Origin of the sequence: Sorangium sp. So ce1153 (genome assembly GCF_051521595.1) — a bacterium.
Classification (GTDB): domain Bacteria; phylum Myxococcota_A; class Polyangia; order Polyangiales; family Polyangiaceae; genus Sorangium.
Genome location: NZ_CP150361.1, coordinates 10009230 through 10124572, shown reverse-complemented (window position 1 = coordinate 10124572; position 115343 = coordinate 10009230). Strand labels below are relative to the sequence as shown.

General features: G+C 72.7%; 93 protein-coding genes and 1 pseudogene (2 of these 94 cut by a window edge). 53 read left to right on the top strand and 41 right to left on the bottom strand.

The genetic code is table 11. The features are described from left to right. Nucleotides 1–320: the 3' portion of a hypothetical protein gene (locus tag WME85_RS36540; RefSeq protein ID WP_437827704.1), read on the top strand. It extends 670 nt beyond the left edge of the window; the window shows 320 of its 990 coding nt (coding positions 671–990); its start codon lies off the left edge, out of view; its stop codon occupies nucleotides 318–320. After that, nucleotides 317–1063: a metallophosphoesterase family protein gene (locus WME85_RS36535; RefSeq protein WP_437827703.1), complete on the top strand. Its 747-nt coding sequence runs from the start codon at nucleotides 317–319 to the stop codon at nucleotides 1061–1063. Before WME85_RS36540 ends, WME85_RS36535 begins: the two co-directional genes overlap by 4 nt. Before the next feature lie 182 nt (nucleotides 1064–1245). On the opposite strand, the gene WME85_RS36530 is transcribed toward WME85_RS36535, so the two are convergent. From WME85_RS36530 to WME85_RS36505, 6 genes are all read right to left on the bottom strand, one after another. Next, complete coding sequence (locus WME85_RS36530) at nucleotides 1246–2067, bottom strand: alpha/beta hydrolase (RefSeq protein ID WP_437827702.1); 822 nt, start codon at nucleotides 2065–2067, stop codon at nucleotides 1246–1248. Between the two features lie 182 nt (nucleotides 2068–2249). Then, nucleotides 2250–2909, bottom strand: coding sequence for a glutathione S-transferase family protein (locus WME85_RS36525; protein ID WP_437827701.1), 660 nt, complete (start codon nucleotides 2907–2909; stop codon nucleotides 2250–2252). 121 nt (nucleotides 2910–3030) lie between these two features. Then, nucleotides 3031–3624: a hypothetical protein gene (locus WME85_RS36520; protein ID WP_437827700.1), complete on the bottom strand. Its 594-nt coding sequence runs from the start codon at nucleotides 3622–3624 to the stop codon at nucleotides 3031–3033. A 73-nt stretch (nucleotides 3625–3697) separates the two neighbouring features. Then, nucleotides 3698–4165 (bottom strand): peroxiredoxin, encoded by a 468-nt coding sequence (locus WME85_RS36515; protein ID WP_437827699.1) that lies wholly within the window; start codon nucleotides 4163–4165, stop codon nucleotides 3698–3700. A 121-nt stretch (nucleotides 4166–4286) separates the two neighbouring features. After that, nucleotides 4287–5492, bottom strand: a complete 1206-nt coding sequence (locus WME85_RS36510) for a serine/threonine protein kinase (RefSeq protein ID WP_437827698.1) — start codon at nucleotides 5490–5492, stop codon at nucleotides 4287–4289. 105 nt (nucleotides 5493–5597) lie between these two features. After that, a complete protein-coding gene (locus WME85_RS36505) occupies nucleotides 5598–7043 on the bottom strand; it encodes a hypothetical protein (protein ID WP_437827697.1) in 1446 nt (481 codons plus the stop codon). A gap of 171 nt (nucleotides 7044–7214) precedes the next feature. Here WME85_RS36505 and WME85_RS36500 point away from each other — a divergent pair, with 171 nt between their 5' ends. Beyond that, complete coding sequence (locus WME85_RS36500) at nucleotides 7215–7949, top strand: hypothetical protein (RefSeq protein ID WP_437827696.1); 735 nt, start codon at nucleotides 7215–7217, stop codon at nucleotides 7947–7949. Between the two features lie 61 nt (nucleotides 7950–8010). Here the strand turns inward: WME85_RS36500 and WME85_RS36495 are convergent, their stop codons facing one another. The 4 genes from WME85_RS36495 to recA form a co-directional block, all read right to left on the bottom strand. Next, nucleotides 8011–8982: an HDIG domain-containing metalloprotein gene (locus WME85_RS36495; protein ID WP_437827695.1), complete on the bottom strand. Its 972-nt coding sequence runs from the start codon at nucleotides 8980–8982 to the stop codon at nucleotides 8011–8013. Between the two features lie 220 nt (nucleotides 8983–9202). Continuing rightward, complete coding sequence (locus WME85_RS36490; RefSeq protein WP_437827694.1) at nucleotides 9203–10063, bottom strand: hypothetical protein; 861 nt, start codon at nucleotides 10061–10063, stop codon at nucleotides 9203–9205. 295 nt (nucleotides 10064–10358) lie between these two features. After that, nucleotides 10359–10862: a SixA phosphatase family protein gene (locus WME85_RS36485; RefSeq protein ID WP_437827693.1), complete on the bottom strand. Its 504-nt coding sequence runs from the start codon at nucleotides 10860–10862 to the stop codon at nucleotides 10359–10361. Nucleotides 10863–10881: 19 nt separating this feature from the next. Further along, nucleotides 10882–12063, bottom strand: coding sequence for a recombinase RecA (gene recA, locus WME85_RS36480; protein WP_437827692.1), 1182 nt, complete (start codon nucleotides 12061–12063; stop codon nucleotides 10882–10884). 345 nt (nucleotides 12064–12408) lie between these two features. Here recA and WME85_RS36475 point away from each other — a divergent pair, with 345 nt between their 5' ends. Continuing rightward, complete coding sequence (locus WME85_RS36475) at nucleotides 12409–13776, top strand: serine/threonine-protein kinase (protein ID WP_437827691.1); 1368 nt, start codon at nucleotides 12409–12411, stop codon at nucleotides 13774–13776. On the opposite strand, the pseudogene WME85_RS36470 reads toward WME85_RS36475, so the two are convergent. From WME85_RS36470 to WME85_RS36460, 3 genes and pseudogenes are all read right to left on the bottom strand, one after another. Beyond that, a pseudogene (locus WME85_RS36470) lies at nucleotides 13724–14194 on the bottom strand (ATP-binding domain-containing protein); the annotation flags it as partial. The gene WME85_RS36475 and the pseudogene WME85_RS36470 sit on opposite strands and share 53 nt — an antisense overlap. A gap of 215 nt (nucleotides 14195–14409) precedes the next feature. Beyond that, nucleotides 14410–15033, bottom strand: a complete 624-nt coding sequence (locus WME85_RS36465; RefSeq protein ID WP_437827690.1) for a TetR/AcrR family transcriptional regulator — start codon at nucleotides 15031–15033, stop codon at nucleotides 14410–14412. 88 nt (nucleotides 15034–15121) lie between these two features. After that, a complete protein-coding gene (locus WME85_RS36460) occupies nucleotides 15122–15847 on the bottom strand; it encodes a tyrosine-protein phosphatase (protein WP_437827689.1) in 726 nt (241 codons plus the stop codon). A gap of 70 nt (nucleotides 15848–15917) precedes the next feature. Between WME85_RS36460 and WME85_RS36455 the strand changes: the two genes are divergently transcribed. Beyond that, a complete protein-coding gene (locus WME85_RS36455; protein WP_437827688.1) occupies nucleotides 15918–16463 on the top strand; it encodes a hypothetical protein in 546 nt (181 codons plus the stop codon). 125 nt (nucleotides 16464–16588) lie between these two features. Further along, nucleotides 16589–17815, top strand: a complete 1227-nt coding sequence (locus tag WME85_RS36450) for an ArsA family ATPase (protein ID WP_437827687.1) — start codon at nucleotides 16589–16591, stop codon at nucleotides 17813–17815. A gap of 120 nt (nucleotides 17816–17935) precedes the next feature. Here the strand turns inward: WME85_RS36450 and der are convergent, their stop codons facing one another. Beyond that, a complete protein-coding gene (der, locus tag WME85_RS36445; protein ID WP_437827686.1) occupies nucleotides 17936–19774 on the bottom strand; it encodes a ribosome biogenesis GTPase Der in 1839 nt (612 codons plus the stop codon). After that, a complete protein-coding gene (gene era / locus WME85_RS36440; protein ID WP_437827685.1) occupies nucleotides 19771–20724 on the bottom strand; it encodes a GTPase Era in 954 nt (317 codons plus the stop codon). The genes der and era overlap by 4 nt, the downstream gene beginning before the upstream one ends. Before the next feature lie 717 nt (nucleotides 20725–21441). Between era and WME85_RS36435 the strand changes: the two genes are divergently transcribed. Beyond that, on the top strand, nucleotides 21442–24123 hold the full coding sequence (locus tag WME85_RS36435; protein ID WP_437827684.1) for a glycosyltransferase family 39 protein: 2682 nt from the start codon (nucleotides 21442–21444) through the stop codon (nucleotides 24121–24123). Nucleotides 24124–24336: 213 nt separating this feature from the next. Continuing rightward, nucleotides 24337–24753 carry a TIGR02266 family protein gene (locus WME85_RS36430; protein ID WP_437827683.1) on the top strand — a complete coding sequence of 139 codons (417 nt, stop codon included), beginning with the start codon at nucleotides 24337–24339 and terminating at the stop codon, nucleotides 24751–24753. Nucleotides 24754–24903: 150 nt separating this feature from the next. Here the strand turns inward: WME85_RS36430 and WME85_RS36425 are convergent, their stop codons facing one another. Further along, the gene (locus WME85_RS36425; protein ID WP_437827682.1) at nucleotides 24904–25881 is read right to left on the bottom strand and encodes a zf-HC2 domain-containing protein; all 978 of its coding nucleotides are present in this window, start codon (nucleotides 25879–25881) and stop codon (nucleotides 24904–24906) included. A 19-nt stretch (nucleotides 25882–25900) separates the two neighbouring features. Continuing rightward, nucleotides 25901–26521, bottom strand: a complete 621-nt coding sequence (locus WME85_RS36420) for an RNA polymerase sigma factor (RefSeq protein WP_437303655.1) — start codon at nucleotides 26519–26521, stop codon at nucleotides 25901–25903. 496 nt (nucleotides 26522–27017) lie between these two features. Between WME85_RS36420 and WME85_RS36415 the strand changes: the two genes are divergently transcribed. The 10 genes from WME85_RS36415 (at nucleotide 27018) to WME85_RS36370 (ending at nucleotide 41530) form a co-directional block, all read left to right on the top strand. After that, the gene (locus WME85_RS36415; protein ID WP_437827681.1) at nucleotides 27018–27992 is read left to right on the top strand and encodes a hypothetical protein; all 975 of its coding nucleotides are present in this window, start codon (nucleotides 27018–27020) and stop codon (nucleotides 27990–27992) included. Nucleotides 27993–28017: 25 nt separating this feature from the next. After that, nucleotides 28018–30426, top strand: coding sequence for a tetratricopeptide repeat protein (locus WME85_RS36410; protein ID WP_437827680.1), 2409 nt, complete (start codon nucleotides 28018–28020; stop codon nucleotides 30424–30426). Next, a complete protein-coding gene (locus WME85_RS36405; RefSeq protein WP_437827679.1) occupies nucleotides 30423–34841 on the top strand; it encodes a tetratricopeptide repeat protein in 4419 nt (1472 codons plus the stop codon). The genes WME85_RS36410 and WME85_RS36405 overlap by 4 nt, the downstream gene beginning before the upstream one ends. Then, nucleotides 34838–36199: a tetratricopeptide repeat protein gene (locus tag WME85_RS36400; RefSeq protein ID WP_437827678.1), complete on the top strand. Its 1362-nt coding sequence runs from the start codon at nucleotides 34838–34840 to the stop codon at nucleotides 36197–36199. Before WME85_RS36405 ends, WME85_RS36400 begins: the two co-directional genes overlap by 4 nt. 14 nt (nucleotides 36200–36213) lie before the next feature. Further along, nucleotides 36214–36462 carry a hypothetical protein gene (locus WME85_RS36395; RefSeq protein WP_437303650.1) on the top strand — a complete coding sequence of 83 codons (249 nt, stop codon included), beginning with the start codon at nucleotides 36214–36216 and terminating at the stop codon, nucleotides 36460–36462. A 22-nt stretch (nucleotides 36463–36484) separates the two neighbouring features. Further along, entirely contained in the window at nucleotides 36485–37066 is a 582-nt protein-coding gene (locus tag WME85_RS36390) for a hypothetical protein (RefSeq protein WP_437827677.1), read from the top strand. Nucleotides 37067–37325: 259 nt separating this feature from the next. Beyond that, nucleotides 37326–38705 (top strand): AgmX/PglI C-terminal domain-containing protein, encoded by a 1380-nt coding sequence (locus WME85_RS36385; protein WP_437827676.1) that lies wholly within the window; start codon nucleotides 37326–37328, stop codon nucleotides 38703–38705. Between the two features lie 229 nt (nucleotides 38706–38934). Continuing rightward, nucleotides 38935–39510, top strand: coding sequence for a hypothetical protein (locus WME85_RS36380; protein WP_437827675.1), 576 nt, complete (start codon nucleotides 38935–38937; stop codon nucleotides 39508–39510). A 38-nt stretch (nucleotides 39511–39548) separates the two neighbouring features. Continuing rightward, nucleotides 39549–40937: a hypothetical protein gene (locus WME85_RS36375; protein ID WP_437827674.1), complete on the top strand. Its 1389-nt coding sequence runs from the start codon at nucleotides 39549–39551 to the stop codon at nucleotides 40935–40937. A 77-nt stretch (nucleotides 40938–41014) separates the two neighbouring features. Beyond that, the gene (locus WME85_RS36370; RefSeq protein ID WP_437752909.1) at nucleotides 41015–41530 is read left to right on the top strand and encodes a polysaccharide biosynthesis/export family protein; all 516 of its coding nucleotides are present in this window, start codon (nucleotides 41015–41017) and stop codon (nucleotides 41528–41530) included. Nucleotides 41531–41580: 50 nt separating this feature from the next. On the opposite strand, the gene WME85_RS36365 is transcribed toward WME85_RS36370, so the two are convergent. Both WME85_RS36365 and WME85_RS36360 read right to left on the bottom strand, forming a co-directional pair. Then, nucleotides 41581–42453, bottom strand: a complete 873-nt coding sequence (locus tag WME85_RS36365) for a PPC domain-containing DNA-binding protein (RefSeq protein ID WP_437827673.1) — start codon at nucleotides 42451–42453, stop codon at nucleotides 41581–41583. Then, nucleotides 42450–44474, bottom strand: coding sequence for an OmpA family protein (locus WME85_RS36360; protein ID WP_437827672.1), 2025 nt, complete (start codon nucleotides 44472–44474; stop codon nucleotides 42450–42452). The genes WME85_RS36365 and WME85_RS36360 overlap by 4 nt, the downstream gene beginning before the upstream one ends. Nucleotides 44475–44641: 167 nt before the next feature. Here WME85_RS36360 and WME85_RS36355 point away from each other — a divergent pair, with 167 nt between their 5' ends. From WME85_RS36355 to WME85_RS36345, 3 genes are all read left to right on the top strand, one after another. Further along, nucleotides 44642–45301 carry a Maf family protein gene (locus tag WME85_RS36355; RefSeq protein WP_437842431.1) on the top strand — a complete coding sequence of 220 codons (660 nt, stop codon included), beginning with the start codon at nucleotides 44642–44644 and terminating at the stop codon, nucleotides 45299–45301. Continuing rightward, nucleotides 45298–46824 (top strand): hypothetical protein, encoded by a 1527-nt coding sequence (locus WME85_RS36350; RefSeq protein WP_437827671.1) that lies wholly within the window; start codon nucleotides 45298–45300, stop codon nucleotides 46822–46824. Before WME85_RS36355 ends, WME85_RS36350 begins: the two co-directional genes overlap by 4 nt. Nucleotides 46825–46911: 87 nt before the next feature. Beyond that, nucleotides 46912–47175 (top strand): hypothetical protein, encoded by a 264-nt coding sequence (locus tag WME85_RS36345; protein ID WP_012238561.1) that lies wholly within the window; start codon nucleotides 46912–46914, stop codon nucleotides 47173–47175. Here WME85_RS36345 and WME85_RS36340 read toward each other — a convergent pair. Next, nucleotides 47156–48178, bottom strand: coding sequence for an RluA family pseudouridine synthase (locus tag WME85_RS36340; RefSeq protein ID WP_437827670.1), 1023 nt, complete (start codon nucleotides 48176–48178; stop codon nucleotides 47156–47158). The genes WME85_RS36345 and WME85_RS36340 overlap by 20 nt on opposite strands. Nucleotides 48179–48242: 64 nt before the next feature. After that, nucleotides 48243–48803, bottom strand: a complete 561-nt coding sequence (locus WME85_RS36335) for an SMI1/KNR4 family protein (RefSeq protein ID WP_437827669.1) — start codon at nucleotides 48801–48803, stop codon at nucleotides 48243–48245. A gap of 788 nt (nucleotides 48804–49591) precedes the next feature. On the opposite strand from WME85_RS36335, the gene WME85_RS36330 reads away from it, so the two are divergent. Together WME85_RS36330 and sixA are read left to right on the top strand one after the other, a co-directional pair. Further along, nucleotides 49592–51502 carry a MopE-related protein gene (locus WME85_RS36330; protein WP_437827668.1) on the top strand — a complete coding sequence of 637 codons (1911 nt, stop codon included), beginning with the start codon at nucleotides 49592–49594 and terminating at the stop codon, nucleotides 51500–51502. A gap of 81 nt (nucleotides 51503–51583) precedes the next feature. Next, on the top strand, nucleotides 51584–52105 hold the full coding sequence (gene sixA, locus WME85_RS36325; RefSeq protein ID WP_437303638.1) for a phosphohistidine phosphatase SixA: 522 nt from the start codon (nucleotides 51584–51586) through the stop codon (nucleotides 52103–52105). Between the two features lie 24 nt (nucleotides 52106–52129). Here sixA and WME85_RS36320 read toward each other — a convergent pair whose 3' ends face one another. Then, nucleotides 52130–53164: an AAA family ATPase gene (locus WME85_RS36320; protein WP_436621886.1), complete on the bottom strand. Its 1035-nt coding sequence runs from the start codon at nucleotides 53162–53164 to the stop codon at nucleotides 52130–52132. A 130-nt stretch (nucleotides 53165–53294) separates the two neighbouring features. Here WME85_RS36320 and WME85_RS36315 point away from each other — a divergent pair, with 130 nt between their 5' ends. Then, nucleotides 53295–54815 carry a flavohemoglobin expression-modulating QEGLA motif protein gene (locus WME85_RS36315; protein ID WP_437827667.1) on the top strand — a complete coding sequence of 507 codons (1521 nt, stop codon included), beginning with the start codon at nucleotides 53295–53297 and terminating at the stop codon, nucleotides 54813–54815. Nucleotides 54816–54895: 80 nt separating this feature from the next. Here WME85_RS36315 and WME85_RS36310 read toward each other — a convergent pair whose 3' ends face one another. Further along, nucleotides 54896–55747 carry an RNA polymerase sigma factor gene (locus WME85_RS36310; RefSeq protein ID WP_437827666.1) on the bottom strand — a complete coding sequence of 284 codons (852 nt, stop codon included), beginning with the start codon at nucleotides 55745–55747 and terminating at the stop codon, nucleotides 54896–54898. A gap of 128 nt (nucleotides 55748–55875) precedes the next feature. Continuing rightward, nucleotides 55876–56667: an enoyl-CoA hydratase/isomerase family protein gene (locus WME85_RS36305; protein ID WP_437827665.1), complete on the bottom strand. Its 792-nt coding sequence runs from the start codon at nucleotides 56665–56667 to the stop codon at nucleotides 55876–55878. A gap of 84 nt (nucleotides 56668–56751) precedes the next feature. Here WME85_RS36305 and WME85_RS36300 point away from each other — a divergent pair, with 84 nt between their 5' ends. The 5 genes from WME85_RS36300 to WME85_RS36280 all read left to right on the top strand — a co-directional run bounded on the left by WME85_RS36300 (nucleotide 56752) and on the right by WME85_RS36280 (nucleotide 62781). Then, the gene (locus WME85_RS36300; protein ID WP_044989135.1) at nucleotides 56752–57018 is read left to right on the top strand and encodes a phosphopantetheine-binding protein; all 267 of its coding nucleotides are present in this window, start codon (nucleotides 56752–56754) and stop codon (nucleotides 57016–57018) included. Between the two features lie 25 nt (nucleotides 57019–57043). After that, nucleotides 57044–59359: a beta-ketoacyl synthase N-terminal-like domain-containing protein gene (locus tag WME85_RS36295; protein ID WP_437827664.1), complete on the top strand. Its 2316-nt coding sequence runs from the start codon at nucleotides 57044–57046 to the stop codon at nucleotides 59357–59359. After that, nucleotides 59356–60276, top strand: a complete 921-nt coding sequence (locus WME85_RS36290; protein ID WP_437827663.1) for a hypothetical protein — start codon at nucleotides 59356–59358, stop codon at nucleotides 60274–60276. Before WME85_RS36295 ends, WME85_RS36290 begins: the two co-directional genes overlap by 4 nt. Next, complete coding sequence (locus WME85_RS36285; RefSeq protein ID WP_437827662.1) at nucleotides 60273–62180, top strand: beta-ketoacyl synthase N-terminal-like domain-containing protein; 1908 nt, start codon at nucleotides 60273–60275, stop codon at nucleotides 62178–62180. The genes WME85_RS36290 and WME85_RS36285 overlap by 4 nt, the downstream gene beginning before the upstream one ends. A gap of 115 nt (nucleotides 62181–62295) precedes the next feature. Beyond that, on the top strand, nucleotides 62296–62781 hold the full coding sequence (locus WME85_RS36280; protein ID WP_437827661.1) for a hypothetical protein: 486 nt from the start codon (nucleotides 62296–62298) through the stop codon (nucleotides 62779–62781). A gap of 285 nt (nucleotides 62782–63066) precedes the next feature. On the opposite strand, the gene WME85_RS36275 is transcribed toward WME85_RS36280, so the two are convergent. The 4 genes from WME85_RS36275 to asnS all read right to left on the bottom strand — a co-directional run bounded on the left by WME85_RS36275 (nucleotide 63067) and on the right by asnS (nucleotide 67353). Continuing rightward, complete coding sequence (locus WME85_RS36275) at nucleotides 63067–63981, bottom strand: patatin-like phospholipase family protein (protein ID WP_437303629.1); 915 nt, start codon at nucleotides 63979–63981, stop codon at nucleotides 63067–63069. A gap of 41 nt (nucleotides 63982–64022) precedes the next feature. Then, nucleotides 64023–64778 carry a hypothetical protein gene (locus WME85_RS36270; protein WP_437827660.1) on the bottom strand — a complete coding sequence of 252 codons (756 nt, stop codon included), beginning with the start codon at nucleotides 64776–64778 and terminating at the stop codon, nucleotides 64023–64025. After that, on the bottom strand, nucleotides 64753–65490 hold the full coding sequence (locus WME85_RS36265; RefSeq protein WP_437827659.1) for a class II glutamine amidotransferase: 738 nt from the start codon (nucleotides 65488–65490) through the stop codon (nucleotides 64753–64755). Before WME85_RS36265 ends, WME85_RS36270 begins: the two co-directional genes overlap by 26 nt. Nucleotides 65491–66012: 522 nt before the next feature. Continuing rightward, entirely contained in the window at nucleotides 66013–67353 is a 1341-nt protein-coding gene (gene asnS / locus WME85_RS36260; RefSeq protein WP_437827658.1) for an asparagine--tRNA ligase, read from the bottom strand. Between the two features lie 76 nt (nucleotides 67354–67429). Here asnS and WME85_RS36255 point away from each other — a divergent pair, with 76 nt between their 5' ends. Together WME85_RS36255 and WME85_RS36250 are read left to right on the top strand one after the other, a co-directional pair. Next, complete coding sequence (locus tag WME85_RS36255) at nucleotides 67430–68254, top strand: PDZ domain-containing protein (protein ID WP_437827657.1); 825 nt, start codon at nucleotides 67430–67432, stop codon at nucleotides 68252–68254. Nucleotides 68255–68270: 16 nt separating this feature from the next. Further along, complete coding sequence (locus tag WME85_RS36250) at nucleotides 68271–68798, top strand: TrmH family RNA methyltransferase (protein WP_437827656.1); 528 nt, start codon at nucleotides 68271–68273, stop codon at nucleotides 68796–68798. A 37-nt stretch (nucleotides 68799–68835) separates the two neighbouring features. Here WME85_RS36250 and WME85_RS36245 read toward each other — a convergent pair whose 3' ends face one another. The 3 genes from WME85_RS36245 to groES form a co-directional block, all read right to left on the bottom strand. Beyond that, nucleotides 68836–69369, bottom strand: coding sequence for a GNAT family N-acetyltransferase (locus WME85_RS36245; protein ID WP_437303623.1), 534 nt, complete (start codon nucleotides 69367–69369; stop codon nucleotides 68836–68838). A gap of 135 nt (nucleotides 69370–69504) precedes the next feature. Next, complete coding sequence (gene groL / locus WME85_RS36240) at nucleotides 69505–71133, bottom strand: chaperonin GroEL (protein WP_437303622.1); 1629 nt, start codon at nucleotides 71131–71133, stop codon at nucleotides 69505–69507. A 33-nt stretch (nucleotides 71134–71166) separates the two neighbouring features. Next, on the bottom strand, nucleotides 71167–71457 hold the full coding sequence (gene groES, locus WME85_RS36235; RefSeq protein ID WP_020738934.1) for a co-chaperone GroES: 291 nt from the start codon (nucleotides 71455–71457) through the stop codon (nucleotides 71167–71169). A 452-nt stretch (nucleotides 71458–71909) separates the two neighbouring features. Between groES and WME85_RS36230 the strand changes: the two genes are divergently transcribed. The 11 genes from WME85_RS36230 (at nucleotide 71910) to WME85_RS36180 (ending at nucleotide 87548) form a co-directional block, all read left to right on the top strand. Next, a complete protein-coding gene (locus tag WME85_RS36230; protein ID WP_437752890.1) occupies nucleotides 71910–72515 on the top strand; it encodes a hypothetical protein in 606 nt (201 codons plus the stop codon). Next, nucleotides 72515–73180, top strand: coding sequence for a hypothetical protein (locus WME85_RS36225; RefSeq protein WP_437827655.1), 666 nt, complete (start codon nucleotides 72515–72517; stop codon nucleotides 73178–73180). Before WME85_RS36230 ends, WME85_RS36225 begins: the two co-directional genes overlap by 1 nt. Nucleotides 73181–73345: 165 nt before the next feature. After that, entirely contained in the window at nucleotides 73346–74521 is a 1176-nt protein-coding gene (locus WME85_RS36220; protein WP_437827654.1) for a response regulator transcription factor, read from the top strand. A 335-nt stretch (nucleotides 74522–74856) separates the two neighbouring features. Further along, entirely contained in the window at nucleotides 74857–76815 is a 1959-nt protein-coding gene (locus WME85_RS36215) for a hypothetical protein (protein WP_437827653.1), read from the top strand. 72 nt (nucleotides 76816–76887) lie between these two features. Further along, nucleotides 76888–77892, top strand: a complete 1005-nt coding sequence (locus WME85_RS36210) for an AAA family ATPase (RefSeq protein ID WP_437827652.1) — start codon at nucleotides 76888–76890, stop codon at nucleotides 77890–77892. Nucleotides 77893–77910: 18 nt separating this feature from the next. Beyond that, on the top strand, nucleotides 77911–78873 hold the full coding sequence (locus WME85_RS36205) for a DUF58 domain-containing protein (protein WP_437827651.1): 963 nt from the start codon (nucleotides 77911–77913) through the stop codon (nucleotides 78871–78873). 2 nt (nucleotides 78874–78875) lie between these two features. Then, on the top strand, nucleotides 78876–80783 hold the full coding sequence (locus WME85_RS36200; protein WP_437827650.1) for a vWA domain-containing protein: 1908 nt from the start codon (nucleotides 78876–78878) through the stop codon (nucleotides 80781–80783). Then, entirely contained in the window at nucleotides 80780–83602 is a 2823-nt protein-coding gene (locus WME85_RS36195) for a VWA domain-containing protein (protein WP_437827649.1), read from the top strand. Before WME85_RS36200 ends, WME85_RS36195 begins: the two co-directional genes overlap by 4 nt. 226 nt (nucleotides 83603–83828) lie before the next feature. Continuing rightward, a complete protein-coding gene (locus tag WME85_RS36190) occupies nucleotides 83829–84767 on the top strand; it encodes a homocysteine S-methyltransferase family protein (protein ID WP_437827648.1) in 939 nt (312 codons plus the stop codon). Between the two features lie 72 nt (nucleotides 84768–84839). After that, nucleotides 84840–86171, top strand: a complete 1332-nt coding sequence (locus WME85_RS36185; RefSeq protein ID WP_437827647.1) for a glutamate--cysteine ligase — start codon at nucleotides 84840–84842, stop codon at nucleotides 86169–86171. Between the two features lie 63 nt (nucleotides 86172–86234). Further along, nucleotides 86235–87548 carry a hemolysin family protein gene (locus WME85_RS36180; RefSeq protein ID WP_437827646.1) on the top strand — a complete coding sequence of 438 codons (1314 nt, stop codon included), beginning with the start codon at nucleotides 86235–86237 and terminating at the stop codon, nucleotides 87546–87548. Nucleotides 87549–89329: 1781 nt separating this feature from the next. Here WME85_RS36180 and WME85_RS36175 read toward each other — a convergent pair. Beyond that, entirely contained in the window at nucleotides 89330–91258 is a 1929-nt protein-coding gene (locus WME85_RS36175) for a HEAT repeat domain-containing protein (RefSeq protein ID WP_437827645.1), read from the bottom strand. Nucleotides 91259–91444: 186 nt separating this feature from the next. On the opposite strand from WME85_RS36175, the gene WME85_RS36170 reads away from it, so the two are divergent. The 5 genes from WME85_RS36170 to WME85_RS36150 all read left to right on the top strand — a co-directional run bounded on the left by WME85_RS36170 (nucleotide 91445) and on the right by WME85_RS36150 (nucleotide 96883). Then, a complete protein-coding gene (locus WME85_RS36170; protein ID WP_437827644.1) occupies nucleotides 91445–92413 on the top strand; it encodes an XdhC family protein in 969 nt (322 codons plus the stop codon). After that, nucleotides 92410–93045, top strand: coding sequence for a nucleotidyltransferase family protein (locus WME85_RS36165; RefSeq protein WP_437827643.1), 636 nt, complete (start codon nucleotides 92410–92412; stop codon nucleotides 93043–93045). The genes WME85_RS36170 and WME85_RS36165 overlap by 4 nt, the downstream gene beginning before the upstream one ends. 111 nt (nucleotides 93046–93156) lie before the next feature. Then, nucleotides 93157–95496 carry a xanthine dehydrogenase family protein molybdopterin-binding subunit gene (locus WME85_RS36160; RefSeq protein WP_437827642.1) on the top strand — a complete coding sequence of 780 codons (2340 nt, stop codon included), beginning with the start codon at nucleotides 93157–93159 and terminating at the stop codon, nucleotides 95494–95496. Beyond that, nucleotides 95493–95975: a (2Fe-2S)-binding protein gene (locus tag WME85_RS36155; RefSeq protein WP_437827641.1), complete on the top strand. Its 483-nt coding sequence runs from the start codon at nucleotides 95493–95495 to the stop codon at nucleotides 95973–95975. The genes WME85_RS36160 and WME85_RS36155 overlap by 4 nt, the downstream gene beginning before the upstream one ends. Beyond that, entirely contained in the window at nucleotides 95972–96883 is a 912-nt protein-coding gene (locus WME85_RS36150) for an FAD binding domain-containing protein (protein ID WP_437827640.1), read from the top strand. Before WME85_RS36155 ends, WME85_RS36150 begins: the two co-directional genes overlap by 4 nt. On the opposite strand, the gene WME85_RS36145 is transcribed toward WME85_RS36150, so the two are convergent. The 4 genes from WME85_RS36145 to hisF all read right to left on the bottom strand — a co-directional run bounded on the left by WME85_RS36145 (nucleotide 96884) and on the right by hisF (nucleotide 101230). Continuing rightward, on the bottom strand, nucleotides 96884–97081 hold the full coding sequence (locus tag WME85_RS36145) for a hypothetical protein (protein WP_437303604.1): 198 nt from the start codon (nucleotides 97079–97081) through the stop codon (nucleotides 96884–96886). A 280-nt stretch (nucleotides 97082–97361) separates the two neighbouring features. Then, a complete protein-coding gene (locus WME85_RS36140) occupies nucleotides 97362–97745 on the bottom strand; it encodes a DUF533 domain-containing protein (RefSeq protein ID WP_437827639.1) in 384 nt (127 codons plus the stop codon). A 33-nt stretch (nucleotides 97746–97778) separates the two neighbouring features. Then, nucleotides 97779–100421, bottom strand: coding sequence for a hypothetical protein (locus WME85_RS36135; RefSeq protein WP_437827638.1), 2643 nt, complete (start codon nucleotides 100419–100421; stop codon nucleotides 97779–97781). After that, complete coding sequence (hisF, locus tag WME85_RS36130) at nucleotides 100418–101230, bottom strand: imidazole glycerol phosphate synthase subunit HisF (RefSeq protein WP_437827637.1); 813 nt, start codon at nucleotides 101228–101230, stop codon at nucleotides 100418–100420. The genes WME85_RS36135 and hisF overlap by 4 nt, the downstream gene beginning before the upstream one ends. Before the next feature lie 184 nt (nucleotides 101231–101414). Here hisF and WME85_RS36125 point away from each other — a divergent pair, with 184 nt between their 5' ends. Next, the gene (locus tag WME85_RS36125; protein WP_437827636.1) at nucleotides 101415–103436 is read left to right on the top strand and encodes a zinc-ribbon domain-containing protein; all 2022 of its coding nucleotides are present in this window, start codon (nucleotides 101415–101417) and stop codon (nucleotides 103434–103436) included. Then, nucleotides 103433–104689, top strand: coding sequence for a hypothetical protein (locus WME85_RS36120; protein WP_437827635.1), 1257 nt, complete (start codon nucleotides 103433–103435; stop codon nucleotides 104687–104689). The genes WME85_RS36125 and WME85_RS36120 overlap by 4 nt, the downstream gene beginning before the upstream one ends. Before the next feature lie 63 nt (nucleotides 104690–104752). On the opposite strand, the gene WME85_RS36115 is transcribed toward WME85_RS36120, so the two are convergent. Continuing rightward, nucleotides 104753–107011 carry an alkaline phosphatase D family protein gene (locus WME85_RS36115; protein ID WP_437827634.1) on the bottom strand — a complete coding sequence of 753 codons (2259 nt, stop codon included), beginning with the start codon at nucleotides 107009–107011 and terminating at the stop codon, nucleotides 104753–104755. Nucleotides 107012–107213: 202 nt separating this feature from the next. Here WME85_RS36115 and WME85_RS36110 point away from each other — a divergent pair, with 202 nt between their 5' ends. The 3 genes from WME85_RS36110 to WME85_RS36100 all read left to right on the top strand — a co-directional run bounded on the left by WME85_RS36110 (nucleotide 107214) and on the right by WME85_RS36100 (nucleotide 110488). After that, on the top strand, nucleotides 107214–108668 hold the full coding sequence (locus WME85_RS36110; RefSeq protein ID WP_437827633.1) for a DUF6986 family protein: 1455 nt from the start codon (nucleotides 107214–107216) through the stop codon (nucleotides 108666–108668). A gap of 57 nt (nucleotides 108669–108725) precedes the next feature. Next, entirely contained in the window at nucleotides 108726–109067 is a 342-nt protein-coding gene (uraH, locus tag WME85_RS36105; protein ID WP_437827632.1) for a hydroxyisourate hydrolase, read from the top strand. Between the two features lie 278 nt (nucleotides 109068–109345). Next, nucleotides 109346–110488 (top strand): formylglycine-generating enzyme family protein, encoded by a 1143-nt coding sequence (locus tag WME85_RS36100; RefSeq protein ID WP_437827631.1) that lies wholly within the window; start codon nucleotides 109346–109348, stop codon nucleotides 110486–110488. 258 nt (nucleotides 110489–110746) lie between these two features. Here WME85_RS36100 and WME85_RS36095 read toward each other — a convergent pair whose 3' ends face one another. After that, nucleotides 110747–111445 (bottom strand): TetR/AcrR family transcriptional regulator, encoded by a 699-nt coding sequence (locus tag WME85_RS36095; protein WP_437827630.1) that lies wholly within the window; start codon nucleotides 111443–111445, stop codon nucleotides 110747–110749. Nucleotides 111446–111725: 280 nt separating this feature from the next. Here WME85_RS36095 and WME85_RS36090 point away from each other — a divergent pair, with 280 nt between their 5' ends. After that, nucleotides 111726–112163 carry a CHRD domain-containing protein gene (locus tag WME85_RS36090; protein ID WP_437827629.1) on the top strand — a complete coding sequence of 146 codons (438 nt, stop codon included), beginning with the start codon at nucleotides 111726–111728 and terminating at the stop codon, nucleotides 112161–112163. A 176-nt stretch (nucleotides 112164–112339) separates the two neighbouring features. On the opposite strand, the gene WME85_RS36085 is transcribed toward WME85_RS36090, so the two are convergent. The 3 genes from WME85_RS36085 to WME85_RS36075 form a co-directional block, all read right to left on the bottom strand. Next, nucleotides 112340–113884: an allantoicase gene (locus WME85_RS36085; protein ID WP_437827628.1), complete on the bottom strand. Its 1545-nt coding sequence runs from the start codon at nucleotides 113882–113884 to the stop codon at nucleotides 112340–112342. Then, nucleotides 113863–115218, bottom strand: coding sequence for an allantoinase AllB (gene allB / locus WME85_RS36080; RefSeq protein WP_437827627.1), 1356 nt, complete (start codon nucleotides 115216–115218; stop codon nucleotides 113863–113865). Before allB ends, WME85_RS36085 begins: the two co-directional genes overlap by 22 nt. Nucleotides 115219–115286: 68 nt before the next feature. Further along, a protein-coding gene (locus WME85_RS36075) for an MBL fold metallo-hydrolase (RefSeq protein ID WP_437827626.1) crosses the window boundary here: on the bottom strand, nucleotides 115287–115343 show its 3' portion. Its footprint extends 822 nt past the window's final position; the window shows 57 of its 879 coding nt (coding positions 823–879); its start codon lies off the right edge, out of view; the stop codon is at nucleotides 115287–115289.

Below are 115343 nucleotides of genomic sequence, written 5' to 3'. Positions count from 1 at the left end.
CGCGGAGCCGGGTGCCGGCGTGGCTCGTCGAGGAGCTCTGCCGTCGCACGCTGGAGCAGTCGCGGGCCGGCGACGCGCCGCTCCGGGTCTGCCGGGGGAACCTGATCAGCCGGCGGCAGTACACGCACGATTACGAGAAGCTCGGGCTCGTGGCGTCGCCCGCCGCGCCCGCGCCCGAGCCCGAGGCGGCGCGGGGGTCGCTGTGCCGGAAGCGCCGGCGGATGGCGGGGCGGCGGCGCCCCGGCGGGGTGGAGCCGGGCGGCGCGGAGCGTCCGGGGGCGGGGATCGAGGCGGCGCGGCTCCGCAAGGCGGGGTCATGAGCGCCGGCGCCGCGGGGGGCGGCGATCACGGCAAGCGCCGCGTCGCGGCGGCGTCGGACCTGCACTGCCGTCCGGAGCACGGCGGCAGGATGCGCGAGTTCGTGCGGGCGGTGAACGCGGAGGCCGAGGTGCTCGTGCTGTGCGGCGATCTCACCGATCGCGGCCACCCCGACGAGGCGAAGGTGCTGGCGGACGCGCTCTCCGGGCTGTCGGTGCCGTGCGCGGCCGTGCTCGGCAACCACGACCTCGATCGCGGCGCGGGCGCGGAGATCTCGAGGCTCCTGGGCGACGCGGGCGTCGAGGTGCTCGACGGCGATCACCTGGTCCTGCGCGACGACATCGGGGTCGCCGGCGTGAAGGGCTTCATGGGCGGGTTCGGGAGCGCGACGCTGCAGGCGTTCGGCGAGGGGCCGCTCAAGGCCTTTGTCCAGGAGGCGGTGACCGAGGCGCTGAAGCTCGAGGCGGCGCTGTCCCAGCTCGACAGCGACAAGCGGATCGTGATCATGCACTACACGCCGGTGCTCGACACGACGGTGGGCGAGAACGTGGAGATAAGGCCTTTCCTTGGGACGAGCCGGCTGGCCGCGCCGATCGACCTGTACGGCGCGGACGTCGTCTTTCACGGCCACGCGCACCACGGTGCGCTCGAGGGGCGGACGCCGAAGGGGACTCCGGTCTACAACGTGGCGATGCCGCTGCTCAGGAAGCTCACCGGGAGGTCGTTCCTCCTGGTCGAGGTGTGATGCGGAGCTCGCCCGCTTCGGATACGGGCCCATCTCGGCGTTTTCGGTGCTCAGCGCACTGGAGTGCGCCTCCGCGCCGAAAACGTCGATCTGGGCCCGTCTCCTGTGCGGGCGAGCTCCGCATCTGTACTGTTGCGAAAAGGTCGATCTGGACCCGTTTCCTGTGCGGGGCGAGCTCCGCATCAGTACTTCTGGAGGAAATCGCGTATCGCGCCAAAGTAAGCTGGCGCGAACAGGAGGATATCGTTGTGGCCGGCGCCTTCGATCACGCGCAGCTCCTTGTCCTCGTGCGGGACGGCCGCGTGGTTCTCGCGGGCCTGAGCCGGCGGGAGCAGCCTGTCGTTCGCGCCGTGCAAGGAGAGGACCGGAATCTCGACGTGCTTCAGGAGCTCGGTGTTCGAGAAGTGGCGGTGCGCCTCGTCGCGCAGGTCGCCGAGATCGACCTGGAAGAGGGCGAGTACATACCGCACGTCGCTGAACCCGCTCTCGAGGATCAGCGCGCGGTACGCGCCGCCGCGCTCCCTGGCGATGCGCGACGCGGGCGAGCTGCCGAGCGAGCGGCCGAAGAGCAGCGGCTTCGGCGGCCGGTCGAGGCCCACCTCGCGGCTCTTCTCGGCGAGCGCCCGCTCGAAGTAGGCGGCTACCTGCGCGGGGTCCTCGTGGAGCGAGCGCAGCGTCGGCTTCCCGCCGCTCCAGCCGTAGCCGCGGTAATCGACGATGAAGAGGTTGAGCCCGAGCCCGAGCCACCCTTCGGCGATGTCGTCGTAATCGGGGACGGTCTCGCCATTGCCGTGGAAGGCGAGCACGGTCGGATTCCGCGGATCGGACAGGTGCCAGCGCGCCCCGAGCGTCACCCCGGGGGCGACGGGAATATCATGATCCGTCGCGCCGGCGGGCGGGGTCGTCTTCACCTGCCTGGGATAGAAGACGCCGGCGGAGCGAGGGCTCGCGTCGAGCGCGCGAAAGAGCTCATCGAGGGAGCTACTGGTCTCGTGGGTCGGCATGGCGTGATGGCGCTCCGTGGTGCGGCAGGTGAGCGGAGGACAGCGGATGTAGCGGATGCAGAGGATAACGGCGCGGACCCCGGCCGTCGACGGCCGGGCCCGCGCGACGGCGGCCAGGCGCCGCGGCGAGATCTGCCCGGATCGGATGACCGCCGCGCTCGCTCCCGGCGCAGAGCGTCACCTCACCCGTTGTTCGCCGCGACCTGCCCTGCCTTCCACCGGGTCAAGAAGGCGCGGTAGGCCTCATCCATCTCGCCCCAGATCGTGCGGGTCAGCTCCTGACCTCCGATGAACTCCACGTAGCGCGCGAGCTTGGGCCGGCGGGTCAGCGCGTCGTCGCCCTGCTTTGTCAGCATCGTGGCGTAGAACAGCCAGGGAACCAGCGTACAGTCGGCCAGCGAGAGCGCCTTCGAGGCGGCGAATCCGTCCCCGGCCAGGAAGACCTCGAGCGCGTCGAGGCCCTTGTCGAAGCCGGCGCGCTCCGCTGCCGCGTCGATCTTGAAGCCCGGGTCGGAGGCCGCCCGCAGCAGCGACATGACGCCGCCGCAGTAGAGGTCCACGGTGCGGACGACGAGGCGCACCCGGGCGCGGGCCTCCGGCGTGTCGCCGAGCAGCGACGGCGTGGGGAAGGCGTCCTCGAGGTACTCGCAGATGACGAGGCTCTCCGGCAGGACGAATCCGTCGTGCTCCAGCACGGGGATCTTTCCGAGCGGGTTCATCTGCTGGAACTCGGGAGTGCGCTGCGCCGTGCGGCGGACCTCGATCTCCAGCCCTTTGGCATAGGCCTGCATGCGGACGCGCGAGAAGAACGGAGAGCCGGCGGAGCCGTGAAGGATGATCATGGTGGTTCGCTTTCGTCTTGTGGTGAGGAGTCGCCATATCACCGCCGGACAGCGCGCACCAGGCCAGGGCGGCGGCCCGCCAGCCTCGCCCCTCTCGAGCGCTCGCGTGGTCCCCGGCTGCCTATTCCTCGACCCCGCCGTCGGTCGCCGCCACCAGCGCTATGTCGACCTTCTGAGGGAGGAAGTCCTCGCACTCCTCGCTCATGACCGGCGTGAGCGTCTGCTCGAAGTCCTCGTAGCCTGTCCCCGAGATCTCGACCCGCGTCACGCCCACGGTCCACAGCTCGCAGACGAGCGCCTCCAGCGCGTCGGGAGGAGGCTTTGCGCGATCGACGGCGCACACCAGGTTGGCCTCGTCGAGCGTCTTCCAGGTGGACGGGTCGTCGAGGACGAAGGTCGGCTCTTCCGCCGCGCTCCACGCCACGTGAACGGTGGTGTCCCGCGGGACGGGGCCGCCCGGCGCGCGCACGGTGATGGTGAACATCGCCTCTCGCGGCCCCATCGGGCAGCCGCCGGCGCCACCCGTGCCCGAGCCGCCGGCCCCGCCGCCCCCCGAGCCCTCGCAGGCGCCCATGGCGGCGGCGGTCGCGAGCGCTGTCAGGGCGAGCGCCGCGAACGCCGTGAGCGGTACGGCTCGACCCGGCGCGAAGGGAGGGCGTGCAACCACAAAGTCGACAGGATAGGGGGGGAACTCCAGCAAATCCAGCGGGAGCACGCTTTGTACAGGGTAGCGGTCCCCCTGGCTTCCCCCCTGGCTATCCAGTCATTCTCGCCTGGCGGTCGTCAGCTCAGGCCTGGCCCTTGAGCTCGGCGATGTCCTGGAGGAGCGCCTGCTCGTGCCCGTCGGGCTTCACCTTCTGGTAGGTCTTCCGCAGCACGCCCGACGGATCGACGACGAACGTCGTCCGGTCCCAGTACAGGGTGCCTTTCCACTCGCTCTGCCCGACGCCAGCGGCCTTGAGCAGCTCGTGCTTCGTGTCGGCGAGCAGATCGATGGTGAACGAGAACTTGTCGCAGAAGCTCTTGTGCGACGCGACGTCGTCCTCGCTGACGCCGACGACAGCGATGTTGGCCTTGTCGAAGTCCTCCTTGGAGGCCGTGAACGACTTGCCCTGGATGGTGCAACCCGGCGTGTCGTCCTTCGGATAGAAGTAGACGACGAGCCATTTGCCCGCGAAGTCCTCGAGCTTCACGGTCTTGCCGTCCTGGTTCGGCAGGGCGAAGCGCGGGAACGGCTTTCCAATCTCGATGCTCATCTTCTCTGTCCCTCGTCTGTGGTCCGGAGGAGGGCTCCTCCTGGCCGGTCACCGGTTACCACCGGTTACCCGTCACCGCACGGTACCGCAGCGCGTCCGTCTCGTCGCTGCCCGCGCGGGCTCAGCGCGGGATGAGCCCCCGAAACCAGGCCGCGACCGACGAGGACGACTCGTCCTGGTGCATCGACTCCGGCCCTTCCAGCTCGTCGGCGAGCCCGCCGAGCGGCCCGTCGCTCCGCGGGGGGGCGCCCCCCTCGTCCGGCTCGTGCGTCATGCTCTCGGCCCCGTCGAGGCTGGGCAGCAGGCTGAGCCCGCTGCCGCCCGCTGTCGGCTCCTTGGTGAGCGACTTGAACTCGAGGAGCATCATGTCGATGAGCTCGGCGATCTTCTGCGTCCCGTCGACCGCCCGCGCCGGCCCGCCCTTGGCGCGCTCCACGAGCGCGGCGACGTCGTCCTCGCTCACCGGGCGGCCGTACCGGTAGAGGAAGCGGGTGAGGTCGCGCCCGAGGTCGCGCGCGTTGCGGTAGCGGGCCCCCGGGTCGCGGGCGAGCGCGCGGCGGATGATCTGCTCCAGCTCGCGCGGCACCTCGCTGTTGAGCTGCTGGAGCGACGGGATCACCGCGTCGCGCACGAGCCGCACCGTGATGTAGTCCGAGTCGCCGAGGAAGAGCCGGCGCCCGGCGAGCATCTCCCAGAGGATGATCCCGAGCGCGAAGATGTCGACGCGCTGGTCGACGCCCTGCTCGAGCACCGTCTCCGGCGCCAGGTAGCCGAACTTCCCCTTGATGATGCCCGCGTCGCTCTCGGCGAGCTGGCTCGACGCCTTCGCGAGCCCGAAGTCCACGATCTTCACCTCGCCGTAGCGGGTGATGAGCACGTTCGCCGGGGTGATGTCGCGGTGCACGATCTGGAGCGGCTTGCCGTCCGCGGTCGCGAGGTCGTGCGCGTAGGCGAGGCCCTGGCACATCTTCGCGGCCATGAAGGCGGCGACCTCGACGCTCATCGGGCGGCCGACCTTCTTCTGGTGCTCGAGGAGGGCTCGGAGGTCGGCGCCGTCCACGTACTCCATGACGATGAAGTAGGTGCCGTCGCCGACGCCGATGTCGAACACCGACACGACGTTCGAGTGCGAGAGGTGCGCCGAGAGGCGCGCCTCGTCGAGGAACATCGCGATGAACTGCTCCTTCTTGCTGAGCTGCGGCAAGACGCGCTTGATCGCGACCTGCTTCTTGAACCCCTCGATCCCCGCGCTCTCGGCGACGAAGACCTCCGCCATGCCTCCGGAGGCGAGGCGCTTGATGACCCGGTACCGCTGCTGCTCGGACATGCCCTGCTCGTCGTCTCCCGCCCCATCCCGTGATGGTCTGCCCAGTCTAGCGGCTCGAGGCGCGCCGCGGATGAAATCCATCCAGCGCCGCTCGTGCGCCCCGCGTCATCGGAATGTCGCGAGCGCCGCGACCGCCGCGAACGACAGCCCGACGAGCGCCGCCAGCGCCAGCACCGACAGCAGCGGCTCCGCCCGCGCCGCGGCGAGCAGCCGGCCGCGATCCTCCCTGGACAGCGGCGCCCCGGCGGTTCCGTCCTCGTCCGTGGAGGCGGCGGCGAGGTGCGCCTCCAGGCGACGCCGCGCGGCCCGGGACCGCAGCGCGAGCAGCACCATCTGCGCGACGGCTGTCGCGCCGAGCACCGCGAGCCCCGCGCGCCGCGCCGCCCAGGCGCGGGCCTGCTCGCGCGCCTCGGCCGCCGGCAATCCGTCCGCGAGCAGCGCCACGCGCCGCGGCGGGGCCGGTCCGGCTGCCGGCGAGAGCGGCCAGGCCACGGTGCCCGCGCCCTGCTCGTAGGGGTCGCTCGCGACCACCGCCCATTCCACCGAGCCCGCGCCGAGCGCCGGTCCGTCCGGGAGCGCCAGCGCCCCCGCGAAGAAGCCCGCCCCGTCGGGCGCGAGCGGCACGACCGCCCCCAGGAGGCGGCCGCGCTCGCCGCCGATCGAGACGTACGCCCGCGGCTTCGGCGCCGGGGAGACCAGCCGGAGCGCCGGCCGCTCGCCCGCGAGCCCGCCCGGGTCGAGCCAGATCGCGCCCGGGATCACCGGCATCCTCCCCTCCCAGGTGCCCTCGCCCGGCGACCCGCGCATCCCTGGCGGCGCGCTGCCCGGCCGGGTCGCGCGCAGCGACAGCTCGACGGCGTGCGCCAGCGGCTTGAGCGTGAGCTCCGCGGCGCCGCGCGCGTCGGCCGCGACCTCGACCGGGCCGCCGCCCTGCCCCTCGAGGTCCGCGCCGACGGCGCTCGCCTCGACGCGCGCCCCCGCGGCGGGCGCCCCATCCTCGGTCTCGACCGCGACGCGCACCCGCTCGGGGAACGGCGCGGCCATCGCGCCTCGCGCGGCCGTGACCCGGAGGCGGAGCTCCCCGTGCGCCGCGCCCGGCAGCGCGCTCCTCTGCGCCGCGCCCGGCAGCGCGCTCGTCTCCGTCGCGGGGAGCGGCGGCGCGAGCGGCACCCGCTGCTCCTCGAGGAGCGGCAGCGCGCCCCCGCCCCGCGCGATCCGCACCACCACCGGCTCCCGCAGCCCCCCCGGCGCGCGCAGCAGCGCCTCGGCGATCCCGTCCTCGCCGGTCGAGCCTGTCCATCGCTCGAGCGGCGCCCCCGCCGACGCCGCGCTCACCTCGAGGTCCTGGAGCGCCGCCGGATCCTCGGCCCCGTGGAGCCGGCGCACCCCTTCGATGCGGAGCGCCAGCGCCTCGCTGCCGGCGACGGGCGCTCCCCACACCCGCACGCCGGTGGCCAGGCGCTGGGCGCCCGGCCCCAGGAGCACGAGGGCTGCGAGCCCGATGCCGACTGCGGGCAGGACGCGGGTCGCCGCGCTGACCATCGAGACCATCGCTTCCAGCATACCGCTCCGTCCCTGCGGCGCGGGCCACCCGGGGTCCAGGCTGGCTGCTTGCGCGGAGCGCTGCCGGTCGGTGCCGAGCCCAGGCTGCTGGCGTCGGGCGCCGGCTGTTTGCGCCGACCCCCTTTGCGTCCTGGCGTCTCCTCCGATAGGAAGCCGCCGATGGCAGCCGACAGAGCGGTGAAGCGCAAGCGCAAGGGCTCGGGGTCCACGGGGCAGGGCGGCGGCGAGGTCTTCCTGCGGCAGCGGACCGATCCGCGGAGTGAGCGACGCTTCGAGCCGAAGGCGTCGCTCGAGCTCGGCCTCACGATGCTGGGCATGTCCGTCGCGGCGCTCCTCGCCGGGGCGGGCGTTTACGGCATGTGGTTCCGCGGCGAGGAGGCGGGGTCGCACCCGTACGCGCCGTACCTCCTGGTCGCCGCGGTGCTCCTCGGCGCGGCGGCGGGCCTCTTCGGCCAGTGGTCGATGAAGCCGCTCCGTGTCGGCGACGCCGGTGTGGGCATCGAGAACGGGCCTGGCGAGATCGAGCGTATCGGCTGGCACGACGTCACGCGCCTGTTGCTCACGGAGGCGGCGCTGACGGTCCAGGGCAGCGGCACCGCGATCGCCATCCCGCTCCGGACGCACCTCCCGGCAGCGTCCCGTGTCCTGGCCGAGGCGAGGGCGCGGGTCCCCGCGCGCGCGGCTGACATCCAGGAGGGCGCGCTGCCTCTGCCTGACGACGCCGCCGGCGAGGTGCGCGCGCTCGAGCCGCCCCAGGTCGCCGGCCTTCGCTGCAAGGCGACCGACAAGCTGATCGCCTTCGAGGCCGACGCCCGTCTCTGCGGCCGTTGCGGCGAGATCTACCACAAGGACGGCGTCCCCTCGCGTTGCGCCACCTGCGCCGCCCCCCTCTGAGCGCCGCTCGGTGAGCTCGTTCCGCGCCGGGCGGTGACCGGCGCTTCGCGGGAGGCGGCTCTCAGAGCCCGAACCGACCCGCGTTCTCGCGCAGAAACGCGATGTAGACGTCCGACTCCTGGTGCGACGCCACCTCGCCGGACTCGACCGCCTGCTCCAGCGCGCGCTTGATCTCGCCGACCCGCCGCGACGGCGGCAGCCCGAACGCCTGCATGATGGCGTCCCCGATGCCGCTCGGCAGCGGCGGCACGACCGCGTCCTGGGCCTGTACCTCCAGCACCCGCTCGGCCAGGTCGCTGATCTGCTTGAGCCCCTTCCGCTTCTTCTCGGGCCGCTTCGTCGTGATGTCCGCCCGCGACAGGTCGAGCACGTCCTTCAGGCAGTCGCCCATCTCCTTGGCGAAGCGGCGCACCGCGCTGTCGGTCCACGACGCGTCGTACTGGCTCGCCCGGAGGTGGTGCAGGATCAGGAAGCGGATGCTGCCCTTCAGCGCCTCCTCCTTCGCGAACAGCGGCAGCCGCCGGTCGATCTTGTCGAACATGCGCGCGCCGACCTCGGCGTGCCCGAAGAAGTGGACCTCGCCCGTCGGCGAGATCGACCGCGTCCTGGTCTTGCCGATATCGTGCAGCAGCGCCGCCCAGCGGACCTCGAGCCTGGGAACCGCCTGACGCACCACCTGCTTCGTGTGCTTCCAGACGTCCTTGTGGCGCCACTCCCCGTCGCCGAACCCGACCATCGCCTCGACCTCGGGCAGCATCGCGGCGAGCGCGCCCGACTCGAGCAGCGCGTCGAGCCCCGCCTCGGCGTCGTGGCTCATCATGATCCGGTCGAGCAGCTTGCGGACATCCGGCAGGTAGATCGCCGCCGCGGCCTTGAAGTCGGCGGGGCGCCCGGAGATCACCCGGGGCGAGGGGCGCGGCTCGGCGGCCGCCTCGGGTTGCGCGGCGTCAGCCTTCTCTGCTCGCTGAGCGGCCCACTCGAGCGCCTCCATGGCCCGCTTCGGGCTCGCTTCCTGGGTGAGAATCTCCTGCACTCTGGCCTTCCACACTTTCGAGAGGTTACGGGGTGGGTCGCCCGCGTGGCGCCGGTTCACCCGGCCCCACGGGGGTCCGCCGGTTTAAAGCCAGCCGGTACTCAGCGCAATGGTTCGTCGCTCCGCGCCGCCGGATCGCGCGGGGCCGCCGGGGGCGGCGCGTCACGCGCGGAGGAGCCTGCTCACGTGGTCCTCGCGCGGGGCCGCCGGGGGCGGCGCGTCAGGTGCGGAGGAGCCTGCCCACGTGGTCCTTCTCCCAGGAGAGCGCGCGCTCGTAGTCGCGGAAGAGCCGCTCGCGGGCGAGGAACTGGGGCGGATGCAGCATCCGGCGCCCGTTGCCGTGGCTCGCGGGCATCACGTGGTGGAGCATCTCGTGGTAGATGACGTAGCAGATGAAGTAGCGGGGGACCCAGGGCCGGTCGAGCACCGGGTGGATGCGGATCAGCCGCTCGACCGCGGAGTAGCTCCCGAGCTTGATGGTGCGCCGCGGCTTCCGCGCCTTGGTCCGCTTGCCCCAGGTGATCAGCGCGTCGACCCCGCCGCCGAAGTACGCGAGGTTGAGCTTCTGGAACAGGCTCAGCAGATCGTGCGTCCGCCCCTGCGTGAGGAGCGGCGTGCTCACCGGCCTGCTCGCCCGGATGCGATGGCCGTTCTCGTCGATGTACTGGCCCACCAGGAGCGACGCGGCCCGGTCCTGGTTCACGACGTACCGGACGAGCGCATCCTGAACGACCGCCGGCGCATCCAGGAACATGTGGTGGACGCGCGCCTGCAGGATGCCCTCCCGCAGCGAGGAGGAGATCATCTGCCGGTAGTTGTCGGTGACCGAGAGGAGGACCGGCCGCTTGTGGGCCAGCGCCAGGCGCCGGATGAGCGCCTGGCGCGCCCCCTCGTGCACGTAGATCTGCGGCTGGCCCGAGGGCAGCTCGATGTCGATGGGGTGGTGCCGGGGATCGGGCACCCGGACGACGGCCCGGGAGATGCGCGGCCACAGGGAAGAGGGCGCCGCGCCCTTCCCACCGCTGCGCGACAGACGGCCTGGAGGGGGTTGAGCGAAGGGGAAGGCCATCTGTCCCGCCATCTCAATCCTCCTTATTTGGGCGTATTCTCGGGTGGGATCCTTGTCAAGCGAGCGGCCGAAGTGTTCGAAATCATTCGATTTTGTGATTACGTAAGCGGGGGAGCGGTCCCGCTGGAGGGGTACGGCGGACGTCTCGGCCGTCGCGCGCTGGCCATCCAAATTTCCGCCGTGAATTCATGAGCTTACCTGCTCCGTCGCGAGGCCACCCCGGCGGTCGCGCCGGTCGAGTCGCCTTCCGCCTCGGACGCGTGTCCTCTGCTGCTCCTGGTACGGCGCTGACGGCGCGCACGGCTCGCTAGCCGAGCGCGCGGGGATCGAGGATCTGCCGCACGCGCCACCGGCCTTGCGGGGGCGGAGCTGGCTCGGGCTCGAGGGCGACGATCAGGGCAGTGCTGAAGCTGGAGAGGACCAGGCCCGGCGCGCCTCGGCCGGGCGCGTCGACCAGCGTGCGGACGAGGTGCTCCACGTTCGGCTGGTGCCCGACCAGGAGCGCGTCGGCGCCGCCCCGGCCGAGCGCGGCGACGAGCGCGAGCGGCAGGCCGGAGTCCAGCGCGAGCTCGTCCCGGAGCTCGACCTCCGGCGCGCCGCAGATGGGCGCCGCGATCTCGGCGGTCTCGCGGGCGCGCGTGAGGGGGCTCGCGAGCACCCGCGCGAGCGGGGCGCCGCCCCGGACGCGGTGGAGCTCGTTCGAAATCCGCTGCACGCGCTCGCGGCCCTCGGGGGTGAGCCTGCGGTCGGCGTCCCGACCGCTCGATGCCCGGTCCTCCGCCGGGCCGTGCCGCATCACGTAGAGGTGCATGGCGGTGGGCGGGCCGGCGTCAGTTCGTCTTGCCCGGGGCGCGCCGGGCGTCCTGACCGGAGGGGGCCGCCTCGCCGCGCCCCTTCGCGTGCGCGGCGGGCTCGGCCGGGGCCGCGCCGCCGCCCTTCGGGCCGGCGTTCGCCGCGCCGTTCGCCGCGGCGCCGCCGCCGGCGCGGGAGACGCCGTGCTTCGCGAGGACCATCGACTCGATCTTCTCGAGCACCGCCGGGTGCTGCTCGAGGTAGGTGCGGGCGTTCTCGCGGCCCTGGCCGATGCGCTCGCCCTGGAACGAGAACCAGGAGCCGCTCTTCTCGATGATGCCCGCCTCGGTCGCCAGATCGATGACGTCGCCGCTGTGGCTGATGCCCTGGCCGTAGAGGATGTCGAACTCCACCTCGCGGAAGGGGGGAGCCATCTTGTTCTTCACGACCTTCACGCGGGTCCGGTTGCCCACGACCGCCGGCTCCTTCCCGCCGGCGGCGGCCTCCTTGATGGCGCCGATGCGGCGGATGTCGAGCCGGCAGGAGGCGTAGAACTTCAGGGCGTTGCCGCCGCTCGTCGTCTCGGGGCTGCCGAACATGACGCCGATCTTCATCCGGATCTGGTTGATGAACATCAGCAGGCACTGCGAGCGCGAGGTCGTCCCGGTCAGCTTGCGGAGCGCCTGGCTCATCAGCCGGGCCTGGAGGCCGACGTGGCTGTCGCCCATGTCGCCCTCGATCTCGGCCTTGGGGACGAGCGCGGCGACCGAGTCGACGACGATGATGTCGACGGCGTTCGAGCGGACCAGCATGTCGGCGATCTCGAGCGCCTGCTCGCCGTAGTCGGGCTGGGAGATGAGCAGCTCCTCGGTCTTCACGCCGAGCTTCTTCGCGTAGTTCACGTCGAGGGCGTGCTCGGCGTCGATGAACGCCGCCGTCCCGCCCGCCCGCTGGACGGCCGCGATGGCGTGGAGGGTGAGGGTCGTCTTGCCGCTCGACTCCGGCCCGTAGATCTCGACGATGCGGCCGCGCGGGTAGCCGCCGATGCCCAGGGCGATGTCGAGGCCGAGCGAGCCGGTCGGCACGGCCGCGACCTCGTCGTGCAGCGACTGCCCGTCCTTGAGGCGCATGATCGCCCCCTTGCCGTACTCCTTCTCGACGCTGGCGATCGCGAGCTCCAGGGCGGCAGACTTCTGCTTGGTGTTCTTCTCGTCACTCATGCGTACCTCGGGGAGGGGGGCCGAAGGGAGGGGAGGGCCGAAGGGGATCGCGGAGGTCGACCCCCGACGGGCGGGGCAACAGTTTCCGCCAGACCTTTACTGTCCGGTTGTTCAGGAAGCAAGACCCCCGCATCCCGGATAGGACCGACAAAGTCCGCGCAGGGGAGCCTCGCCCGGCCAGCTCGGGGGCGCTCGTCGAGCGTGCATTCTGGACCATGATGGCGGGCGCGCACAGGGCCGTCATGTCGCGGGCGGAGACGGAGTTTCCCGGCTGGGAGCGAGCCCCACAATCCGGGCAACAATCGCGATCATCCCGCAGCGGGAACACTGGCGAGCTCTTCACCTGTGGGCCAAACCTCCCATGTGGGGGGTGGGGGGCGCCTTTGCCCGGGGTTTTCCCTGGGTCGGTACGAGCTCGTCCTGCGGGTTTCCGCAGGCGACGTGGGTGAGGTCTGGGCGGCGCGGCTCAGGCGTGAGCATGGGTTTCAGAAGCTCTTTGCCATCAAGGTGCTTCGTCCCGAGCTCTCGCCCGATCCGGACGCCGTGCGGATGTTCCTGGATGAAGCCGCCCTGGCGGCGCGCATCAGGCACCCGAACGTGGTCCCTGTCGTCGATCTCGGCGAGGGGGACGGCACACTCTTTTATGTCATGGAGTGGGTGGGCGGCGAGCCCCTCTCGTCGGTGCTGCGCGCCGCGCGAGGGCGCCCGGCGCCGGTGCTCGCCGCGGCCAGGCTCGCCTACCAGATCTGCGCGGCGCTCGACGCCGCGCACGAGCTGCGGGACGAGCTCGGCAATCCGCGCGAGCTCCTCCACTACGATGTCTCGCCGGACAACGTCCTCATCACGTCCGAGGGGCTCGTCCGGCTGGTCGATTTCGGCATCGCCAGGTTCGAGGAAGAGCGGCTCTCGGAGCGCTGGCCCCGGACGCCGCGCGCCGACCTGACGCGCGCCGGCGCGGCGTCGACCCGCGGTGAGGGGGGCGCGCTCCTGTTCAGGAGCAGCGCGCCGTACATGGCGCCGGAGCACATCCGCGGGCAGCCGTGCGACCGCCGGGCCGATCTCTTCGGGGTGGGGGTGCTGCTCTACGAGCTCCTCTCGGGCGCTCACCCGTTCCAGGCCGACGACAGCGAGAGCACGATGACCCACATCGCGAGCGAGCGGCCCGCCGCGCCGCTGTCTTCACGTGCCGCCCCGTCCCGGCGCGGCTTCGCGGAGCGGCTGAGCTCGGCCCCTCCGCCCCAGCTGATCCCGCCCGCGCTCGATCGGCTCGTCTCGGAGGCGCTCGCCAAGTCGCCCACCGCGCGCACGGCCACGGCCGCGCAGCTCATGCGCGCCCTCGAGGAGGCGGTCCCGGGCGCCGCGCACCCGGGCAACGACGCGCTGGTCGCCAGCTGGATCGGGCAGATCCTCGGGGACGCGTCCCACCTGCGCACGCAGCAGCTGCGCGCGGCGCTCGAGTCGCTCGACCCCGGGGGCGAGTCGACCGCGGACGTGGAGCTCGCCCCGCCCCCGCGGCGCTGGGCGCAGGCGGTATGGGCGCTCGGGGCCGCCGTGCTCGGGTGCGCGCTCGCCGGGACCACGGCGGTGGGGGACAGCCCTCTCCCGCCGGCCGCGTCCACCGTCCTGGCCGCGCAGAAGGCGAAGAGCGGCGCGGCGAGCGTCAGCTCGCCCCGGCGTCCGCCAGGAGCGGAGACCACGCGGCGCCGGCGATGAGCCAGAGCTGGTGCGACGTCCGCGTCACCGCGACGTGGAGCCGCCGCCGGGCCTCGTCGGTCATCGGGTACGCCGCCGCCGTCGCGTCGGGCACGACGACGTCGTCGAACTCGAGCCCCTTCGCGCTGTCCACGTCGGTGACGTCGATGCCCGGCTCGAACGAGAACGCCCCGTCGAGCACGAGCCTCGCCTCCGGCAGGTCGGCGACCAGCCCGTGGAACTGCCGCGCCGCGTCCGGGTCCCGCGCGATGACGGCGACCGAGGCGCGCGGCTCCCGGTCGGCCAGGTCGCGGAGCGCGCCGGCGAGGAACAGGTGCGCCTGCGCCTCACTGGGAGAGCGGAAGAGCCCGATCGGCGCGCCGTCCCGCGCCGCGCGCGCGGGCGCTTCGGGCGCGAGCTTGCCGAGGAGGCGCCGCGCTCCCGCGCGCTGTCCAGCGCGGCGCGCACGCGCTCGAGGAGCGCCTCCTCTTCCTCGAGGACGGCGCGCGCTTCGACGGGCAGATCAAGCCTGCTTTCCAGCATGGTGGGCCTCGGTGCGCCCCGCGCCGCGGCGAGGGGCAGAGCTCGCGATGAATGAACAACGCGTTCACTTTTGGGACGAAGACGAGGAAGACGAGCAAGACCAAGAGAAGCTCACGCGAAGAAGCTCTTGAGTCCGGCGAGGTGGTACTTCGAGTAGCCGCCGGTCGCCTCGCGGATGGCGGCTTCGTCCTCAAAGCGCGCCAGGGTGCTGACCATGGTTCCGACGAGGCTCCGGTAGATCTGGTCGAGGTTGAACCGCGCCGTCTCGGTCACCTCCATCGCCTGAGGGCAGGGGCTCATGGCGCGGAAGTGCTCGATCGCCAGCTCGACGAGGCGCTGCACGGTCTCCTCGGCGAAGCGCTCGTACCTGGAGCCCCCGGCGCGTCCAAGGAGGATCACGACGCGGAGCCTGTTCTCGATGCAGAAGCGGAGCAGCTCCTCGGACGCGAGGTGGTAGGCGGCCGCCGGCGGGAGCGTCCGGATGTCGTCCACGCCGTCGAGCGCCTTCACCCGGCGGCGGAGCAGGAGCGTGAAGGCGCGGACGAAGCCGTCGTCCACGACCGTATAGAAGAGCGCGTCCTTGTTCGCGTAGTACCGGTAGATGTTGCCCGTGGAGACGCCGGCCGTCCGGGCGATCTCGGCCATCGTCGCGCTCTCGTACCCCTTCCGCGCGAAGACCGTCAGCGCGGCCGCGGCGATGCTCTCCTGCACTTCGTCTTTGAGGACCTGCGCCATGGCGACTCAATAATGAACGGTTCGTTCACTTATAGCCGCGCGCGTTCCCGTCAAGGGAGCGGCGCCCTCGCGGCCTCCCCTCGCTGCCTCAGGCGTCGACGCGGCCTTCGAGGATCGCGCGCGGGCCGTCGATCAGCATGAACGTCGCTTCCTCTTCGCCCACCCTGGCGAAGAGGGCCTCGATGCCGTCGCGCACGTCGGCGACGTCCCTGGCGGAGTGGGCGTCGCTGCACGCGGCGTAGTAGTACCCCTCCTCGAGCAGCTGCTCTGCGGCCCGGCGGGGGGTGCGCCCGTACTTGCCGGTGAGCGCCGCGACGTCGAGGAGGAGCACGGCGCCCGCGTCGAGGAGCGGATCCAGCGAGGAGCAGTCGTCGAAGACGGGCTCGTAGCGCTCCGGGTGGGCGATGACGGGGCGGAGCTTGCGGCGGCTGAGATCGAAGAGCCGGTCCGCGACGCGGACGGGGAAGCTCCGGGTCGGGAACTCGACGAGGACCGCGCGGCCGCCGGGGTAGGGGAGGGCGCTGCCGTCGAGGAGGCGCTGGAAGACGATGTCGTCGAAGAAATGCTCCGACGAGAGGTCGAGCGCGGGCAGGTCGCGCGCTCCGGCCAGCGCGGCGCGGGTGGCGTCGTAGGCGGCGCGGAGGCTCTGCCGGGTGTTGTCGAACATCCCGGGGCGCATGTGCGGCGTGGCCACGACGGTGTCGAACCCGGCGCCGCGGAGCGCGGTGAGCAGGGCGAAGCTCTCCTCGACGTTGCGCGCGCCGTCGTCGATGCCCGCGACCCAGTGGCAATGAAGATCGATGAAGCCGCGCATCGTCGACCGAACTTAGCAAAGTTGGCCGCCCCCGTGCGCTACGACCATGCTTCGCGTCGAGGAGGTGTTCGTGTCGTTGTCGTTATCGAACCAGCAACTCGTGCCTCAGCGCGGGTCGGATGACTGCGCGGGCGGCCAGCGCGGCGAAGGGCCGGGAGGCCGCCCGGGGCGCGCGATCGACGCAGGGGCGCGCTCGGCCGAGGGCGCGCCCGCAGCCACCATGGATGAGGGGGCCCCCGCCTCCGAGCGGCGGCGCCGCCGCAGCGACGATCCGATCACCGCGCTGCATTATCAGCTCTCGACGACCCGCACCGAGGCGAACCTCGACGTCGTGGTCCTCGTGGACGACAGCGGCTGCCTCGTCGCGGGGGCGGGCGCCTGGCCTGCGTGCGAGGAGCTCGCTGCCTACGCCCCGCTCCTCGCCAACCGGGACGCCGTCCAGAGCGCGGCCGTCGGCTCGCGCATCGCCGCGCTCACCGCGGAGGTCGAGGTCCAGAGCCTCTCCGTGGCGGGCGGGGAGGTGCTGCTCTGCGGCCGAGGCGGCACGGCGGAGCGCGGCGCCTCCATCGCCCGGGCCGCCGCCGGCTGCCTGCGCATCCTCCGCACCGCGGCCTGAGCGGCCGCCGCGCCTCGCGGCCTGAGCGGCTCGCCGCAGCCCGCCCGAGCGGCGGCTGCGCTGCAGCCCGGGCGCTCGCGTCCCCGGTTCGTGCTACAAGGGGCCGCGACCTCAGGTCGCGCGTCATGCCCGGCCCGCTCGTACCCCCTCGAAACACCTCCCCCGTCACCCCCGCGTCCCGCCGGACGGACGACGCCGGCCTGGCCCCGCTCCTCGCCTCCCGCAGGGTGATCCTCTGCGTCGGCTGCGGCGGCGTCGGCAAGACGACCACGACCGCGGCGCTCGGCCTGGCCGCGGCCCGCCGCGGCAAGCGCGTCCTCTGCCTGACGATCGACCCGGCGCGCCGCCTCTCCCAGAGCCTCGGGCTCGAGGAGATGAAGACGGAGGCCCAGACGATCGAGCCCGCCCGCTTCGCCAAGGCCGGGCTCGACGTGCCCGGCTCGATGACCGTCATGATGCTCGACACGAAGTCGACCTTCGACGGCCTCGTCTCCTCGCTCGCCCCGTCGCCCGAGCAGCGCGACCGGATCCTCGGCAACGTCCTCTACAAGTACATCTCCACGTCGCTCGCGGGCACGCAGGAGTACATGGCGATGGAGAAGCTCTACGCCGTGAGGGGCGACCCGAGCTACGACCTCGTCCTGCTCGACACGCCGCCCACGGCGAACGCGCTCGACTTCCTCGACGCGCCGGAGCGGCTCGTCGGCGCCATTGACAGCGCGGCGACGCGCTGGTTCGTGCAGGCCTTCCAGAGCTCCGGCAGGCTGTCGCTCAACCTGCTGGCGCGCTCGACCGCGGCGGTGCTGCGGGGCATCGGCAAGCTGACCGGCAGCGGCTTCCTCGAGCAGATCGCGGCGTTCATCAGCGAGATGAACGCCGTCTTCGGCGGCTGGAAGCAGCGGGCGGACGCGGTGGCCTCGGCGCTGCGCGGCCCCGACGTGGCGTACGTGCTCGTCACGACGCCCGATCCGCTCTGCGTGCGCGAGGTGCTGTACTTCGCCGATCGCCTGCGCGAGCAGGAGATGCGCCGCGACGCGTTCGTCGTGAACCGCGTCCACCCGGAGTACGGCGCGCTCCCCGGCGCCGCGGAGATCGCCGCGGCGCTCGACGGGAGCGGCCTCGCGCTCACCCCCGACGCCGCGCCGCGCCTGCTCCAGGCCGCCCAGGATGAGAGCCGCATGGGGAAGCTCGATCAGCTGAACCTGATCGCCCTCGAGGCGGCGCTGGAGGACGAGCAGAGCGGCGGCAGCGTCCGCGTGGACGTCCCGGCCTTCCCCTACGACATCTACGATGTGGCCGGCCTGGCGAGGATCGCCGACGTGCTGGCGCCGCTGCCCGGCGCAGCGGGCTGACGGCTGCACCAGCGCGTCCTGGCCGCGGTCCGCCGGGGCGTGGCGATGGCGCAGTAGCACCGCTCCGCGCGGCAGAGCGGTGCGGGACTGCCGTCCGGCCGCCCGGACGCGCGAGGCGGCCTACCCCCGCCGCCTCCGCTCCTTGTACTTCACCCGGACCGGCACGCCATCGAGGCCGAACGCCTGTCGGAGCTGGTTCGCGACGTAGCGCCGGTAGCTGAAGTGGAGCTTCTCGGGATCGCTCGCGACGACCACGAACAGGGGCGGCGACGTCTCGGCCTGCGTGATGAAGAACAGGCGGGGGGCGCGCCCGCCGTGCGTGGGCGGCGGGTGGGTGAGGAGGATCTGCTCGAAGAAGCGGTTGAGCTCTCCGGTGGGCACGCGCTTCCGGTAGGCGTCAGCCACCTGGCCCACCGTCTCGAGGAGCTTCGCCACGCCGCGCCCGCTGCGCGCGCTCACCTGCGCGATCGGCGCCCATGGCACGAAGGCGAGCTTGCCGCGGGCGTCCTCCTCCGCTTTCGCGAGCGTCTTCCGGTCGAGGAGATCGATCTTGTTGAGGCCGATCACGATGCCGCACCCTCGATCGACGGCCAGCCCGAGGATCTTCGCGTCTTGCTCGGCCACGCCCTCGGCCGCGTCGCAGAGCAGGAGCACGACCTCCGCCCGCTCCATGGCGCGGATCGCGTGCATCACGCTGACCGCCTCGACGGCGCTGTCCTCCTTCGTCACCTTCGACTTGCGCCGGATGCCGGCCGTGTCGATGAGCAAGAGCCGCTTGCCGTCGCGCTCGACCAGGGTGTCGATGGGGTCGCGCGTCGTGCCCGGCTGCGCGTCGACCAGCATGCGCTCCTCGCCCGAGATGCGGTTCACGAGCGACGACTTCCCGGCGTTCGGCCGCCCGACGATCGCGATGCGGAGCGCACCCTCGGCCGACTCCTCGGAGGCCGCGGGCTCCGTGGGCAGCGCGGCCTCGATGGCCATCTCCAGATCCGAGATGCCGCGACCGTGGAGGGCGCTGATCAGGATGAGCCGATCCATCCCGAGGCGGTACAGCTCCGCCGCCTCTGCCTCGGCGCGCGTCGAGTCCGCCTTGTTCGCGACGTAGATCACGGGCTTGCCGGCGCGGCGCAGGAGGCCGAGCTCGGCGTGCTCGGAGGGCGTGACCGGCGTCACGGCGTCGAGCACGCACACGATGACGTCGGCCTCGGCGATGGCGAGGTCGATCTGCCGCTTGATCCCCTGCCGCATGGGGTCGTCGCTCTCGGGGTCGAACCCGCCGGTGTCGACGAGCGTGAACCGCCGTCCTCGCGAGGTGACGTCGCCGTAGTGGCGATCGCGGGTCACCCCGGGCTCGTCGTGCACGATCGCGGCGCGCCTGCCGACCAGCCGGTTGAACAGCGTGCTCTTGCCGGTGTTGGGCCGCCCGACCAGCGCCACGATCCCGGCCGAGGGGATCGGCGGAGGCGCGTCCGCCGCGGCGTCCTCGACCGCGGCGCGCGCCTCCTCGTCGAGCTCCGCCGGAAGCTCGTCCCTGTCCTCTGCCTGGTCGACGAGGCGCTGCTCCGGAGCACCTCGCCTCTTGCGCAGGCCTGACTCGCTGCCCTCCTTCGAGCCGCCAGGTCCCTTGCTCGGCGCCACGGGGCCCTTGCCCGACGCAGCAGGACGACCCTTGGTCGCTGCGGCAGATCCCTTGCTGGCCGCTGCGGGTCGCTTGCCGGCTGCGGCAGGTCCCTTGCTGGCTGCGGCAGGTCCCTTGCCGGCCGCGGCAGGTCCCTTGCCGGCCGCGGCGGCGCTCTTCCGGGGGGCGACAGCGCCCTTGCTCGAGGCGACCGCGCCTTTTCTGGGGCCGCCTCCGCCCCTCTTCTCCGGGGCGTCGCCCTTCTTCGCTGCCCGGCCGCCTTCGGCGGCGCCCTGGCCGCGCCGGGTTGTTCTGGAACGAGCTGGTCTTGCCGCGCTCACGAGGTCTCTCCCTTGTTGTAACCGAGCTCTTCCAGCCGCTGGAGCGACTCGCGCCACTCCGGCGTCACCCGTACCCAGAGCTTGAGGTTCACCTGCCGTCCGACAAGCTCCTCGATCCGGAGCCGGGCCTCCGTGCCGATCCGCTTCAGCTGCTCCGCGCCGGCGCCGATCAGGATCTTCTTCTGCCCCGGCCGTTCCACATGGATGGTCGCGTCGATGTGCAGCGCGCCGTCGCCGGTCGGCTCGACGTAGCGCTCGATCTGCACGGCGCTCGCATGCGGCACCTCGGCCTTCGTGGCGCGGAGGATCTGCTCGCGGACGTACTCGGCGGCGAAGAAGCGCGTCGGCCTGTCGGTGAGCTCGTCGGGCGCGAAGCCCCAGTCCCTCTCGGGGCAGAGCTTCGCCACCTCGTCGAGCACGCGCTGGACGCCGTCCTCGCGCAGCGCCGAGATCGGCACGATCGCCGCGAACTCCCGGAGCTTGGCGAACGCGTCGAGGAGCGGCAAGAGCAGCGCCTTGTCCCGCATCCGGTCGACCTTGTTGAGCACGAACACCACCGGCGCCTCGCTCCCGAGGTCGGCGAGCAGCGTCAGGTCGCCCGGGTGCGGCGCGAGCGGCGGGCCTTCCTCGTCCTCCTTCACGCGCCGCGGGAGGCGCGCCGGGTCCGGCGCTTCGGCCACGAACACGATCACGTCGGCGCTCCGCGCGGCTTCGCGCGCCGCCTGGTTCATCACGCGCCCGAGCTCCGTGCGCGGCCGGTGCAGCCCCGGCGTGTCGAGCAGCGCGATCTCCGCCGGGCCGTGGTGCACGACCCCGAGGATCGCGTCGCGCGTCGTCTGCGGCATCGGCGAGACGATCGCGAGCGGATGGCCGAGCGCCGCGTTGAGCAGCGTCGATTTGCCCACGTTCGGCCGCCCCACCAGGGCCACGCGCCCGGAGCGCCTCGGCAAGGAGGCGTCGGTCTCCTCCGCCGTCGGCCTCGGGCCGTCTTTCTTCTTCCGCTGCTGCTGAACGCCGGCTCGCGCGCCCGCCGTTCGTTCCGGGAGCGATCGCCCCGTCGCGCCCCCGCCAGGGCGGGAGCCACGTCCGGCCTGGCTGCGGGCACCGCCGCGAGAGCGCGCCGAGGAGCTCCGCTTGGTGGCTGTCCGCTCCGCGTCGCCCCGCTCGGCGCCGCCGTGGCTGGCAGCGCGCCCGGCGCCACCTCGCTCGGCGCCGCCCCGCTCGGCGCCGCCTCGTTCCGCATCACCCCGCCCGGCAGCGCGCTCGGCGCTGCCTCGCTTGCTCGCGCGTCGCGACCCATCGCCGGCGTGCGCCTCGCTGTCGCGTCGGGGCGCGCGCGCCGGATGGATCGCCGCGTCGCCCGCCGGGGGCTCCTGGCCGGAGCGCGCGCCCCGGCGGCTGCCCTTCGCTGCAGGGCGGGCGCCAGCGGCGGCCGAGGAGGGCTTCGGCGCCTGCGGGCGCGCTCTCGCGCCCTGGGGCGCACTCTTGGGACGGCCTTTCACCACGCCGCGCGCGATAGCAGACGCCCAGGGGGGCCACAAACCATTCCCTGCGATCCGTGGTCAAGCGCGCGCGAAGGCGGTAAGGGGATGCCTCGCATGTCGAGCGCCCACCGAGGGGACCCACCCAGCGGAGCCCCGCCCGCCGTCCCCGAGCCGCACGAGAGCGTGTCCCCATCGCACGCCGAGGCGCCACCCCAGGACGAGCGCTCGGCCGAGGTTGGCGGTGAGCGCTCGGCTGCAGTCGGCGGCGCACCGGCCCCGGGCTCGGCCAGCGCGGTCACCGGCAGCCGGGGCGGCGGCCCGGCGCGGCTCGCCGCCCTTGCGCTGGCGGCCCTCGCGCTGCTGCCCCTCCTCGGCAAGAGCGGCATCTGGGACCCGTATGAGCTCGATAACGCCGACCTCGCCCGCCGCATCGCGATCCACGTCTTCGGCGCGCGCGGCCTGGATCTCCCCGACGCCGCCGGGCAGCTGCCGACCCTGACCGACCTCGGCATGGGCGAGCTCGGGTTCACCTCGATGGCGCTCGGCTTCCGCCTGTTCGGCCTGAATGACTGGGCCGGGCGGCTCCCCCTCGCGCTGTGGGGGCTCGCCGGCGCCCTCGTCCTCTACGAGCTCCTCGCCCGGCTCGTCGATCGCAAGGCCGGCCTGTACGGCGTCGCGGTGCTCGTGACGATGCCGCTCTACGTGATGCAGGCCCGCACCATGCTGGGCGACATCGTCACCATGGCCGCGCTCACGATGGCGTTCTGCGGGCTGACCGGCGCGCTGCTCGAGGGCGCCCGTGCCGTGGGGCGGGGCGCCCTGCTCGCGCCGGCCGCGTGGCTCGCGGTCGGGCTCGTCGGTCTCGCCGCGGGGTATCTCAGCCGCGGCCTGCTGATCGGGGTCGCCGTCCCGGCGCTCGGCGCCGGCCTTACCTGGCTCGTGCTCCGCACCTCCGGCGCGTGGCCCCAGCCGGAGGGCCCGCGGCCCACGCTGGGCGACCTCGTGGGCGGCGCTGCGCTCTTGCTCGGCGTCGCGGCGGCCGCGAAGGGCGTCCTCGTGCTCGCGAGCTCGAGCGCCGACGCGCCGCTCCCGCGCGCCCTCGGCGTCGCGCTCCTCAGCAAGCCGCCGGTCGAATCGACGTTCGATCTCACGCTGCGCCAGCTCGGGCACGCCCTCTTCCCGTGGAGCGCCTTCCTGCCGTTCGCCATCGGCCGCCTCTTCCGCGCGCCCGCCGCGCCGGCCGCGGATCGGGGAGCCGCGCCCGCCGCGCCCGGCCTCGACCCCGAGGCCGGCGTCCGGATCGCGCTCGTCGTCACGTCGGCGCTCGCCTACGGCGCCTTCGCGCTGCTCGCGCCGCACGCCGGGGCGCTCCCGTTCAGCGGCCCCGCGCTCCTCGCCGCCATCGCCGCGCTCGCCATCCGCGATCTCGAGCGCGGCGCTCCCTCTTCCCGCGCGCTCGCCGTCGGCTGCTCCGTGCTCGCCTTCGTCCTCTACCGGGACTTCGTCCTCTCCCCCGACAAGGCCCTCAGCGTCTTCTCGGTCGACAAGCCCGTCTTCCCGAAGAGCTTCGAGGACGAGGCGGCCTCGGCGATGCGCCTGGTCCTGCTCGCGTTCGCCGGCCTCGTGGCGCTCACCTGGTTCGAGGAGCAACCCCGCGCGCTCGACCGCAGCCTCGGGGCGTGGGCGCGGCGCCTCGCCGACGAGGTCCAGGCCGGCGCCGCGGAGCTCACCCGCATCTGGAACGGCAACCTGCTGTTCCTGATGATCGTCCTCGAGGCGGCGCTCGTCGGCGTCGGCGCGATGCTCTTCGTGGGCAAGCGCATCGGGTGGGGGACCGTCGCGAGGATGCCGAACAACCTCGCCGCGTACGGGATGAACGCCTGGTGGGCGCTGCCCCTGCTGCTCGCCGTCGGCCCCGTGCTGCTGGTCGCGGTGCGCGACGCGTTCCGCTTCGCCGTCGCGCGCACCGCCATCCCCCGCGCCCTCGGCACGCCGCTCGCCGGGCTCATCGCCGGCTTCCTGCTGAGCTTCTGGTACTACCCGGCGCTCGCGGCCCAGCTGTCGCCGAAGGAGGTCTTCGAGTCCTACGCGTCGCTGCACAGGCCCGGCGAGCCGCTCGCGACGCTCGGCGTCCGGAGCCGCGCCGCGGCCTATTACCAGGGTGGCGAGATCACCTCGTTCGACGATGTGCCGCAGGCGTTCGCCTGGCTCACCGCCGCCCCCACGGGGGGCTCCGCGGGCGGAGCTCCCGTCGCCGGCGCGCGCCGCTGGCTCGTCGTGAAGTCCGACGAGCTGCCCAGGCTAAACAGCCTCTTCCGCAAGCATCACCGGCGCAACCTGCCCGTGCTCGACGGCCGATCGAGCCAGATCCTCCTCGCGTCGAACGAGCTGGGCGGCAGGCCGAACGAGAGCTGGCTCAGCCGCGTGGTGCTCGACGAGCCCGCCGCGCCCGCCAACCCGCTCGAAGCGATGTTCGAGGATCAGCTGGAGGTGCTCGGCTGGGAGCTGACCGACGACGAGGGCCGGGCGGTCGCCAGCGTGGTCCCCCAGAAGAGCTACCGCCTGCGGACGTACTTCCGCGTCCACCGGCCCATCACCGGCAACTGGAAGATGTTCGTTCACATCGATGGGTTCCAGCGCCGCTACAACGGCGATCATCCCGTGCTCGAGGGGCGCTACCCGCTGAGCCTGTGGCAACCGGGCGACGTCATCGTGGACGACCACGAGCTCCAGCTCGAGCCCAACTTCACCCCGGGCGACTACGCGCTCTACTTCGGCTTCTTCGCCGGCGAGACGCGCTTCCATGTGACGCGCGGGCCTGAACACGAGGACCGCGTCCGCGCCGGCGTCATCCGCGTGCGGTGACCTGCCGCTGTGGGATTGCCGACGCCTGCCGCGTCGCGCGGCGCCCCCGCTGCGGTACGACCGTGCGAGCGCGATCCATCGCGTCGAGCGCCCTCGACGCGCGTGCGGAAAGCGGCTAGTCGCAGGAACATGACCGGGGGCCGTGGTGATTCGAACCATCCACCCTCCGCGCCTGGTGGTTCACCGGCCTCCTGCGCGCAGGCGAGCGCCTATGTGGATGCGAGCCACACCGGCGACGAGGTGGAGCGCGAGAGCCCCGCGCCGGACTCGCTCAACCGGCGCTCGTCCGAGCGCCTCGACGTGACGTGGCTCGTGGACTGCGAGACCGACGACACCTTTCTTTATGCGTCGATCACGAACATCTCCGAGATGGGCATCTTCGTCCGCACGACGCAGCCCCTCTCGATCGGCACGCGGCTGACGCTCCGTTTCGCGCCGCCGGGGGCCGACGGCTCGTACGTGCTCGAGGGGACGGTGCAGTGGATCAACGAGGTGCGCCCTCTCCACGACAACCCGAACCCGGGCATGGGGATCCGCTTCGTCGATCTCACGCCGGACGATCGCGAGCGCATCGTCGACACGATCCGGACGATCGCCTACATCCGCGACGCCCCGGTGAACTCGAATTAGCCGGGAGCCTCCCTGGCGCCGCGCGCCGCGGCGGCGGCATTCACCACGCCCCGGCGGCAGCGTTCGCCGCGACGCGGCGGCGCTGGCGGCGCCACGGCGCGGCGCCAGCGCCGGTTGCAGCGCGGCGCCGGTGCATGCCGGCCGCTCGACTCAGCGCGACATCGTGCGGGGAGGCGACGCCTCCACGGGCTTGCCGGCTTCGTACGCGTCGCTCGTGGCCGTCGGCGCGGCGGGCTTCGCCATCGGCGCGGCGCGCGCAGGCGCGGCCGCCGCCGGCCCCGCGTTCTGGGCTCGCGCGCGCGCGGCGGTCGCCTCGAGGCTCTCGAGCATGAGCTCGGCGCGCTCGCCGTGGCTCTTGGAGGAGCGGAGCGAGAGGAGCAGCTCGCGCGCCTTCTCGGTCTCCCCGGAGGCCTGGTAGCACCGGGCTGCCTCCCACATCGCGGCGTGCGCGGCCGGCGTGCCCGGGTACTGCGCGCCGACCTCGTCGAGCTTGCCGACGGCGGCCGCGCAGCCCGACTTGCGCTGCAGCGCCTGCGCCTCCCGGAGCGCGACGCTCGCGCCGTCCTCGGGCTCCGCGGCCCCGCGCGCGCCCTTCTCCTTCGCCGCATCCATCGCCGCCCTCGGCGGCTCGGCCGCCTTGGCTTCGGCCGAGCGCCGGCCGTCGACCTCGTCGGCGGCGACGGTCGCGGCGGCCGGCGCGGCGACGCTGGGCGGCTCGTGCTGATCCGACGCTGGCTGGCCCCACTCGGTGACGCGCACCGGCGCCACGCCCGTCTTCGGCCGCAACAGCAGCAGGCTCGATCCGATGACGAGCACGAAGAGCGCCGCCATCGCCAGCTGCGGCCGCATCGCGTGGCTGCCAGCCCAGGCCAGCGCGCGGAGCGCCTTGCGCCGGAACGGCGTCTTCTTCTGCGCGACCTCGACCGCCTCGAGGATCCGCGCCTCGAGCTCCTCGCTCGGCTCCTCGAGCGGCAAGCCGCCGACGTCGCGGGCCGCGCGCAGCCCCGCGAACGCCGAGGCGCACCGGGCGCAGCTGTCCATGTGCCGCTTCATGGCCGCGTACGTCAGCTCGTCGAGCTCGTCGTAGAGCGCGTCCATCACGTGCTGATCGAACTTCTCGCAGTCCATAGGCAGCTCTTCCGCAGCGCTAGCGCAGCGCCCTCGCGTAATCCTCGTACTCCGACAGGGCCTCCTGGAGCCGCTCGAGGGCGTAGCGCATGCGGCTCTTCACCGTGTTCTCGGGCACCCCGACGATCTGGGCGATGTCCTTGAAGGGCACGCGCCCGATCTCCCGGAGGAGGAAGACCTCCCGCTGCTCGTGCGGGAGACCCTCCACGGCCCGGACGATGAGCTGCCCCATCTCGGTCCCGATCGCGACCCGGTCCACCGCGGCCTGAGGCGCCGGATCCGCGGTGCGCTCGCCGAGCGTGGGCCCGTCGCCGCCGTCGCCCGAGCCCTGGTCGAGCGACGGGTGGCGCCGGAGCGACATCTTGCGCAGGTGATCGATGCAGACGTTGCGCGCGATCGCGTACGCCCAGGTGGTGAACCTCGCCTCGTGCTTGAAATCGGAGGCGCTCTGCACGATCTTCACGAACACATCCTGCACCAGATCCTCGGCGACGGCAGGCCCGCGGACCTGGCGCAGGATGAAGTTGTAGATGGCCGTCTTGTGCCGCCGGACGAGCCCTGCGAATGCGGCGCGGTCGCCGCCCTGAAAACGCATCATCAGGGCTTCGTCCGTGACCTCCTCTCGAGAAATCGGGACCATCCTAGCTCCCGGAGCGGCCGAGCCTGTGCGGCGCTCCTTCGGCGGCCCGGGCGGCGGGGTGTTCGTGGCGACGACCGCGGCGTCGGATCCGACGCGCAGCGCGGCTCGAAGATCTGAGGCGCTCTCCTTCCCCTGACACAAGCGCACCTTAGCGGATCCGCCCCCGAGCGAGCGAGCCCCCTTCGCCCGCAGCCAGAGCGGTCCGCGCCGAGCCGCGCGCCGGACGAGAGCCCGGGCGCGGCGTCCTCCGGGCAGCACCTCGCCCGCCGGCGGAGGCGCCGCCGGCGCGCGCGCAAGCGGAAGGAGAGCTCCAGCACGATTCCTGCTGCACGATGTGACGCCGCCGTTACGTCGCAGGCGACGGGATGCTCCGGCGGAAAAGAGGAAGCTGTCCAGGTCGTTGCGCTCGGAAGCCTGCCGCCACTAGACTCGCCGCCACCGGGCGTGAGGTCGCCCCCCTCTGCTGACGAGGGTAAAACCACGAGGTTACCTTTCGATGCGACTTATCAGGATGCTGGCGGTGGGGGTGGGGGCCTCCTTCTTGATGGCCATGCCCGTCCTTGCGCAGAGCCCGAGCGGCGCGACGGGCAGCGCCGCTGCTCCCGCCGCCTCTGCGGCGCCGGCCGCCTCGGCAGCGCCTGCGAAGGGAGCGCAGGCCGCCCCGGCGCCTGCTGCCACGACGGGTGGATCGACGGCGGGCACGGCTGCCTCCCCGGGGACGACGGGCGCGCCAGCGGCGGGTACGGCGGCATCACCCGCCACGTCGGGCGCGTCGGCAGCGGGTACGGCTGCGTCGCCAGGCGCGGCGGGGGCGGCGGGCGCGCCGGCGGCGGGTACGGCGGCCTCGCCGGGCGTCGCGGGCGCGACGGCCGCGGGCACGCCCAGCACCGCCGCTGCGCCGGCGATGGACGGCCCGACCTACTCGGTGAGGCTGCGCGACCTGGAGCAGCGCATCGATGAGCTCAAGGAGCAGATCCGCCGCAGCCATACGCGGCTCTCGCTCCTCAGCGACACGATCCTCTCCGGGGGCGGCGCCGGCTCGCGCGCCGCGATCAAGTTCAACAACGAGCTGTCGACCGCGTTCCGCGTGACCCGCGTGCTCATCGTCCTCGACGGCGCCGTCCAGTACAACAAGACCGATCAGTCCGGCGCCCTCGCGGAGCAGTCCGAGATTCCGATCTTCAACGGCTCGGTTCCGCCGGGAGACCACACCCTCCAGGTGCTCGTGAACCTGCAGGGCAACGGCTACGGCGTGTTCTCCTACCTCCGCGGCTACCGGTTCGAGGTGCGCTCCAGCCACTCGTTCACCGCGGTCGAGGGGAAGACGATCAACCTTCAGGCGGTCGCGTTCGAGAAGGGCGGGGTCACGACGCCGCTCGAAGAGCGCCCGGCCGTCCGTTTCGTCGAGAAGATTGTAAGCGGCCTCGCGGACGCTCCCGGGCAGCAGGCCGCCGCCGCGGGTGGCAAGTAGATCGAGCTCGTTAGGACAAGTCGCCATGACCTGGGACTCCGGATCGCGGGTAATCCCTGCCTTGCTTGGCCTGCTCACGATCGGCGCGGCCACGGCCGCGGCCCCTTCCGATGCGTGGGCCCTGGACTCCGAGCGCGCTTACACGAGCGCGTCTCAGCAGATCAGCAGCGTCTCCTCCGGGCTCGGCGCCATCCAGGCGGCGATCCAGAAGTCTCGCGGCGAGGAGCGCACCCCGGCGCAGCGCATCGCGGACGCCGCCCTCCTCATGGGCTCCAGGGACTACGAGCGCGCGACGAACGTGCTGAACCAGGTGGTCGAGAAGTACCCTGACCACCCGACGGCCTTCCCGGACGCGCTGTCGATGCTCGGCGAGACGTACTTCCGCTCGAAGCAGTACCTCTCGGCGCGCCGGGTCTTCCAGCGGATCGTCGCCAGCGGCGCCGAGCCGCGCTTCGCCGCCTACCAGGCGAAGGCGCTCGGCCGGCTCGTGGACATCTGCCTCCGGATCAAGGACTACGACGCCCTCGACGCCATCTTCGCGTCGATGAACAGCGTCCCGTCCGGCACGGCGGGGAGCGCCCTCTCGTACGCGCGCGGCAAGGGCCTCTACGTGAAGAAGGACTTCGGCGGCGCGAAGGCCGCGCTCGGGGCGGTCGACCCGCAGAGCGAGTACTTCCACCAGGCGAGGTACCTGCTCGGCCTGATCGCGGTGAAGGAGGCGACGCCCCCGCCGGAGCCGCTCAAGGAGGGCGACGCGCCCCCGGCGGTGCCCAAGACCCGCTACGTCGCCGCGATCGACCAGTTCCAGCGGGTGACGCAGCTGCCGGCCGACACCCCGGAGCACCGGCGCGTCATCGACCTCGCGTGGCTCGCGATCGGGCGGCTCTTCTACGAGGCCGACCAGTGGGCCCAGGCCGTACAGGCGTACGGCCACATCGATCGCCTCTCGCCCGAGTTCGGGACCATGCTCTACGAGCTCGCCTGGGTGTATGTGCGCTTGGGCGACGTGGATCGCGCCCAGCGGTCGCTCGAGATCCTCGCCATCGCCGAGCCGGATAGCCAGAACATCGCGGACGGCTCGCTGCTCCGCGGCGACCTGATGCTCCGCGCCGGCCGCTTCGAGAAGGCGCTGAAGGTGTACGAGGGGGTCCGCGCCACGTACGACCCGATGCGCGTGCGCGTGGACGCCTTCCTCGGCTCGACGAGCGATCCCGCGGTCTATTACGACAAGCTGAGCCAGGAGCAACTCGAGGCGCTCGACACGACCTCCGCGCTCCCGCCGCTGGCGGTGCAGTGGGCGCGCGAGGCCGAGGACGGCCCGGCCGCGTTCGCGGTGATCGACGACATCAACCACTGCCGCGACCTGATCAAGCAGTCGAACGAGCTCATCGAGAAGCTGAACGCGGTGCTCAGCTCGCCGAACCGGGTGCGCGCGTTCCCGGAGCTCAGGGCCGGCGAGGAGAGGGCGCTCGCGCTGCTGAACCGGGTCGCGCTGGCGCGCCTCGCGCTCGGCCAGGGCATGGACGACGTGGAGGACGGCTCGCTCTCGGGCGAGATCGGCAGCGTGCGCGCGAGGCGGCGCGCGCTGGAGAAGCGCCTCGCGCGCGTGCCCGTCTCCGACGCCGATTTCCAGGAGCGCGAGACGCAGGCGATCAGGCAGTGGAACACCCAGTCGCAGCGCCTGCAGCAGCTGACGCTGCAGATGGACACGCTGCAGGCGACGATCAACGGGCTCCGGCGGGTGCTGCGCGAAGGCCCCCAGGCCGGGGTCGTGCGGGACCCCGCGAGCGTCGCGCGGTTCGAGCACGAGCTCGCGCAGAACGAGCGCGATCTCGCGCTCTACCGGCAGCAGACCGACGTGCTCCGCAGGCAGATCAGCGCGGGCCGGGTCCAGGTCGGCTTCGGCGATCAGCGCTTCATCGAGGACGCGCAGACCCGGAAGGCCCACCGCGACGCGCTGACGCGCGAGGTCGAGCTGGCCGCGGCGGGCGCCGGCGGCCAGGACCTCGCCGCGTACGCGCAGCGCATCACGCCGGTGCTCCGCGCCGGCGACGCGGCGGACGCGAAGGTCGAGGCGGCGCTCGGCGAGATCGAGCGCGAGGTCGCCCAGAAGTCCGCGGGCCTCCGGCAGATCGTCGGCCGGGAGACGGCGAGCGTCGTGCACTACTCGGTGCAGCTCGAGGCGCTCGACAGGGAGGCGCGCCTCGTCGTCGGCGAGGTCGCGATGAGGAACTTCGGCCTCGTCCGCGACCGGCTGAAGAACATCATCCTGCGCGCCGACGTCGGCATCACCGAGGAGGCGTGGGAGGTCCGCGAGGAGCAGATGACGCGTGTCCGCAGCCTGCAGGTCGAGCGCGCCCGGGAGGATCGGGTCCTCAAGGAGGAGCTCAACGAGGTCCTCGATGACAGCGGCGATCCGGAGGATGAGAAGTGAGCAAGGAGCACGGCGGCGCGAGCGCGCCGCAGATCGCTGACGCGCCGCGCGCGGGGGCACGGGCGCAGATCGTCGGGGCGGGGGCCGCGCGCGCCCCGCTCGGCGTCGTGCGGGCGGGGCGCCGTCGCCCGCGCGGCGCGCTCGGGCTCGCCAGCCTGGCGCTGGTGCTGGCGGTCGCGCCGCTCGCGCTCTCCCAGCCGGGCGGCCAGCCGTCGCCAGCGCCGGCGACCTCCGCCGTCCCTGCGACGACGCCGACCGCGGCGGCGCCAGGCGCAGCACCCGCGGCGGCAGGCGCCACGCCAGGCGCCGCCGCGTCCGCTGCCGCCGCGCCGTCAGCCGCCGCCGCGCCGTCAGCCGCCGCCGCGCCGCCGGCCGCGGTTCCGCCGGTGCAACCTTTCGCGCCCCCGATGGCCGCCGGGCGCAAGCAGGCGCCTCCGCCTCCGCCCCCGACGCCCGCGCAGCTCGCCGCGCTCGCTGCGCTCGAGAAGGAGGCGGGCGCCTACGAGAAGGCGGCCCGCGACTACCGCAGCGCCATCACGCGCATCGTGCAGCACCACTACGAGGATCGGCGGCGCCGCATCCTCTCGTCGCTCGACCGCGAGATCGAGACCGAGCGAAAGGGGCTCCGCGACGCCCGGGAAGAGGCGATCCGCCGGCTCGAGGTGTTCGTCCAGCGCTACAGCGGCCCGAACGCTCACCCGGAGAACACCCCCGACGCGATGTTCCGCCTGGCCGCGCTCTACGAGGAGCGCGCCCGCACCGACTCCGACGTGAGCGAGGATCTCAGCGTCGCGCTGCTCCCGGCCATCGCGCTCTACAAGCGCGTCATCAGCGAGTTCCCGCAGTACCGTGAGCTCGCCGGGATCTACTACTACCTCGGCCACGCGCTGAACGACTCGGTGCGCTTCCCCGAGGCGCAGCAGGTGTGGCGCTCGCTCGTGTGCCACAACAAGTACCCGTACCCCGTCGCGCCCGATCCGAAGGACCCGACGCGCGACACCGTCGGCAAGCTCCCTCAGGACCACGACGCCGATTACTGGACCGGCTGGGAGGCGCGCCACCCGACGCCCATCGGCTCCACGCCGGGCGGCCGGGTCCAGCCCGCGCGCAGGGCCGCGAGGGGACAGGCGCCCGCCGTCGAGGACGAGACGGCCTATGTCGATCCCTATCCGGACGACTGCCAGCCGATCCCCCAGAAGACGGCGCTCGGCGCCGAGCCCCGCTACATCGCCGAGGTCTGGTGGCAGATCGGCGACTACCACTTCAACGAGATCGACCGCGCTGGCGGCCCGTTCAACTACAACAGGGCCGAGTCGGGATACCGGCAGTCCATCAAGTACAAGAAGCCCCCTGTCCACGGCGTCGCGATGTACAAGCTCGCCTGGACGTACTTCAAGCAGCAGCGCTACGAGACCTCGGTTCGCCAGTTCATCGAGCTGCTCCGCTACACCGACGAACAGGAGAAGCTGACGGGCGATCCTGGCGCGGATTTCCGGGCAGAGGCGTACACCTACATCGCCGGCTCGCTGACGTACCTCGACTTCGTCGGCCCCGGCCCGGACGAGCCCTACATCCCGCGCAACGACGTCCTCGACGTCGAGACCGACCCGCGCATGGCCGAGCAGAAGATGCGGATCGCCATCGAGCGCGTCCAGGATCCGAAGCTGATCCCGCAGGATCAGAAGTGGACGGTCGAGATCTACAAGGCGCTCGCGATGGAGTTCAAGGAGCTCAACCAGTATCGGAACACGATCGAGGTGAGCGAGATCATCCTCCAGAAGTGGCCGATGCACCGCGACGCGCCCGTCGTCCAGAACCAGATCGCGGACATCTACGACACGCTCACGTCGCAGTCGCGCGAGGGGACGGCCGAGCGGGCGCTGAACTCGGCGAAGGCGCTCGAGGCGCGCACGAAGCTCGCCCAGTACGTGGGCATGACCCCGTGGGTCGAGGCCAACAAGGACGATCCGGAGGCGATCCAGACCGCGGAGCGGCTGGTGCGCGGCGGGCTCCGCCGGGCCGCCGCCGACCACACGAACGCCGGCAGCGCCCTCGTGCAGCAGGCGCTGACCGTGAACGAGAAGGAGACGCGCGACCCGATCTTCGAGCGCGCGCTCAGCGAGTACCGCCTCGCCGCGCAGGGCTGGTCCGGCTACCTGGCCCAGGACGAGAACGCCCCCGACGCGTACGAGAGCCGGTACTGGCTCGCCGACGCGCACCACATGGTCGTCGTGATCACGGTGGCCATGGATCGCTCGCCCACGGCTCAGGAGATCGAGCTGGCGAGGAGCTCTGCGGTCGGCGTGCGAGACTCCAACGAGGACGACAAGTACCTGCAGCCCGCGGCGTACATGGTCGTCGACACCGCCCACCAGGCGCTCCTGGATCGACACAAGCTCTTCCAGCGGACGAACGGCGCCGAGGGCCTCGAGCCGCGCGAGAAGCTCAAGATCGTCGGCGAGGGCGACGAGCAGCGCGTGCTCGCCGAGCCGCTGCCCTCGCAGGTGCAGGCGGCCGTCACGGCGCGCGACGAGTACATCCAGCGCGTCCCGCCCGCGCTCGACGCCCCGAAGAACATCGACCTCTACGCGTTCCAGGCGGCCGACTACTACTTCCTCTACGGTCAGTTCGCCGAGGCGCGCCGGCGGCTCGAGCCCATCTACGACACGCAGTGCGGCAAGACCGAGTTCGGCTACAAGGCGTGGGAGCGGCTCACGACGATGTCGAACCTCGAGAACAACGTCGAGCAGAGCCGCAAGCTCGCCGAGGCGGCGCTCACGCGGAGCTGCGCGGTCAGCGAGGAGCAGAAGCTGAAGGAGGGCGACATCGCCCGGCCGACGATCTCGCGCGGCTATTACCTCGACGCGGCCCGGGCCTTCGAGAAGGCCGAGAAGATGCCGGACGGCCCGGCGCGCGTCGCCGCCTGGCGCGAGGCCGCGGCGCTCTACCGGGTCGCGCTCGAGAAGGCGCCGGCCCGCGACGAGGCGCCGGAGGCTGCGATGAACGGCGCCTACTGCTACAAGCAGGTCGGCGACTACGACCAGGCCATCGAGATGTACTCCCTGTTCATCAAGGAGTACGGCAACGAGGCGAACCTGGCGAAGCTCGAGAAGGGCGACCCGGACGCGAGCCCCCCGAAGAACCCCGATCCGAAGCGCTACGCCGAGCGGGTGAAGTACCTGAAGCAGGCCTACGACGCGCTCTCCGCCGCGTACGTCCTCTTCTTCAACTACCGCAGCGCGGCCGAGACCTACGACACCATCGCGCGCAACCCGCGGTTCGAGCAGGCGGCGCGCCGGGACGCGGCGCGGAACTCGGTGCTGCTCTACGCGAACATCGGGGAGCGCGACAAGATGACCGCCTCGCGCGCCACCTTCATGAGCCTGAACCCGCCCCCCGAGCAGAAGGCCGACATCGACTTCCTCGTCGCGTCGGCGGACCTGAAGGCCTGGGACGAGCAGGGCTCCGACGACGGCCCGAACCGCGCCGCGCGCACCAAGGCGACGCAGTCGATGGAGGCCTACTACACGGCCAACAAGAACAACCCGGCCGCGAGCGGGTACGTCGTCCAGGCCGCGTACCACGCGTCCAAGATGCGCACCGCCGCCGGCGACGCACGGGCGCGCGAGTGGTGCAAGAACACCATGACGGCGTTCACGTCCTTCCGGAACGCGGCGACCGGCGACAAGCCGAAGGCCCTCGGGTCGCTGCAGGCCGACATGGCGGCGGAGTGCGCCTACAAGGCCATCGATGACCGCATCAAGGCCGAGTTCGACTACGACACCGGGCACCACCGCTACGAAGGCGTCATCGACCAGGTGAAGCGGGCCTTCGAGGCCGACATCAAGAAGGCCAACGACAGGTACTGGAAGGAGCTCCAGGAGGTCATCACCGCGTACGAGTCGCGCCCTTGGTCGGCCGCTGCGCGCGCGCGGCAGGGCTCGCTCTACGACTCATGCCGCACCGGCCTCTACAACGCCCGCCCGCCGGGCCTGCGGCTCTACACGGACAAGGAAGAGAAGCTGCTCAAGCTCGCGGAGACGAGCGATCGCGAGGACCTCCAGGAGACGGCCGACGCGCTCCGCCAGAACCGGCGCGAGCAATGGCGCGCCGCGCGCGAGCGGCTCCTGGCCGACGCCGACATGGCGATGGTGAAGTTCTACGTCGAGTCCGTCGTCTGGGCGAAGGCGTGGAAGGTCCGGAGCCCGGCGGTGGATACTGCGATCCAGCGGCTCGCGTTCTTCACGGACATCCTCGGCGACGCCAAGCTCCGCGAGTGGAGCCAGGGGATCATCGATCCCGAGACGAAGCGCCCGTTCGAGTACAAGGATGGCCTCTTCCTCCGGACGCGGCCCGGCATGACCCCGCCGCTCGCGCCCGACGGCCTCCCCCTGCCCCTGCCGGTCGTGCCATGAAGCGCCGCCTCCCTGCCGCCCTCCTCGCCATCCTTCTCGCGGCCGTGTCGCCGTTCGTCCTCGCGTCTTGCGGCGACGAGGCGACGCCGCCGCCCAAGGTGCCCACCCGCCCCGCGGGTCCTGCCGGCGCGGCGCAGCCGCCCGTCCAGGCGCCGTACGGCATGAACGACGCGCCGAGCTCGGCGCGGCCTTACGACCAGCCCGCGCAGCCGACGCACCCGGCCATGAACGCCCGGGCGGCGGCGGTTTATCAAAGCGGCCTGCAGGCGTTCGCGAACGGCGATCTCGCCAACGCGAGGGCGCTGTTCACGCAAGCGACGCAGGCCGACCCGCGCGCGCACCAGGCCTTCTACTCGCTCGGCGTCGTGCAGGAGCGGCTGCGCGACGGGGCCGCCGGCGCGAGCTACCGCCAGGCGTTCACGCTCGTGCCCGACTACGAGCCCGCCATCATCGCGTACGCGATGCTGCTCGCCAGGAAGGACCAGCTCGGCGAGGCCGAGCGGCTCCTGAACGAGAAGCGCGGCCAGATGCCGAAGTCGGCGGCCGTGGCGGCCACGCTCGCGGAGATCAAGTCGCTTCAGCGGGACACCGGCTCGGCCCAGCGGCTCGCGCAGGAGGCGCTGAAGATCAACCCGGACTACCGGCCGGCGATGGTCATCATCGCCCGCGACCATTACCGGAACCGGCGCCTCGATCTCGCGCTGTACGCGCTCCAGGCGATCCTCGACGGGTTCGAGCCGGTCAGCGAGAACCCGCCGCGCGACAGGGACAACGCCGAGGCGCTGCTGCTCCGCGGCCTGATCTACCGGGAGCAGGGCCAGCGCGCCGCGGCGCTCGAGGAGTTCCGCAAGGCCGTGACGCGACGCCCCGACCTCGTCGAGGCCCGGGTGCAGCTCGCGACCTACCTGCTCGAGGCGGGCAACGCTCAGGAGGCGCTGCCGCTGCTGGAGGGCGCCGTCCGGTTCGACTCCGAGCACATCGCCGCCCACCTCAACCTCGGGGACGCCTACCGCCTGCTCGAGCGCTACGCCGACGCGAAGCGCGAGTTCGACTGGGTGCTCGCCCGCAACCCGAACCTGCCGCAGGTCCACTACGACCTCGGCCTGCTCTACCTGTTTGCCCCGAGCGTCCCCGGCATGACGCCGAAGCAGCAGGTGGCGGAGGCGATCAAGTCGCTGACGAAGTTCCAGGAGCTGCGCAACAAGGGCCAGCGCGACGACTCGGAGGAGCTCCTGAACCGGGCCAAGCTCAAGGAGGGCGAGCTCAACGCGGCCGCGGCCGCAGCTCAGCCCGCGGCTCCTCCTCCTGCTGCTGCCCCGGCCGACGGGGGCGTCGCCGACGCCGCGACCGACACGTGAGGGAGACCATGAGCATGTACAAGGCACTTGCGCTGGGTTCGGTCCTGCTCGCGATCCTCTTTCACGGCGAGCGCGCGGGCGCGCAGGAGAAGGGCAAGCAGCGCGGGGTCATCACGCTCGCGGAGGTGACGATCACCGGCCGCATCCAGAAGCCCATCGCGGCCGTCGACGTGAGCCGGATCCAGCCGAAGCTCACGCTCGCCGAGCTGCGTCAGCCCTTCCTGGACCGCATCGAGCAGGCGATCTTCAAGGAGCCGTTCTAGCGCGCGCGCCAGAGGCGGCGCGGTGCTCGCCCTGCTCATCATCGCGCTGTCGATCGCGGCGAGCGGCGCCTGTGCCGCGGTCTCGTGGAAGCACCCGGCGCAGGTAGCGCGCGCGACCGGCGCGGACCTGATGGCGCTCACGCGCTCGCTCCGCGCGCTCCCCGTCGAAACCCGGCTGGCCGAGCTGGCGAGGCGCTCCCCGCCGGAGAGCTGGGAGCACCGTCTCGCCTGCGAGGTCGCGTCCGCCGCCGATCCGCGCGCGAAGATCGCGGCGGCGAACGACCTCCTCGTCGAGATCGAGCAGCGGCTCGACGTCGGCGCGGGGTGGCCGCGCGCGGCGGCGCGCCTGTCGGCGCTCTCGGCGCTGCTCCTGGCCACGCTCTCCTTCCTCGCGCAGGCCGGCCCCTCGGTCATCGTGCTCGTCCTCGGCGCGGGGGCCGCCGGCGCGATCGCGTCCGCGGCGGCGGGGCGCGCTGGCCGCGCCGCCGCCTCGCGGAAGCGCGAGGCGATCGACGCGCTCGTCGACGTCGTCATCGGACCGCTCGACGGAGCTGCGAGGGCGCCTTCCGCAGCGCCTCGCCGTTCGCGCCGCGCGCGCCCCTGAGCGCGGCGCGCTCTCCTGGACCGCCCCCGCGTGTGCGTGTACCCTCGCGAGCTGTGGTGCCCTTCGCTGCGCAGCGCTGCTCCCGCGGGCCGAGGCCCGGGGCCCGCCCGGCCCCGGAGCGCGGCGCCTCGCCGTTCGCGCCGCGCGCGCCGTCGCCCCCTGCTTCGTCCCCTCTCTCCCGGAGTCCCTTGGAATGAGCCAGCAGGTCCCGCAACCCACCCCGTCGCGCCCCGGGCAACCCGGGCAGATGACCGCGGTCATGCGGGCGGTCGCACCGGTGACCGGCCCGAAGGTCCTCAGGATCGGCCTGGTCCAGGGGGGGAAGGTGATCGAGGAGCGCGTCATCAAGCAGCGCACCCACGTCACCATCGGTCCCAGCGAAAAGAGCATGTTCGTCATCCCGAGCAAGAGCATCCCGCCGAGCTTTCGGCTGTTCGAGCTCGTGGGGGGCGAGTACTTCCTCAACTTCCTCGACGGGATGACCGGCCGGGTCGCCTTCAAGGCCGGCGTCTCGGAGCTCTCCGCGCTCAAGTCGTCCGCCAAGCGCGCGCCGGCGAGCAACGGAAACGCCTATCAGGTCCAGCTCAGCGAGGAGGCGCGCGGCAAGATCGTCGTCGGCGAGACGACGTTCCTCTTCCAGTTCGTCGCGCCGCCGCCGGTGCAGCCCAAGCCGCAGCTGCCCGTCTCGGTGAAGACGGGCATCGCGAACGACATCGACTGGACGACCACGATCATCGCGGCGTTCTCGTTCCTGTTCCACTTCGGCGCCGTCGGGTCGATCTACTCCGACTGGATGGATCCGGTCGTCGACGACGAGGTCGACGTCGCGGCGCTGCTCGAGTCGGTGAAGCAGCTGCCCCCGCCGCCGGTGGTCGAGCAGCCCAAGGAGAACGCCGACGCGCCGGCCGCGAGCGCGGCGCCCACCGCCGAGGCGCCCAAGGCGGCAGGCGGCGGCAACAAGGGCGCGGCCGCCGGCCCGGCCAAGGGCTCCGGCGGGATGAGCGACGCCCGCGCCTCCGCGCTCACCAACGAGCTCGCGCAGCTCGACATGCAGATGCTGGGCGCGCTCAACTCGAGCGGCAACGCGACCGCCAGCGTCCTGAGCTCGGGCGACGTGCCGACCGGCCTCCTCGAGAATGCGGCCGCCTCCGGGTCCGGGGTCGGAAAGGGCGGGGTGGCAGGCTTGAACATGGGCGGTGCCGGTGGAGGCACGGTGCGTCCTGGCGCGGCGGGCGGCGGTGGCCTCGCGAGCATCGGCAACACGGGCGCCAGCGGTCCTGCGACCGCCGGCTCGGCGCAGACGGTCAAGGGGCCCGTGGGCAACGCCCAGGTCGGCGGCGCCGCCGTCTCCGGCGGGAGCGTCTCCAACGCGCCCTCCATCGTGGCCGGGATGACCGCCGGTTTCCGTCGTTGCTATAACAAGGGGCTCCAGGAGGATCCGAGCATGAAGGGCTCGGTGAGGATCACGGCGAAGATCGGCCCCAATGGCGAGGTGATCTCGGCCACCCCCTCCGGCGGCTCCGGGCTCTCCGGGACGGTGGTCTCCTGCGTCGTCGCCCGCGTCCAGAGCGCGCAGTTCGCTCCACCCGAAGGTGGCGGCGCGACGGTCGTGATTCCTGTCACTTTCGTGAGCCAGTAGCCCCGATCGCACCTGAATCCGTGGACAAAACGCAATCCTCTTTCCTCGCCCAATGTGAATGGCGTGCCGATGTCGCGCATCCAAGCCGATGTCGCGCATCCAATGGGAAGAACATCGTACGGAACCGCCTGATGGGTTCGAGTTGTTCGCTGCTCGGCATGCTCATTGCGTTTTGACAATTACGTCTGCCCGCACCTATACTGCGCGGGCCTGACTTTCGGAGGCTTCGATGAAGCGCGAACAGATCCCGAGCTTTGCAGCAGTAGCGCTGATCGCGGTCGTGGTCGGCCACGGCATCGCTGCTGCGCAGGCGCAGACGGCGCCTCCGCCGGACGCATCCGCGGGCCTGGCGCGGCAGGTGACCCTCTCCCCGGCGGAGCAGCTCGCGCAGAGCGAGACCTTCCTCGCCCGGATGGACGGGGCCCGCACGTCGGTCCGCCGGCAGCTAGAGACAGCCCGTTCGCAGCGCGATGTCGTGAAGACGCTCTGCCTGAACGACAAGCTGAATCAGATCGACGTCGCCATCCGGTCCGCCCGCGAACGGCGGCAGGGGCTGGAGCTCGCCGTGAACCGGCGCGACGCCGACCTCTCCAACCACGAGTTCACGATTCTGACGGTGCTCCGGCAGCGGACCGAGCAGCTGACCGCTGAGGCCAACCAGTGCATCGGCCAGGAAGCGGGCTTCATCGGCGATAGCGCCGTCACCGCCACGATCGATCCGAATCTCCCCAAGGACGATCCTTCGGAGTACCCGGTCAGCCAGATCATCATCGAGCCGCCTGCGTGCAGTAGCTGTTTTCGGTAGGCGACCGCCTCTCTCGGATTGCCACTGCCCAATAGGCGATGAAACTTCGTGAAACCATAGCCGCTGCCGTAATAGCCCTCACTCTTTCCCCGGCGTTGGCCCTGGCCCAGGATCAGCCCTGGCTCAAGGACCGCCGCTACACCGAGGGTATCGGGATACGCGCTGGCGACCTCGAGCTGCACCCGGGGGTCGCGGCTGAGTTCGGCTATGACTCCAACTTCTTCCGCAGAGACGAAGAAGACCGGGCTGGCGTGGATGATGTCGGGCCTGTGGGCTCGCTGCGGCTCCGGATCACGCCTTCCTTTTCGCTCTCTACGCTCAGCCAGCAGCGCCAGGAGGTGACGCCCGACGCGCCGCCGCCGGACGTCGAGTTTCGCGGCGGTATCGCCGCGACCTACGAGGAGTTCTTCCCGGTATCCGGGACAGAGACCGGGCAAGAGCGGCTGAGCCAGCAGCGGAACGTCGGCGGCCTGCTCGACGCCAACTTGACGATCCTGCCCCGGCGCCCGTGGTCCGCGGTCCTCGACGGGTCGCTCGGCCGGACCATCGCTTCTTCCGATCTGGGGATATCCAACCAGAGCTTCCGGCGCATCCACGCCGAGGCGGGGGCGGAGCTCGTGTGGACGCCGGGCGGGGGGCTATTCGACTGGCGGCTCGGCTATCGCTTCCAGGGCACGTTCTTCGAGGTCGACGAATTCGAAGGCCTGACGAACTTGCACCACGTGATCCGGACGCGGGGCCGCTGGCGCTTCCTGCCGCGGACCGCGCTCATCTACGACGCGTCGCTGGGGTTCGTCGATTACCCGAACCCTACCTCCCAGAGCTCCTCTCATCCCCTCCGCGCGCAGCTCGGGATCAACGGTCTCGTGACATCGTCGTTCGGTCTCCTCGCGATGGCCGGCTGGGGCGCGAGCTTCTACACGCCGACCAGCGACACGGCCGTCGTGAACGACTTCGACAGCGTCATCGGCCAGCTCGAGCTGAAGTGGTTCCTGACGCCGAATCCGGGCACCGACCCGGCGGCGGCGACGCTCGCGCTGTCCTCCCTGTCGGCCGGCTTCACGCGCGACTTCCAAGACAGCTTCCTCGGGAGCTATTACGAGCGCAATCGCGGCTACCTCAAGCTGACCTACTTCTTTGGCGGACGCTTTTTGCTGATCGCCGACGGAGGCGTGGCAGCCAACGTGTATCCCGGGATCCCGGAAAGCCACCAGAGTGTCGAACCTGTGGCGCCGTGGACCGATATCCGCATCGATGCCTCTCTGTTCGGCGAGTACCGGATAGGAGACTCCCTGGGGATCAACTCGACCCTGCGGTACGGCAACAACATCAGCAGCACCGCGCTGACCACTCTCGGTACGACGGTGCCGAACTATCTCGGGTGGCAGCAGTTCGAAGCCTACCTGGGCGTGCGCTGGTTCATGTGATGCGGCGTTCGCGTCAGTGGACTGCCGCCTTGCTCGCGCTGGCGATCGCGGCCTGCTCATCGCGTCAGCCCGAGCCAGTGAACCTCCCCCCTCCGGTGGAGGCCACGACCATCGGCGTCGGAGACGTCTTCGAGCTCCGCATCGTCGGGGAAGACAAGCTGCCCTCGACGTTCACTGTCGCGCCGGACGGCACGGTCGACCTACCGTACGTGAAGCGGCTCAAGGTCGCGGGCCTGGAGCCTCAGGAGGTAGCGGAGCTCGTGCGCGCGAAGCTCATGGAGGGGCAGGTCCTCACCGACCCCAGCGTGAGCGTGAGCATCCGGGAGTACAACTCGAAGCGGGTCGAGGTGCTCGGCGAGGTGCAGAAGCCCGGGTCCCTGCCGCTTCAGCCGGGCATGACGCTGCTCCGCGCGATCTCGATGGCGGGCGGGTTCAACAGCATCGCGAACAAGGATCGCGTCACGATCCGCAGGAAGTCCCAGGGCAAGACCGTGTTCGCCACGGTCTCGGTCGAGGACATCATCGACAACAAGATCCCCGATGTGCCTCTCCAGGCAGGGGACTCGATCCACATCGCCCAGCGCGTCTTCTGAGCGGCCACGCGCCGGCCGCCACCTCTCGACCGAGGTGGCGCGCGGCGCGCTCAGTTCTTCCGCGCGAGGCGGAACTGCTTCTTGCCGGTCGCCGGATCCACGGTGGGCGGCTCGATGCGGAGCATCGTCAGCGAGACCTCGCGCACGCGGCCGTCGCGCTCCTGGCGCAGGCGGATCCGCTCGCCGTCCGAGCTGATCACGGTGCACTCGCCGAAGTGGAAGTGCGTCACGCTGTCGCCCACCTCCGGATAGGCCTCCTCCTCCTGGCGGCGGCGAACCGGGCGCTGCGGCAGCGGCACCGCGGCGGGCTCCACGGCGGCGGCCGCTGGCGCCGCGCGGGTCGGCTCACCGGCTGGCGCCGGAGGCACCACGGCGCGGGGTGGCTCCGCGGCCTGCGGCGGCGGCGCAACGCGGGGCGGCTCCGCGGGCTGCCCCGGAGGCGTAGCGCGAGGCGGCTCGCCCACGATCGCCGGCAGGGTGGTCGACTGGGCGGTGAGCTGCGTGAGGCCCGTCCGATCGTCGAAGACCCGGACGAGGGGCAGGTCGTCGAACGCGGTGACGCGGAGCTCGAGCCCGTAGACCCGCGCCCACACGAGCTCGCCGGCGGCGAGCTGGAGACCGACGCCGGACTCGCGGGCCAGCGTGGCCGACAGGCGAAGCGACGTCTCGCCCTGCTGGAGCGCGATGCTCCCCGAGAGCGCCACCACGTCGCAGGGGCCGTCGAGGACGCGCGTCTTCGCGTAGGTGCGGGAGGCTTGGTCGAACAGCGCGATCTCCGCCTGCTCGAGCGAGCCCGCCCCCTCGATCCAGCCGGCGCGCGCCTCTGCCTCGTCGAGGGCGCGCACCAGCGCGGCAGGGAGCTCCTCGCCTCGATCGAGGCGGATGATCAAATGACGGGCACGGCGTGCCTCGAGAACATTCATCGCAGTTTCTTCTCTCCGGTCGTCGAGGAGGCTGCGCCCGGAGCGCGGGGGGCTTTTTCCGAGCGCCGGACGCGGGTCGCCGTTATCTCGATCTGGGGCGCGCCAGGCGCGCGCTTAGCCGATGTGTCGCCAGCGGCGGCCGTGATCCGGTCCGCCGGGATACCTGCGCTCGCGAGGAGCTCCTTGACGGCGCTCGCGCGCGCGCCAGCGAGCTCGATCGCGCGCGTTGACTGATCGCCCTGGCGATCGGGGTAGGCCTCCACGATGATGACGTCGAGGGGCATGCGCCCGCGCATGAGCTGGGCGATCATGCCGACCTGAGCCGCGAGGGCCGGCGGCACGCGCGCGCTCCCCGCCGGGAAGCGGGCCAGGCCGTCGAGGGTGACCCGATCGCCGGACCACTGCGGCAAGGATCTGCCGGTCGGCTCGGGGCACCCGTCCGCGTCGTTCGTCCCGTCGATCGTCTCGGCTGTCGCGGGACACGCGTCGGCCGCGTCAGCCACGCCGTCCTCGTCGTTGTCGCGCTCGGGGCAGCCGTCGTCGTCCTGGAAGCCGTCGCGATCCTCGGGCTCGCCCGGGCACTGATCGCTGCCGTCCGGGACCTGGTCGATGTCGTTGTCGGGATCGGGGCAGCCGTCGTCGTCCTTGAAGCCGTCGGCGTCCTCTGCGCCCCTCGGGCACGTATCGCGCTCGTCCGGGATGCCGTCGCCGTCGTTGTCGGGATCGGGGCAGCCGTCGCTGTCCTGGAAGCCGTCGCGGTCCTCCGCGGCGTTCCGGCAGGCGTCGTCGTCGTCGGGGACGCCGTCGCTGTCGTCGTCGGCGTCGGGGCAACCGTCGCCGTCCTGAAAGCCGTCGACGGTCTCGCCCTCGTCCCTGCACCTGTCGCGCTCGTCGGGGATCCGGTCGCCGTCGTTGTCGGGATCGGGGCAGCCGTCGCCGTCCTGAAAGCCGTCGCGATCCTCCGCGACGAGCGGGCACTTGTCGTCGCGATCCAGGACGCCGTCCGCGTCCGCGTCGCGCCCCGTCGGCGCGTAGCGGACCCCCAGGTTGAACCGGAAGCGCGGCGCGGTGAGGGCGCCCTCGGAGGCGAACGGGATGGAGCTCCCGCCGCCCGCGGACAGCGAGATGTCGCCGGCGAGCAGCGGGGCGCTCGTGGCCGAGACGATCCACTCCGCCGGCACCGGCGCCGCGCCTCCTGCGGGCTGCTCGGCGAGCGTGTAGAGGGCGAACGCCTCCGCAGAGGCCGTGAGCCAGCGGTCCGGGAGCACGTCGACGGCGGCGCCGAGCGCGCCGAGGAGCTGCGAGCCGACCGTCGTGCTCACGAGCGTGCTCGAGCCGCGGAGCCGCGCCCCGATCTCGGCCGCGAGCTTGAGCTTGCCGAGCTGATACGCCGCGGTGGCGCTCGGCGCGAACGTGACCGTCCCGGCGCTGGCGAACACGGTCTCGTCGCCGGTGGGCAGGCCCAGCTCCAGACGCGCGGCGAGCGAGAAGCCGTCGGGCGAGCCCTGCAGCGGCGGCGGCAAGATCGCGAACGCGGCGCCGAGGCGCGTGTCGCGCAAGACGCTGCGCTGCAGCTCCACGTCGGTGGTGCCGAGGACATCGGAGAAGCCCGAGCCGTCCTGGTACAGGGTGACAGGAGCGGCGATCGTCACCTCGAGACGATCCGTGAGCCCGAACGACCACAGAAAGGTCGCGTCGAGCATGTTGTCGAGCAGATGGACGATCGTCCCGCCGGGGTCGGGCGAGGCGACGCGCAGGCCGACCGGACGCGACAGATAGCTCGCCACGAGGCCGAACGAGGCCCTCGCGCCCGGAGCCGTCGCCGTGCTGCCCACGGCGAAGAAGGGGCCGGCGCCCGCGTGTGGCCAGAGGTTGTCGGCGTCGATGCAGCCCGACAGCCCGTTCGCCGGCGCGCACTCGCCCGCTCGCACCGGAGCCGGCAGAGAGACCGCCATGAAGACGCCAGAGGCCACCAGCAGCGGGAGGCTTGAACGTGCCGGCACCCTCCAGTTGGCGCGCATCGCGCCCGACCCTCTACTACTGCCGGGGGGAGAGTCAAAACAGCAATCGTCTCGATGTGATCCAGGGGGTGCCCGGCGCTCCCGCGCGCGCTGTGTTCCGCGTTCGCTCGCGCGCCGTGCTAGGACCACGCCCGGCCGGGGCCGGCGCCGCCGGCGTCCGCACGACCATGATCGACGACACGCATCCGCTGCTGCTCGGCTCCGGCTCGCCGCGCCGGCGAGAGATCCTGACCACGCTCGGCCTGCCTCTCCGCGTCGCGGCAGCCGAGGTCGACGAGGCGGGGCGCGCCGACGAGGGCGCCGCCGCCTACCTGGAGCGGATCACCCTGGCGAAGCTCGCGGCCGCGCTGCGCCTGCAGCAGGCGGCCGGGGCCGGCGCGATCCTCGTCGCAGACACCTCGGTCATCCTCGGCGACTCCATCCTCGGCAAGCCGCGGGACGAGGCCGACGCGCGCGCCATGCTCCGCGCCCTCTCGGGCCGCGAGCACCAGGTCTGGACCCGGTTCGCGATCGCCGGCGGCGGGCAGCACCCTCCCGCTCCGGACGCCGTCGCGGGCAGCGCCGACGCGCTCCACGCTGAGACGGTCACGACGCGGGTGCGCTTCCGCGAGCTCGGCGAGGACGAGGTCGCGTCGTACGCGGCAACAGGCGAGGGGCTCGACAAGGCCGGCGCTTACGCCATCCAGGGCGTCGGCGCGTTCGCCGTCGCGCGCATCGAGGGCTCGTACTCCAACGTCGTCGGTCTGCCCGCGTGCGAGGTCATCGCGGCGCTGCGGGCCACCGGCCTGCTCGCGCGTTTTCCGCTGTCGCCCGCGCGCTCGTCATGAGCGCCGACGCACCGGCCGCCGCGCGTCGGCGCGACGGGGGCGCGATCTTCGCCCTCGCCCTCGCCGTGCGGCTCGCCGTCGTCATCTGGGCGGCCGGGCGCTTCCCGCCCACCGCCGACGGCACCTACTACCAGCGCATCGCCGAGCGGATCGCGGCGGGGCTCGGCTACACGTGGTTGTGGCCGGACGGCGTCGTCACGTACGCCGCGCACTATCCGGTCGGCTATCCGGGCGCGGTCGGCGCGCTGTACGCGCTGCTCGGCGCGCGCCCCGCGGTCGCGATGCTGCTGAACGCCGTGCTCGGCGCGCTCGCCGCGCTCGCCGTCCATCGCCTCGCGTCCCGCGCTGCGCCTCGCTCGCGCGCTGTCCCCGCGCTCGCGGGCGCGCTCGTCGCCCTCCACCCCGGGCTCTTCGCGTACACCCCGGCCCTCATGACCGAGGGCGTCACCGGCGCGCTCGTCACCTGCGCGGCGTGGGCGTCCGCGTGGGCGCGCGATCGCCGCCCCGCGCTCGCCCCGTTCGCCTTCATCGGGCTGCTCGTCGGCGCCGCCACCCTCGTTCGCCCACAGGCGCTGCTGCTCGCGCCCGTGTTCGCCTGCCTCGCCCTGTCGGGCCCTGCGCCCAGTGGCAGCCCCCGGCCTCGTGGCGGCTTCGCCGCACGGGCAGCGCGGCGCGCGGCGACCGTCCTGCTCACCGTGGCCACGGCGCTCCTCGTGTGCGCGCCCTGGACCGCGCGCAACTGCGTGCGGATGAACCAGTGCGCGCTGGTCAGCGTGAACGGCGGCTGGAACCTCCTCATCGGCGCGGACCCGGCCTCCACCGGGGCGTGGTCGCCCATCCAGGTGCCCGACGCGTGCCGCGAGGTCTTCGACGAGGCCGGAAAGGACGCCTGCTTCGGCCGCGAGGCGCGCCGCTACATCACGGAGCACCCGGGCGCATGGCTCGGCCTCGTGCCCCGGAAGCTCGCGGCGACGTTCGACTACTGCGGCGCGGCCGGGTGGTACCTGCATGCCTCGAACCCGGACGCCTTCACCGAGGCCGACAAGGTCGCGCTCGGCGCCGTCGAGACCGTCTTCGAGCGCGCCGTCCTCCTCCTCGCCCTCGTGTGGGCAGCTCGCCTACCTGCGCGAGCGCCAGGCGCCCCCCAGGGCCGCGCTCGCGCGCGTGCGCTCGCGCTCGCTCGGATCGCGCTGCTCGCGCTCGGCGTCGCGGCCGCGCTGCACGTCCACGCGTGGGTGGGCTACATCGCGCTGCTCGGCCTCGCGCTGCTCCATGGCCGCGCGCTCCTCCGGGCGCCGCTGCTCGCGCTCGCCGCGCTCGCCGTGCTCGCCGCGACCGCGGCGACGCACGCCGTGTTCTTCGGCGCGGGGCGCTACGCGCTGGTCGCGTTCCCGCTCCTCTCCGGGCTCGCCGCCCTCGCCGCTGCGCGGCAGGGCTCGGACCCGCCTCGCGCCGGCGCGCCGCCCGCGGCGGGCGCCGCGGTCTCTGCGCCCCTCGGCGGGTCAGGAGACGAGCTACTTTGACAGCGCCGCCCGCGCTGCTGCATCCTAGGCGCCCCTTGGCTCGGGAGCGCGTGCCCCCGGCTGGCGACGAACCTGGAGGAGAGACGGATGCCCTTGATTGAAACGGAAGAGGCGGCGCGCCGCCTCGCGCGCGCCATCGCAAGCGATCTCTCGCTCTACAACGAGGAGAAGATCGTGCAGGGCATCCAGCAGGATGACCTGTTCACGGTCCTGTCCGAGGAGATCGAGGAAGGGCGCGCCCTGTACAAGAGCCGCGTCTCGCCGGACCTCTACCAGAAGAATTTCTACGATCGCGCCCTCGTGGACATCCTCATCAAGTCCAAGGGCCACATCAAATCGAAGATCTGGTAGCGAGCCCCCGCAGCTGGTCGAGCGCCTTGCGCATGTCCTCTGGCAGCGCGCTCTCCCAGCGCACCGGCCGCTGCGTGGCGGGGTGGACGAACCCGAGCACGCGCGCGTGGAGGGCCTGCCGCCCGAGCTCCTCCGCGATCGCCCGCAGCGCCGGCTTCTTCGGCGGCTTGCCGTAGAGCGGGTCGCCGAGGACCGGCGTCCTGCCGCGCTCGGCGAGGTGCACCCGGATCTGGTGGGTGCGGCCTGTCTCGAGCGAGCACGCGACGACCGTCGCCGCGTCGCCGAGCCTCTCGAGCACGCGGACGTGCGTCACCGCGCGGCGCGGCGCCGCGCCGGAGGCGCCGGCTCCCCCGCGGATCCACGACGTGAAGCGGAGCCTGTCGGTCGGGTGGCGGCCGTGGAGCGTGTCGTAGGTGGCGTCTCGCGCCGCGCCGGCCACGATCGCGGCGTACTCGCGCTCGATCGCGTGCCTCGCGAACCGCTCCTTCAACGCCTCGCGGGTGGGCTCGTCCTTGGCCACGACGAGCAGGCCGCTCGTACCGCGGTCGAGCCGGTGCACGATCCCCGGGCGCACGTGGCCCATGGGGTCGCGCGGGTCGGCCGGGGCCAGGGCGAACCCGGGCAGGGCGAGCAGCCCGTTGACCAGCGTGCCCGACTCGTGGCCGCGCGCCGGGTGCACGACCAGCCCCGCGGGCTTGTCGATCACGAGCAGGTGCTCGTCCTCGTAAACCACCGGGATGGCGACGTCGGGCTCGGCGGCCGTGGCGGAGGGCGGCGGCTCTTCCGGCCGGACCTCGACCAGGGCGCCCGGACGCACCGCCGCCGACGCGCGCGCGGGCGCCCCGTCGACGAGGACCCGGCCGGCGGCGATCCACCGCTGCACGGCAGCGCGCGAGGTCGCGCGTCCGGCGCGCTCGAGCAGGTGAACGACGAGCTTGTCGAGCCGGTCCTGCGGGTCGCCGTCGCCTACCTGGAAGTGGAGCGCCTCCGCACCGGCAGCCATCGCGTTCGTCACGGCCCTCGTCCGCAGCCGAGCGGCGCCAGCGCGCGGGCGCGGCTGCGGCCGATCAATACTCCGTATCGCCCTCGTCGTCCTCTTCAGCGGTCCCGAGCTCGGGGTTCAGGGCGACGTGCGACTCGAGATCCTCGAGTCGGAGCGCCTCGGACAGCCTGGCGAGGCCGCACTGCTCCATGAGGTACAGATCGAACGCCGTGTAGCGCGGGAAGACCCGGACGTTGGTGTCCTCGTTGTCGAGGCCGAGGATGACGAGCTCGCCGTCCCGCCGCGCCTCGCCGAGGTAGAGCGCGTTCCAGGGCTGCCCGGGAAGGTTGGGCAGCCGGACGACCTTGGCCCGGAGCCGTGACTCTGTCCAGCCGAGGTCGGTCTTCGCTTCGGCCAGCTTGCGGACCGACGTGAGCTTCGGTCGCGGCGCTGACGGGTCCTCTCCGAAGCGTTGCCGCCCCTTGAACCGCGGACCCAGGCTGTCGAAGGTGAAGTCGAACTCGAGGAACGCCCGCAGCGTGGGCGGCAGCTCGACCATCAGCTTCGACTCGAGCGCATCGAGGGCCGCCTGGCTCGCTCCCACGGCGGCATGGCTGGAAGGGCGCTTCCTCAGTTGCGCGATCACGCGCTGCACAAGCTCAACGCCACGTTCGATCGGTGCCATGTATCCACGGGCCGCAGTTGCGCGGCGTTCTTCAGGACCCAAAAGGCCTCACGGGGGCCGCGTTCTGGGCCCCGGTTGTTGCGGGCTCCTCGCGCGCTCGGGCGGCACTCTACATCAGCCGACCGGGAGCGCGTCCCTCTATGGTGCCTACCGGTCCGGTCCGCTCGGTGTCAACCGGCGATCGCACCCGCAGTCGATCATCATCATCCTCGTCGTCATCGTCATCCGCCCGGCCTGCGCCTCGTCACCGTCGCGCCGAGGACCGTGGCCCACCTCGCTCCCGTGCGCGGAGGGCGCGCCGCGCCCGCCAGATCAGGACGAAGGCCGCGCCGAGCACCACGGCGGCGCCCACCGCCAGGATGACCCATTGTGGCGCAGGGTAGCGGCCGCGCTGAAGACCAGGAGGCGGCCGCTCGTACTCGGTCTGGAGCTGCGCGCGCACCGAGCCTCGTTACACGCGGATGCCTCGATCCGCAACCGATCCGCGGCGCGACCGGCAGATCCGCCACGCGCCGGCCCACCCCGCCAGGCGTTCCCGGCGCTCCCGGTTCAGCCCCGCCGCGGGCAGCAGGAGCCCCCGGGTCCAGGTCGAACGAGGCGGCCCAGCTCAAGGGCTCAAAACTTGCTTCCCTGGAAACGCGGGCGTGTAAAGTGAGCTTACGCGTGGCCATGCGGCCGGTGCGAGAGGGTGAGAGATGAAGCCGGGCTCTTCAGCATGGGTCGGGGCGGCGCGTCCGCGGTCCCCAGGGATGCGGCGGTTCTTCTTCGCGATCGCGGTGTTCGCTGCTCTCGGCGCATCGGCGGCAGCCTGTGGCCGCACGAGCCTCCTCGAGCTCTCCAGCGCCGGCGCCGGCGGAGGCGGCTCCGGCGGCGTGGCCGGCGGTGATGTGTCGACCTCGTCGAGAGGCGGCTCCGGCGGCTCCGGCGGCTCCGGCGGCTTCGAGCAGTGCGGCGGCCCCACGGACTGCGACGACGGTGACGAGTGCACCAGCGACGAGTGCGTGGACGGGCGCTGCGAGCTCCGCCCCCGTGACGACGACGGGGACGGCTTCCCCCCGACGGCGTGCGGCGGGGTCGACTGCAACGATCTCAATCCGGCCGTCTTCCCGGGGAGCCCCGAGCTCTGCACGGACGCGGCGGACAACGACTGCAACGGCGTCGCCGACTGCTTCGATCCCGCGTGCACCGGGGCGGAGACCTGCGGCTGCACCCCGAGCCCCGCCGGCGAGAGCTGTCAGAACGGCGTCGACGACGACTGCGACACCATCGTTGACTGCTTCGACACGGAGTGCGCGGGGACCGCCGCCTGCGGGTGCTCCGCCTCCGAGACCGGGAAGTGCGGCAACGGCTTCGATGACGACTGCGACGGGCTCTTCGACTGCGACGACGGCAACTGCGCCGCCGATCCGCTGTGCGTCTGCGGCCTCCAGCGGGAGGCCTGCGACAACGGCGCGGACGACGACTGCGATCTCCTGGTCGACTGCGGCGATCCGGACTGCCGCGGCGTCTTCCCTTGCGCGTGCGTTCCGCCGGGCTCGCCGGAGCGGTGCGACGACGGCGCCGACAACGACTGCGACGGGCGCGTCGACTGCGCGGATCCGCAGTGCATCACCGCGCCGGCCTGCAAGCAGTGCGTGCCGGAGGTGTGCGACGACGGCGTCGACAACAACTGCGACGCTCGCATCGACTGCGCGGACGCCGCCTGCGCCTTCGCGCCGAGCTGCGCGCCGACGCCGGAGCAGTGCAACAACCGCCTCGACGACGACAACGACGCCCTGGTCGACTGCGGGGACCCGGACTGCGCGAGCAACCCGTCGTGCGTGCTCGCGCAGGCCAACTGCCTGTCGCCGAAGCTCATCCCCGGGACCGGCACCTACACGGGCGACACCACCGGCCACGTGAGCGAGACCCGGGGCGCGTGCGGCGGCGACGCCGGCGAGGCGGTCTTCTTCTTCGTGCTCACGGAGCCTTCGCGCGTGCACCTCGACTCGCGCGGGTCCAGCTTCGACACGGTGCTCTACGTTCGCACCGGCATCTGCAACTCCGGCCGGGAGATCGGCTGCGACGACGACAGCGGCGGGGGCTCGTGGGCGTCCCTGATCGAGTTCAGCATCCTGTACCCGGGCACGTACTTCGTCTTCCTCGACGGCTACACGATCGATCCCGGGAGCGGGTCGAACGAGGGCCCCTTCGTGCTCAACGCCGAGATCATCCCGAACCCGAGCGAGGTCTGCGATGATGAGCTCGACAACGACGGCGACCACTACGTCGACTGCGCCGATCCCGACTGCGCTACCTTCGGCCCTTGCCGGAGGTGCGCGCGCGGCGCCGCGCCCGGCCCGGAGTTCGGGGTCGCAGCGTGCACCGACGGGCTCGACAACGACTGCGACGGCACGCTCGACTGCGCCGACGAGGACTGCAGCGCAAGCGACTTTTATGTGACGGAGTGCTGCGACGGCCTCGATGAAAACGGCAACGGGATCCCGGACGATTTCAACTGCCGGTGCGCCTCGGACGCGGACTGCGGCGACGGTCAGATCTGCTACACGCACACGTCGTACACGTGCGGTTTGCCGTGCAACAGCTTCTTCGGGAGCGTCTGTCCCTTCGTGGCGCCGGGCTCGCACTGCAACGACGCCACGAGCCAGTGCGAGTTCTGACCTCCAGAGGTCGGGCGCTCTCGTCACACCGATGCGCGGCGGCTCTCCCCTGCTGGCGGTCGTCCGGGCTAAGGTCACGCCATGGAGATCCTCATCATTCGCCACGGCCAGGCCGTGGATGACGCGCCTGACCTCGGCGACGCTGGTCGCTGGCTGACGGGCAAGGGCCGCAAGGTCACCCGGCGCGTCGCGACGTGGCTCGCGAAGCGGAAGGACCGTTGTCCTGCGGCGATCTGGACGAGCCCTCTCGTGCGCTCGGTGCAGACCGCGGAGATCATCGCCGAGGCCGCGGCGCTGACGGACGAGGTCTCGGTGGTCGCCGAGCTCTCTCCCTCGCGCGACACCGCGGAGATCCTTCGCCTGCTCGCGCAGCACCAGGGGGCGCAGCCGCTGGCGCTCGTGGGGCACGAGCCATCGCTGTCGACGCTGGTGACGTCGCTGCTCGGCGACGTCGGCTGGACCGGCCTGAAGAAGAGCGGCGTCGTCGCGGTGAGCTGGGACGGTCGTGGGCCAGGGGTCCTGCGCTTCGCCCTGGATCTCAAGGCCATGAAGGCGGTCGACCCGGTGAAGGAAGCGCAGCAGCAGGCGCCCCGATCCCGGTAGCCGTCGTCCGCGCCTCCACGCGGCTCAGCGCACCGAGCGCTCCACGGCGCTCAGCACGTCGACGTCGCGAACGCCGTCCGCTTCAGCGCGGTACGAGAGCACGATCCGGTGCCGCAGCGCCGGGATGAGCAGCGCCCTCACGTCGTCGACGTCGGCAGCGGCCTCGCCGCGCAGGGCCGCGCGCGCCTTGGCCGCGATGACGAGCGCCTGGCTCCCGCGCGGCCCGGCGCCGTAGCGCACGTAGTCTCGGACCTCCTGCGCGGCGCGCTCCGCCCCGGGCCGCGTCGCCCTGGTGAGGCGCACGGCGAGGTCCACTGCCTCGTCGGTCACGGGGATCCTCGGGATGAGGCGCCCGATGGCGCGCACCTCGTCTGCCTTGAGCACCGCCGCGATCGCCGGCGGCTTCCCCGAGGTCGTCCGCCGCGCCACCTCGCGCTCCTCGGCCTCGCTCGGGTACGTGACGTGGATCTCGAGCAAGAAACGATCGAGCTGCGCCTCGGGCAGCGGGTACGTCCCCTCCTGCTCGATCGGGTTCCGCGTCGCGAAGACCTGGAACGGGTCGGGGAGGGCGTGCGTGGCGGTCCCGACGGTCACCTTGCGCTCCTGCATCGCCTCGAGCAGCGCGGCCTGCGTCTTCGGCGGCGTCCGGTTCACCTCGTCCGCGAGGACGAGGTTGTGGAAGATGGGCCCGGGCTGGAAGCGCAGGCTCCGGGAGCCATGCTGCTCGTGCAGCACGTCGGTCCCCGTGATGTCGGCGGGCAGCAGATCCGGCGTGAACTGGACGCGCCCGAAGCTGAGGTCGAGCGCCCTGGCGAGCGACGACACGAGCAGCGTCTTGGCGAGCCCGGGGACGCCGACGAGCAGCGCGTGTCCGCGCGCGGCGAGCGTGATCAGCATGGCCTCGACGACATCGTCCTGCCCGACCACCGCTGCTGCGATCGCCGAGCGGAGCCGCTTGGCGCCGTCCGCGGTGCGCTCGAGGAGCGCTGCATCCGACAGGGAGCTCGACCCGTCATCGGCGGTCATCTCGGCGTCATTCCTGTGCTCGGGATCGCTCATAGGGGCAGGGCTCGTACCCTGAGGCCGCGATGCCGACAAGGACCGGGCGACCCCCTTCCTCGTGGCGGCGGCGGTCCTGCGGCGTGGAGGTTTGCTCCTACAGGTGAGCCGGTGTTAGCAATCGATGGCAATGGCGCAGAGCTCTGAAGCCCGGGAGAGGAGGGGTGCGCGCGAGGCCGAGGCGAGCGAGCCAGCAGACGAGCTGCGCAGCGGCGACATCGGAGCGGTCGAGGAAGGCCTGGCCGCCCCTGCGACGGGGGAACAGGACGGCCCTCACGAGGGCGGCGAGGATCGCGGGGAGGCGCCGTCGGCCCCGCTCGAGTCGCTGAGCCTGCACGACGGGCCGATCCCGCACGCGCCGCTCCCGCCGGTCGGGGGGCCGTGGCGTTCCTACAAGGAGATCCTCGCGAACCTGGCCCAGCGTGTGCTCGATGCGCAGCGACCGATCCGCATCCTCCAGGCGCTCCGGTGGGAAGCGGAGGTCGAGGAGCAGTTTCTCCGGTCGAAGCAGCGTGAGCTGCCCAGGGTGACCTACTCGGACGATCTGGGCTTCGATCCTGCGGCCAAGCTGCGCGAGATCGAGGAGATCCTCCGCGACGCCGAGCGGGAGCTCGGCAAGCGCGACCGGCTCGGGCAGATCCTCCGCACGACCGCGGACGAGTACCGGCAGGTCGTGAGCATGCTGATGGGGCGGGGAACGAAGGCGTTCTACACCCTGTCCCGCGAGCTGTACGGCTCGCCGAAGGACAAGCTGCCGGACGGCAAGACGAGCGTGCGGGACATGGGCTTCGTGCTCTACGACCTCCTGACGGCGATCGGCGGCGAGCGTCTCGGCCCGGCGCAGCAGCGCGAGATCACGGCGGAGATGGCGGCGCTCGAGCTGAACGCGCGCTTCGACCGGTTCTTCGGCGGCGCGTCGATCCGCGTGCAGGTGGACGACTCGCTCCTCGCGGACGCCGCGGCCGGGAGCGACTACGTGAAGATCCGGAGCGGCGCGATGTTCTCGAAGAGCGATGTCGACATCCTCGAGGCGCACGAGGGGTGGGTCCACGTCGCGACGAGCCTGAACGGGCAGGCTCAGCCGGTTGCGCGGTGGCTGTCCAAGGGGCCTCCGCGCACAACGGCGGTCCAGGAGGGGCTCGCGGTCCTGGTCGAGATCCTCACCTTCAGGAGCACGCCGCGTCGCGCGAAGAAGCTGAACGACCGCATCCTCGCGGTGGACAAGGCGGAGGACGGGGCGTCGTTCCTCGACGTGTTCGAGTGGTACCGCACCGAGGGGTACGAAGAAGAAGAGTGCTTCCAGAACGCCCGGCGCGTCTTCCGCGGCGGCGTGCTCGCGGGCGGGGCGCCGTTCACCAAGGACGCCTGCTACTGCAAGGGGATCGTCCTCAACTACGCGTTCATGCGCGCTGCCATTCAGCACGATCGCGCGATGCTCATCCCCTTCCTGTTCGTGGGCAAGGTCGCGCACGAGGACGTCCCCATCCTCCATGCGCACGTGACCGACGGGATCGTCCGCCCGCCGCCGTATCTCCCGCCGATGTTCGACGACATGAACGGGCTGGCGATCTGGATCTGTTACTCCTCGTTCTTCTCCCGCCTCGGGGGGGCGGCGCTCGCCGAGCATTACGGCCGGATGCTGGAGCACTGAGCGCGGCCGAGCGCGAGGCCTGGGGCGCGGCGCCAGGCGGCGCTCCGGCGGCGCTCCGGCGGCGCTCCGGCGGAGACTGCTCAGGGGGGAGGCGCCGCCGCGAGGACCTGCGCGCTGGCGCTGGCCGTGTGTGCGCTGGCGATCGCGCGCGTCACGGCGAGCCACAGCCGCTGCCGGACGGTCTCTGGCACCTCGGGGATGAGCCGGGCCGCGCTCAAGAGCGACTCGTCGTCGGCCGCTCCGGAGCGCTCCGCGACGGGGAGCCTCAGGGGATCGCGGAGCGCGCGCCGGTCCTCGGCGTTCATGCGCTTGACCGCCACGCGGAAGTCCTCGCGGGCGAGCCGGAGGCGGTTGCGCACCGTGTTCTCCTTCACGCCGAGGTCGCGCGCGATGTCGGCGGTCGTCATCTCGAGCAGGTCGTGCATGATCAAGACGATGCGCCGGTCGAGCTCGAGCGCTCCGAGCAGTCGGCCGACCAGCTGGCCTCGCTGCTCTCGCGCGAGCAGCTGTTCCGAGCTCAAGCCCGGGTCGGCGAGATCGAACGGCCAGCTCGCCCCGGCGCCAACCGCTATCTCCCGGCGGCGGTGGGCGCGCTCGCGATAGTGGCCGACCTGTCGCCAGGCGATGCCGAACAGCCAGCGCCTGAGGGGCTCGCCGGGCGGGCTGGCGCCATGCGGAGCGCTGCGGGTCGAGCCCGGCTCACGGCCGGACGGGTGATGGCCGGCGCGCGCCCCGTCGGTGCTGCGCCCCGGATCGAAGCCGTCGAGCGCGTTGTAAGCAGCGATCATGACGTCTTGCAGGACGTCGTCGATGTCGCGCTCTGCCACCCCGAGCCAGCGGAGCGCTTGCCGGAGGAACGAGAGGCCAACCGTGTAAACGGTCTCGAAGCTGGGCCGCTCCGGAAGCGGCACGTGCTCAAGAGGCTCTTGCATGCCTGAACTTACGTGCAGCATCCTCCACTGATTTGAGAATCGTCAAGCTACGCGCAGAAAGCCGTTCGCTGGTGATGTAAATTACCATTGCGTGCGCTCGGTCCGGCGCGAGTGTCCGTGCGGCGCGCTCACTTGCCCTGGAACGTCGGCTTCCGCTTCTCCATGTACGCGGCGAGCCCCTCGCGAGCGTCGTCGGACGCGAACAGCTCAGCCTGGAGCTCCCGTTCGAGGGCGAGCCCCTGTTCCAGTCCCACCTCGAAGCCTGTCTGCACGGCGCGCTTGATGCGTCCGACCGCCAGCGCCGCGCGGTCCGGGAGCGTGAAACTGTGACTGTACGCGAGGACCCGGTCCATGAACTCGTCATGGGAGGCCGCCTCCCAGACGTCGTTCACCAGGCCATATCCGAGCGCCGTCTCGAAATCGAACGTCTGCCCCTCGCACATCAGCTGGATCGCTCGCGACTTGCCGATGAGCCTGGCGAGGCGCTGGGTGCCACCCGTGCCCGGCAGTACACCGAGCGTGACCTCCGGGAGGCCGATCTTGCCGGCGCCCTTGCGGGCGATGCGCAGATCGCACGCCATCGCGATCTCGAGGCCGCCGCCTACAGTGTGGCCGTTCAGCGCCGCGATGCAGAGCTTTGGCGTGTGCTCGAGGCGGCTCAACGTCTCGTTCGCGTGCAGACAGAAGTAGTATTTGAACGTCGGGTCCGACTCGCGGAGCATGTTGATGTTCGCTCCGGCGCAGAAGAACTTTTCGCCATGCCCGGTGATGACGATGACATGTACATCGTTGTCGAAGCGGGCCTCGAGGATCGCCGCATCGAGGTCCTTCATCATCTCGTGCGTGTAGCCGTTGACGGGCGGATCATTGAGGGTAAGCAGCGCGACGCCGGCAGAGGTGGCGTAGTCGACGAGAGCCATGCGCGCTCTTTACCAAACCGTCAGAAAAAGCGCTGCCCCCTGGTAGAAAGGCGCGGAATTGTGCTACCCCGCAGGGACGTGCTCATGAACGCGCAGGACGTGCGGCAGAAGTTGAAAGAACTGATGGTCGAGGAGCTGAACCTCGAGGGGAAGACGCCGGCCGACATCGACGACGCCGCGCCGCTGTTCGGCGAGGGGCTCGGCCTCGATTCGCTGGACGCGCTCCAGCTCGCCATGAGCGTGGAGGAGCGCTTCGGCGTCCGGATCCCGGAGGGCGACGAAGCGAGGCCGATCTTCGCGTCGGTGGACGCGCTCGTGGCCCACATCATCAAGTCGACCGCGGCGGCGTGATCGCGCCGCAGAGAGCCGTTCGAGCGTGCGCATCTGGGTGACGGGCATCGGGATCGTCTCGCCGCTGGCGCGCGGGGCGAGGGCGACGATGGACCGGCTCATCGCGGGGGATCGGGCCTTCGCGCCGCTCTCGCTGTTCGAGATCGCGGGGACGCGCGCGCGCATCGCCGCGGAGGTCCGCGACCTGTCGCCCGAGGAGGTGGCTCCCCCGGGCGAGGCGGAGGGGTGGTCTCGAACCGACGCGATGGCCGTGATCTCGGCGCGCGAGGCGCTCGCGCACGCGGGCATCGACCCGAGGGCGATGCCGGTCGACCTGGTGGTCGGCGGGACGACGGCCGGGATGTTCGAGACCGAGGAGCTGCTCGCCTGGCTGTCCCACGATCCCAGCGCGATCGCGCCGCTGAAGCGAATGCTCTCGCACCCGCTCTCGTCGACGGCGGACCACGTGCGCTCCGCGGTCGGCCCGTTCCGGCGGGTGAGGAGCGTCTGCAGCGCCTGCTCGAGCGGCGCGAACGCGGTGCTGCTGGGCGCTGCCTGGCTCCGGGCCGGCCTGTCCACCCGCGTCCTCGCCGGGGGCGCCGACGGCCTGTGCCGGCTGACGTACACCGGCTTCGGCGCGCTCGCGGCCGTCGATCCCGATCCGTGTCGCCCGTTCGATCGGCGGCGCGCCGGGCTGAACCTCGGCGAGGCCGCGGCGTTCCTGGTCCTCGAGCCGGAGGACGCCGCCCGCGCACGCGGGGCAGCGCCGATCGTCGAGCTCCGCGGCTGGGCGACGGGGGCCGAGGCGCATCACATAACGAACCCCGAGCGCGAGGGGCGCACCGCCGCGCGCGTCATGCGCGACGCGCTCCGGTGCGCCGCCCTCACGCCCTCGGACCTCGACTACGTCAACGCGCACGGCACCGCGACGCCGCTGAACGACGTCATGGAGAGCGCCGCCCTGCGCGCCTGCCTCGGCGCCGAGGTGAGCCGCATCGCCGTCTCGTCGTCCAAGGGGCAGATCGGGCATACGCTCGGCGCGGCGGGCGCGGTCGAGGCCGCGATCACCGCCCTCGCCATCGCGCGCGGCGTGATGCCGCCGACCGGCGGGCTCGAGGAGGTCGATCCGGAGTGCCAGCTCCTGCACCTCAAGGAAGCGCGCGAGGCGCCGATCCGCGCGGCGATGTCGAACTCCTTCGGCTTCGGCGGCACGGACAGCGTGCTCGTGTTCGCTCAGCCCGAGCGCTTTCCGCCGCCGCCCGGCGCCGGCAGCGCGCCCCAGCGGCGCCCGGTCGTCGTGACCGCGGCCGCGACGATCGGCCCGCTCGGCGTCCTCTCGTCCCGCGGCGGCGCCGCCTACCTCGAGCCGGGCCCGCCCCCGGCGGAGGGGCCGATCGCCTTCAACACGGGCGCGCACCTCGATCTCGCGCGCGCGAGGCGGCTCGACCGCGCTGGCCGACTGACGACCGCCGCGGTCCTCACGGCGATCTCGGACGCCGGGCTAGGCGCGGCGCCGGTCGACGCCGGCGCGAGCGCGGGCGATCCGGCGGCCGACGCCGCGCCGAGCCGCACGCTTCCCGGCGCCATCGTCGGCGCCTCCTTCGGCAGCGTCGACGCGTCGACCGCGTACATGCGGCGCATCTATGACAAGGGGGCGAAGTACGCGAGCCCCGCCGATTTCCCAAACCTGGTTCCCTCGTCGCCGGTCGGGCACGCTTCCATCTACCTGGGCCTCCGCGGGCCGGTGTTCGCCATGGCCGATCTCGGGGCGACGGCGGAGGCGGCCATGGTCACGGCCATCGAGCTCATCACGGCCGGCGAGGGGGAGGCGCTCGCCGCCGGCAGCGTCGAGGAGGCGAGCCCCATGATCGAGCGCTGCCTGGGCCCGATCTGCTCGGAGGTCGTCAACTGCGGCGTGCGCAGCGAGGGCGCCGCCGTGCTGCTCTTCGAGAGCGCCGCGCGCGTGCGCGAGCGTGGAGGGCGCCCCGTGGCGGCCGTGGCCTGGTGGAGCTCCTGGCGCGGCGACGGCGCGGGGGCGCTCGCGGGAGCACCAGCCCCGGCGCCCCTCGGTTCTCCGGCCGACGCCGCGCCGCGCGCGCAGCCCTGTGTCCCGGCGCCGGCCGCTGTGTTCGTCGGGCGGCAGGAAGAGCGCATCGTCGCCTGCTTGCGCGGCTCGCCGTGGGCCGAGGTGCCGCGCTCCACGCTGGCCTCGCGCGCGGGCGATCACGAGGGTGCCGGCGGGTTCGCTGCTGCCGCGGCGGTCGCGGTGCTCGCGAGCGGCGCCCTCGCGAGCGTGCTCATCCTGGGCGGCGCACCCGACCGCGGATACGCCATCCTGCTGGTCGCTCCCGGCGACGCGTGATCTCGTCGCTGCCTGCGTCCGGCCGTCGCGCGCGCCGCTTCGTGGGCGCCGCGTGCCTCCTGCTCTCGCTCGCAGGCACCTCCGCCTGCGCCGCGGGACACGCGCGGCGAGGCGGCGCGCTCGACGCCGAGCTCGCGCAGATCCTGCCGCGCTCTTCGCCGGGCGCGTCCGCCGCGCGGCTCGACGCGTCCGCGTGGCGCGCGGGGCGCCAGCGCCTCGCCGACCTCCGCCGCGTCGTCGAGGGGGCCGGCCCGCGCACGCTCCGCGTCCGCCTGGCGCTGCGGGAGCCGCGCACGGGCCATGTGCTCGAGGCGCGCGGCGCGATCGCGATCGCCCCGCCGGCGATCGCGACCGACGCGCGCGCGCGCACGGCGGGGAGCGCGTCCCTCGATCCGGAGGGCGCGCTCCGGATGATCCTCCTCGGCCCGGGCGGCACCACCGCGCTCGATCTGTGGGCGCGGGGCGATCGCTTCCGCTTCGCCGTCCCCGCACTCGATCTTCTGAAGCGCGGCGACGCGTCGACGCCGCGCGCGGCGCTCCGCGGCCTGCCGGTAGATTTCCTTCGCTGGTGGATGCTGCACCCGGCCGCGGGGACGCTGCTCTGGTACGAGCGCGCCGCGAGCACCGATTCCTTCGTCCTGCGCGACGGCGACGCCGTGATCGACCTGCGTATCAACGACCGCGGCTTGATCGGCGCGCGCCGCACGACGTGGTCGACCGCGGAGGGCGCGCGCCGGCGCCAGCTCGACGAGGAGGTCGTGATCGCCGAGGGCACCGGCTGCGGCAACGTCCGCTACGCGCAGGCCTCGACCGGGCTGCTGGTCACGGTGATCTGCGAGGCCGAGGAGCGCGATCGCGCTCCGGATCCGCGCGCCTTCGTCGATCCCGACGCGATCCGGCCGGGGGACGGCTCATGAGCGACGCGTGCGTGATCGCCTCGGGGGCCGTCTCCGCGCTCGGCCTCGGGCCTCTCGCCTACCGCGTCCCCGACGCTGGCGAGCCCGCGCCCGTCGCCATCGCGCACGACGCGGAGCTCGCGCGCGCCGGTCTCCAGCGGCCCTTCGCCGCGCGCGCCCCCGCGGAGCTCGGCGTCGCCCCGGCGAGCGACCGTGCCACGGATCTCCTGAAGGCGGCGCTCTCTCAGGCGCTCACCGCGCTGGAGGTCGTGCGCCCGGGCTGGCGCGGTGAGCGCATCGGCATCGCCCTCGGCACCTCCAGCGGCGGCATGCTCACCGCGGAGCGGTTCTTCGCGGCGCGGACCGAGGGCGCCGACGCCAGCTCGCTCGCCGCGCTGGCCTCGGGGGCCACGTATTTCGCGCCGTTCAACGACGCGCTCGCCGCGTTCGGGCTGGAGCGCACCCCCTTGCGCACGCATCTTCTTGCCGCGTGCGCCGCGAGCACCCTGGCGATCGGCCTCGGCCTCCGCTGGCTCGATCGCGACGCGTGCGATCTCGTGCTCGCCGGCGGCTACGACGCGCTCAGCGTCTTCGTCGCTGCCGGCTTCGAGGCGCTCCGCGCGACGACGGCGTCCAGGTCGCGCCCCTTTCGCATCGGCCGCGACGGCATGGCGCTCGGCGAAGGCGCCGCCGTCGTCGCCCTCGTCCGCGAGGATCGTCGCCGGGGTGCCCCGGTGATCGTCCGCGTCGCCGGCTTCGGCGCGTCGACGGACGCGGTGCACATCACCGCCCCGGATCGCACGGGCTCGGGGCTCGCGCGCGCCGGCGCGGCGGCGCTGGCTGACGCTGGCTGGCCTGCCTCGCGCGTCGGCCTCGTCAGCGCCCACGCCACGGCGACGCCCTACAACGACGCGATGGAGTCGCGCGCGATCGCCGCGGTGCTCGCGGCGCCCCGCCCCGGGGAGGGCCCGGGCGGGCTGCCGGGCTCCCCGACTCCGCCGGTGGTCCACCCGTTCAAGGCCCAGATCGGGCACACGCTGGGGGCCGCGGGCGCGCTCGAGACGCTCGCGGCAGCCGCCGCCCTCGCCGCCTCGATCGCGCCGCCGGCGGCGTCCGAAGGCGAGCTCGATCCCGACGCTCCGGTCCACCTGCTCGAGCGCGCCGAGGCACGCCCGCTCTCGGCGGCCCTCAAGCTCTCCGCGGCGTTCGGCGGCGCCAACGCCGCCCTCCTGCTCACTTCCTCGGCGAGCGGTCGCTGCCCGCGGCGCCCCCGTCCCGTGTACGTCCGCGCGCATGCGCGCGTCACGGGCTTCGAGCTCGGACGCCTCGCGGAGGCGACCGGCATCGCGCGCGACCGCCTCGCGCGCCTCGACGCGCTCTGCCGCCTCGGGCTGTCCGCGGTGGCGGCCCTCGCCGCCGCGGTGGGCGCCGACGTCTTGCGGGGCGCCGGCGTCGTCGCTGGCCATGCGCTCGCGACGCTCGACACCAACGAGGTCTACGATGCCCGCCGTCGCGCGCGCGGGGCCCGCTTCGTCGATCCGCGGCTCTTTCCCGCCACGTCGCCGAACGCGATCGCGGGCGAGTGCGCCATCGCCTACCAGCTCACCGGGCCGAGCTTCGCGGTCGGCGCCGGGCTCGGCGGCGCGCTGGAGGCGCTCCGCGCCGCGGCCGAGCTCGTCGCGTCGTCCGACGCGGATCGGATGGTCGTGATCGCGGCCGACGACGCGGGGCCGGTCGCGCGCGAGCTCCTCGGCCTCACCGGCGCGCAGCCCCGCGCGCTCGGCTGCGGCGCCGTCGCCCTTCTCCTCCAGGCGGACCCCGGCGACGCGGGGCCCCTGCGCGAGGTCGACCTCGATCTCCCGGTCGACCATGACGGTCCGGTCGGCCATCTCGCCCTGCTTCGCTGGCTCGAGGCGCGCGGGTAGCCTGTCCGCGCCGTCCGCGGCCGTCTTGATCGCTTCGCTTGCCGATCCGCACCCCGATCTGGCAAGGTCCCCAGCTGGAATCGGCTTCTTCCCCTGAGCGTTGTCCTGCCCGCGTATGCTCTGCCGCAAAACAAAAGCTGTCGCTTCACTCCTCGTCGTTGCTTCGACCGTCCTCGCCGGCTGCGCGACCCACTACATCCCGAACACCGACGTCGAGGACAACGAAGACAACCGCAAGATCATCTCGTTCTGCGAGAAGTATCGAAACGCGGTGGAGAGCAAGAACGTCGGCGCGCTGCTCCAGCTCGCCTCGCCCAAGTACTACGAGGACGGCGGCAACATCGACGCGGCGGACGACCTCGATTACGCCGGCCTGCGCCAGTACCTCACCGGCAAGTTCCAGGACGCGCGCGCGATCCGCTACGAGATCCGCTACCGGCGCGTCCTCAGGGACGATGACGTCATCTACGTCGACTACACCTACAGCGCCAGCTACCGCATCCCGGGCCGCAAGGGCGAAGAGTGGCGCCGCAAGGTGGAGGACAACCGCCTCGAGCTGGTGGAGCACCAGGACGAGTACCGCATCGTCGCAGGGATGTAGCGCGCGGTCGGCCGGCGCGACGGCGCGGGACGCCGTCTCGCGCGCGTCGCGAGCCGCTCGAGCGCAGGGGGAGGCGAGCGAGGCGTGCTGCGGTAGCGCATCGGTCGAGCGCTCGACGCGGCTCGGGCCGCGCGGCAGCTCGTCGGTCCACGTCCAGTCCCGCCCGCCAGAAGTCCGGCCAGGGATGGCCGGACTTCTGCGCCGCTTCGCGGCGGCTTCGCGCGGGCGGGCCTCGCTTTGTTTTCTCGGGGCTTCGCCCCGAACCCCGGCGTCCGCTTCGTGGAACTAGTTGAGCGCGCTCTTCGACGAAGGGGCGTCGAAGACGCCCTTCTCCTTCGCGGCGGCGAGCACGCGGAGCGCCGTCCGGTAGCCGCGCAGGACGAGCGGCTTCGCGGCGAACCGGTTCATGTAGCTGTACCGGCCGATCGCGGGCGCCACGTCCAGGAACGTCACGTTCGGGTAGAGCTTGGAGAGAAGCTCGACGCCGCGGCGCTCCTTCTCGGCCAGGAGGATGCTGAGCGACTGCCGGACGACGCCGAGCGCGCCGCTCCTCGCGATCGACCGCTGCGCCTCGTCGCGCTCCTCGGGACGGTAGATGTTGGAGATGATCACGATGTTCGCGCCGGCGTTCACGGCCACGTCGGCGGAGAGCGTCCTGATCACCTCGCCGCTCAGGTGATAGCGGCCGTTGATGCGGTAGGGCCGGAACAGGCCGGGCACGCAGCAGCTGGCGGCGACGGCCTGGCTGATGGGCGTGGCCTCGTCGTAGCCCGGGCCGAACACGACGCGCTTCGCGCTGTCGACGTCGACCGCTGTCACGTAGACGGCGTGCGGCAGCTGCCGGAAGTCGTTGATCGGCAGCGTCCGGCGCACGTAGCGCTCGAGCCGATCGATCGAGAACACGCCCGAGCAGAGGTACCCCGGATCGAACAGATCGCGCAGCCCGGGCGCCCCGAAGAAGCTCGACACGTGGAGGCGCGGCCCGCGGTGACGTCGCCTCCACGGCAGGCGATAGGCGTCGAGCAGCACATCGAGCGGGATGTCCTGCCCGTACGTCGCGCTGACCAGCGCGCCTGCTCCCGCGCCCACGTAGATCTCTGGATGGATCCCCAGCTCCTCGCAGGCTTTCAGCACGCCGAGGTGCGCCAGGCCCCGCGCCGCCCCCCCGGAGCCAACGAACGCGATCTTGAGGCGGCTCATGGAGCCATGATCTTGTCGGAGATGCGGCACAGGCGCAAAGCCTACTGTAGCTGGAAGTCCTCGAGCAGCCGATAGATCCGGAATCGCGGGCCGTCTCGCCGCAGCCACACGACGATCTCGTCGCCGAGCAGCCGGTCGGCCGCGATCCGCGCGGTCATGATCGGCACCCGGATCACGATGTCCTGGTCGTCGAGCGTCTCCGGCTGGATCGCGGGGTGGTGCGGCGCCGCGAGCACGTCCTCTGCCCGGAAGATCTGGACCTCCGACTCCCGGTAGATCGGCTCTCCAGCGAGCTTCCCGTACTCGAGCCGCCGGAAGCGCTGCTCCCACCACGTCCCCGCGCTCGGCGGCTGCCCTTGCCCGCCGGATCCGGTCTGGATCGCGAGGGCATCGCGCGTCAGCAGCTCGCTGAACGCCTCGCTGTCCTCGGCGATCACCCGCTTGAAGAACTCGGCCACGACGTCCAGCGCCAGGCCGACGCCAAGGGGCGTCCGGAGCGTGACGACGCTGTCCCGGGCGTCGGCTTGATTCACCGGCTGCGGAGGGGTGCTCGCCGGATCGATCGCCACGCCGTCGGGGCGTCGGCGCGCGTCGGGCAGCGCGGAGGCGGCGGGAAACGACGCCGAGCCCCCGAGCGCGCACCCCAGCAGGAGCGACGAGCCGAGGAGCGCGGCGAGGAGCAGCGAGGGAGGCGGAGGCGGCGCTTGCGAGGTGTCTGGGGCGCCGGCCGGCGATGGGCGCGCCCGCGTCCCGTGCGGGCAGCGGCGGCGTTCAGATCGGCTCGATCGCTGGCTCATCGGCGCGGGTGAACGTCACGATCGCACGCTCACCGACGTGGGTCCATCCCGCGGGGGCCTGGTCGTCGTCGAAGTCCGACGCGACGAGCGTCAGCCGGCTCGCGGCGTAGTCGGGCATTCGCATTCGACCCAGGCCGCCGTCGCTCAGCAGCCGCTCCATGTCGTCGCTGCCCTGGTAGATGCGGTACGCCATCGGCGTGCCGCCGTGAGCCACGAGCAGGTACTCCGGGTTCGTGACCACGATGTTCATCGCGCTCGGCCCCGCCCCTTCCTCCGCGCAGAGCCGGTCGACGAGCGCGATCGAGGACCGGAGGGCCGCCCGCGCGCTCGCCGCGTCCACGGTCGGCCGATCGAGCTGGTTGCTGTCATGGAGGAAGGACAGGAACAGGTGGAAGAGGAGCTCGCTGTCCGTCTCGCCGCGGACGTCCCGCGCGAGGAACTGCGGCAGCGAGTCGCTGAGCTGGGTCCGCAGCCGGGCGAACCCTTCGACCGTGCCCGTATGGGCGAACAGCCACTGCCGGTAACGGAAGGGGTGCGTGTTCTCGGTCCGCAGGCTGCCGACCGTCGCAGCCCGGACATGCGCCACGAGGATGTCGGCGCGCACGTCCTTCGTCATGTCGCCCAGGCTGATCTCGGGACGATCGTCGATCGGTCGGCGCTTGAGGAGAATCTCTCCTCCCTGGTAGAACCCGACTCCCCAGCCAGGGATCACACCCTCCCTTCGGCGAACCGTGAGGGCACGACCTTCAAGCTCGATCGCACGCGCGCCGAGATCCGGACGGTTACCGATGAAGCCGACGAGACGAGCCATAGCTTTGTCCTCGCGAGTTGGGTCGGGGGGCGGGGGCCGTGTCCGGCTCGCCGGTAGAGCGCTCCCTCATCTGCAAGCAGGGGTGGCTCCGTCGGTCGGCCGCGTGAGCGTGGGTCGCGGGTTGCGCCCTATGCTTTCTTGATACGACAGAGTCGACCTGCAAGCGGAGCAAAAACGGATCCCCGGCGCCGCCGCCAGCTGCGGGCACGGGTTGACCACACCGCCCGCGGAGCGTTGCGCTGCTCGCCGCGGGTCGCGTTATCTCTCACTCACACTCCACCCACGTCGGTCTCCTGCGCTCGGGCAGCGGCTAACCTCGCTTGCTCCACGCGTCGGCCCATCGCGTCGACGCTGTGGCGCATCGCGCCGTGGCCCGCGCCGCGAGCGGTGACCTAGCACCTGGCGGGGCTCTGACGCGCGGCACTAGGGCGAGAGCCGGTTCAGCATGCGCGGGAACGGGATCGTCTCGCGCACGTGGGGCAAGCCGCAGATCCAGGCGACGCTCCGCTCGACGCCCAGCCCGAAGCCCGCATGCGGGAAGGTGCCATACCGGCGCAGATCCAGGTACCAGCTGAACGCCTCGGGGGGCAGCTTGTGCGCCTCGATTGCCCGCTCGAGCGTGGCGAGATCGTCCTCGCGCTGCCCGCCGCCGATCACCTCGCCGTAGCCCTCCGGCGCCAGGACGTCGACGCAGAGGGCGAGCCGGGCGTCCGTCGGATCGCGCTTCATGTAGAAGGCTTTCACCTCGGCCGGATAGCGGTGGATCATGACAGGGCGATCGTACCGGCTGGAGATGATCGTCTCGTCCTCCCCGCCGAGGTCCTCGCCCCACGGGAAGTCTGGAACTCCAGCATCTCCCGCCGTCTTGCGCTTCTCCGCGCGCGACTCGTTCAGGATGGCGACGGCCTCGTCGTAACGGATGCGCGGGAACGGCTTCTTGACCGCCTCGAGCTTCCCGACGTCGCGCTCGAGCACGGCGAGCTCGGGGCGGCGCCGCTCGAGGACGCGCTCGACGATGAAGCAGAGGAAATCCTCGGCGAGGTCCATGTCGCCATCGAGGTCCATGAACGCGACCTCGGGCTCGACCATCCAGAACTCGGCCAGGTGGCGGCGGGTCTTCGACTTCTCCGCGCGGAACGTCGGCCCGAAGCAGTACGCCTTGCCGAACGCGGCGGCCGCCGCCTCCATGTAGAGCTGCCCGGACTGGGTGAGGTACGCCTTGTCGCCGTGGTAGTCGGTCTGGAACAGCGTGCTCGTCCCCTCGCACGCGTTCGGCGTGAAGATGGGCGCGTCGACGAGCGTGAACCCTCGCCCGTCGAAGAAGTCGCGGATGGCCTGGATGATGGTGTGACGCACGCGCAAGATCGCGTGCTGCCGCCTCGAGCGCAGCCAGAGGTGGCGGTGATCCATGAGGAAGTCGGTCCCGTGCTCCTTCGGCGAGATGGGATACTCTCCGCTGGTCGGGCCGAGCAGGCGGAAGCCGGACGCGACGACCTCGAAGACCCCGGCGCGCTTCGGGTGCGCCTTCACCTCGCCCGTGACCTCGAGCACGCTCTCCTGCGTGACCTTGTCGGCGGCGGCGAAGAGCTCCTCGCCGACGTCGCTCTTCGCCATCACGCACTGGACGGTGCCGAAGCCGTCGCGCAGCTCGAGGAAGTGGAGCTTGCCGCTCGAGCGCTTGTTGTAGAGCCATCCGCGGAGCGCGACAGTGCCGCCGACATGCGCGCTGAGGTCGCTGGTAGCGATGACGGGCGTGTCCTGCATGGGAGCCCGAAATAGCACGGTTTAGTTGCGGCTGACGCCGGCTACGGCCAAAAATGGCGCCATCTTGGTCCGCCGAATGCGTCGCGCGCTCCGCCCGCCTGCGTCCCTCATGCTGCTCGCCGCAGGGGGCTTGCTGCTCGCCGCAGGCGGCTGCTCGGCCCTCTTTCCGGAGCTCGAGTCCAGGCTCCACGCGCCCCCGGAAGGGCAGGAGCTCCACCCCCCTCCGCCCGAGGACGTCCGCTGGCTCCGCGTCCTCTCGGCGCGGATCCCGGAGCGCACGCGGGACGGTCGGGCCTGGGATCCCGATGTCGTCGGCCTCCCGGACCCTTATGTCCGCGTCCTGGTCAACGACGTGGAGCTCTTCCGGACCGCCGTGCAGTCGGACACCCTGGAGCCGACCTGGCCCGGCGGTCCCAGCGGAAATTTCCACGTCTCGCCGGAGGACCGGCTCCGGGTGGAAGTCTGGGAGTCGGACCCGCTCGTCGACAAGCCCATCGGGCTGCACGACATCGGCCGCCCCACCGATTCGCAGCGCGCCGCCGGCGAGATCCAGGTCGATCTGGACGCGGGCGGCTCCCTCACGCTGGCGTTCCAGCCGGCCCATGCCCGGGTCGGCCTCGGCCTCTGGTACCAGCTCTACTCGGGCTCCGCGTTCGTCTCGCGGACCGAGGAGGGCGGGCCCGCCGAGCGCGCCGGGCTCCGCAAGGGCGACGAGGTGCTCGAGATCGCGGGGCGGCCCGTGCGGCGCATGTCCGTGGCCGAGATCCGGGGCACGCTCGACGCCGTGCCGCGCGGCGGGCTCGTGCTCGTGGTCAAGCACGCCACGGGCGCGACCGAGCGGATCCGGGTCCACGCGGGGCCCGTCTACCCGCTGTTCGAGCGCTACGGCGCCGTCGAGTAAGGGGAGCCAGCGCGCCGTGAAGATCCCGCCGTTCGGGCTCACCACCCGGGAGATCCGCGAAGAGCTCGCGCCGCTGCGGAACGACTTCTCGATCGCCGTCTGCCGCGCGAAGAACCCGTTCAACATCGGCGCGATCATCCGCGTCGCGCACTCGTTCCTGGTGCGGGAGATCTTCCTGATCGGGACCGAGCCCTTTTACGAGCGCGCCTCGATGGGCATGCAGAAGTACGAGACCATCGTCGAGTGCCCCGACGAGGCGACCTTCCTCGAGGCGGCGCGCGGCCGCCCGCTCATCGGCGTCGAGCGCGACCACGCGCGGCGGACCCTCTGGGAGGCGCCGCTGCCCCACGGGCTCGTCTTCCTCTTCGGCAGCGAGGACGACGGGCTGCCGCAGGCGCTGCTCGACGCGTGCGAGGACGTGATCGCGATCCCCATGTACGGGATCAACCACTCGTACCCGGTGGCGATCGCCGCGGGCATGACCATGTGCGAGTGGGCGCGGCGGCGCGACCCGCGCGGCGGCGTGATCCGCGCCGGAGGGTGATGCGCGCCGCCCGCTGCCGTTGGGGGGCGCGGGGTCGCTACTCGCGGAAGCGCTCGAATACGAGGAGCTCGCCGAGGAGATCGTGATCGAGCGTCCCGGCAGGGCGCATCCCGAGCTTCTCGATCACCCGGAGCGAGGCGCGGTGCCAGGCGGGCGTGGTGGCGATCACGCGCGTCACGCTCGACTGCTGCAGCGTCCAGTGCAGGACCGCGCGCGACCCCTCGGTCGCGTAGCCCTGCCCCTGGGACTTGCCCTCGACGCCGTAGCCGATCTCCACGGTGCCGGCCGCGTCGGGCCGGCCATTCAGCACCACGCTGCCGACGACGACGCGCGCTTCTTGCCCGCGCGTCACCATCAGCCGCGTGCCCCACAGGAAGGCGTCGGGATCCTCGCGCAGCCGCTCGAGCGGCGAGCTGAAGGCGCGCTCGACGAGCGCGCGTCCAGGCCATGCGTCGGGGAAGCGCGCGCCGGAGAGCGCCTCGGCCTCCAGGCGATCGCCGCGGATGACCGCCTCGAGCAAGGGCAGCGAGACCGGGGTGAGCTCTAGGCGCTCGGTAGTCAGGGTGCTCATCGCGAACCTGCGGCGGATCAGATCACGCGTTGCGGCCTGCCGGAAGCCGAAATGGCGAAGGGCCGACTTCCCCGGGAGGAAGCCGGCCCTCGCCCGGCTGGCCTGGCGCTCAGCGGTCAGCGCCGCGCGCCGCGATCAGAAGTCGTGACCGTGGCCCGCGTGGCCGCCACCGGCCGCCGCCTTCTCCTCCTTCGGCCGCTCGGCGATGAGCGCCTCGGTGGTGAGCATCAGGCTGGCGACGCTGGCCGCGTTCTGGAGCGCCGACCGGACGACCTTGGCCGGGTCGATGACGCCCATCTCGAGCAGGTTGCCGTAGTCGCCCGAAGCCGCGTTGTAGCCGAACGACTCCTTGCCCTCGCGCACCTTCTGCACGACGATCGAGCCCTCTTCCCCGGCGTTGGCCGAGATCTGGCGGAGGGGCTCCTCGATGGCGCGGCGGATGATGTTCACGCCGAACCGCTGCTCGTCGTTGACCTGGAGCTTCTCGAGCGAGCTCTGCGCGCGGATGAGCGCCACGCCGCCGCCCGGGACGATGCCCTCCTCGACGGCCGCGCGGGTCGCGTGGAGCGCGTCCTCGACGCGAGCCTTCTTCTCCTTCATCTCGGTCTCGGTCGCGGCGCCGACCTTGACCACCGCGACGCCGCCCACGAGCTTCGCGAGCCGCTCCTGGAGCTTCTCGCGGTCGTAGTCGCTCGTCGTGTTCTCGATCTGCGCGCGGATCTCCTGCTGCCGGGCCTTGATCTTGTCCTTCTTGCCCTGGCCGCCGACGATCGTGGTGTTGTCCTTGTCGATGATGACCGTCTTGGCGCGGCCGAGATCGCTGATCGTGACGTTCTCGAGCTTGAGGCCGAGCTCCTCCGCGATCACCTGGCCGTCCGTCAGGGTCGCGATGTCCTTCAGCATCTCCTTGCGGCGGTCGCCGAAGCCCGGCGCCTTCACGGCCGCGCAGTGCAGCGTGCCGCGGAGCTTGTTCACGACGAGGGTCGCGAGCGCCTCGCCCTCGACGTCCTCGGCGATGATGAGGAGCTGCTTCTGGCTCTTGGCGATCGCCTCGAGCACCGGGAGCAGGTCCTTCATGTTGGAGATCTTCTTCTCCGAGATGAGGATGTACGCGTCCTCGAGGTTCGCCTTCATCGCCTCGGGATCGGTCACGAAGTACGGCGAGAGGTAGCCGCGGTCGAACTGCATGCCCTCGACCACGTCGAGCGTCGTGTCGGCGCTCTTCGCCTCCTCGACCGTGATCACGCCCTCCTTGCCGACCTTCTCCATCGCGTCGGCGAGGAGCTTGCCGATCGTCTCGTCGCCGTTCGCGCTGATCGTGCCGACCTGCGCGATTTCCCGCGCGTCCTTGGTCTGCTTGGCGGAGCCGCGGAGGTGCTCGACGATCGCCTCGACCGCCTTGTCGATGCCGCGCTTGATCTCCATCGGGTTGTGGCCCGCCGCGACGAGCTTGGAGCCCTCGCGGTAGATCGCCTGCGCGAGCACGGTCGCGGTGGTCGTCCCGTCGCCGGCGATGTCGCTCGTCTTCGAGGCGACCTCGCGGACCATCTGGGCGCCCATGTTCTCGAAGCGGTTCTCGAGCTCGATCTCCTTGGCGACGGTCACGCCGTCCTTGGTGACCGTCGGCGAGCCGAAGCTCTTCTCGATGACGACGTTGCGCCCCTTCGGGCCGAGCGTGACCTTGACCGCGTCGGCGAGGGCGTTGACGCCCGCGAGGATGCTGCTGCGGGCGGACTCGTTGTAGATGATCTCTTTGGCTGCCATGGTGTCTCTCCTAAGTTCCTGCTGTCGCCCGCGTCACTTCTCGATCACGCCGAGGATGTCGTCCTCGCGGAGGATGAGGTGCTCCTCGCCGTCGATCTTCACCTCGGTGCCCGAGTACTTGCCGAAGAGGACGCGATCGCCCTCCTTGACGTCGAGCTTGCGCACGGTACCGTCCTCGCCGACCTTGCCGTTGCCGACGGCGATGACCGTGCCTTCGATCGGCTTCTCCTTCGCCGTGTCCGGGATGTAGAGACCCCCCTTGGTCTTCTCTTCTTCCTTCACGCGCTGAACGATCACGCGGTCCTGGAGCGGTCGAATCTTCATCTTGACGAATCCTCCGGGGACGAGCGCCGCGTCCCACGAGACGGCGGGACCCCAGCGGCCTGAACAAGAGGTCGCGAGGTCCCGTACGATTGCAGCCTGGGCACTTTGCTAGCACTCGCTTCTGACGAGTGCTAGCGGGCGGCGCGGAAGATAGCCACCCCCCAGAGGGTGTCAAGCGCGGCCCGGACCGGTACTTTGCGCGTTAGCAGCCAGGCGCTGGGGTGGCTGTAAGTCCCGAAGATCGCAAGGAAAGTGCGCGGCGTGTGGCTGGGCTCGCCGAGGTGCGTCCGCTAGAGTGACTTTATGAGGGCGGAACTGCGGCAGCACAGCGAAGCGACGCCCTCACGGTCTCCAGCCCGAGGGAGGCCGACAGGACGTGTCTGGTTGACCTGAGCGCGCGGTGGCCCGGGTTACGTCGGTATCCAGGGCGCCCGCGCATGTGAGGTGCGCCCGTGAGCCAAGCGATCTCTGTGTCCCCGAGCATGACCCGCTACTTCCAGGAGGTTGTGGACGAGGCGCTCCGAGTTCGGAACGTCGCCGCGACCGAGGCGGCGTCGAGTTACCTGGTCGGTCTGCTTTGTGCCTTCGCTCACCCGGACGAGCACGCCGAGTCTGCCTTCAACCAGCCCCTGACCTTTCTGCTGCGCGATGCCCTGGAGGCCTCCGGCGCCGAGCGCTTCCGGCGGCTGCGCAACCTCGGCGACGGCGTGCTCTACGTGGTCGGCTTCTTCGGCGGCCACATCGAGCTCAAGGGGATCGATCGCGGTTACGTGGTCGGGGTCGGCTCGACCGCCTACCACCATGCCGCCGCTATGCTGCGCCTCAACGCGCGCGTCGGCCAGGGGCCCGATGTTCTTTCGGAGATGGCGGAGAAGTTCGAGCGCTTCGCGAGCGTCCTGAACGATGTGGCCGACGGTACGCTCGCGTCCGGCGCGCGCGACGAGCGGTCGGTGCTCCGGCTGTACGAGCGCTGGCTCCGCACCGGCTCCAGCCGCCTCGCCGATGAGCTCGGGGCACGAGGGCTCGTGCCGAGCCGTGGGACTGGCGGGCTCAACTGATGCAGGGCGCGACCTTTCCCGCCAGGATCCAGCAGCAGCTCGCGCTGACCTACGCGCTCGACGACGCGCCCGCCGTCGACGACTTCATCCGGCCGACGGACGGCAGCGCGCGCGAAGCGCTGCTGATCCGGCACGGGGACGGAGACATCGAGGTGGCGCTGCACCTGCCCCGCCGCGCGATCGCGCGGGGGCGAGAGGGGACGTTCGACGAGATCTGCCAGATCGTCGAGGGCGTGAGCCACTTCCTCTATGTGGCCGAGCGGGCGCGCCGGGAGCTCCCGGCGACCCAGCTCGAGCTCGAGCTCCAGGCCGAGGTCGACAAGTACGTGATGCTCGTCCACGGCGGTCTGGCCGAGGAGGTCGAGCTTCCGGGCCCGCCGCTCCGGCGCCGCGACGAGGGCGCTCCGCCGGGGCGACAGCGCTTCGAGCCCGAGCGCGCGGCGCAGATCCGCGCCCACCTCTTCGAGCGGGTCACCTTCATGGATCCCCCGGGCACGGAGACCGGCGATCGCTACCGGATCGCGAACGAGCTGGCGGCGCGGTTCGCGGGCAGGCTCGAGGCCGAGTTTGCCCGCCGCGGGCGACACGCGGAGCTGCTGGCCGCGCTGCGACGCTTCTACGCGGCGGGGCAGACGGAAAAGATCGCCCTCGCGCGCGCGGCTTGATCGCGCCACTCAAGCCAGACGAGCGCTCGGCGTCCGCGTCGTGGGGGGCGGATGGCGCCGGGCGCGCGTCGCGCCCACGACGCGCGGCGCCGCGGCCGCGACGCGCGGCGCTGAATCGTTCTCTCTTGACCAGTTCGCGCGCACGTACTCTCATCCGCATCCACGATGCCTTCCGCGAGCATGACGCCGCCCCGTGTACTGGTGGCTGAAGACGAACCGGCGATGTTGAGCCTTGTTGCGCGTCACCTGAGGAACATGGGTTTCTCGGTGATCGAGGCCTCCGAGGGCGATGCCGCCTGGGACCTCGCGCGCGAGCACCGGCCGGACCTGGTGATCCTCGACGTGATGATGCCCGGCATGAGCGGCTGGGAGATCTGCAAGAGGCTGAAGGGCGACACCTCCGACGGGCGTCCCTTCGCGAACACCGGCGTCATCATGCTCACCGGGATCGGTGAGAACCTGAACGAGATGACCTCACCGCTCTTCGCGGCGGACGCCTGGCTGAACAAGCCGTTCGATTTCGCAGACCTCGATGCGCGGGTGCGCGAGACGCTCGCGCGCTACGCGAAGCAGCTGCCTGGAACGAACGGCGGCAAGGGCCAGGCGAGCGCCGAGGGCGAGGAGCGCGAAGCCGCCTCGCAGCCGTCGCCGCGCGCGCAGCAGTCCTCCGGGGCGCGCGCGTCGGGGGCGAAGAGGTCGGCGGCGAACGGTGCCGCGGCGAGCAAGGCCGCGGCGCCGAAGCCGGCGGCGGCGAAGAAGGCCGCGGCGCCGAAGCCGGCGGCGGCGAAGAAGGCCGCGGCGCCGAAGCCGGCGGCGGCGAGCAAGGCCGCGGCGCCGAAGCCGGCGGCGCCGAAGCCGGCGGCGGCGAAGAAGGGCGCGGCGCCGAAGCCGGCGGCGGCGAAGAAGGGCGCGGCGCCGAAGCCGGCGGCGGCGAGCAAGGCCGCAGCGCCGAAGCCGGCGGCGGCGAAGAAGGGCGCGGCGCCGAAGCCGGCGGCGGCGAGCAAGGCCGCGGCAGCGAAGAAGGGCGCGGCGCCGAAGCCGGCGGCGGCGAGCAAGGCCGCGGCGCCGAAGCCGGCCGCGAAGCCGGCCGCGGCGGCGAAGAAGGGCGCGGCGCCGAAGGCGGCGGCGGCGAGCAAGGCCGCGGCGCCGAAGCCGGCCGCGAAGCCGGCCGCGCCGAAGAAGACCGCGGCGAAGTCGGCCGCCCCGCAGAAGTCGGCCGCCCCGCAGAAGCCGGCCGCCCCGCAGAAGCCGGCCGCCCCGCAAAGATCGGCTGCAAAGCCCGCCGCGGCGAAGAAGGCAGCCGCCACGAAGGCGGCACCCAAGAAGAAGACGGCGAAGTGATCCAACCCGGGCCCGCGCTGTACGCGGCGCCCGGTCACGTCGTTTCCACACCACACACGTGCTCGGCCGCCACAGTCGAGGTGCAGGGACACCGCCGGTCAGAGCGCGCGGCGAGGGCCGTCGCACGTCAGCGGCGCTGCGCATCCATGCCCTCGGTCCGCTGACGTCAGAAGTCGCCCTGCGCGGGAATCGTCGGGGATCGCCGCGCGTCATGCCTCGCACGCCGCGCGCTCGTCTCCCAGGAACTTTCGGGCGCGTGACCCGTCAGCGGGTACAATGCTGCGACGTTTCCACTTCGAAGGCCCCCGCGGGGGGCGTCCGGAGCGCTGAGCACCGTGAGCGACTCTCGCACGAAGCACCTGGACCGCATCCGCAGCGCCGCGTTGGCTGTCGAGCTGAGGCTCCGGTTCGGGCGCGCGCTGCGCGCTCTGCCGAGCGCGCTGACGCTCGCGCTGGCGGTCGCTGCCGGGACGCTCGCGGTCCACAAGGCGCTGCCGGCGCACCTCGGCGAGCAGCGCGCGCGGCAGCTCCTCCTCGGCGCCGGGCTGCTCGTGCTGGCCACGCTCGTCGTGGCGATGCTGCGCCGCCTGCCTCCCCGCGCCGGCACGATGGCGCTCGACCGGCACCACGGCCTCCAGGACAGGCTGACCAACGCCCTCGCCTTCGAGGCGCTGCCCGCGGCGCAGCGGACCCCGCTGATGGAGGCCGCCATCGACGACGCCTGCGAGCACGCCGGCGGGCTGCGCCCCGCGGGCGCCGCGCCGCTCGCCGTCCCGCGCGAGCTCCTGGCCTCGGCCGCGGTGGGCCTCGGCGTGCTCGCGGTGGCGCTGCTCGAGGTGCGCACCCCGCGCAGGCCGGCGCCCGTCGCGCAGACCATCGACGCGCTCACCATGTCGCCCGACGACATCGAGCTCTTCAAGGATGCGGCGAAGGCGCTCGATCGGCAGGACCAGAGCCCGGAGATGAAGTCCGCGGTCGAGCGGTTCAACCAGCTCATCGAGGACATCGCGAACAAGCGCCTCGACCGGACCGAGGCGTTCCGCCGGATGGAGGCGCTCGAGCGCGAGCTCCTCAAGGGGGCCGAGGCCGACCTGAAGGCGCTCGAAGAGGAGCTGAAGGAGACCGGGATCGACCTCAAGAAGAGCGATCTGGCGAAGGGCGTCGGGGAGTCTCTCGAGAAGAAGGACCTCGAGAAGGCGAAGAAGGACCTGAAGGAGCTCGCCGAGAAGCTCCGCGACAAGAAGCAGAAGTTCGACAAGGCCGAGATCGAGCGGCTGCGCAAGGCGCTGGCCGAGGCGGCCTCGCGCCGCAAGGAGGCCCTCGCCGCGATCAACGAGAAGCGGGCCGAGGCGCGCGAGCAGCTCCTCAAGCAGAAGCAGAAGGCCTCGACGAGCGATCAGCAGAAGGCCGAAGAGGAGCGGCTGCTCAAGAAGAAGGAGCGCGAGCTGGAGCGGCTCGACCGGGAGGCCGAGCAGAAGGAGCGGACCGGGCGCCAGCTCGATCGGCTCGACCGGGAGCTCGCCAAGGCTGCCGAGGACCTGATGCGGGATCTCGGGATGTCGGCGGACGATCTCGAGCAGGCTGCCGAGGACATCAACCGGATGCAGCAGGAGGAGATGTCCGAGCAGGAGAAGGAAGAGCTCCGCCAGCGGCTCGAGGAGCTCCGGGAGCTTGTGCGCCAGCAGGGCCAGGGGGGCAAGCAGCGGATGGCGAGGATGCTCCGCTTCGGCAAGCGCGCGCGCGGCAGCCAGGGCGGCGGCGACGAGCAGCAGGGGCAGGGGCAGGGGCAAGAGGGCCAGCAGGGCCAGGACCGGCAGGGCGACGGCGAGCAGGAAGGCCAGAACGGCCAGCAAGGCCAGGGCAAGGGCGGGCAGGGCCAGGGCCAGGAGCTGGTGATCGGGCCGGGCGGCAAGAAGATCATGATGCCGGGCGGGCAGGGCCAGGGGCAGGGGCAGGACGGGCAGGGGAGCGGCCAGGGCAACAGCAACGGCGGCAACCAGCCCGGCGGCGACGGCGCCGGCTCCGGCCGCGGCGGCGAGGTCGCGGGCAAGCGCACGGACCCGAAGATGGGGACGCAGGACGTCCAGGCGCAGGGGCTCGACACGCAGGAGGGGCCCTCGAACAGCGAGGTCATCCTCAGCGCCGCCGAGCGGGGCTTCAAGGGGACCGGCTACAAGAAGGTCTTCACCGACTATCACACCGTCGCAGAGCAGCAGATCAACAAGGACCAGATCCCTGATGGCTACAGGTTCTACGTGAACCGGTATTTCCAGCTCATCAGGCCGCGCGAGTGAGTCGAGCCGGCGGCTCGAACGCGACCGCGCCTCCACGGACGCTCCGCGACAGCGGGCTCGAAGCAGGACATTATGGCCGAGAAGACGAAGGAAGCAGCGCGGGCTGAGGTGGACGACTTCCGCGCGAGCATCGGAGGGCTGCGCGAGGAGGTGGGGAAGGTCATCGTCGGCAACCGCGAGGTGGTCGACGGCGTGCTCACGTGCATGCTCGCGGGCTCGCACGCGCTCCTCGAGGGCGTGCCGGGGCTCGGCAAGACGATGCTCGTCCGCACCATGGCCGAGGCGCTCGACCTCCAGTTCTCGCGCATCCAGTTCACGCCCGACATGATGCCGGCGGACATCATCGGCACGACGGTCATCGACGAGAGCGCGGGCGGGCAGCGGTCGTTCTCGTTCCGCAAGGGGCCCATCTTCGCGAACATCGTCCTCGCCGACGAGATCAACCGGGCGACGCCGAAGACGCAGAGCGCGCTCCTCGAGGCCATGCAGGAGCACCGGGTGACGGTCGCGCGGCAGAGCTACACGCTGGAGGAGCCGTTCTTCGTCCTGGCGACCCAGAACCCCCTCGAGAGCGAGGGGACCTACCCGCTCCCGGAGGCGCAGCTCGACCGGTTCTTCTTCAAGCTGCACGTGCCGTTCCCCAGCCGCGAGGAGCTGAACTCGATCCTCGAGCGGACGACCGGCACGGACGCGATCGAGGTGCGGCCGGTCCTGAACAAGGAGCGGATCGTCGCCATGCAGCGGCTCGTGCGCGAGGTGCCCGTGGCGAAGCACGTCCAGGACTACGCGGTGCGGCTCCTCCAGGCCACGCACCCGGCAGAGGGCGAGAGCCTCGACGAGGTGAAGCGGTTCGTGAAGTTCGGCGCGTCGCCCCGGGGGGCGCAGGCGCTCCTGCTCGCCGCGAAGATCCGGGCCCTCTTCGAGGGGCGGTTCGCGGCCTCCGTCGATGACGTGCGCGCGTGCGCGCTCCCCGCGCTGCGCCACCGCGTGCTCCTCAACTTCGAAGGGGAGGCCGAGGGCGTGAAGACCGACGAGGTGCTGCAGGCGATCCTCAAGCGCTTGCCGGAGAGCAAATGAGGGAACGTCGAAGGTAGCATGGGGCTCTTCGACGCCTTCAAGAGGGCCGCTGCGCCGCTTCGACGGCTCTCCACGCTCTCGCCGCTCTCCGCGAGCGCCTCCGACGAGGATCTCTTCGACGACGAGTTCCAGCGCAAGCTCGACTACCTCGCGATGGTGAGCCGCCGCGTCTTCTCCGGCGCGATGCGCGCGGAGCGGCGGACCAAGAAGACCGGATCCGGCGTCGAGTTCGCCGACCACCGCGACTACGCCCCCGGCGACGACTTCCGGTACCTCGACTGGGCCGCGTACCAGCGCTTCGACCGGCTCCTCATCCGGCTCTACGAGGAGGAGGAAGACCTCTCGATCTACTTCATCCTCGACACGTCGGCGTCGATGGCGTTCGGCGACGGCGCGAAGCTGCGGCACGCGAAGCGCCTCTGCGCGGCCCTGGCGTACGTCGGGCTCGCCAACCTCGACCGCATCGCGATCGTCACCGCGACCGACGAGATCAGCGGGCGCATGCAGTCGACCCGCGGCAAGGCGCGCATCTTCAGGATCTTCCGCTTCCTCGGGCAAGCCCGCGCCGACGGCGCGACCGACCTCGGGGAGGCGATGAAGACCTTCGTGGCGCAGCACAAGCGGCGCGGGCTCGCCGTCATCCTCAGCGATCTCTACGACCCGGTCGGCTTCGAGCGGGGCATCAACGTGCTCCGGTACAACCGGTTCGAGCCGTTCGTGCTCCACGTCGCCGACCCGCGCGAGGCGCGACCCGCGCTGCGCGGCGACGTGCGCGTCTACGACTGCGAGACCGGGGACGAGCGCGAGGTCACGGTGACCGCGAAGGTGCTCGAACGCTACGCCGCGGCGTACGAGCAGTACCTCGACGAGATCCGCCGCTTCTGCACGTCGCGGCAGGTGAGCTACTTCCGCGCCGACGTGTCCGTCCCCTTCGACGAGCTGATCCTGCGCGTGTTCCGCAGAGGCGGCTTCCTCCGGTAGCCATGCTGCACTTCACCGGCGTCCCGCTAGAGACCCTGCTCCAGATCGGCGCCGTCGCCGGGGCCGTGGTCGTCGTCTTCTACATCCTCAAGCTGCGCCGCCGGCCCGTCGCGGTGCCCTTCTCGAAGATCTGGGAGCGCGTCCTCCGGGACAAGGAAGCGACGAGCCTGTTCTCGCAGCTGAAGCGGCTGCTCTCGCTGCTCCTGCAGCTCGCGCTGCTGGCGCTGCTGCTGCTCGCGCTCGGGGACCCGCGCCCGCAGGCGAACCTCGTCGAGGGGCGCAACATCGTGGTCCTCATCGACGCGAGCGCGAGCATGCAGGCCATCGACGTCGCGCCCTCGCGGATCGAGCTCGCGAAGGAGGAGGTGAGGAAGATGGTCCGCGGCCTCTCCGGCAGCGACCGCATGCTGCTCGCCCAGATGGACGCGGCCGTCACGCCCCTGTCCACGCTCACCGGAGAGATCTCCGACCTCGAGGCGGCCGTCGCGGCGGTGAGGCCGACCGACGCGACCGCCGACTTCGCGCGCGCGCTCCGCTTCGCGGGCGACACCCTCAGCGGGCTGCCGTCGCCAGAGGTCATCGTCGTGAGCGACGGCGCGCTGGGCGAGCCCGCCGACGCCGGCGGGCCCGTGCGCCTCGGCGACGTCAAGCTGTCGTTCCTGCCCATCGGCAAGGGCGCGCGGAACGCCGCCATCACCGAGTTCTCGGTGCGGCGCTACCCGCTCGACAAGAGCCGCTACGAGGTGATGCTCGAGGTCACGAACACGAGCGACGAGCCGCTCGATCTCGAGCTGTCGCTGCTCGGCGACGGCCAGCTCACCGACCTGACGCGCATCCGGCTCATGCCGAAGGAGAAGCTGCCCCGCTTCTACCCGAACCTCTCCGGCGCCTCGAAGACGCTCGAGGCGAAGCTCGCGCTGGCCGACGGCAGCTCCGACGACCTGCCCGCCGACAACCGCGCCTTCGCGCTGCTGCCCGAGCGGCGCCGCGCGCGCGTCCAGGTCGTCTCGGCGGGGAACATGTTCCTCGAGGCGGCGCTGCTGCTCGACGAGTACCTCGACGTGACGTTCGTCGACCCGCAGCGTTACCCGGCGGCCTCCTCGTTCGACGTGACCATCTTCGACGGCGTGGCGCCGAGCGTCGCGCCGGGGAGCGGGAGCCTGCTCTACCTCAACCCGACCGGGACCAACCTCCCGTTCGAGGTGGGCAGCGAGGTCCAGGACGACGACCCGAACTACCGCCTGGGCTTCGATGAGCTCGACGCGAAGCACCCGCTGCTGCGGTACACGGCGCTCAGCGACGTGAACATCGCGCGCGCCCACGTGCTCAAGGGAAACAAGGAAGACAGGGTCGTCGGCCGGAGCTACAAGGGCCCGCTGCTCATCGAGGGGCGGCGCAGCGGCGTGAAGTTCGTCGCGCTCGGCTTCGACGTCCGCGAGAGCGACTTCCCCCTCCGGATCGCCTGGCCCCTCTTCCTGCTCAACGCGATCAACAACTTCGTCGAAGAGGACACGAGCTACATCTCCTCGTTCCGCACCGGCGCCGTCTGGCACATCCCCGCGTCCTCGTCGGCGGAGACGGCCAGCCTGGAGCAGCCCGACGGGACGACGCGGACGGTGCCCATCCAGGACGGGCGCGCCGTGTTCCTGGGGCAGCACGCCGGCTTCTACACGCTGCGCGTGGGCGCCGCCGGCGCGCAGGAGGAGAGCATGTTCGCCGCGAACCTCTCCGCGCCGCAGGAGAGCGCGATCGCCCCCGCCGCCGAGCTCAAGGTCGACGGCCGCGGCGCGGGCGCGGTGAGCGAGTTCAAGATCGGCGTCCGCCGTGAGCTCTGGATCTACCTGCTCGCGGCGGTGCTCCTCGTGACCGCGATCGAGTGGTTCACGTACCACAGGAGGGTGACGGTGTGAGCGCGTTCAGTGGCCGCAAGTTCCGCGTCCTCGCGTGGGCCATCACCTGCGCCGCCCTCGGCGGGATCCTGTTCTGGGCGTACCGGAAGTACGTCCTCATGCACCCGGATCCGACGCTCACGTGGGTGCGCGAGGGGGTGAAATACGAGCTGCTCAACCCGAAGATGCTCGGCGCGGTCCTGCTCGCGCCCTGGTTCGTCGGCGTCCTCGCGGGGTCGCTCGCCGACCTTCCCCTCCCGCAGCGCGTGCTCTCGGTGCTGCTGCGGATCGCCTTCGTCGCGCTGATCGCGCTCGGGCTGTCGCGGCTCGCGCGGACCGCGACGACGGAGAAGGTCGCCACGATCTACCTCATCGACGTCTCGGAGTCCGTCACCGACGAGGCGCTCGACGACGCGCGCGCGACGCTCGACAAGGCGTTCGCCGAGAAGCCGGAGGACGGCGTGATCAAGGTGATCACGTTCGCGCGGCGGCCACGGCTCGTCGAGCGCGCAGCCGGTGAGGCGGCAGGTCGCGACGCGGAGCGGCGCGCGCCTGCGATCGGCCGCCACGTCGACGAGAAAGGGCAGCGCGGGGACCTCGGCGCTGGCTCGAACCTCCAGGCGGCGCTGCAGCTCGCCTACGGGCTGTACCCGCCCGGCTACCTCAAGCGCGCCGTGCTGATGTCGGACGGCGTCCAGACCGACGGCGACGTGCTCGCGGAGGCCAACCGGGCGCGCGACTTCGGGGTGCGGCTGTTCACGATCCCGTACCGGCGGCCCGCGCCGCCCGAGGTCGCGGTGCGAGAGCTCAGGATGCCGGACCGGGTGAAGGTCGGCGAGACCTTCGAGATCCACGCGGACATCTACGCGAGCCGCGCGACAAGGGCCCGGGCGCGGCTGTTCCAGGGGGAGGCGCTGAACGGCCTCGAGGGCATCAGGGACCTCGAGCTCAAGGCGGGGCCTAACGACGTCATGTTCAAGAGCGTCGTGCGCATCGCGGGGCAGGTGACCTACGCGCTCGAGCTCGACCAGATCGCGGACGACAAGTTCAAGGAGAACAACCGGTACGCGACCACCATCGACGTGCCCGGGCGCCCGTCGGTGCTCTACATCGAGGGCACGCCGCAGCACGCCGGCCCGCTCTCGAGCGCGCTCACGGCGCAGCAGCTCGACGTGGACGTCAGGCCGCCGGCCGGCTTTCCCGGCTCCCTCAAGGAGATGGAGCGCTACGATTTCCTGATCGTGTCCGACACCCCGAAGGAGGCGCTCAGCCTGCAGGGGCAGGAGATCATCGAGAGCTACGTGCGCGACCTCGGCGGAGGGTTCCTCTTCGCCGGCGGCGAGTCGGGGTACGGCCTCGGCGGCTGGTACCGCACCACGATCGAGCGGATCCTGCCGGTGCGGATGGATAATGAGCGAAAGAAGGACATGCCGAGCGTCGCGATGGCGCTCGTCATGGATCGCTCGGGGTCGATGACCGGGCTGCCCCTCGAGATGGCCAAGGCCGCGGCGAAGGCGACCGCGGGGGTCCTCGGCTCGGACGACCTGATCGAGGTCATCGCCTTCGACTCGGCGCCGACCCGCTACGTGAAGATGCAGCCCGCGCGCAACCGCTCCCGCATCGCCGGCGAGATCGCGCGCATCCAGCCGGGCGGCGGGACCGAGATCTTCGCCGCCCTCGACGCCGCCTACCAGGACATGACGGTGACGCAGGCGCGCAAGAAGCACGTCATCCTCCTCACCGACGGCAAGGCGTCGACGGGCGGCATCCGGGACCTCGTCTCCGCCATGATCGCCGAGTCGATCACCGTGACCACCGTCGGGCTGGGGAACGATCTCGACGAGCAGCTGCTCAAGATGATCGCCGACGTGGGCGGGGGGCGCTTCCACGCGGTGCCCGACCCGAACAACCTGCCGCGGATCTTCACCAAGGAGACCGAGATGGTCGCGCGCGCCGCCGCCGTCGAGGAATGGTTCCCCGTGACCCAGGTCGGCGACGCGGCGTTCCTCCGCGGCATCGACGTCCGCACAGCGCCGAACCTGCACGGCTATGTTTCGACCAAGCTGAAGCCGCCCCCGGCGCAGGAGCTGCTCACGAGCGACGCCGAGGAGCCGATCCTCGCGCGGTGGCGCGTCGGCCTCGGGTGGACGCTGGCCTGGACGAGCGACGTCAAGGCGCGCTGGGCCGTGGAGTGGCTGCGGTGGCCGGGCTTCGAGAAGTTCTGGGGGCAGCTCATCCACGAGCACATGCGCCAGAAGCACCGGCGCGAGCTCGACATGAAGGCCGAGATCGTGGACGGAGAGCTGCGCGCGTCCGTCGACGCGTTCGGGGCCGACGACCGGTTCGAGAACAACCTGACCTCCCGGCTCAGCATCATCGGGCCGGAGCCGGGCGGGACGACGCGGGTCGTCGACATGCGCCAGACCGCGCCGGGGCGGTACGAGACGGCGCTGTCGCTGGACCAGTATGGCTCGTTCCTCCTGCGGGCGGAGCACCTGCGCGAGGCGGAGGACGGTTCGCTGCGGCCGGTCGCGGTCAGCTACGGCCACGTCTCGAACCCGTACCCCCGCGAGTACGCAAGCTTCGAGCCCGAGCTCGCGACCCTCGAGAAGGCCGCGACATCGACCGGCGGCGCGGTCGACCCGAGCGGCGTGGCGGCCATCTTCGACCCGGCAGGGGAGAAGGTGACCTTCCACGAGGAGCTCTGGCAACGTTTCATCTACGCCGCCATGGCCGTCTTCCTGCTCGACCTGTTCGTCCGGCGGGTGCGGCTCTTCGACCGGAAGTTCGTCGCGCGCCGGGGCCGAGGGGTAGGGGGGCGGAGGCTCCCCGCCGTGTGACGGCCCAGCGCACACCATGGAGGCCTCATGACCGCTGATCTCCCGTTCCGCCCCTGGTTCGCGCCCAGCGCGGGCGAGCGCCCGTCAGGTTGCCCCCGACTGCGCTGCGTGGATCGCTGTGCTCCAGCCCGCCGGTCTGCACCATTTCGCGACGCGGAAGGGCCGTCTTGGGCTAGTTTCCCCTTATAGACCGGTGGTAGAGGAGCCCTGGAAAGCAGCGAAGGACGTGAACGCGCTCGAGGCCTCCACCTCTCGGCCTCCGGTAGGTCGTCCGCTCATTATCAGCGGTGATCCGCTCGCTTCTCTCCGCTACCGGGGCGCCGCGGTCTCCTCCAACACCGCGCTCGGCCGGCTGCTGCGCGAGTCGCCCAGGGCGATCGCAGAGCTGCACGAGCAGGAGATCGCGCTGGGGATCGACGTGGTCCGGGCGATCACGTCCGCGACGACGACGCGCGCCCTGGCGCCCATCGGCATGGCGTTCCGCGCCGCCGCGCTGACAGGGACCGCGGTCGAGCTCGCGACCGAGGCGGCGGGCGCGGCCACGCGACGCGTGGCGGTGGCCGGTATCCTGGGCCACACTGCTGCCGCGCCCATGGCCGACCGGATTGCGGAAGATTACGCGGTCCATGCGGCCAGGCTCGCGGCGGCTGGCTGCGAGATCCTCGTCGCATGCGGCTTCGACCCAGCCCAGGCCGCGTGCGTCGCCCCCGCCGTCGCGCGGCTCGCGCGCCGCGCGGCGGTGGTCAGCGCCAGCACGACGCAGCTGGCGACGTGGGCGCTCGTGGAGCTCGACGGGCTCGGGCGCACCGCCGACGGCGAGGGCTTCGAGGAGGTCGCCCGAGGGGCGCTCGACAGCGGCGCGGACGCGTTGCTCTTCGAGGTCGCGTCGGTCGACCTCGCGCTCAACGTCCTCCGGCGCCTCGAGGGCGTCGCCCACGAGGCGCAGGTCGGCGTGCTGCTCGGCGCCGAGCCCGCAGCGGACGGCTCCGATCGCGTCGCCTCCGCCGAGGTGTGCGACGCCTGGGCCGCCTCCGCGGTGCGCCTCATCGAAGCGGGCGCGCGAATGCTTGGGGGAGGGACGGGGACAACGCTGGCGCACCTCGGTGCGCTCGCGAAGATGCTCCGAACGACGCAGCGCGCGCCCCTGCTTAGGCGCGCGCTCTAGGCGAGAACGAAACAAACCGGAAACGTGATGATGGCCGATGCAAGCCACGCGAGCGAGTCGAAGTCTCAACCGTTGAAGACGTTCGACGATCTGCTGTTTCCCTTCCACGAAGCCATCAAGCCCGAGTCGCTTCACCGGATCGGCGCCGAGGCGGAGAAGTTCGGGGTCGACGCCAGGACGGGCGCCGCCATTCCGTACGAGGGCGAGCGGAGCGTCCTGTCCGTGCTGCAGGCGCTCGTCGAGCGGCACGGCTGGACGCCCGAGCACGAGACGCCAGGCGGTCCGCTGATCGCGCTCGTCCGGGCCGGCGCCTCGGTGACCCTGGAGCCGGGCGGGCAGCTCGAGCTGTCCGGGGCGCCCCTCGAGACCATCCACCAGATCTGTCTGGAGATGAGCGGACACCTCGCGGAGCTGCGCGACATCTCCGCCGAGCTCAACTTCGCCTGGCTCGGCATCGGGTTCCACCCCTTCGCGTCGCAGTCCGAGCTCTCCTGGGTGCCCAAGGCCCGCTACGCGATCATGCGGCGCTACCTGCCGACGCGCGGCGCGCACGGCCTCGACATGATGCGCCGCACCGCCACCGTGCAGGCGAACTTCGACTACGCCAGCGAGGAGGCCGCGATGCGCGCGCTCCGCGTGTCGCTCCGCCTCTCGCCCCTCGTGACGGCCATCTTCGCGAACTCCCCGTTCTACGAGGGGGCGCTGTTCGGCGGGCGGAGCTACCGCGCCAGGGTCTGGCTCGACGTCGACCCGTCGCGGCAGGGGCTGCTCCGCAACGTGCTCGAGCGCGGCCGCCGCTTCTCGGACTACGTGGCGTGGGCGGTCGACGCGCCGATGTTCCTCATCAAGCGCGACGGCGCGGTGATCGAGAACACGGGGCAGACGTTCCGCGACTTCCTCGAGCACGGCTTCGAGGGGCACCGGGCCACCCGCGCCGACTGGGAGATGCACCTCAACACCCTCTTCCCGGAGGTCCGGCTGAAGCGGACCATCGAGGTCCGCGGCGCGGACTCGCTGCCCGCCAACCTGGTCTGCGCGCTCCCGGCCCTGTGGGCGGGGATCCTGTACGACGCGCGCGCGCTCGACGAGGCCGACGCCCTGTCCGAGAGCTTCAGGTTCGACGAGCTCGAGGCCGTGCGCCCGCAGATCGCCGAGCGCGCGCTCCGCGCGACGTTCCGCGGCAAGCCGCTCGCGGCGATCGCCGAGCAGCTCGTCGCGATCGCCTCGGGCGGCCTCGAGCGGCGCGCGCGCCTGAACAAGAACGGCAAGGACGAGCGCGTCCACCTCGAGCGGCTCAGCGCGCTCATCGCCAGGGGGCAATCCCCGGCCGACGCGCTCGTGGATGGGCTCAGCAACGACGACCCGGAGCTGCGAAGCAAGATCCTCGATCGTGCGAGGATCTGAGCGCGCCCCGTCGCCGAAGAGGCGCGGGGGGGCTGGCGCACCGGGCAGAGGACGTCGACCGGCATGACGTTTGTTTATCTCCTAGGCACCGCGCTGCTGGTGCTGCTGAACGCGTTCTTCGTCGCTTCCGAGTTCGCCATCGTCAAGATGCGGCCGACGCGGCTGGAGCAGCTCGTGCGCGAGGGGGACGCGCGCGCGCGGCTCGCCCTCCAGATGTCGCAGCGGCTCGACGAGTACCTCTCCGCCAACCAGCTGGGCATCACGCTCGCGTCCCTCGGGCTCGGCTGGATCGGCGAGCCGGCCATCGCCCACCTGATCGAGCCGATGCTCGCGCCGCTCGACGCCTGGTCGGGGGTCGGCGCGCACGCCATCGCCGTGGGCATCGCGTTCATCATGATCACGTCGCTCCACACCGTGGTCGGCGAGCTCGCGCCGAAGTCGCTCGCGATCCAGCGGACGGAGAAGGTCACGCTCTGGGCGGCGCGGCCGCTGCACGGGTTCTTCGTCGTGATGTGGCCGGTGATATGGGCGCTCAACTCGATGGCGAACGGGTTCGTCCGGCTCTTCGGGCTCCAGCCGGTGGGCGAGGCGGAGATCGCGCACACGTCGGAGGAGCTCCGGCTGCTCCTCACCAAGAGCCCCGCGGGGCTGGATCCCGCGCTGCGCAGCATGCTCGTGCGCATCTTCGACCTGCGCCGGCGCACGGCGAGGCACGTGATGTCGCTCCGCTCCGACGCGGCGACCCTGCGCGCGAACATGACGATCGACGAGGCGGTGCGGATCGTGGCCGACGCCGGGTACTCCCGGTACCCGGTGCTCGACGAGCAGGGCAAGAACGTGCTCGGCTACCTGCACCTGCGCGACCTGTTCGACGTCCTGAGCCACCGCCGCCGCGCGACGCGCGTGGCCGAGCTGCTCCGCAAGCCCATCATCGCGCGCGAGAACACCTCGGTCGAGCGCCTCCGCCTCGAGATGCAGGCGCGCCAGGTGCCGGTGGCGATCATCACCTCGGCCTCGGGCGAGTTCATCGGGCTCGTCACGATGGAGGACCTCATCGAGGAGATCGTCGGCGAGATCCGCGACGAGAACGACGAGGAGGTGCCGCCGATCCACCGCCGCGGCGGCGGCATCGTCGACGTCGACGGCCGCGTGCTGCTCGCGGACCTGGAGCGCGACGCCCATATCGTGCTGCTGCCCGAGGTGAAGACCGTCGAGACGGTCGGCGGCTATATGCTCGGCCGGCTCGAGCACCCGCCCGAGGCAGGGGAGCGCGTGGAGTGCGAGGGCTACACGCTCGTGGCGATGGACGTCGCTGGCCGGAGGGTACGCCGCGTCCGCATCGTCCCCACCGAGGGCGCGGGGGGCGAGCGGTCGTGACGCGCGCGTCCCCCCTCGCCGCGGATCAGCGGAGCCGCGCCGTCCGTCAGGGGCGCCGCCCCGGGGCGTTCGCGGCGAGGCGCGTCCCCCGGATTTGGTCGTCCGGGGTGCGAACTGCACGCGGATCGAGGTACAAACTTCGGCGGACCGGTACTACGCTGGCTTCGTAAGTGGAAACGCTTGCAACTCGGATCTTGCGCGATGGCCCGCTGAACGAGCTCGACGCCGTCGGCTGGGCCATCCGTCTCGCAAAGAGGATCGAGGCGCTGCACGCGCTCGGCGTCGCGCACGGCGCCATCTCGCCCGAGTGCGTGCTCACGGCCGCGGTCGATCGCACGTCGAAGGCCATCCTGGCCGATCTGCGCCAGACGCCGAGCCGCATCGCCTACCAGTCGCCCGAGCGCGTCGCCGGCGGGACGCTCTCGCCCGGCGACGACGTGTGGGCCATCGCGGCGACGCTCTACGAGGTGCTGACCGGCACGAGCGCCTTCGGCGGCGGGAGCGACGCGGAGACGCGGCAGCGGATCGCGAGCTCGTCGCCGGCGCCGCTCGCCGTGTTCGACGTCGGCGACGACGACCTCCAGCGCGTCCTCGACGACGCGTTCCAGCGCGATCGCTCCGCCCGCACCACGAACGCCGCCGCCTTCCGGCGCGCCCTCGAGGAGTGGCACCCCGATCCCGCGGCGCGCACGCTGCTCCCGCTCGACGACGAGGACTCGACCAGCGACGAGGACGACGACGAGGTGCGCACGCTGATGCGCGTGGCGCCGCTGAGCTCCGCCCAGCTCGATCAGATCATCGCGCAGCGCGCGGCGGCAGCCGCGGCGGGGCAGCCGCCGCCGCCCATCCCGCCCGAGCGCCCGCTGCCTCCGGCGGCGGCGGCGTACCCCGGCGCGTCAGCCCCGAGGCTGGGCGCCCTCCCGAGCCCCAAGGCGGCCCCGGCCGCCCCCGCCGCGCGAGCCCGCGCGCCGGTGCCGCGCGGGCACGTTCCGGGGTTGGGGGCGGTCCCGCTGACCCAGTCGACCGGCGACGACGGCGACGAGGACGAGCTGACCGTCATGCGGGAGGGGTTGCCCCTCGACGCCCACGGCGGTGCCGGGGCGGCGGTCGCGGCGCCGCCGCGCTTCGGGGGAACGGCGTCCGTCGCGCACCGCGTGGGCGGCGCCGCGCGGCCCGGAGCGGGCGCGGCGTCGCCGTCCGTCGCGCGCGAGCGTCCGGCCGCGACGCGCGACGCGCCGGCGAGACGGCTTCGCCAGAGCGACGGCATGCCGTTCCTCGGCGACATCGACGACGAAATCCACGACGAGCCCACGCTGGACGCGCCCACGGTCGTCGATGACGAGGACGACGAGGACGACGTCCCGACGCGCGCGCGAGAGGCGCCGGTCACGCCGCCCGTGCCGCACCAGATCACGGCGGTGGCGCCCTACAGCGCGCCGCAGGGGCTCGCCGAGGGGACGTCGAGAGGCCGCGCTCCCGCAGCGCCGCTCGCCGCCGCAGCGCCGGTCGAGCGAGCGGCCGGGGCGCCCGCGGTGACCGCACCTGGCAGCGTCGACTCGGGGAGCGGCCGCGTGCTCGGTCCGAGCTCCGCTGCCGTGGGGGCGCTCGGTCCGTCGCAGCAGGCGTCTCCGCCCCCGAAGAGCGCCGTCGCCGCGCCGCCGAGCGCCGTCGCCGCGCCGCCGAGCGCCGTCGCCGCGTCGTCGAGCGCCGTCGCCGCGCCGTCGAGCGCCGTCGCCGCGCCGTCGAGCGCCGCTCCCGCGCAGCGGGCGGCGGCGCAGAGCTCAGCCGCGCCGGCGTCGCCCCTCGGGCTGCCTGACGGCAGCAGCTTTGCCACCGACGATGCGCCGCCCGACCGCTCGGGGCGGCTCGGGATCATCATCGCGGTGGTGGTGGCGGTCCTCCTGGCCGTGGGGGCGATGCTGTTCGCCGCGCAGCTCGGCCTGCTGGGGTCCGCGCCCGGCGCGCCCGCCGCGCCCGGCGTCGGTGCGAGCGATCACGTCGCCGCGTCGACCGTCGCCGCGGTCGCCCCGCGCGTGCGGCCAGGTCGCGGCCTTGTGGAAGCTCTGGATCTGGGCGTCGAAGCCGCCCATGTCCACGCGCTGGAGCGCCTCCGGCCGGAGGCCTGAGCGCTGCGCGACCGCCTCGGTCCGCTCGGGGAACGGCGAGATCCACACCAGCCGGCCGCCCGGCGCGAGCGCGCGCGCGGCGCCCTCGACGAAGCGATCGAGCATGGCGTCGAGATCTCCCGTGCGCTCGACGCGCCGCCCGAGGGGCGGGTTCGTCAGGATCAGCGAGGGAGCGTCGCCCGGGGGCGGCGCGCCGCACGCGTCGCGCTGAAAGAGCTCCGCGCCGCGCGCGCCCGCGGCGTCGAGGTTCTCCCGCGCGATCTGCAAGGCCCGCGGGTCGCGATCCGAGCCCACGAGCCGCCGGTAGGGCCCGAGCAGCGCGCGCTCGCAGAGCTCCAGGCCCGAGCCGACGAACGGATCCCAGACCACGTCGTCGGCGCGCACCCCCGCGATGCGCGCGAGCGCCGCCGCGATGGTCGGGTGCGACGCCGCGGGCACGTCGCCCCGGCGGTACGCGAACCGCGGGTCGGGCAGGCGCGGCGCGAGCTCGACGCGCACGCGGCCGGCGCCCTCGTGGACGACAACGTCCCAGGTGCTCTGGGTCGGATCGTTCACGAGCTCCGGGGCCTCGGCCTCCACCGCCGCCGCCACGCGGAAGACCGCCGCCCGGCGCTTGCCGCCGCCGGCCCAGTCGATGCGGTAGCGGATCGCGCCGGCGGTGAAGCGGCGCAGGATCTCGCGCGATTCCCGCGAGGCCAGCCGCTCGGCGACGGCGGCGGCGAGATCCGCGCCCCCGTCGAGCTTCCGCAGCGGCAGCGGGAGCGCGAACGACAGCATCGTGCGCGCCCCGAACAGCACATCGAGGCGGCCGCTCAGCATCACCTCGACGCGCGTGCCGCCGCACGGATCGCTCCGGAGCTCGGGGACGAGCGCCCCGCCGGGAGAGTTCTTGTCCAGCGCCGCGAGCTCCTCGGCGAGGATCGCCTCGAGCCCGCGCCGGCACCGCACCGCCACGCGGACAGGGCGCTCCGGCGCGCGATCGCCGGCGATCTCGGACGGCTCGCCGCGCGACAGGGTCCGCCTCGCCAGGAGCTCGGCGCGCGCGCGCACGCCGGCGACGTCCTCGTCGCCGCCGAGCTCGGCGAGCACGTCGAGCGCGGCGCCGCCGCCGACCTTGCCGAGCGCGTCGATCAGCGCGCGGCGGACGTCGGGCGAGCCCTCGCCGCGCGCGGCCTCGGCGAGCGCCTGCTCGACCAAAGGCCGCCCCGGATCGGCCGCGGGCAGCTTGCCGAGCGCCACCGCCGCCATGCGGCGCGTACGGCGATCGTCGTCGCGGAGGCAGGCGATCAGGTGGCCGCGCGCGCGCTCGGCGACCGCGGGGTCGAGCGGCGTGGCGGCCATCAGCTTGCCGACGAGCCGTGTGAGCGGCGCGCGCAGCGACGGCGCCGCGCCGGCCGCGCGCTCGAGGGCGGCGGGCAGCGCGGCCGCGCCCGCGCGGCGCAGCGCCCGCTCCGCCAGCTCGGCGGGCTCGCCGGCCGCCTCGAGCAGATCCATCAGGACGGCGAAGTGACGGCGTCCCGGCGTGAAGCCCGGATCGGAGAGGGCGCGCTGGAGGTCGGGATCGGGCGTGGCGGGGGGGCTCATCGGGTCGGGGATCTCCGCGTTTTCATGGGGGATCCCGGCGGGCGCAGCCGGCCGGGCAGAAGAACTCTGGCGCCGGTCGCCGCGCGCGCTCGACTTTCGCGACAAGCGCGGCGTTCCGGCAAGCTCTTTCAGCGCCGGGCCTCTTGGCGCTCTCGTTTTCGGTGCCCGGGTCGCTAGAGTTCCATCATGCCGGATCTGAGCCAGGTCATCCCGCGGACGGCCTCGCCGCACGACGTGCTGCGCGCCGCGGTCGGCGCGCTCGAGGCGGGGCGGCGCGTGGTGCTCGCCTCCGTGGTGGCGCGGCACGGCTCGGCGCCGTCGACGCCGGGGCAGAAGCTCTGCCTGATCGATGACCTCACCGCGATCGGCACGATCGGCGGCGGCGCCGTCGAGCGGGCGGCGCTCGGGATGATGGGGCGCGCGCTCGACGAGCTCGTCAGCACGCCGAAGCTCGAGACGTTCCGCCTGGGTCCGAGCCTGGGCATGTGTTGCGGCGGCTCGGTCGAGATCCTCATCGAGCCGATGCTGCCCGCCGCGCACGTCCTCGTGATCGGCGCCGGGCACGTGGGCGCGTTCGCCGCGCCCCTGCTCGCCTCGCTGGGCTTCCGGGTCACCCTGTGCGACGCGCGCGCCGCGGCCGCCGACCCCGCGCGGGTGCAGCTGCCGGCGCCGCTCGCTGGCGCGCTGCCGGCGCCGCTCGCTGGCGCGCTGCCCGCGCACGACGGCGCGCAGGAGGAACCCGGGCCGGCGCTCGGCGAGCAGGTGCGGGTCGTGCTTGCAGAGCACGACGATCCGGAGGTGACGGCGAGCATGCCGAGGGACCTCGGCGAGGCGGCTGCGCTCGTCATGACGCACGATCACGGGCTCGACCAGGCGGCGATCGAGTGGGCGCTCGCGCGGGGCTTCGGCTACGTGGGCGGGGTCGGGAGCCGGGCGAAGGCCGCGCGCACGCGCGCGCGGCTCGAGGCGAAAGGGGTGGCGGAGCGCGACGTCGCCCGGGTCAGGATGCCGGTCGGCGTCGACATCGGCGCGCGCACGCCCGCCGAGATCAGCGTCGCCCTCGCCGCGGAGCTGGTCGCCTGGCGCGCGGGGCGGCGGCGCGCGCGGTGGATGCCGGCCGCCTCCGGGCCGGCGGGGGAGGAGCAGGCTGAATGAAGGTGATCACCATCGTGCTCGCCGCGGGCGCGGGCAAGCGGCTCGGGGGACCGAAGGCCCTGCTGGCCTGGCCCGCGGCGGCGAAGGGAGGGGCGGAGCGGCCGCTGGCGATCGCGCACGCGGAGGCCCGCCTGGAGGCCGAGAGCGCGCGGGTGCTCGTGGTGGTGCGCGGCTCCGTCTTCCATGCGCTGTTGGCCCACGTGCGGCCTGGCGTCGACCTGGTCTCGTGGACCGCGCCGGATGACCTCGGCCCAGCCGGCTCGCTGGCCGTCGCCGCGCCGCGCATCGGCGACGCCGACGCCGTCGTCGTGACGCCCGTCGACGTGCCCCCCGCGAGCGCCGCCACGGTGGCGCGTCTGCTCGCCCGCCTCGACGCGGGCGCCTCCTCCGCGGCGCCGCCGCTCGCGGTGCGACCGCGTCACCTCGGCCGCGGCGGCCACCCGGTGGTGCTGCGCGCCGAGGCGCTGCAGCGCTACCTCGAGGCGGATCCGCCGCCGCTCCGGGACCACCTGAGGGCGCTCGGCGACAGGTGCGTGGACGAGGAGGTGGACGATCCGGGGGTGCTGCACGACCTGAACGTCCCGGTCGACGTGATCCGCGTGCTCGGCGGGCCTCCCCGCTTCCTGGCCTGAAGGCCGGCGGGGCTCGCCGACTCCGCGCATCGCGGGCGGCGCATGGCGCGGCGCGCCCGGGTCGACGTGGCCCGGGGGACGGGGCTATCGTCAACCAGGAGGAGCACACGAATGGCGACGAGCCCTCCAGCTTCAGCGAGCGCCGTGGGGATCAGCGTGCCTCGCACCGACGGCCCCCCCAAGGTGACGGGGGCGTCGCGCTACGTCGATGACATCCCGGCGATGCCGGGGGAGATCTTCGGGCGCACCGTGCGGAGCCCCGTGCCGCGCGGGATCCTCCGGGGCGTGCGGCTCGACCCCGCGTTCGACTGGAGCGACGTCACGGTGGTGCTCGCCGAGGACGTCCCGGTCAACGTCGTCGCGCTGATCCTGGACGATCAGCCGGTCCTCGGCACCGGCAAGGTGAACCACGCCTACGAGCCGATCGCGCTGCTCGGCTGCGCGGATCGGCTGAAGCTCGCGCGGGCGGTCCAGGCCGTCACGCTCGACATCGATCCGCTGCCGCCGGTGCTCGACGCGCGCGACGCGCTGGAGGGCAAGGAGATCATCTGGGGGGCCGACAACGTCCTCAAGCGGTACCTCATCACGAAGGGGCGCGCCGACGTCGAGCAGGAGCGCGCCGAGGCCGCCATCGACGCGGCGCTCGCGCGCTGCGACGTGGTCGTCACCGGGACGTACGCCTCGCACCACCAGGAGCAGCTCTACATCGAGCCGCAGGGGGTCATCGCCTGGTGGGACGAGGCGGGCGCGCACGCGACAGGCTCGATCCAGTGCCCTTTCTACGTACACAAGGCGTTCCTGAAGGCGTTCGGCCTCCCGCCCGACCGGATCCACGTCACCCAGTCGGTGACCGGGGGCGGCTTCGGGGGCAAGGAGGAGTACCCGTCGATCATCGCGCTCCACGCGGCGCTCCTCGCGAAGAAGAGCGGCCGCCCGGTGCGGATGATCTACGACCGGACGGAGGACATCGAGGCGACGACGAAGCGCCACCCGGCGTTCTGCGAGATCACGAGCGGCTGCGACCGCGACGGGACGCTCCGCGCCCTGAAGACCCGGATCCTCATGGACGGCGGCGCGTACGCGACGCTGACGCAGGTGGTCCTGTCGCGCGGCGCCCTCCACGCGGCGGGCGCCTACCGCTGGGACGACGTCTGGATCGAGGCGACCGCGGTGGCGACGAGCACGCCGCCGAACGGCGCCTTCCGCGGCTTCGGCGCGCCGCAGACGATCTGGGCGATCGAGCGGCACCTCGACCGCGTCGCGCGGGAGCTCGGCTGCGATCCGCTCGATCTGAAGGCGAAGAACGTGCTGCGCCCCGGCGACGCGACCGCGACGGGGCAGGTGCTCCGCGCGAGCGTCGCCGGCGAGGAGTGCATCGCGAAGGCGATCGCGGCGAGCGGCTACCGGCAGAAGCGCGCGGCGGGGCCCGTCGTGCGAGGGCGCGTGGCGCGCGGGGTCGGGCTGTCCGTGTTCATGCACGGCGCGGGCTTCACCGGGTCGGGCGAGCGCTACTACAAGGGCAAGGTCGCGCTGGATCTCGCGCCGGGCGGGCGGCTCCGCATCCGCACGGCGTCGACCGACATCGGCCAGGGGACGGAGACGGTGTTCCGGCAGATCGCCGCGTCCGCGGCGGGGCTGCCGATCGACCGGGTCGAGTTCGCGGTGCCGTGCACGACGACCGTGCCCGACTCGGGGCCCACCGTGGCGTCGCGCACGGTGATGGTGGTCGGCTCGATCCTCGAGGCCGCGGCGCGCGAGCTCTCGGGCCGCGTGCGCGAGGAGCAGGAGGCGGCGCGGCAGCAGGGCGCCGCGCAGGAGGGGCAGGGCGGCGCGGCGCCGGCGCTGACGTTCGAGGAGGCGGCGGACAGGCTGCTCGCCCGCGAGGGGCAGGTGACGTCGCTGAAGCAGTACGAGCCGCCGGGCTACGTGCGCTGGGACGACGAGGCGTACAAGGGAGACGCGTACCCGTGCTTCGGCTGGGCGTGCGACGTGGCCGAGGTCGAGGTCGACCTCGACACCTTCGAGGTGACGGTCGTCGACTTCTGGTCGGCCACCGACGTGGGCAAGGCGATCCACCCCGTGATGTGCAAGGGGCAGATCGAGGGCGGCAGCCTGCAGGCGATCGGCTGGGCGCTCTCCGAGGAGATCGTCTGGCAGGGCGGCAAGATCAGGAACCCGCGGATGACCAACTACATCATCCCGACGTCGCTCGACGCGCCGCCGTTCCACGTCGTCCTGGTCGAGGAGCCCTTCCCGTTCGGTCCGGGCGGCGGGGCCAAGGGCATCGGCGAGATGCCGATGGACGGCGGCGCGCCCGCCATCGCCGCGGCCGTGGAGCACGCGACGGGGATCGCCGCGCGCGCGCTGCCGCTCACGCCGGAGCGGCTGTTCGAGGCGGCGCGCGGCGCCGCAGCGCCGCGGCAGGCGGCGGGGGGAGGGGATCGCGCATGAAGGTATCGCTCGTCGTCAACGGCTCGCCGCGCGAGGTCGACCTGCCGCCGCTCTCCCGGCTGCTCGACGCGCTCCGGGGGCCGCTCGGGCTCACGGGCACGAAGGAGGGGTGCGCCGAGGGCGAGTGCGGCGCGTGCACGGTGCTGATCGACGGCGACCCCGTGAACGCCTGCCTCGTCGCGATCGGGCAGTGCGAGGGGCGGCACGTGACCACGGTCGAGGGGCTCGCCGGCGTCGGCCACCTGTCGCCGCTCCAGCGCTGCTTCATCGAGGAGGGCGGCGCGCAGTGCGGGATCTGCACGCCCGGCATGCTCCTCGCCGCCGAGGCGCTGCTCGCGCGGAACCCGGCGCCGTCGGAGCTCGACGTGCGCGAGGCGCTCGCCGGCAACCTGTGCCGCTGCACGGGCTACCAGCGCATCGTCGAGAGCGTCCGCGCCGCGGCGGCGCTGCGCCGCGGCGGGGGAGGGGCGGCGCCGTGAGCATCGCCGATCTCCGCCTGTTCGAGATGCGGCGCGTGACCGGCCTCGGCCCGCTGTGCGAGCTCGTCGCGGAGCAGGCGGCGCTCGGCGCGCCGGTCGCGCTCCTGGCCGGCGGCACCGACTGGGTCGTCGAGCAGGAGCTCAGGCCTCCGTTCGAGCTCCCTGCGGGCGCCGGTCTGGCGGCGCCGCCGCTCGTCGTCGACGTGTCGCGGCTCGCGGATCTGCGCGGCGTCTCGCTCTCTGGCGACACGCTGCGGGTGGGCGCCGCGACGACGTACCTGGAGGTGCGCCGGAGCGATGTGATCCAGGAGCGGGCGCCGCTCCTCGCCAGGATGAGCCGCGACGTGGGCGCGGTGCAGATCCAGGCGCGCGGCACGCTCGGCGGCAACCTCGCCACGGCGTCGCCGGCCGCCGACGGCGTCGCCGCGCTCGCCGCCTACGACGCGACCGTCGTGGTGCAGAGCGTCCGCGGGGAGCGGCGCATCCCGATGGGCTCCCTGCAGACGGGGTACAAGCGCACGTCGCGCGCGCCGGACGAGGTGATCGTGGCGGTGGAGATCGCGCTGCCGGAGCCCGGAGCGCCCTGGTACTGGCGGAAGATCGGCGCCCGGCGGGCGCAGGCGATCTCGAAGGTCGCGCTCGCGGGCGTGGCCGAGGTGCGGTCCGGGCGGCTCGCGCGGCTCGGGCTCGGGATGGCGTCGGTCGCGCCGACGACGGCGCTCCTGCCGAGCGTGCGCGCGCTCTGCCTCTCGCGCCCGCTCGCCGAGCTCACGCCGGCGGAGGTGGACGCGGCGGTGGCGCAGGACATCTCGCCCATCGACGACGTGCGCTCGACGCGGGCCTACCGCGAGCACTGCGCGCGCGGGGTGGTGCGAGAGCTCCTCCGGCAGCTCGGCGCGCCGGTCTGATCACTCCATCCAGTCGAGCTGCGCTACCTCCAGGCGGCGGCTGCGCCCGCCCGGGCGCGTCGGCCGCTCGCGCGGAGGCAGCGCGGGCGGAGGGTCGATGTCGTGGCAGCGAGCGCACTGCCGCGGGGTGTTGGTCCCAGCCTGGAATATGGTGATGCTGCTGCAAGCAGGGCAGATCATGCCGATGTCGTGGTTCATGAGCACTCCTCGACGACGAACGCTCCGGGGCGTCCCGAGCGGCGGGAAGATGCGCTGGAGGGGCGACGCGCACGCGACGGCGCTGCAACATCGCGTGGGAGCGAGGGCTGTCCAAGGTCGCGGCGGCGTCCACGGCGAGCGGAGGAGCGCCCTCGACCGTTCGATCGCGCCGAGCAGCGAGCGGCTGCCCACGAGGACGGTTGCTACCGGTTCGCTGAGCTCGCGATAGGAGCACGGGCAGCGGCGTGGTCCGCGGCGCGCGTGCGCCGCCGCCGCGGCGTCAGAGCAACGTGAGGAGGCGCCGGGCGCGGGCCTCCGCGGACTTGATGATCTGCTCGGACTCGATCTCGGGGAGCTCGAGCTTCTTGCACAGCGCATCGATGTACTGCTTCTCCGCGTCGTGCTGCTCGCCGTCGACGAAGGTGAGCAGCACCGCGTGCTGGAGGAGCGCGCGGCGGTCCTCGCCGCCGAGCTCGTCGAGGGGCACGTCGTCCAGGGTCCTCCGCTCGGCGGCGTAGGCGCGGATCTCGCTGGCCTGCTCCTCGCTCGCCTCGAACGCCGCGATCAGCCCCTCCACCATCTCGCGTTCGGCGTCGTGGAACTCGCCGTCCGCCCACGCCACGCTCACGAGCGATTTCACGATCGCCATGCTCTGCTCTTGCATGGCGACGAGTGTCGTCGCTCCGCCGGGGCAACGTCAATCGTGAGGGGGCGGCGTCCTCGCCTCGGCGCGCGGCACGGCGCGGAGCGCGCCGCGTGCGAGCGGCTCCGCGAGCGAGGCGAAGAGCTCGGGCCGCAGCGTCCCGACGAGCACGGCGCAGAGCAGGGCGAGCGCGACGAGCGCGAGCCACAAGGAGAAGCCCTTGCGGCGCGGGGTCACCAGGGGCGCAGGCGGCCTGCTGCTTTCGTCCAGCGCGACCTGCCCGGCGTCGGGCGCGGGGACCTCGGACGGAACGGGGCGCCTCGCCTCGGCGAGGGGCGAGCGCGCGTCCGGGAGCGCGCGCGCGACGGTCGCGGAGAGGGTCGCGACAGGGGGCGGCGTGAGGGTGAGGTCGAGGCCCGCGAGCGCCTTCATGCTGCGCGCGGCGCGTCGTTGCGCGCTGTGCTCCGACTGCGCAGCGAAGCGCGCGACGAGCTCGTCGACCCGGGACGTGCCGGCGCCGTCCGCCGGGGGGCGCGCGCTCCGGGATCGCCGCGAGGCGCTCCACACGATCGCGTCGATGGGGCTCAGGCCCGCCGGGCACGGCTCTTCCGCCGGCTCCGCGTCGGCTGGCGTCGCGCCGGCGTGGGCGGCCGTCGTGGCCTCGGCCTGCGCTGACGGCGAGGCCTCGGTCGGCGCCGGCGCAGCTGTATGGGTCGCGGGGGCTGCCGAGGCCGGTGCGTCGTCGCCGCGCTGCGCCGGGAGCGGCCAGGGCAGCGTGTGCCGCGCGGCCGGCGTTTCCTCGAGCGGGGCGACGCTCGCTCGAGGACCGACGGACACCGCGGCGGCGTCGCGGCGGTGGACGAGGGGCCAGCCGCCGTAGGCTGGGGTGACCTGGAGCGCGGCTTCCGCCGCGAGCAGGAAGTGGATGGCGGGCGCGCGCGCGGCCTCGGCAGCGTCCGGGGGGCTGCAGGGGATGCCGGCGGGCGCGTCGGGGGCTGCGTCGATGAAGTCGGCAGGCGCGTCGGGGGCTGCGTCGATGAAGTCGGCGGCTGCGTCGACGATGTCCTCAGGCGCCTCCGTGGCTGCGTCGATGAAGTCGGCAGGCGCGTCGGGGGCTGCGTCGATGAAGTCGGCGGCTGCGTCGACGATGTCCTCAGGCGCCTCCGTGGCTGCGTCGATGAAGTCGGCGGACGCGTCGGCAGCTGCGTCGATCGCATCAGCGGCTGCGTCGACCACGTCGGCAGGCGCCTCGGTGACTGCGTCGACCACGTCGGCAGGCGCCTCGGTGGCTGCGGCGACCACGTCGGCAGGCGCGGAGCTGGCCGCGTCGAGGACGTCGGCAGTCGCTTCCGTCACGCTGGTGACAGCGGCGCTCTCGGCCGCCACCCTCTCTTCCCAGACGGCGGTGGCGACGGTCGGTGTCGGCTCCTGCGAGAGCGGTACGACGCCGGTGGGATCCGGGGAGAGCTCGACGAGGATCGACTCGGAGGGCGTCGGCTCCTGCGGGAGCGGCGCGACGCTGGCGGGGTCCGGGGAGAGCTCGACCAGGATCGACTCGGAGGGCGTCGGCTCCTGCGGAAGCGACACGACTTCCGTGGGGTCCGGGGAGGGCTCGATGAGGAGCGCCTCGATGCCCTCGGGGCTCGTGAGCGCTTCCCGGCACGCTGCGCCGTCGGCAGGCGACGGCGCGGGCATGGCGCGCGCCTCGGCAGGCACGATCGCCGGCGCGCTGGGCGCGACCGGCACCACGCGCGCGACCGTTCGCGCAGGCTCGACGAGCTCCGGGACGACCGGGATCTCCACCAGCGCCGCCGCCGTCTCGATCTCGACCAACGCCTGCACCACCGTGGGCGTCGGCTCCGGGAAAGCCTCGGCCTGGTCGCCGGGATGCGCCGCGCGCGCAGGCGCCGGCGCGACCTCGGAAGACGGCTCGACCACCGCGGCTCTGGCCGCGATCTCGTCAGGGCCGCCGCCGAGCGCGGGGGCCGGGAGTGTCGGCCCCGCCGTCTCGCATGCGACAAGCCCGGGGCTGAGCGTCAGCTCCACGATCGCCGGAGCAACCGGCCCAGGGCTGAGGGTGAGCTCCACGACGGCTGGCGCGAGCGGCGCAGCCGCGACCTCCCCGCGCCGCGCACCGCCGACCTCGCCGCGCGGCGCAGCCGCGGCGCACGCCGGTCGCACCGGCTGCTCGCTCGCCGCCGGCTGCTCGCTCGCCGCTGGCGCCAGCGGCGCCGCCTGGACCTCCGCCCGCGCGCGCTTCAGCCGGCCGGCCTCCCTGGCGCGCAGCGTCTCGCGGGCGAGCCGCGCCAGCGCGCGCCGCGCGGCGTTGCGGTTCACCGGGATCAGCGCGGCCTCGAGCTCTCGCGCGACCGCATCCGGGTCCTGCTCCGTCCTGGGGCGCGGGCGCGCCGTCGCCGCGAGGTTCGGCATGCTGCCCGCGGACGCGGCGAGCAGCCGCGCGAGCAGGTCGCGCAGGAGCCGCGCCGCCTCGGCGGGCGCCACCGGCTCGCCGCGCGAGCGCACCGTGACCGTGCCCTCGGTCGTGAGCAGCACCGCGCGCTCGTCGAGCCGGAGCGGCAGCCGCGACGTCGCGTCGCCGACCGCCAGCGCCAGGTACCCCGACGTCTCCGGCACCAGCGAGGCGCACCGCGCGTGCGCCGCCGCGAGGACCTCATCCAGCGTGACGCACGCGCTCACGAGCGCCCCCGCGCCGCCGCGTCGCTCGACCTGCCCGCGCGCGCCGGCCTGACCGGCACGCCCGCCGCCTCGAGGTACGCCTTCGCCTCGCCGATCGTGTACTCGCCGTCGTGGAAGATCGACGCCGCGAGCGCGGCGTCCGCGCCGCCCTCGACGAGGCCCGCTCGCAGGTGATCCAGCGTCCCGACGCCGCCCGACGCGATCACCGGGACCGGCACGGCCCGCGCGATGGCGGCTGTCAGCAGGAGGTCGTACCCGTCCCGCGTGCCGTCGCGGTCCATGCTCGTGATGAGCAGCTCCCCCGCGCCCGCGCGCGCGATCTCCTCCGCCCACGCGACCGCGTCGCGCCCCGTGTCCCGCCGGCCGCCGTGGGTCACCACCGTCCAGGCCACGCGCGACGGATCCGCGATCCGGCGCGCGTCGATCGCCACCACGATCGCCTGGGTGCCCCACCGGTCCGCGGCGCGCCGCACGAGGTCGGGATCGTTCACCGCGGCCGTGTTGATCGCCACCTTGTCCGCCCCCGCGTGGAGGAGCGCCTCGATGTCCTGCTCGGACCGGACGCCGCCGCCGACCGTGAGTGGCGTGAACAGCACGTCCGCCGTGCGCGCCACGACGTCCAGGATGATGCCGCGCTTCTCGTGCGACGCGGTGATGTCGAGGAACGTGATCTCGTCCGCGCCCTCGGCGTCGTAACGCCGGGCGGCCTCGACGGGATCGCCGGCGTCCCGCAGCCCCACAAAGCGGACGCCCTTCACGACGCGGCCGTCCTTGACGTCGAGGCACGGGATGATGCGCTTCGCGAGCATACGTCGGCGTTAGCGTACCTGCCGCGTCCGGGCCAACTGTTGCGCGGCGCGCTGGCGCCGGCGCCGGCGGCGTGGGGAGCGCCCGCCCGCTCCCTCGCCGGCGTTTCCGGTGGCGTGGCCGGCGCCACGGCGGACCGGACGCCCGGAGCCTGACCGCGCCGTGGTTCCTCGCTACCATGGCGCCATGCATTGCCCGCATTGCGGGAAACCGATCCCCGAGGGCTCGATGGCGTGCCCGCACTGCGGCGCTGCGCTGGGAGCCGCGGGTCCCCACGGCCTGAAGCCCGTGGCCCGCACCATGGTCGGCGTCGCGCTCCCCGATCTGCTCGGGCAGCCGCCGCCCGCCCCGGCAGCGCCGGCCGGCGCGCCCCGCGGCAGGGCCGCGCTGCCGCCCATGGCCGGCGCGCCGGGCGCCGGGTCGCGCACCATCGTCGGCATGCCCGCCGCTGTGTTCGGCGCGGCGCCCGCGCAGCCGGACCCGCGCCTCGGCGGGGGTACGCTCGTCGTCGGGACCCCGGCCGCCCAGGGAGCGCGCCTCGATGCGCCCGCCGCGCCGTACCCTGCCGCGCCGTACCCTGCCGCGCCGTACCCCGCCGCGCCGTACGCCGCCGCGCCGCACCACCCAGCGCCGCACCACGCGTTGCCGGGCATGCCGCCGCTCGAACACACGGTGCCGATCGCGCCGGCCCTCGGCGCAGCGCGCGGTCCGGCGCTCCCGCCCGCCGCGTCCCGCACGCTGGTCGGCGTCGCCCGGCCCGGCATCGCGCCGCTCGCGCCCGGCGCCCCGGCCGAGCTCGACCCCGGGCCGGAGCCCGAGCTCGACCCGCGCTACCAGCCGGCCGCCGAGCTCGGCGCGACGATCGCGCCCGCGCGCTTCCGCGCCCCGGCGCTGCGGAACCCGGCGCTCATGCACCCGCAGCGCCTGAAGCACCGCCTCGGGCCGCCGCCGCCCAGGAAGCGCGCCCGCACCTCGCGCCGGGCCGTCGCCGTGGTCGCCGCGGGCGGCGTGCTCGCGCTCGGCGCCGTGCTGTTCGCGCTGCTCTGGCCGAGCGCGCCCCCGGTCACCGCGCGCGCCCGCGCCGACGCCGGCGGCCGCGAGGTCATCGAGCTCCGGTGCGACAGCTGCCCGGACGGCACGGCGGTCTCGATCGGCGAGGGCCGCGCGACCATCGCCGGCCGCGTGGCGCAGATCCCGCTCGCGAGCCCGCTCTCCGTCGGCGAGAACCGGATGAAGGTCGCGATCGACCGCCCCGGGAGCGGGCGCGACGAGACGGTCGGCGTCTCGATCCACGTCGCCTACCGGATCCGCCCCGACCTCGGCACGCTGCAAGGGGAGCGCCCCTCCATCCAGGTCGTCGTCGAGGCGAGCAAGGGCACGCAGGTGGCCCTCGACGGCAAGGAGGTCGCGCTCGCGAGCGGCCGGGCGGTCGAGTCGATCGACGTCACCGAGTCGATCACGGAGCTCTCGGACGAGGCGAAGACGCTGACCCGGCAGGTGCCGTACACCGTCACGCCGCCTGACGGCCCGCGCGAGCAGGGCGTGGTGAGCGTGGCGGTCGGCATCGTCCCGCTCGCCATCGAGGCGCCTGGCCCGAGCGTGGTCATCGACAAGGAGAGCTTCGTGCTGGCCGGGCGCACGGCCCGCGGCGCGCAGCTCCTCGCCGGCGGGCACCCGATCGCGGTTCGCCCCGACGGCTCGTTCGCCCACGTGATGAACGTCTCGTCCGTGGGCGCGACCCAGTTCGAGGTGCGCGCGAAGATGCAGGGCATGGCGCCGCGCATCGCGAAGATCGCGGTGCGCCGGGTCGACCGCATCGAGACGGCCGCCAGGGAGTTCGCCGGCCGGAGCCCCCTCGGGTACGCCGAGCTCGCCGCGGGCGGCAAGGACCACATCGGCAAGCCGATCGCGCTGACCGGCGAGGTCCTCGAGACGCGCCGGCAAGGCTACTCGACGCTGCTCCTGCTCTCGGTGTCGCCCGCTTCCGGCTGCAAGGAGGGCGGCGCGACCGCCGCGAGCGCGGGCCCCGGCGGCGCGCTGGGCGCTCCGGGGGCGTGCAAGGTCCGGCTCGTCCACGGCGCGGAGAACCCGGCTCAGCGCGGCGACACCCTCACCGCCTACGGCACCGTCGCGCCCCCCTTCACGGCGCCGGACGGCGCCGCGGTCCCCGAGGTGTCGGTCGAGTTCACCCTGAAGGGCGCCAGGTGAGCGCCGCGCGCGCGACAGAGCGCCGGCCGCGCCGCCTCTTTCGGGCGGGCCTGGTCGCGGCAGCAGCCCTGCTCCCGGCCGCGGCGCCGCTCGCCTTCGCCGACGCCGTGGACACGAGCCGGCCGCACACCATCGTGGTCGGCGCGCCCCGCGGCTTCGCCCCGAGCGAGCGGATCGACGCGCGCCGCACCGGCCGCTCCGCGGCGCGGCTGCCGTTCCCCGCGCGGGAGGCCTGGCGGCGGCAGCTCCGCGGCGGCATCGACGCGGCGCCGCTCGCCGACGCCGAGGGCGATCTCGTCCTCACGCTGACGATCCCCGAGGTCGTCAAGCTGGGCGCGGACGGCCGCGAGCGCTGGCGCGTGCGCATCGGCGACAGCGCGCCGCTCGCGCCCGCCGTGATCACGAGCGACGGCACCGTCGCGATGATCACCTCGTCCGGCGTCGCCCTCGGCCTCACGCCCGCGGGGGGCGTGCGCTTCGCCGTCCCCCTCGGCCTCCGCGGGCGCGACGCCGACGTGACGCCGCTCGCGCTCGACGACGGCGGGCTCGTCGCGGCCGTGGGGCGCTCGCTCGTCGAGCTCGCCGCCGACGGCAGCGTGCGCGCCCGCGCCGAGCTCCCCGACCGCGCGACCGGCGCCCTGCTGGCGGGCCCGGACGGCACGCTCGTGACCACCGAGTCGGGCGCGGTGCTCACATGGCGCCCGCCGAGCGCGCCTCGGCGGCTCGGCGAGCTCGGCGGCCTCCCGCGCCGCGGCGCCGCGCTGGCCGACGCCCGCACGCTGCTCGCGGTCGTCGACGGCCGCCGCCTCGTCGCGCTGGATCTGCCGACCGGGACCACCGGCGTCCGCGCCGGCAGCGCCTTCGGCGCGCTCGACGGCCCGCCCGCCGTCGGCGCCGGGGGCGTCGCCGTCGTCCTCTCCGCCGCCGGGCTGCTCCTCGGGATCAACGCCGCGGGCGACGAGGCGCTCCGGGTCGCCATCGACCGACCTCCGGCCGCCCCCACGGCCGACGCCGGGCTGTCCGGCCTCCTCGGCCCGGTGGACGCGAAGCCGAGCCCGCCGGTCGTGATCGACCGCGCCGGTCGCGTCGGCTTCGCGCGTTCGGGTGGTCGCGCCGGCGTCGTCGAGGCAGACGGCAATGTCTCGATCGCCGCCGAGCGCCTCTGCTCCACCCCGGTCGCCGTCGTCCCCGCCGGCGAGGAGCGGATGGCTGTCGCGTGCCGCGACGGCACCGTGGTGATGCTGGCGCGCTGAGCGCTGCGCTTCGCCTCGGCGCCGCCCTGCCGCGCGCGGCCGGCGGCCCGTGTCATCCGCCGATCAGGCGTCCCAGTCTGCCACTTCCGGGTTCCACTTCTTCCATTTGCCGCCTACCTCCCGGTACAGATCGCGCGTGCCCGCGACCGTCTTGAACCGCTCGGTCGTGATCTGCTTTTTGAGCGCGGCCTCATCGGCTTCCTCGTACAGGGGCGCGGCGAGGGCGCTGTCGGGCAGCATGTGCAGGGTGACCACGAACTCGTCGGCGTTCGCCTCGGCGACGCAGAACCCGTTGCCCGCAGCCTTGCAGAAGGCGAGGCGCGGGTTGACCTTCGTCATGTCCTCACCCTCGCCCGTCGTGCTGCCGACGAGGTAATCCTCGATGCCTTCGGCGATGTTCTTCGCTTGAGCTACGTCCTTCAGTATCGGATGGGCCGCCACCTGCTTCCGCAGCAGCGAGCGGTATGTGGCCGACGAGATCGCGGGCGCGACGAACTCCAGGATGTTCATCGAGGAGGAGGTGTCCTCCGCCGGCGTCCCTACGAGGAAGGCGTGCAGATCGCCCGTGATCGTCACCACGTTATCCTGCGCGGCGAGCGTTTCGAGGACGTCGTTCCTCTCCTTGCGGAAGCCGTCCCAGCCGTCACAGCTCATGTACAAGCGCGGTCTGAGCGGCGAATCTGCGGGGAGGGATGACGCGATGTCGATGGTGAGCTGCGAAAGGCAGCACTCGTTACCCCACACCTTCCATGTGCTCTTGGACTTCTCGATCGTGTCCTTGAACCACGCGCTCTGCGCGTCCCCCATGACGGGGGCGTCCCCGGCGAAAGTCGACACGGCATCGAAGGGGTCCTTGAGCACGAAGTAACGCGACCCGAACTTGCTGTAATAATCGGTCTTCCCGAGATCGGCGTAGGATATCCCGCGCTCCCAGAAGGCGTACTCGCTCTCGGGGATGAGGTCCAGTGGCTCTTCCCTCTGCTCGTTCAGCTTCGCCACGATCGCGTTGACGAACATGGCGTTGATGACGCGTGGCCTCTCGTTCTGCAGGTAACCGAAGCTCGGGTCGAATCCGAACGCGGCTGCGGCCTCCTCCAGCGCCTTCCTGTAGAGACCATCCTTGTAGGCGTCGATGTCGCCGATGTAAGGGCTCGCAAACGGGGGCCTCACTGCTCCGAATTTTTCCTGGAGCGACGCGTCGTTGACGATGACCTTCCCCGGGAACGCGTCCTCCGGGATCAGGTGATCGGCCCGGTAAGAGCGGAGATCCGTCATCACGAGGTGGACGTGCTTCCCGAAGGTGAAGTCCCGGTAGATGGTGATGTCCTCCGGGTACGCGGCTGCGCTGCTGTACTGGAAGTCCTCTCCCGCGCGGTAGTCGACCGGCATGTACTCGAACCAGGCCTGGTTCGCTGCCTTGCGCCGGTCCTCGTCCTCCCTCTCTGCATATCGGCCGTCGAGGTAGGTCGCCGTCGCGCCGTGGCAGTCGTCGGAGAACTCGTGATCGCTCCAGGTGGCGATCATCGGAAAGCGCTCGTGCACCCGCTGGAGCGCCCGGTCGGCCCGGTAGGTCCGGTAGAGCTCCCGGTAGTTGCCGAGCGACCTCGCGGCGTGAAACTCGATGTCATCCGCCTTCAGGGCGATGGCGCCTCCCACGTCGGAGAAGGCGATCTTGCGCTCCTGCGACGGGGCCTGGGAGCTCGGCTCGCCGGTCGTCTCGTAGATGTAGTCCCCGAGGTGGACGACGAAGTCGATCTCCTGTCGCGCCAGGGCCGCATAGGCGTTGTAGAAGCGACCGACGTAGTCCTGACACGACACGAAGGCGAAGCGCACGGGCACGTCCGCGTCGGGCGCCGGCGCCGTCCGCGTCCGGCCGACGCGCGAGCTGAAGCAGCCGTTTCCAGTCGTGTAGTAGAACCGGTAATAGTACGTGGTCCCGGGGCTCAGGCCCTTCACCTTGACCTTGACGCAGTGATCGAACTCCGCCCTGGCCGTCACGGGGACCCGCGTGCCGCCCGACCCGGTGGCGGCCACGGTGCTGGAGCTCAGCCTGAGCTCCACCAGCTGGGTGAACGCCTCGTCGAGCGCGACGACGAGCGCCAGGTTGAGATCCGTCCTCCCGTCGCCGTCGACCAGCCGGGTCCACAGCACGACGCTCTCGGGCGTCGGGTCCCCGGAGGCCACCGACTGGGGGAAGAACGTGTCGTCCTCGTTCACGTCGCACGCGCCGGTCATCCCCTCTTCTTCGGAGCAAGCTGTCGGCACGACCACCGAGCCAGCGGTCACCAGGGTGGCGCGAAGAAAGTCTCGACGTCTCATCATCGATTGAAGTCCTCCAACGACCGATACACCCCGAGCGCTGCGCGCGCAACGGCGGCGCCGGGGCCGCCCGCCCGAGCGCTCCTCGGGCTCGCCGGGGCGGCTCAGGCCGCAGCATGGCGCCTCCCTGCGACGAGCGCGAGCGCTACTTGACGTGCCGAGTCAGGCGGCCTCTCGTGTGCGCCCGACCTGCTGAAAGCACACCATGTTCCAGACAAGCCTCTCCCCTGAAGCGCTGCGCGGCGCGCTCTCGCCCCTCCGCAGCGGGCATTCTGTTTTCGACCGCACCGGCGGCCGCGGCGCGTCGTGCCACGCGCGCCAGCCGATCCATACCGTCTACGGCGGCGCCCACCTGTTCAAGGCCGACACGGCCCGCAAGCTCGGGGCGGTGGCGCTCGGCGCCCTCGACGAGCACGCGCCCGACTTCGCCGCCTTCGCGCGGGCGCTCGGCTTGCCGGGGGCGGACGAGCTCCCGGAGCACCCCGCCGAGGCGCTCGCCCTCGCGGCCGCGCTCGACGCCGGCGCCCTCCCGGCGGGCCCCGCCGCCGGGCCGGCGCGGCTCGCGCGGGCGGTGCACGCGCGCGTGCTGGACAAGCTCCGCCGCGAGCCCGTCGAGGACCTGCGCATCGATTTCGAGGACGGCTACGGCGTGCGCCCCGGCCACGAGGAGGACGCGCACGCCGCCGCCGCCGCGCGCGAGGTCGCCCTCGGCATGGCCGCGGGCAGCCTGCCCCCGTTCCTCGGGATCCGCGTCAAGTCGCTGGGCGAGGGGTGCGCCGAGAGGAGCCTGCGCACGCTCGACATCTTCCTCTCCACGCTCGTCGCCGCGTCGGGCGGCGCGCTCCCGCCCGCCTTCGCGGTGACGCTGCCGAAGGTGGAGGCGCCCGGGCAGGTCTCCGCGCTGGCCGACGCGCTCGACGCGCTCGAGGTCGCGCTCGGCCTGCCGGGCGGCGCGATCCGGATCGAGCTCATGGTCGAGACGACGGCCTCGATCTTCGGCCCGCGCGGGGAGATCGCGCTGCCCGGGATGGTCGAGGCGGCCCGCGGGCGGTGCGCGGGGGCGCACTTCGGTGCTTACGACTACACGGCGAGCTGCGAGATCACGGCCGCTCACCAGCACCTCGCGCACCCCGCGTGCGACTTCGCGCGGCACGTGATGCAGGTCGCGCTGGCCGGCTCGGGGCTCTGGCTCTCCGACGGCGCGAGCAACATCCTGCCCGTCGCGCCGCACCGCGCGCGGCCCGGCGGGGCGCCGCTCACGCCGCAGCAGGTGGACGACAATCGGCGCGCGGTGGTGAGCGCGTGGCGGCTGAAGTACGGGCATGTCCGCCGCGCGCTCGAGAACGGCTACTACCAGGGCTGGGATCTCCACCCGGCGGAGCTCCCTGTGCGCTACGCGGCGGTCTACGCCTTCTTCCTGGAGGGCGTCGAGGCGACCGCGGGGCGGCTGCGGAGCTTCATCGATCGGGCCGCCCGGGCGACCGTCGCCGGGACGGTGTTCGACGACGCGGCGACGGGGCAGGGGCTCCTGAACTTCTTCCTGCGCGCGATCAGCGCGGGCGCGATGACGGAGCGCGAGGCGGCGGACCGGACCGGCCTGACGCCGGACGAGCTCCGGGAGCGCTCGTTTCATGCCATCGTGACGCGCCGGAGCGCGTGATATGACCCGTCAGAAGCGGAACGCACCGCGGGGATGCCTGGGCACCGGGGAGGAACGATGAGCGCGATCACGACGCACGTGCTGGACACGTCGCGGGGCCGCCCGGCGAGCGGCGTGCTGGTGGTGCTGGAGGTCAGCGACGGCGGCGGCTACCGGGAGGTCGGCCGCGGCACGACCGACGACGACGGCCGGCAGAGAGGCCTGCTCGCGCAGGGCGAGCGCCCGGTGCCGGGCACGTACCGGCTCACCTTCCACACCGGCGCCTATTTCGCGGCGTTCGGGGCCGAGAGCTTCTATCCCAGCGTCTCGATCCTCTTCGAGGTCCGGGACCCGGCGCAGCACCATCACGTCCCGCTGCTGCTCAGCCCTTTCGGCTACACCACGTACCGCGGCAGCTGAGCGCGCGCCCGCGCGAGCGCGCCATCCCGCAGAGCGTTCGGGGGCGCGAGCAGGTCGCCCGCACCCCGCCGCGCGGTCGGGAGCGCGAGCAGGTCGTCCCTGGCGCGCTCGGATCGCATCGCGGCGTCGGCCCGGCGGGACGCCGCGCGGTTGCGCGCATGATACGGTGGACGGGGCCCGGCGCTGGGGCATTGGGAGGGGTGACGGTGGGCTCTCTACGAACTCGGTCGGTTGAAACTCGGGGTTGCCCGCGCGCGGCTGGCTTGCTGGTGGTCGCGATGGCCGCGCTCTGGTCGGGGTGCGAGTCGAAGGAGCGGCGCTTCGTCGATGGAGGCGCCGCCACGGGGGCTGGCACCGCGGGCGGCGCAGCAGGCGGTGGGCCGGCCGCTGCGGGAGGGGGCGGCGGCGACGCTGGTGGCGGCGACGCTGGTGGCGGCGACGCTGGTGGCGGCGGGGGGATCTCGGTGGCGTGCTCTCCCGAGGAGGCGCGGTGCGCCGGCGAGCTCGTGGAGGTGTGCGGCAGCGATGGGCGGTGGCGGGATGTCGGCTGCGCCGGGTGGTGCGGCGCGGGCTCCGAGAGCTTGTGCATCGTGCCGCCGAGCTGCCGCGAGGGTGGGTCCGGCGCCGGCGAGGCCTGCGGTTCGGAGCGGAATCAGCCCTGCTGCGCGAGCCCGCGCGTTCCGGGCGGCGGCTACGACCGGAGCAACGACGCCGCGCATCCCGCGGAGGTGAGCGACCTTCGCCTGGATCGATACGAGGTCACCGTCGGACGATTCCGCAGGTTCGTCGAGGCGTACCCCGGGAGCCGGCCCGCCGCCGGCGCGGGAGCTCACCCCGGGCTCCCGCGGAGCGGCTGGGACGAAGGGTGGGACTCCCGACTGCCGGCGAGCCAGGCCGCGCTGAGAGAAGACTTGAAGTGCAAGGTGGGATTGCACTCGTGGACTGACGACGTGGGCGAGAACGAGGCCAGGCCGATCAGCTGCGTGAGCTGGTTCGTCGCGTTCGCCTTCTGCGCCTGGGACGGCGGGCGTCTCCCGACAGAGGCGGAGTGGAACTACGCGTCGGCCGGCGGGAGCGAGCAGCGGGAGTATCCGTGGGGTAACGCGTTTCCGAACGCGACGTACGCCGTGTACGACGCGGCGGGCAGCGCGGTCGTCGGCTCGAGATCGCCGAGAGGCGATGGCCTGTGGGGGCACGCCGACCTCGCGGGCAACCTGTGGGAGTGGACCCTGGACTTCGAGGGGCCGTACCCCGATCCGTGCCCTGATTGCGCGAACCTCGAGGGGGGCTCTGCGCGGGTGATCCGCGGCGGCAGCTGGTGGCAGCCCGAGCCGGAGGACATCTCTACTTCCTTCCGGAGCGGGTGGGACCCGGCCGATCTCACCGACGCGCTCGGCGTCCGCTGCGCGAGGCCGCTGTAGCGCCGGCCGCGCTTCGCGGCGGACGGCGCCGCGGGGCGCCGCTCAGGGCGAGATCAGGTAGATGACCGAGAAGGCCACGACGAGCGTCGCGGCTGCGAGCGCGATGAGCTTGGGCATGGTCCAGTCGCCTTCGGTCCTCGTTTGGTCTGTGCTCATCGTGTGCCTCCGCCGTGCTCTCTGCGCGCCTCGCGCGCCCGTCTCCTGGCAGAAGGCGGACTCGTCGTCAACCCTGAGCCGGCCACGACGGACGGGAAGCGCTCACGCGGGGGTCTCCACCGCTGTTTCGGCCGCCCCCGCGCCCTTTCCGCCCTGCTCGCCGCCCGCGTGGATGATGGCCAGCCTCACCACCTCTGGCAGCAGATCGGCGAGCAGGTCGCGCAGCGACGTCCGGTCGAGCTCGTGGCGCTCGACCCAGTCGAGGCTGGTCGCCTCCACGAACCCGATCCACCCCCGGAGCGCCACCCGCAGCGCCGGAGGCCGCTCGGCCACCGGCGCGTCCGCGAGCAGCTTGTCGAGGAAGCGGCTGCGCGTCTCCTCGATGATGGCCAGCACCTCGGCGTCGGAGCCGATGCCGCCCCGGAAGACGGCCGCATAGGAGATCCCCTGTCGCTCGACATAGGCGAGGTAGGCGTCCAGCCCGGTGCGCAGCCGCTCGTCCACCGGCAGATCGTCGACGTCCAGCGACCGCTCGACGAGCTCGCGCGCCGCTTCGCGCAAGACGGCGATGTAGAAATCGCGCTTGGTCGGAAAATAATGGTACAATAGCCCTTTCGAGATCCCTGCGGCCTGCGCCACCTCGTCGATGGCGACGTCGTCGTAGGCGCGCTGGCTGAAGAGCTCGAGCCCGAGCGCGAGCAGCTGCGCGCGGCGAGCGTCGAGGTCGAGCCGCTGCCGGGGCGGCTTGCCCTCACCGCGCCGGGGCGTCGCGGCGCGGGACGGCTTTCGGGTCGAGATCATGAGTGGGCGGGTACCTTACGCCGCCACGGATCCGGGTTCAATCGCGGCAGAAGCGGCGACTCTGCTTGATGCATTGCGCGGGCGGTGTCCCGTCGCGTCTTCGATTCAGCCCGACGCGGACGGCGGCGACGAGCGCCCGTGTCCGTCGCCGCGCGCGCTCACCGCGCGCCTCGCCGCGCGCCCGTGGCGCAGCGCGTCCCTGCGGCGCGGCGGGCCGGCGTCGTCTTTGCTCCTGCGGCGCCTTCGCGTTGCGCATCCCTGGGATGTGCAGGAGGGAGACATGCAGCGTTTCACGATGTCCGCTCTGGGCGCCGTCGTCCTCGCGACGTCGCTCGTGCGAGCGGCGTTACCGGAGCGCCCGGTCCGCCCGCTCACGGCGGCGCTGAGCGGGCAGGACGAGGTTCCCGGCCCCGGGGATCTGGACGGGACCGGGACGGCCCGCATCGCGCTCGACCCTGTCCGCGGCGAGCTCTGCTTCGACCTCGCGGTGGCCGGCATTGCGCCCGCGACCGCGGCGCGCATCCACGAGGGCTCCGCCGGCCGCGCGGGCCGCGGCGTCATCACGCTGATGCCTCCGACGGGCGGCAGCTCCAGCGGCTGCGTGACAGCAGAGCGCGACGACCTGAGGGCGCTGCTCCTTGATCCGGCGAGCTATTACATCGCCGTCCGCACCGCCGATTTTCCCGACGGCGCCCTGCGTGGCCAGCTCGCGCGGTGAGCCCCGGCGGGGACACCACCGCGCGACCGCAGGAGTCTTCGCCGGGTACAGGGACAGTCCGATAGCGCACCAGCGCTCTCGATATCTCATCAACCTCTCGGACGAGCCTCAGGCGATGGACGGTAGGCGCCCGGAGAGGCGGCTCGCCGGGCAGCTCGGTACGCCCTGTCAGCTGGCTAGCCGCCCCGGAGCAGCTTCTTCAGCCGGATCTCCGCGATCTTCCGCTGCTCCTCCGCGGCGATGAGCAACTCCTCCTCCGGCGTGTGCTCGATCCGCTCGCGCAGCGCCGCCAGCATCTCGTCCGCGCTCTTGCCCGTCGCGCAGAGGATGTAGATGAACCCGAACTTCTCGTCGTAGGCGCGGTTGAGCCGCGCGAGCGCCTCCCGCGTCTCCGGCGCCGCGGCGCTCATCCCCGCCTGCTCCTGGCTCGAGAAGCGCCGCGCCGTCTCCGCGGTCTCCGCCTGCGCCTTCGTCTCCCCGATGCGCGGGTGCGCGCGGAACGCCTCGAGCCAGTCCTCCGGGGCGAGCCGCGCGAACGCCTGCGCCGCCGCCGCGAGCAGGCGCTCCTCGTCCCGGAACGGCCGCGCCGCCGCCACCTGCGCCGCCCACGCCGACGACCCGCACGCGACGCGGAGCTCCGCCGCCGCCTCTGGCTCCGTGAGCGCGTTGAGCCAGCGGAGCCGCTGCTCCGCCGCCCCGCTCCGGGTCGCCCTGCCGAGGACGCGCAGCCGGCTCACGCCGCCGTCCGGATAGATGTTCAGGCGCACGTGCGTGAACGGACCCGCCGCGCGGAGCTCCTCGTCGAAGAGGTGACGCGTGTGCGCCTGGAGCTTCGTCCGCGGCACGATCTCCCGCCAGTCGCTCGCGCCGGCGAGCTCCGCCGCCGGGCGCCCCGCCGCGTCGATCCCCTCGATCATGCAGCTGTCCGGGTAATTGCCCTTGAAGTGGTTCGTGTCGACCTCGATCCGGCTGATCTCCCCCTGCGCCGCGAGCGCCACGAGCGCCCAGTCGTACCCGGGCCCCCGCCGGCGCCGCGTCTCCCAGCCGTCTCCCATGTTCGCCGCCCGGCCCGGCATGATCAGGTTGTGGCGCACCCCGAAGAACATGTCGCTGCACGAGAGCACGCTCGCCCCGTTCTCCGCGGCCGCGAGGTCGAGCTCCGCGCCAGGACGGTCGAGCCGGCGCCAGTCGGGGACGGCGTCGCCGTGCACCCGCAGCCGCGCCACCCCGCCGTCGGGATAGATGTTCAGGCGGAGGTGCGTGAACCGCGACGAGCAGCTCACCGCGAACGCGTTCTGCGAGTCGCCCGCGAGCGGCGAGCGCGGCAGGACCTCGACCCAGTGGGTCCGCGGGTCGAGCAGCTCGTCCACGCGCGCGTCGGGCCGCGCCGCGCACGCCTCGAGGGAGCAGTGCTCCGGGTAGTTGCCCCGGAAGAACGCCGTGTCGACGATGACCCCGCGGAGGATGCCCGGCAGCCCCAGCCTGACGAGGCACCAGTCGAACCCGGGAGTCCGGCGCCGGCGCGTCTCCCAGCCGTCCATCCACTTCCCGCGATCGGTGTACTCGTGCTCCAGGAACACCGGCTTCGACGCCTTGAGCAGGCTCTCCTTCGGCGCGAAGAACTCGTCGTTCGCCGCGAGCACCGCGCCGCCCAGGCGCTCGGACGCCAGATCGAGCGCCTCCGCGAACGCCGGCCCCGTCACCCCTCTCGCTTCAGCCATCGCCCTCTCGCCTCCTCCGCGAAGCCCCCGCGCTCATAGACCTTCTCGCCGCGAAGGTAGGTGGCCTGCACGACGCCGTGGAGCTCCTCCCCGGCATACGGCGTCACCTTGTGCCGGTGCTGGATGAGCGGCGGCTCGACCCGGAAGCTCGCCTCGGGATCCCAGATCACGAGATCTGCGTCGAACCCGCTCGCGATCTCCCCCTTGCGGCGCAGCCCGGCGAGCCTCGCGGGCCCGCGGCAAAGCCAGGTCGCGAGCCGCTCGATCGGGACGCCCCGGCGGCGGGCGTCGGTCCACACGATCGACAGGCCGAGCTGCAGGCTCGAGATCCCGCCCCAGGCCGCGTCGAAGTCGCCGGCCTCGAGCCGCTTGAGCTCGGGGGTGCACGGGGAGTGGTCGGAGACGACGAGATCGATGAGCCCGCCCTGCAGCGCGGCCCAGAGCTCCTCGCGGTTCTCCCGCTCGCGGATCGGCGGAGCGCACTTGAAGGGCGTGGCGCCGTCCGGGATCTCCTCGGCGGCGAAGTGCAGGTAGTGCGGCGTCGTCTCGGCGGACAGCGCGGCGCCGCCGTCGCGCGCCTGCTTCAGGATGCCGAGCGCCGTCGCCGACGAGAGGTGGACGACGTGCGCCGTCGCGCCCGTCGCCTGGCAGAGCGACGCGAGCAGCGCGATCGCCTGGTCCTCCGCCTCGCGCGGCCGCGAGCGCAGGTAGGCGGCGTACGTCCGCGGGTCGAGGCCGGCGAGCGCCGCGCGCGCCGCGTCGATGGGGCCGGGGAGCTCGGCGTGCACGAGCAGCGGCGCCCCCGTGCCCGCGAGCACCTCGAGGGCGGCCCGCAGGTCCGCCTCGCCGACGTGGCCGAACTCCGCCACGCCGGAGTCGACCATGAAGCACTTGAAGCCGAGCGCGCCGGCCTCGACGAGCGGGACGAGCTCGCCCGCGTTGCCCGGGACGGCGCCGCCCCAGAAGCCCACGTCGACGAGGCACCGGCCCTGCGCGGCCCGCGCCTTCGCCTCGAGGTGCGCGACCGTCGTCGTCGGCGGGATGCTGTTGAGGGGCATGTCGACGAGCGACGTCACGCCGCCCGCGGCCGCGGCGCGCGTCGCTGTCTCGAACCCCTCCCACTCGGTCCGTCCGGGCTCGTTGATGTGCACGTGCGCGTCGACCAGCCCGGGCATCACCACCGCGCCCTGCGCGTCCACGACGGGGCAGCCCTCCGGCACCTCGTCATGGCCGGCGACGGCGAGGATCGTGCCGCCCTGGATATGCACCGAGGCGGGCCGAACGGCGCCCCCGGTGACCACCCGCAACCCGCGAACGATGAGGTCCGGCGTCATCAGGGACGCGAGGATACCACGCGCCGCGCGGGCCGCCGAGGCGGCGCTCGGCGTGTTTCCTGCGGCTTTCAGGCGGCTTTCATCCGCTCGATGAGCCCGGTGAGCTCGGCGCGCATGGCGCCTTC

Excerpts from the sequence above, each read along its gene's own strand:
- WME85_RS36535 (WP_437827703.1), top strand. The coding sequence starts at position 317 with ATGAGCGCCGGCGCCGCGGGGGGCGGCGATCACGGCAAGCGCCGCGTC.
- WME85_RS36530 (WP_437827702.1), bottom strand. The coding sequence starts at position 2,067 with ATGCCGACCCACGAGACCAGTAGCTCCCTCGATGAGCTCTTTCGCGCG.
- WME85_RS36525 (WP_437827701.1), bottom strand. The coding sequence starts at position 2,909 with ATGATCATCCTTCACGGCTCCGCCGGCTCTCCGTTCTTCTCGCGCGTC.
- WME85_RS36515 (WP_437827699.1), bottom strand. The coding sequence starts at position 4,165 with ATGAGCATCGAGATTGGAAAGCCGTTCCCGCGCTTCGCCCTGCCGAAC.
- WME85_RS36510 (WP_437827698.1), bottom strand. The coding sequence starts at position 5,492 with ATGTCCGAGCAGCAGCGGTACCGGGTCATCAAGCGCCTCGCCTCCGGA.
- WME85_RS36505 (WP_437827697.1), bottom strand. The coding sequence starts at position 7,043 with ATGGTCTCGATGGTCAGCGCGGCGACCCGCGTCCTGCCCGCAGTCGGC.
- WME85_RS36500 (WP_437827696.1), top strand. The coding sequence starts at position 7,215 with ATGGCAGCCGACAGAGCGGTGAAGCGCAAGCGCAAGGGCTCGGGGTCC.
- WME85_RS36490 (WP_437827694.1), bottom strand. The coding sequence starts at position 10,063 with ATGGCGGGACAGATGGCCTTCCCCTTCGCTCAACCCCCTCCAGGCCGT.
- WME85_RS36485 (WP_437827693.1), bottom strand. The coding sequence starts at position 10,862 with ATGCACCTCTACGTGATGCGGCACGGCCCGGCGGAGGACCGGGCATCG.
- recA (WP_437827692.1), bottom strand. The coding sequence starts at position 12,063 with ATGAGTGACGAGAAGAACACCAAGCAGAAGTCTGCCGCCCTGGAGCTC.
- WME85_RS36465 (WP_437827690.1), bottom strand. The coding sequence starts at position 15,033 with ATGGCGCAGGTCCTCAAAGACGAAGTGCAGGAGAGCATCGCCGCGGCC.
- WME85_RS36460 (WP_437827689.1), bottom strand. The coding sequence starts at position 15,847 with ATGCGCGGCTTCATCGATCTTCATTGCCACTGGGTCGCGGGCATCGAC.
- WME85_RS36450 (WP_437827687.1), top strand. The coding sequence starts at position 16,589 with ATGCCCGGCCCGCTCGTACCCCCTCGAAACACCTCCCCCGTCACCCCC.
- WME85_RS36425 (WP_437827682.1), bottom strand. The coding sequence starts at position 25,881 with ATGGACTGCGAGAAGTTCGATCAGCACGTGATGGACGCGCTCTACGAC.
- WME85_RS36420 (WP_437303655.1), bottom strand. The coding sequence starts at position 26,521 with ATGGTCCCGATTTCTCGAGAGGAGGTCACGGACGAAGCCCTGATGATG.
- WME85_RS36415 (WP_437827681.1), top strand. The coding sequence starts at position 27,018 with ATGCGACTTATCAGGATGCTGGCGGTGGGGGTGGGGGCCTCCTTCTTG.
- WME85_RS36410 (WP_437827680.1), top strand. The coding sequence starts at position 28,018 with ATGACCTGGGACTCCGGATCGCGGGTAATCCCTGCCTTGCTTGGCCTG.
- WME85_RS36400 (WP_437827678.1), top strand. The coding sequence starts at position 34,838 with ATGAAGCGCCGCCTCCCTGCCGCCCTCCTCGCCATCCTTCTCGCGGCC.
- WME85_RS36395 (WP_437303650.1), top strand. The coding sequence starts at position 36,214 with ATGTACAAGGCACTTGCGCTGGGTTCGGTCCTGCTCGCGATCCTCTTT.
- WME85_RS36385 (WP_437827676.1), top strand. The coding sequence starts at position 37,326 with ATGCGGGCGGTCGCACCGGTGACCGGCCCGAAGGTCCTCAGGATCGGC.
- WME85_RS36380 (WP_437827675.1), top strand. The coding sequence starts at position 38,935 with ATGAAGCGCGAACAGATCCCGAGCTTTGCAGCAGTAGCGCTGATCGCG.
- WME85_RS36375 (WP_437827674.1), top strand. The coding sequence starts at position 39,549 with ATGAAACTTCGTGAAACCATAGCCGCTGCCGTAATAGCCCTCACTCTT.
- WME85_RS36365 (WP_437827673.1), bottom strand. The coding sequence starts at position 42,453 with ATGAATGTTCTCGAGGCACGCCGTGCCCGTCATTTGATCATCCGCCTC.
- WME85_RS36360 (WP_437827672.1), bottom strand. The coding sequence starts at position 44,474 with ATGCGCGCCAACTGGAGGGTGCCGGCACGTTCAAGCCTCCCGCTGCTG.
- WME85_RS36355 (WP_437842431.1), top strand. The coding sequence starts at position 44,642 with ATGATCGACGACACGCATCCGCTGCTGCTCGGCTCCGGCTCGCCGCGC.
- WME85_RS36350 (WP_437827671.1), top strand. The coding sequence starts at position 45,298 with ATGAGCGCCGACGCACCGGCCGCCGCGCGTCGGCGCGACGGGGGCGCG.
- WME85_RS36345 (WP_012238561.1), top strand. The coding sequence starts at position 46,912 with ATGCCCTTGATTGAAACGGAAGAGGCGGCGCGCCGCCTCGCGCGCGCC.
- WME85_RS36340 (WP_437827670.1), bottom strand. The coding sequence starts at position 48,178 with ATGGCTGCCGGTGCGGAGGCGCTCCACTTCCAGGTAGGCGACGGCGAC.
- WME85_RS36330 (WP_437827668.1), top strand. The coding sequence starts at position 49,592 with ATGCGGCGGTTCTTCTTCGCGATCGCGGTGTTCGCTGCTCTCGGCGCA.
- sixA (WP_437303638.1), top strand. The coding sequence starts at position 51,584 with ATGGAGATCCTCATCATTCGCCACGGCCAGGCCGTGGATGACGCGCCT.
- WME85_RS36320 (WP_436621886.1), bottom strand. The coding sequence starts at position 53,164 with ATGAGCGATCCCGAGCACAGGAATGACGCCGAGATGACCGCCGATGAC.
- WME85_RS36315 (WP_437827667.1), top strand. The coding sequence starts at position 53,295 with ATGGCGCAGAGCTCTGAAGCCCGGGAGAGGAGGGGTGCGCGCGAGGCC.
- WME85_RS36310 (WP_437827666.1), bottom strand. The coding sequence starts at position 55,747 with ATGCAAGAGCCTCTTGAGCACGTGCCGCTTCCGGAGCGGCCCAGCTTC.
- WME85_RS36305 (WP_437827665.1), bottom strand. The coding sequence starts at position 56,667 with ATGGCTCTCGTCGACTACGCCACCTCTGCCGGCGTCGCGCTGCTTACC.
- WME85_RS36300 (WP_044989135.1), top strand. The coding sequence starts at position 56,752 with ATGAACGCGCAGGACGTGCGGCAGAAGTTGAAAGAACTGATGGTCGAG.
- WME85_RS36285 (WP_437827662.1), top strand. The coding sequence starts at position 60,273 with ATGAGCGACGCGTGCGTGATCGCCTCGGGGGCCGTCTCCGCGCTCGGC.
- WME85_RS36280 (WP_437827661.1), top strand. The coding sequence starts at position 62,296 with ATGCTCTGCCGCAAAACAAAAGCTGTCGCTTCACTCCTCGTCGTTGCT.
- WME85_RS36275 (WP_437303629.1), bottom strand. The coding sequence starts at position 63,981 with ATGAGCCGCCTCAAGATCGCGTTCGTTGGCTCCGGGGGGGCGGCGCGG.
- WME85_RS36270 (WP_437827660.1), bottom strand. The coding sequence starts at position 64,778 with ATGAGCCAGCGATCGAGCCGATCTGAACGCCGCCGCTGCCCGCACGGG.
- asnS (WP_437827658.1), bottom strand. The coding sequence starts at position 67,353 with ATGCAGGACACGCCCGTCATCGCTACCAGCGACCTCAGCGCGCATGTC.
- WME85_RS36255 (WP_437827657.1), top strand. The coding sequence starts at position 67,430 with ATGCGTCGCGCGCTCCGCCCGCCTGCGTCCCTCATGCTGCTCGCCGCA.
- WME85_RS36245 (WP_437303623.1), bottom strand. The coding sequence starts at position 69,369 with ATGAGCACCCTGACTACCGAGCGCCTAGAGCTCACCCCGGTCTCGCTG.
- groL (WP_437303622.1), bottom strand. The coding sequence starts at position 71,133 with ATGGCAGCCAAAGAGATCATCTACAACGAGTCCGCCCGCAGCAGCATC.
- groES (WP_020738934.1), bottom strand. The coding sequence starts at position 71,457 with ATGAAGATTCGACCGCTCCAGGACCGCGTGATCGTTCAGCGCGTGAAG.
- WME85_RS36225 (WP_437827655.1), top strand. The coding sequence starts at position 72,515 with ATGCAGGGCGCGACCTTTCCCGCCAGGATCCAGCAGCAGCTCGCGCTG.
- WME85_RS36220 (WP_437827654.1), top strand. The coding sequence starts at position 73,346 with ATGCCTTCCGCGAGCATGACGCCGCCCCGTGTACTGGTGGCTGAAGAC.
- WME85_RS36210 (WP_437827652.1), top strand. The coding sequence starts at position 76,888 with ATGGCCGAGAAGACGAAGGAAGCAGCGCGGGCTGAGGTGGACGACTTC.
- WME85_RS36205 (WP_437827651.1), top strand. The coding sequence starts at position 77,911 with ATGGGGCTCTTCGACGCCTTCAAGAGGGCCGCTGCGCCGCTTCGACGG.
- WME85_RS36200 (WP_437827650.1), top strand. The coding sequence starts at position 78,876 with ATGCTGCACTTCACCGGCGTCCCGCTAGAGACCCTGCTCCAGATCGGC.
- WME85_RS36180 (WP_437827646.1), top strand. The coding sequence starts at position 86,235 with ATGACGTTTGTTTATCTCCTAGGCACCGCGCTGCTGGTGCTGCTGAAC.
- WME85_RS36175 (WP_437827645.1), bottom strand. The coding sequence starts at position 91,258 with ATGAGCCCCCCCGCCACGCCCGATCCCGACCTCCAGCGCGCCCTCTCC.
- WME85_RS36170 (WP_437827644.1), top strand. The coding sequence starts at position 91,445 with ATGCCGGATCTGAGCCAGGTCATCCCGCGGACGGCCTCGCCGCACGAC.
- WME85_RS36165 (WP_437827643.1), top strand. The coding sequence starts at position 92,410 with ATGAAGGTGATCACCATCGTGCTCGCCGCGGGCGCGGGCAAGCGGCTC.
- WME85_RS36160 (WP_437827642.1), top strand. The coding sequence starts at position 93,157 with ATGGCGACGAGCCCTCCAGCTTCAGCGAGCGCCGTGGGGATCAGCGTG.
- WME85_RS36155 (WP_437827641.1), top strand. The coding sequence starts at position 95,493 with ATGAAGGTATCGCTCGTCGTCAACGGCTCGCCGCGCGAGGTCGACCTG.
- WME85_RS36145 (WP_437303604.1), bottom strand. The coding sequence starts at position 97,081 with ATGAACCACGACATCGGCATGATCTGCCCTGCTTGCAGCAGCATCACC.
- WME85_RS36140 (WP_437827639.1), bottom strand. The coding sequence starts at position 97,745 with ATGCAAGAGCAGAGCATGGCGATCGTGAAATCGCTCGTGAGCGTGGCG.
- hisF (WP_437827637.1), bottom strand. The coding sequence starts at position 101,230 with ATGCTCGCGAAGCGCATCATCCCGTGCCTCGACGTCAAGGACGGCCGC.
- WME85_RS36125 (WP_437827636.1), top strand. The coding sequence starts at position 101,415 with ATGCATTGCCCGCATTGCGGGAAACCGATCCCCGAGGGCTCGATGGCG.
- WME85_RS36115 (WP_437827634.1), bottom strand. The coding sequence starts at position 107,011 with ATGATGAGACGTCGAGACTTTCTTCGCGCCACCCTGGTGACCGCTGGC.
- WME85_RS36110 (WP_437827633.1), top strand. The coding sequence starts at position 107,214 with ATGTTCCAGACAAGCCTCTCCCCTGAAGCGCTGCGCGGCGCGCTCTCG.
- uraH (WP_437827632.1), top strand. The coding sequence starts at position 108,726 with ATGAGCGCGATCACGACGCACGTGCTGGACACGTCGCGGGGCCGCCCG.
- WME85_RS36100 (WP_437827631.1), top strand. The coding sequence starts at position 109,346 with ATGGCCGCGCTCTGGTCGGGGTGCGAGTCGAAGGAGCGGCGCTTCGTC.
- WME85_RS36095 (WP_437827630.1), bottom strand. The coding sequence starts at position 111,445 with ATGATCTCGACCCGAAAGCCGTCCCGCGCCGCGACGCCCCGGCGCGGT.
- WME85_RS36090 (WP_437827629.1), top strand. The coding sequence starts at position 111,726 with ATGCAGCGTTTCACGATGTCCGCTCTGGGCGCCGTCGTCCTCGCGACG.
- WME85_RS36085 (WP_437827628.1), bottom strand. The coding sequence starts at position 113,884 with ATGGCTGAAGCGAGAGGGGTGACGGGGCCGGCGTTCGCGGAGGCGCTC.
- allB (WP_437827627.1), bottom strand. The coding sequence starts at position 115,218 with ATGACGCCGGACCTCATCGTTCGCGGGTTGCGGGTGGTCACCGGGGGC.